Raw genomic sequence first — 115,343 nt, 5'->3', positions numbered from 1 at the left:
GGAAATTTAAAAGAAACTGACCTGATCACCACCACCGGCGGCATGAACTCACTGGCCCTGTGTTTAATGGCGCTGACCAAACCCGGTGATACCATCTCCCTGGAAAGCCCCTGTTATCCCGGTATTTTACAGTTGGCCGTCAGCATGGGACTTAAGGTGTTAGAAGTAGCCACACACCCCGATACCGGAATTGACATTGAAGCATTGAAAAAAGTGCTCCCGCGGATCAATGTCTGCCTCCTGGTTCCCAACTTCAATACACCATTGGGTAGCTGTATGCCCGATGAACATAAGCGGGAAATTGTAACCCTGCTTGATAAACACAGCATACCACTGATAGAAGATGATGTATATGGCGATCTTTATTTTGGTAACAAACGTCCCGTTTGTTGTAAAACTTTTGATAAAACGGGCAATGTTTTATGGTGCAGCTCCGTATCAAAAACGTTAGCCCCGGGCTATCGCGTGGGCTGGATAGCACCGGGCAGGTATAAAGAACAAATATTAAAACTCAAGTTAGTTCACTCCATCGCCTCCATTTCCATCGTAAATGAAGTGGTGGGCAATTTTTTAAGATCGGGGAAGTATGATAATCATTTACGCCAATTACGTCGTACCCTGCAGGAAAATGCCCGGCATTATACCCTTGCTATTGCCGAATATTTTCCTGAAGGCACTAAAATAAGCCGCCCGCATGGAGGACTGGCTTTATGGGTGGAGTTCAGTAAAAAAATAGACGTGGCAGAATTATACGACCTGGCTTTGAAAAAAAATATCAGCATCTCTCCCGGGCGTATGTTTACCCTGCAAAACAGGTTCCATAACTGTATGCGGCTCTGCATTGGCTTACCCTGGTCGGATGAGCTCAGGCAAAAGTTGAAACAGGTGGGTACCCTGGCAAAAATGCTCAGTAAACAATGACCTTTTCCAAACAACAATTTTTACGGCCAACCCGTTGACAGGAATAATAGTAAATTGTGCATTACATAATCATGCACCAAAAAAGGAACATGCTTGTAGCCTAAAATATACATTGATGAGAAATACAATTTGTCTTGCCCTTATTAAGAACATCTCTTTTGCGGTTATCTTTTTATTTACGGTCAATACACTTATGGCGCAACCCATACAGAAACGTTCTTCCAAATCGCCTAATATTATTTTTATTTATACGGATGACCTCGGCTATGGCGATCTGAGTTGTTACGGCGCCACCAAAATCAGCACCCCCCATATAGATGAACTGGCAGCAAAAGGTATACGCTTTACCAATGCGCATACTACTTCTGCAACCTGTACTCCCTCAAGATATGCTTTAATGACCGGTCAATACCCATGGCGTAAAAACGGTACGGGTGTTTTACCGGGCGATGCAGCATTGATCATCCCAACAGATAAAATATCCCTGCCCAAAATTTTCAAGACTGCAGGTTATCGCACTGCTATCGTAGGCAAATGGCACCTGGGTTTAGGTAACGAGGTAAATAAAGACTGGAATAGCGCCATTAAACCGGGACCGAATGAAGTAGGTTTTGATTACTCTTTTATTTTCCCGGCCACGGCAGACAGGGTGCCCACTGTTTTCCTGGAGAATCATCATGTAGTTGCAGCCGATACAACAGACCCGATCAGGGTTGATTATAAAAATCCTGTTGGCAATGATCCTACCGGTAAAGAACATCCAGAATTATTAAAGATGGCATCTTCCCCGGGGCAGGGACATAACCAGACCATTGTGAATGGTATCGGGCGCATCGGGTATATGCAGGGTGGTCACCAGGCCAGGTGGACAGACGAGGAAATGCCGCTTACTTTTCTTTCCAAAGCAAAAGGATTTATTGAAGATAATCAGCAACAGCCCTTCTTTTTATATTATGCTTTAACTGAACCTCATGTACCGCGCATGCCATCTACCATGTTTAAAGGCAAGAGCGGGTTAGGCTACCGGGGCGATGCGATATTACAGCTGGACTGGACAGTCGGCGAGATCATTAAACAACTGAAATACCTGGACCTCTATAACAATACCATCATCATTTTCAGCAGTGATAATGGTCCGGTACTCGACGACGGTTATGTAGACGGTGCGGTAACCCAATTAAACGGGCATACACCTGCCGGTAGGTTACGCGGCGGTAAATACAGTATTTTAGAAGCAGGAACCCGGGTACCTTTTATTATCAGCTGGCCACAAACTATTAAACCGGCCATTTCACCGGCCCTGGTTAGTCAAATAGACTTTATAGCTTCCTTTGCCAGGTTAACAGGACAAAAGATCCCGGCCGGGCAAGCGACAGATAGTGAAGATCATTTGAATGCATTTCTGGGAAAAACACAACAGGGCCGGTCAGTACTTGTTGAACATGCAGGTACACTAGCTATTGTTTCCGGCGACTGGAAATATATTCACCCGTCAAACGGCATAGCTTATTATAAACTTACCGATACAGAAACGGGCAATTCTCCTGAACCGCAATTATATAACCTGAAACAGGACATTCGTGAAAGAGAGAACCTGGCCACGAAATACCCGGAAAAAGTAAAGGAGTTACAGCAATTACTGGAGGCGATCAGGAATAAACCCTGATATTAATTTATGTATATTACCAACTGCAGGAACACAGATGAAGCTGTTGTTGCGACGCTCCGTTCAACGGCAGTAATGCTGTTCAGCTTTTACTGTTTGCAAAAATTACAAATAAATATTCCAGGTTGAAAGGTATCAGGAAAAATCTGTACACTCATCCACCAGGAACAGGATAGATTCGTAATTTTTATTCACCGCATCAGAGAGCGCCATTTCGCAGGTCTTGCCGCTCGAATAATAGCCATCGTACGTAGTTCTTTCTACCTCCGCTATTTCATCAGCAACAGCTGAACGGGTAAGTTCCGGGAACAGAAAGCCCCTGTCACCCGCCATACCGCAGCATCCGGCATGCAGGGGTACTTTTACTTCGTTGGCAAATGCATTTGCAATACGTACAAACACATCAGAAAGACCCATTTTTTGCAGGGAACAGACAGGATGTAATACAATGGAATCTTTTTTTGCTTTTACCCGGATGGCCGGTACAATAAAAGAATAGATATAGTCCACACTATCCAATATCCTTAACCGGTCAAACTTATCTTTATTATCAGGCGTCAATACCGGGTAGGACTGTTGTAAAGTATGCGTGCAGGAGGTCACATCTAATACCACAGGTAACTCACCCTGGTTCGTCCATTTCCAGAGTTTTTCAATGGTTTCATTTGCTGTAATACTATATGCCTTGCTAAACCCTTTGGAAGAGAATATCTGCCCGCAGCAACTACCTTTAATATCATCCGGCACCATCACTTCAACACCTGCTTTAGCTGATACACTGAAGAAAGTATCAATGATCGATTTTGATTTACCGGTGGTATCACCCATCACCCGGTTAATACAGGTAGGAAAATATACTACAGCAGCCTCCTTGTCTTGAGAAGGTTTATATTTTTTCAATGCAGGTGCGGCCTTCAATTGGTTAGACCATAACGGGAAGGCAGGCACCAGCTTCTTAACGGCTCCCGTAACATTATACATGGCGTTTTTGCCAAACACTTTGTTTACCAGTCCACCGGCCTGTAACCCTATTTTCACACCAACGGTTACCCCTTTAAAGTTATTCGCCACCATCACCGCTATGTTGTTTGCCAGGGCACTGTGGTTTTCTTTACGTAATCTTTTTACCAGCGAACCGGTATTAATATCAACCGGGCAGGCTGTTGCACATAACCCATCTACCGCACAAGTATCAAGACCATCGTATTGATATTGTTTCAGCAGTTCAGTATGTTCTTTCCGGCTCCCCCTCTCTTTCAGTTTGGCCAATTCTCTTCTCACCACAATCCTGCGCCTGGGTGTAAGTGTAATATTCCTGCTGGGGCATTTATGTTCGCAAAATCCGCACTCAATACATTTATCCACCTCCTCTTCTACGGTTGGCAGGTCCTTGAGGTTTTGAATATGAGCTGTTGCATCTTCATTAATAATTACACCGGGATTTAATAAGTTACGCGGATCTATAACCTGTTTCAGCTCTTTCATGATCCCGTACACCACCGGCCCCCATTCGGTTTCCACAAATGGCGCCATATTTCTTCCCGTACCATGTTCGGCCTTTAAAGCACCCTGGTATTGATGTACCACCAGGTCAACTACTTCCCGTAAAAACTGATCGTAGCGTTCTATTTCCAGTTGCGTATCAAAAGCCTGGGTTACTACAAAATGTATATTCCCGTCTTTGGCATGACCAAATATGATCGCATTATCGTAAGCATATTTTTGAAATAATGCCTGCAAGTCTAAAATGGCATTACCGAGGTGTGCCACCGGAACAGCAATATCTTCCAGTATCACTGTAGTGCCACTTTTCCTCACTGCTCCTACAGCCGGGAACATGCCTTTCCTTATCTTCCAGAGAAATGCCTGCTGTACAGGATCTGTGGTGAAGACCGGCTCATTAATAAGGGCAAGATCAGCGCTTATTTTTTGATAGGCCAAAATTTTCTGCTCTACCTCTTCTTTGCTATTACCCTGGAACTCGACCAGTAATGCCGCGGCCGTGTCAGGAAGTGTCTGGATGATCTCCGGGATACCCGGCATATGCTCCACCGATCGCAAAGCATGCCGGTCCATTAACTCCACGGCTTCTGCACCTGCAATGGATAAGGGAACGATTGCCGCACAGGCATAAAAGATATTCGTAAAATAAAATAATGCTGTAGACTTTACAGGATAATCCGGCACTGTTTCCATTACCGCTTCGGCAATAAAACCCAGGGTACCTTCAGCGCCAATTAGCAAATGCGCCAGTATATCCATCGGTTCCCCGTAATCAATAAAAGCATTGACCGAATAACCGACTGTATTCTTTGTTTTGTATTTATTCCGTATTAATTCAAAAGCAACAGGGTCTTTATGGATACGCTCTTTTAATTCCCTGATCTTAGCATAAATGGCCGGGCATTCTGCAGCAAAACGTGTATAATCTTCTGCCGATTCAGTTGAATACCGTTTACCATCGGGTAATATAAAACGTATATGTTTTACAGTATGGTAGGAGTTTTTAGTAACCCCGCAACACATGCCGCTGGCATTGTTCGATAGTATACCACCGATCATGGCCGAGTTGATACTGGCAGGATCAGGGCCTATTTTTTTGTGATACTTTTTAAGATGCGCATTTACGATTGCCCCTATCACACCGGGCTGAACCCGCACATTATCACCGGCCGCTTCTACTTTTATCGCATTCCAGTACTGGCTGATATCCACCAGTATACCATCTGTAATAGCCTGGCCGGAAAGACTGGTGCCGGCTGCACGAAAAGTAAGGGGGATATTATACTGGTGCGAAAAACGGAATAAGGCAACGATCTCGGCTTCCGAATTGGGCAACACAACTGCTTTGGGTAACAGGTAATAAAATCCCGCATCGGAGGCATAAGATACTATATCTATTAACCTTGATCTTATTCTTTCTTTTGGTAAAACCGATTCAAGCATTTTACCGGCTTCCGTGTGAGACAAGTTTTTTTCTGTGATCATTGCGTTTTATACTTCAACAAGTTCCGTTTTAAATCCGTATTGCTGCACTAAGTGCAGGCATTCTTCCCGTGGAAGAATACTGTCGGATGAAGTAGCGCCAAATAAACTGGAGCCTGCCGCACATACGCCCAGTTCCAGTGATCGTTTCATACTCCATCCATCATGAATACCTGTTAATACGCCTGCCGCAAATGCATCACCGGCGCCAACGGCACCAACAATTTTTTGAGATGCGAGGTTAAGACTCGGTTGAAAAAGTGTTTCCCCTGTTTTGCTTACAGCTATTACTCCTTTGGGAAAATGTAAGACCACCCAATGGTTTACTCCCATTTCCAGGATTTGTGCTGCTGCTGCAGAACACCCTTCCATTGATACTTCGCCTGTTTGCTTACAGGTTTCTACCCCGGTCAGCATTTTTGCTTCAAATTCGTTAATAAACAGGTAATCGACGAAAGGTAAGGAAAAAGGTATAATTTCTTTAAATCTCGCTGTATTTTCACTTACAATATCTGCCGAAGTAATAAACCCGGCTGCTTTTGCTTTTTTAAATACATGAGCTGCGCCGGTAAGGCCATCATTCCCGATGGTATCCAATTTATCCAGTAACAGGAGGTATCCCAGGTGAAAAATCTTTGCCTGCGAAATGGAGAAGTCAAAACAGGTTTCGTCCAATAACGCATTAGCGCCGCGGTTATGAAAGAAAGTACGCCTGCCTGTACTTTGTACGGACATGACATCGGTATACGAAGTATCCGCAGCAGCCGTTCTTTTAAGCTGGCGGATATCCACTCCCATTTGTTTACACTCTTTTAATATAGTATCCCCTCTTTCATCTTCTCCTACCAGGCCAATGCCTTCCAATGGAAAATCAACCTGCATTTTGCAGAGATCTTTCAGGATATTATAGGCGGAGCCGCCATTGCTGCTGAATTCAGCCAATATATTCACCAGCTTTTCTTCCTGCGGGTAAGTATCAATTAATTTCACCTGGTCGATGATCCAGTTTCCTCCTACAAGTATCCCGTTTCGCATGGAATTAGTTTTTATCACTCAATAGTTTTACAATAGCAGGCTCATCTTCCACAATTGCTGCGTAACGGCCTATTTTGGGATTGTCGAAAAAATTATCATTCAGGTCGTCATTGGCAGTGGATACTTCTCCTATTATACACTCCTCCGATTCAGGATAAAATTTATGCCATATACCGGGCGGAATGGTAACTCTTTCGCCCGCCTGCAGTATAATTTTTTCACTGGGTTGCACTTCCTCATAACGGCCATTCTTTTTAAGCATAAAAGCATGTTCCGTATTCATTTTACCATCCACGATATTCCAGAAATGCAAAGCCAGTATACCTTGCCTGCAAATAATATCTTCCTTCTTCTTTTTATGATAATGCAGCGGCGTTTCCTGGTTTTTAAGGGCAAACATCAGTTTTTCGCAATACTCTTCCTCCTCGCAAAGGTTGATGAGCAACAACCCTGAGCTCGTAAAATCGCCCAGGCCGAAATCCGTTACATCCCACTTTGGCTGAGGAGGCAGCACCCAGCCGTTTTTTTCAAAACACAGGGAAGCCACCTGTACAGCATTATTTATTTCAGATCTTTTCATATTACTTCTTCAGCATATTCTTTAATATCAACAATGGAACGTGTAGCATGTGATTCCAGCGCTGCGGCAAACACTTCATGACTTTGTACCGCTTCTTCTGGTGTTACACAACCAAAACGTCCATTCAGGAAGCCTTCCCGTTCCGCCACATAAGCGGCAAACATCTGCATAAAACAGTCCGGGAAACCTGCTTCAAAAATACCACCGGTAATTGTCGGGAACGGCACACCAAAACCAAGGTCCGTTCTTTGCCATACCTGCTCTTTACCTGGAATATAGGTCCACAGCGCTTTGGTATCTTTGGTGCTGTATTTAACCCCGCCCGTTGTTCCCAGCACTTCAATAAACCAGGTATTGGTTTCACCGGGTGCAAGGCGTTTCATATCCAGCGTCATGGGTATTGCTTCATCGTCCAGGGTAAGCGTGGTATTTAACCTGGCATTGTTCCAGGTATCACATACCGCAAAGCCACCTTTACCATCCGGCCTTTCCGTTACAATTTTCTGCAACTGTGCATACACACGTTCAGGTTTCCAGCCAAGCCTTAAAGGTACATGCATTACATGCATACCCAGGTCGCCCATCACCCCTATTTCACCACAGAATTTCGATTGCCGTTTCCAGTTAATCGGTTTCTGAAAATCCATATCACTTGAATGCAGGAAACCCGCATTTATTTCAATGATCTTTCCGAGTTTGCCGGAGTTGATCTCCGTAATTACCCGTTGCGGGCCGGGCAGGAAAGGCATTTCCGAACTGCACCGCACAAACCTGCCCAGTCTTTCACCCTCCTGCTGGATGGCAATGGCCGATTCAAGATCAATACCAAAAGGCTTTTCACCCAAAAGGTCTTTACCGGCCCTTAATATTTCGAGGTAATACTCCTTATGTAGATTATGCGGCACTGCAATATAAACTACATCAATGTCTTTATTAGCCAGCAACTCTTTGTAATTGGTAGTAAGCATATCCACACCCGGGATCTGCCGGTACCAGTCAAGCGCCGGTTCATGCAGGTCACAAACCGCTTTCAATACTACTTTCACGGGAAAGTCGTTTAACACAAACCATCTCCCGAAAGCACTGGCGGCTTCTTTACCCATTAATCCACCGCCGATGATGCCGATATTAATTGTCTTCATGATACTGTAGCTTTTTCGCTTAATAATGCTATTACTTCTTCAGGCCTTGCATCTTCATGCACAATTGCCATCAATGCCCTGGTCATACCCGCCGGGTTTGCATGCTGGATCACATTACGCCCGTACACAATTCCTTTAGCGCCCTGCTCCATCAAACCATAGGTACGGTTGAGTATTTCTTCATCCGTAGCACGTCCGCCACCACGCACCAATACGGGTATATTACCAGCCGTTTCTATTACCTGGTGATACTCATTGATATCATCAGTAGGATCGGCTTTGATAATATCGGCGCCCAGTTCAACCGCCTGTCTTACCAGGGGAACAATCTTGGTTACATCGCCATCCACATTATAGCCACCGGCTTCGTTATTGGGACGAAACACCAGGGGCTCGATCATCAATGGCATTGCATACCTTTCACAAACGGGTTTTATCTTCAATATATTCTGTATACACTGGTCCCATACTTCCGGCTCACCGGGAATACGGAAAAGGTTTACCACTACACAGGCAGCATCCACACGTATAGCCTGCTCCACAGGATCTTCTATCATCCGGCTGAATAGAGTACGTGGTAATTGTGTGCCATATACATTGGCCACATCCGTACGCAGTACCAGGGATGGTTTCTGACGTCCTAATATCGATTGCAGGTAATGTGCCTGTCCTACTGTTAACTGAATAGCATCAGGAGCCGCTTCCACCAATACTTTCACCGCTTTTTCAACATTCTCAATTCCTTTAAGGAAACCAAACTCATTGAAAAAACCATGATCAATGGCCACATCAAAACACTTACCTGATTGCTGATTAAATAGTCTGTTTAGTTTGTATGTTTTCATAACTCAAATATATACATTTTAATCAACTTGTATATACAAGTTGAAAATTATTTTATTTATTTTTAATGACCGCCTGTTACAATAGTTACTTCACCTGTTGTCTTTACCTTACGCATACAGTATAAACCAAAGAAGGCCACATAACCATAACACAGCACCGGCAAAACAAATGAATACTGGATACCAATGATATCGGCTAAACCGCCCTGTAATAAAGGAATAAGTGCCCCGCCTAAAATGGCCATGATCAGCAGTGAAGAACCCTGGTTGGTATGTTTACCCAAGCCGGTAATAGCCAAGGTGAAGATATTGGACCACATAATGGAATTGAAAAGACCCACACTCAGTATCACCCACATCGCCACCGGCCCGCTGCTGAATATTCCCGTGATGACGAGTAAAATATTCATGCAGGCAAACAGCAATAAGGTCCGTGCAGGATTTGATCTGCCGGTTAAAAAGCCTGCCAGGTTAAGCAGTATAAACAACAGGAAATATTTTACCTGGTCGAAGGAAAGATTAACGATACTTAATATCAGCAGGAATACAGCTGCAGCAGTAAACACCATCCAGGCCATCTTTTTTGTACCGGATAATTTATGGTTGAGTGAAATAGCTCCCAGGAACCTTCCTATCATAGCGCCACCCCAGTAAATAGCGAGGTAGTTTTTACTCACTGCTTCCGTTAAACCCATAATATGTTCCTGCTCCAGGAAATTGATGATAAAACTGCCAATAGCTACTTCGGCTCCCACATAACAGAATATACCCAGTATACCCAGTTTCAGGTGCGGAAAAGCCAGAGCGCCCAATCCCTTCCGCTCTATGGCTTCGGCTCTAAATACCGGCAGTTTCACTTTGTAGATCAATATGCCGACCAGCAGGAAAATAACTGCAAAAATGATATAAGGTATACGGCTGGCCTGGGCAGACAGGTGTTCTTCGGTTGCAAATTTTTCAAAGATGAGGAAGCCTCCTACGATCGGCGCAATGGTCGTACCAAATGAATTGAATGCCTGCGCCAGGTTTAACCGGCTGGAAGCACCTTCAGCAGGGCCCAATAACGACACGTATACATTAGCCGTGATCTGCAACAGGGTAAAACCTAAACCCAGGATAAATAAAGCTGCCAGGAAGATCCAGTACTGCGATAAAGTAGCCGCAGGATAAAAAAGACAACAGCCAAGGGATGAAATAACCAGCCCGATAATAATACCATTCTTATACCCGATTTTATTAACCGGGTCACCTTTGTAATAAGATATTAAAAAGTAAATAAGCGAGCCGGTAAAATAAGCACCAAAGAAACAGAACTGGACCAGCATGGATTCCAGGTAACTCAATTGAAATAACCCTTTCAAATGTGGTATCAGTATATCATTCATGCAGGTAATAAAACCCCACATAAAAAACAGGGAGATCAATGTATACAAAGGCACTATAAAGCCGCTGTTATTGGGTTTGTTAACGGTACCGGGCAATGCGCTCATGCTGTTTAAATTTATTCGTGATGGTTCTTTTATTATGGCCTGTAATCCAATGCCGATGGCGGAGCATCATCGGGGCCTGCACCCCATAGCCTGTTAGGCGTAGGGCCCATTGTCAGTTTTAATTCACCGCCGTTCATCAATTCCTTATGCGTAAACCATGTTTTGGTTAAGGGCTTACCGTTTAGTACAGCAGATTGAATGTATTTATGCGTTGGGGAATTATTAATGGCCGTTATTTTAAATTGTTTACCGTTCGGTAAAGCCATGGAAATATGATTGAATACCGGGCTGCCGATCGTATATAGCGGTATACCGGGTGTTACGGGGAAGAAACCCATCATAGAGAATACCACAAAGGCGCTCATTCCGCCGCCATCTTCATCACCGGGCATACCAAAAAGATTATCCGTAAACCAGGTGTCCAGTAACATACGTATGCGCTTCTGTGTTTTCCAGGGCGCACCCACATAGTTATACAAATATGGTATATGCAGGCTGGGCTCATTGCCCATTACAAACTGTCCTACCAGGCCGGTAGCATCGGGCTGTATGCGCCAGAATTTATAACGCGGCAGCCCCAGGTCCTCACGATACAACTGGTCCAGTTTCGCTTCTGTAGCCTGCTTACCACCCATTAAATCAAACAATCCTTTAAAATCATGCTTGGCAGACCAGTTAAAATTATACGCATTGATCTCTGTGAAATATTCACGACCTGACAAACTGGGATCATAGGGTTCTATCCAATTGCCCTCTTTATCTTTTGGCCATACTATACCCTTCTCTTTACGGAATACGTTTTCATAATATTTTGCTCTTTTCAGGAACAGGTCACGGTCTTCGGGCCTTCCCGCTGCGGCGGCCAGTATGGCAATACACCAGTCGCTGTAACTGTTATCAATGGTCACTGAAACAGCCTGGCGTTTTTCCCAGCCGGTATCCACTCTTGGCTCTGTTTCTTTTTCACCCGGCCTTAACCCCGGCATATAACCATGTTTGTTGTAAAACGAATCAAGTGAAGTAGCAGGGCCATTGTTCCAGGGCAGCAGTGTTGATTCAAGTGATCCCTTTCTCATGCCGGCGTAGGCTTTCTTTATATCAAAATCACGGATGCCTTTATACCAGGCATCAGCCATCCAGATAGCGGCATTATTACCGGTCATCGCCGGCCAGTCACCAAATACCGTAGAGAAAGAAGGCATCCAGCCGGTTTGCTCATACATCGTAATATATGACCTGATCTTTTCTGCTTCCTTCGCAGGGTCAAGGATCATATGCAATGGTTCCAGTGCGATATAGGTATCCCATAACCAGTTGTCCACGTAAAAAGGTGCATCCGATGTATGTACAGCATGATCATAGGCACTGTAATACTTTCCGTATTCATTGATATTGACCATCCGTTCGTAACTACGGTAAAGCGATGTGTAGAACACACGCTGCTGTGCAGGGCTGCCACCCTTCACCTGTATCTTCGACAAGGCTTTTTCCCATACTTTAACAGCAGCATTTTTTAAAACCGCAAAATCCCAGTTTTTAATTTCCTGCTGCAGGTTATGTTTTGCCTGTTCAATGCTTATATAGGACACACCATAACGCATGCCTACTTTCTTTGTTCCTGTTCCTATTTTTGCGAGTATCAATTTATTATTCCCTTGCTCACCTTTCTCCACCGATAGTATGTCAACATCAGTTTCCGCATAGAAATAGGCTTTCATGCCAAAGAAATTTTCGGTGCCGGTAATCATTCTTTTGCCGGTGACTTCTATTGACCCGTTTCCATTCAAAGTGCCAAAACGCAGGTATTGATCTTCTTTATTTTTAAAGTTGATGCGGAAATAACCGCTTCTTTCGGCTACTGTAAATTCAACATCATGCGCTGCATCTTCCGAGGAAACTTTGTAATAGTAAGGTGTTGTCTGTTCATTTTCTATGGTCAGCTTCTGTTTCCAGCTACCCGCCGTTACGGGACCACTCACCGGCAGGAAACCAAATACCCAGTTAAGCCGGTGTGAAGGCACATTTAATGGGAAATAAGCGATCTGGTCGTCAATCTGGTCACGCTTCATGGGGTACATACGCAGCATAGCGTTTGGTAAATGCACCGTAGGCCTGATCGGCTCCAGCAATACACCTACGCCACCAATGGTAGGGTCTACCAGCGATAACGGGGAAGACTGCTGGGCTATTATTTGCGAAGAGACCAATAAGAGTGCAAACAACATTTTTTTCATGCTCATCATTTTAGTATAGATCTGTTATTACCAATTATCAAAACACCTGATCATTTTTTATTTACCGGCCTCTTTAAACAGGAAGGTATATACTGAAGTGTATTCAGGCTTTCCTTTCACCGTCACTTTTATTTTAAAAAACTGGTCCTTTATTGCCGGCAGTATGATTCTTGCTGTGGGGCCCTCTATATTTTCAAATGCCTTTGTTGCGGCAAATGCCCAGTTCAGCAAGGTTTGTTCTTTACCATCAAACAGGATAGTTACGGTTGCCTCACCGGCTTCCAATGATTGATGCGTATCATTCAGCATAAATACCTCACCCGTAAAAGCTTCCCCTTTTGTCCATGAAAATTTGGGAGCACGTACACTTGCCAGTATGGGACGGCAAGCTTTCGCTACCGCATAATAAGCGGGTTTTATTACATTGGGCCAGTTTAATAAACTGTTATTGGCGGCACTGGGCCAGGGTTCCTGGAAACACCAGTTAAGGGCCATGCTGCAATAAGGCTTTTGCCGGCGGGCTTCTTCATAAATAAATTGTAACCCTTCTGATTGCGTGAGCTGGCTGTATTTCACCAGATCTTCCAGCGATTCAATTTTTCCAAAATAATGTTCGAGTACCGGCATATCCAGCCAGCGTTTATCACCCCAGGCGCCAAGCCCGTGATGTGATTCCCAGGTCGTATTCAATGCCGGAGGAAACAACTCTGCTGCAGGAATAAAGGATTTCAGCACTTCCACATTTGCCGCACCGGGTACACCGAATTCCGTATAAGCTGTTTTATTGGCCCTGGCCATCCATTGGTACAACTCTTCCTTTTTTTCAAGATCAGCAAATACATAATATCCATGCCCCATGCCAAACTGTGGTGACGTATAAATAAAGGGTGTTTTAGGATCTAACTGGTAACAGATACTGTTCAGCATACGCAGGGCCAGTGACTGGTCCGTCATACGGCTCCAGCTATTGAACAACTCATTACCTCCGCTCCATAATACAAGAGAAGCATGTTGTTTTATACGGCTGACAATAGAGCGGGCCTCCTGTTCCAGCACCCTGAGATAAGCTGCATCATCAGTATAATTATTACAGGCCAGCGGGAACTCCTGCCATACCAGCATACCATACTGATCACAATAATCATAAAAAGATTCTTTATTGGTAATACCACCACCCCATACACGTAATATATTCATGTTGGCTTCCTTCGCCAGCTTAACCTGCGTTTCGTACAGGGACGGAGTAATAGTGCCCACAAATATTTCAGGATGCACCCAGTTGGTTCCTTTGGCAAAAATGCGTTTGCCATTAATTTCAAAACTGGATGGGGATACATTCCTGGTTACCGGGAAAATATTAGGCTCATCCCAGGCGCCTTCATTCATCAACAGTTTCACCTTGCGGAAACCGATCCTGCTCACCTTGCGATCAAGTAATTTTTTACCGGCATCATATAATTCCAGTTCGCTGGTGTATAATACCGGCTCACCATATCCGTTAGGCCACCAAAGTTTTATATTGTCCAGCTTCCCTATAATTACCTCTTTCCCGCTTTGCAGCTGGCCCGTTTGTGCTGATACGGTTTTACCGGTATTATCTTTCAGCAGCCACTTAAAATTTTTTCCGGCTAACGATGTTCCTTCCACATTCAGCCTAACCTGTGCCGCAGTAAGCGCTTCATTTAATTCATAAGTAATATCGGTAGTGGTTATATGGGCTTCATTACGAATGGACAGGTAGGTTTCATCCCAGATACCCCTGGTTACCAAACGCGGATGCCAGTCCCAGCCATAACTTACGGCAGGCTTGGCACTCTCCCTTGCATTTTGCCGGTATGTTTCGGTTCCCTTTACAAAAGTGGCAGCTTCTTTAATTTTAGGTACAGGCCGTATCACAATTTTAAGTTCATTTGTTTCCTTTAAGGCACTGGTCAAATCAATATCAACGTACGTAAACATGCCTTCCTGTTCCAGTAATTCAACACCATTCAGGAGTACTTTAAAGTGATAGTCAATTCCTTTGGAATGGAAATACAATTTTTGCCCGGCACCCAGTACAGGTTTTTTAAATTTTGTCCTGTAAGTAAAATACCAGTCTTCCATCCAGTCAAACTGTTCTACATTATTACCATACCAGTAGGGTTGTTTATAATTTTCACCCTTCATCACGTCCAGTTGCACGGCTCCCGGTACTGTGGATGGCAACCATTTAGCCGGCGTTTCCCCGGCATTTTTATGATAACCGATCTCCCATGTAAGTGTTTCTTTTTTTTCCTGTGCAACTATGTACATAAAACTGAAGTAGGATAATATGAAAAACAGTAATCTTTTTTTCTGCATGATGTGAGTTGTTAACGGGTTTCTTTGTTCCAGATATCTTTAATCGTCTCTTCCAGGTTAAGTCCATCCGGAACGGCTGCACTGGCTGTATTGGCACGGGTTTTAACAATAGGATACCCCTTACCCCTGTCCATGAGTCTTGAAACCGGCATGGCCAAAAAACCGTTTTTATCTGTTTCCTTAATAAAATTATATGCGTAACGCAACCAATCATTCCTGTAAGCCTCTGTTTGTAAACAGAACCAGGTGATCTCATCATAACCCCATACAAAATGTGCTGTTGTATCGGCCACGCCGGGTTTAGCACTGCAACCAAAGTTATCTACTTCCAGCAGGTAAGGTAAGGCATCGTTCTTCCACCCCGATGGTGTAATACCACCCAGGCTCCGGCCATAAAATGCATCCAGATAACCTTTTTCCAAAATCCCTTCCATTGGTTTATCCACCACTTCTTTTATCCGCAAAGGGTAAGCATTAAAATCCAGCAGGCTTTTACCATCAACCACCATACCACCCGAAGGTGTATGTGCATCCAGCAGCACCCATTGCCGGCGTGCGTGTTTGGCAGCATAACGGCGCACCTGTTCCATGTATGATCTCCAGTGTTTAAACCCTTCATCTTCCATACCTACTAATGCAATCTGTCCATAATGCAATGCTTCACAACCAATATTGATATAAGAGCCGGCGAGGAACATCATCCATAGTTTTGTTTCTACCCGCGTTATATCCGGTACACTGGAACCAGGACCCCAATGATCCACATACGTTTTTTTTAGATTCAGCATGGAATCATACCTGAAATGACGCTGTTCCGGCTGCAGGCCCAATGCTTCAAATGTCCATGCCGGTATGGCCACAAGATTTACCTCCGGGGTAACGGCCTCAAAGATCCCACCCTGGAAAATGATATCCTTATCCTCGCCGTGTACCCGCTCCGCCAACTTTTTTGCACTTTCCAAATACGCCGGATCATTCAGGGCTTTTTCTTTTCCCCAGCGATAGATGGCACGACCTACAAATTTTACACCCAGGTTTTTTATCAGCCTGATATCATCCTCTTTCCCTGGATAGGTTGCATCTATAACATAGGGATCAACTGTGAGGAATTCTGCCATGGTAGCTGCACGGTCAAGGTAATTTTCCAGCGCTTCCCTGGTAATGCCTTTGCCATCCATATGATAGGATAATTGCTTTTTGCTTTGACCGCAGGCAAATAACTGTACCAACAGCAAGGGCAGCAGGTATAGTTTAATTATTTTGTTCATTGCTCCACAGTTTTTTAATGGTCTCTTCCTGGTTCTGTCCCTGGGTACTGGTAGCACTTTGGGTATTGGCCCTGTAACGGGTAATCTGTCCGCCGCCCAGGCTCACCACACGGCTACCGGGCATGGAGAGATAACCTATATTATCAATATGCCGGATCCAGTTATGCGCATAAGAAAGAAATTCATTCTTTTCCGTTTCGGGTTGAAGATAGAACCAGGTAATTTCATCATAACCCCATACCCAATGATCGGCAATGCTGGATACGTTGGGATGATCGCTGATACCATAATTATCAAACTCCACTAAATAAGGAACCTGTTCGCAAGTCCACCCACTTGGTGTTATTCCGCCATTGGTTATGCCGTAAATAGCATCGAGGAAGAATTTTTTCAGTTCGCCTTTCTGCGGTTCGCCGCCAATTTCTTTTATACGCATAGGAAAGCTTACAAAATCAAATACCAGTTTACCATCTGCAACAATGCCGCCACCGGCCATATGCCCGTCACAGATCACCGTACCACGCCGTGCAACGGTCTTGGCCGCATTACGGATCCTGGTCAGCAGGTTGTTCCACCCGGCATAATTATTATTCCTGTCTTCCATGGCCATTAACTCTACCTGCCCGAAGTGAAGCGCCTCAATACCCGCCTGCATAAACTGCCTGGCCAGGAAAAAGAAGAACATCTGTGTTTCTGTTCTGGATATATCAGGCACACTGCCCGTACCCCACTGGCCAACGCCGTTACCCTGTAAGTTGATCATGTTGTTGTACACAAAATTCCTGGTAACAACCGGCAGGCCATATTCCTGAAACACCCAGGCCGGCACCGGTATATTATTGACACTGGGAGTTACTATTTCAAAAATGCCGCCCTGGAAAATAATATCATTATCAAACTGGTGCATCTCCTCTATGAGGGCTTTCGCATTGTTCAGGAATGCGGGGTTATTGAAACGGTCTTCAACACCCCAGGAATACAGGGCCCGGCTGATAAATTTTGCACCGATATTTTTCAGCATCCGTTTATCATCTTCCTTATCCAGGTAAGGGCCATCACTGTAAAACCCATCCGAGTTAACAAATTCAGTTAAGGAGATGGCCCGGGAGAGATAACTCTCCAGCACGTTACGCGGCATTACCCCGTTTGAAAAAGTATAATTTCTTTCAAGCGGTTGTCTTTTAACACCTGCCGGCGTATCGTCTTTTTTACAGGCTGTCATCCCGGCTAATAAAGTGATCAATATGAATAGTCCTTTTTTCATGGCAATTTTTTGAGATTAATTACAAACAGGTAAGGTGGCAATGTCCAGTAATGCATCACCTTGTTTAACACGCAGCTGAATAACCGGGTCGGTCTTTTTCAATACCCCGTTATTGATCCATTTTTTTACAATACAAAAACCGATCTGGCTGGCACCTACACTCAGTATTGGAACAAAACCATCCGGCCCTCCGTTATCAAGGATATATACATCGCCTCCGATGTACTCCACGTTTTCAAATCCACCCAGGCCATTTACCTTGTAATGATTTTTATAAATAAGGTCACCGCCAATATGCCTGATACCGCCACCGGTTTGGTACCATGTATCCATATTCCACATTTCACCTGCGGTTTTACTACCGGTAATTTCAAAGTTGCCACCCACATAGGTCAGGGAAGCAAAGGCGGCACCGCCTTCACCAAGCGAAGAAGCGGGGTTGATTTTAAAGTTGCCTTCAATACGGGTAATGCCGGAGAAGCTCGCACCTCCGCGGGGAAAACCCCAGAATGCCAGTTTGGGACAGTTCTCTATCACCAGGTCACCGCCTATTTCGGTATAGGCCATAAACCCTTGCGGGTTATATAACTCCGGGTTGTTTTTAAGCACAATACTACCCAGGCATTTCACCCCGTTAAAGAAACTTTCCGTAGTGGTAACAGCCGTACCTTCCAGCGTCAACGTACCTTTTACACCTTTCAGTTTATTCTTCAGGGTGGCGATCACCGCATCCGTAATGTCCATGCCTGTAATGCGCAGGTCCTGTGCCGTATCGGATAAAGGCGTAAAATTGTCAACATCGGTTTTAGAGCCCAGCACATAACTGATGATATTCCCGCTACCCGTCTCGCCGATCAGTAAAGGATCGGAAACGGCCCCCGGATGATTATTGGATAAGGTGATCAAACCGTTGATAATACTGTTATTCATCAGGCTCTTGATAACACAAAAACCTGTTTTATCACTTACACAGGGAACATTTTCGCCTAAAGAGATATTACCCGTAATAGTAAGATCGCCCTTGAATATTTTAAGATTCAACAGTCCTTCCAGGCTTGTGAGCAAGGGGTTATTCTGTATGAGCATGCTGCCATTCACAAATTTCAAATTATCCAGTCCTTTGATGGCTGTCAGCAGGGCGTTATCCTGGATAATAAAAGACACGGTCACCGAACTTAACCGGTGCATATTGATATCCGTTAAACCGGTTTTCTCAATAACAATATTTTTCGCTGATTTGAATTGCAGCGGCGACAGGTCGGTAATGTCCTCACCACTGATGGTCAGCGTACGGATATCTCTCGTTACTTTAAAGGCATTTACTTCCGCCTGTGAGGTCAGGGTATAATCTTTCCCGGTTGTCAGTTCGTTCTCCGTTTTCTGACAGGAAACAAAGAGTACAGCAATGGCTGCAATAAGACTAAAAAAAGCCCTGTAGTTGATTAAAAATTTCATATCAGTAGATTAATACTTTAATTATTTAGGGTTTAAATCAGTTTCACGTTGAGGAACAGGAAAGAAGTTTGCATACTCCTGTTTTACTGTTTTATTGGTAATGCCCTGTATCACGCGGTTGGTCCTGCGCAGCTCAAAAATACCATGCCCTTCAAATGCCAGTTCCCATGTACGCTCCTGCCAGATCCGTTCCCTGAACACCTGCGGACTAAGCCCTGCCGGTAAGGGATCCAAACCCGCACGTGCCCTTACCTTGTTCACCCAGGCATACCCCTCGGTAGTTGGTCCTGCAGCTTCAGCATATATCAGCGCAGCTTCAGCAAAACGCATCAGGTAAAGATTGGCGCTGGTACGTGTACCCAGTGAATACGGATCGGTATACTTACGGCAAAAAGGATAGAAAAAAGCATTCAGTGTAGGATTACCGCTGCTTATATTAGAGGGTGAGTAAGTAGCCAGTACTGTTCCGTTCTCATTGTAAATGGTCGTCACCATTAATCGTTTACGCAGGTCATTGTCCGCATAGGTATTATAAAAATCATTGTCCACCCTGTAATAACTCCAGGATGAAGTAGCTTCAATGGTTTTTTGCACGCCTGCCCCGCCGGTAATAGAACTGGAGATATAAATGACCGGCAGCCCGATACCATACATCTGGGGTAATTGTGAAAAGTTACCTTCGTATGCTTTTCCGTCCCGGTACATAGAAGTAATAAAGATATGCTCTACCCCATCTGCCTGGTGATTGACGTCATATACATTTAATAAATTAGGATCAAGATTATACGTTGTTTGATTATTAACAACCGCTCCTGCGTATTCCGCCGCTTTGGCATACATCTGCTCCGCATCAGTTACCCACTCATATCCCTCAGCGCCTGTCATTTTGGAGGAAGCCAGCGTCAGGTAAACTTTAGACAACAGGAACTGCGCCGCCACTTTATCTGCCCGGCCCTGCATTTTAGCAATACCCATAGCCGGTATCGCCGCCTCCAGATCCTTGATAATAAAAGCATATAACTGTTCAATAGAAGCATAGGATGCTTTTGCCTGGCTGATACTCTCTACCACTTTTTCATGCAGGGGTACTTCGCCGTAGGTACGTACCAGCATGAAGTAATGAAAGGCACGCAGAAAATGAGCTTCGGCAATAAATTGTTTTTTGCTGGTAGTGGAGATATTTTTCATACCCGGCACATTTTCCAATACTGAATTGGCCCGGCTTACCCCCAGGTAAGCGTACTTAAAAAAGTAAAGGAACTCATCTGTATTCGGGTTCACATCCCAGTTATACAAAGGTGTGGCCAGTCCCCGGTTGTATGATTTATACTGGTTTGTTGTTACATCGGCCAGGTTAAAAAGAAACCTTGCCGCATACTCAATATTATTAATGGGATCGTACGCATATAATAACGCGTTTAATGCATCCTGCTCTGTGTTGTAATAATTACTATTAGAAAATACACCATAAGGTTTTTCCTCCAGCATACGCTTACACGAGCTCAGTGAAACAAAAGCGACAGCAATAATCGTTATGAATAGTTTCATAAATATTTTTTTTAACCTTAATTAAAATTTGATTTCAATACCTGCGGTGATAGCAGTAATCCGGGGATAAGCAGCACTGCCCCTGCCATTTTCTCCTACTTCAGGATCAAACTCACTGGTTTTGGACCAGGTTACAGGATTACTGACATTCAAATAGATCCTGCCATGATCAAGGAATTTTAGTGTACCCGGGCGAAGACGGTAACCCAATGTAACGTGTTGAACGCGCAAGAAAGATCCGTCTTCAATAAACCAGGAAGAAGCGAGGTATTGCCTGTCGGCCCGCAGGCTTGGGCGATCATTGGTAGGATTTTCGCCGGTCCACCTGTCTATCTGCAGGGAAGCCCTGTCCAGTTTACGGGTAGCAAAAATATCATTACCATACATGCCATATAAAAGTACGGCGAGATCAAAACCGGAAGCATGTGTGAGTTGCAGGTTAAGACTGGCGGTAAAATCAGGATTCGGATCGCCAATAATAGTACGGGCCGCCGGATCTACGCCACCATCATCTTTTAATCCTACATAATTAAATTCACCGGGTTGATTATTTTTCGCGGTGCTGCCGGTCCTGTTCTGTATAATGCCATTTACCCTGTACCCGTAAAACGAATTGATAGGATGGCCGATAGCCAGCACGTTCAGGTAAGCATCATTCAGTATGCCTTCTCCATAAGGTTCAAACCGCAGGCCATTGGCATCAATAATATAACCGGAGCTTTCCTGCGAGCCAATGTCAACTACTTTATTCCGGTTCATATTAAATATCAGGCCGGCGTTAAACTGCAATTTACCCTTGTTGATAATGCGTCCGTCCAGCGACAGTTCAAAACCTTTATTCTCTACTTTACCATCATTGGTCCATACCCTGTCAAAGCCGGTACTGGGATTCAGGAACTGGCGTCTTAACAGGTCAGAAGTTTTTTTATGATAGAAATCTGCCGTAATAGCCAGTCTACGGTCAAGTATTTCCATATCAATACCGATATTGAACTGTGCTGTTTTTTCCCAGCGAAGATTTTTATTGGCCATACCACCGAACTGCACATATTCACGCTGTGCACCTTCCCGGCCTATTTCCTTGCCCACGCCATAAATAATATACTCTTTGCCATTCATATAGTAAAAATCCTGGCCAAACTGTGAGATGGATTGATAGGGAGAAATGCCCTGGTTACCGGAGATACCATAAGTGGCGCGGACCTTAAGCTGGTCAAACACATCCAGGTTCTTAATAAAATCTTCTTCCGACATTTTCCAGCTGGCCGCACCCGATGGAAAGAATCCCCATTTATTATCATCACCGAATTTAGAGCTGCCATCAGCCCTGGCTGTAAAAGTGAATAAGTAACGGTCGTTAAAAGCATAGTTTAACCTTGTATATCCTGAAGCCAGAGTGGTTTCTGATCTTGAATTAAACACCAGTTGCTTTTCGGCACCGGAAAGATTTTCTTCTCTTAATATCACGTTGGCAAATCCCTGTCCAACCGCATGCAGGCCGGTTCCTACATTATTTTCATAGGTAATACCAGCCATCACGCTGAGGTTATGCAATTGTATCTTTTTGGTATAGGTGAGATAAGCGTCCGAAGTAATGTTTAAATAGTTAGAAGAGCCCATTCCTCCTTCCCCGTTGTACAGATCACCGGCAAAAGTATAAACAGGCGGGTTGAATGTAAAGTTATTACTGCTGCCTGCTCTTGCACTGCCTCTTAAAACCAGTTGTAATCCTTTTAATACATCCCAGTTCATCTCGAGGGTTGCATAGCCATCCATATTAGAGGCTTTACTCACCCGCTCGTTTGTCATGGCCACCACATTGCCATAATCCTGCTGGTTCATTTTATAATAACTGCCATCGCCGTTGTATACCGGGAACAAGGGGTTACGGCTATAGTTCATGCCGTAGTTAAAATTCCGGTTGGCCTTCCACAAACCGGCCATTGTTTTAATACCCAATTTTTCCGATACCCGGTGATCATACGTAAGATCAAGTGATATTTTATCATAGTCATCGCCCACCTGCATGCCCTGTGCGTCCAGGTAACCCAGGCTGATATAATAACGCCCGTTTTTATTTCCGCCTTCCACACCCACATTGTAATCCTGTGTTACGGAAGGCTGGCGGAATACATATTTCGTCCAGTCTGTCCTGTAAGGCCAGTCACCGTTTTTAATTTCAGCCCTGGAAGGATAGTATGTACCAGAAGGGTCTCTCTTTCCCACATAACGGGGTTCAACACCGGCATTTTCCAGCGACTCATCTTCCAATATTGACATGGTCAGCGCATCTTTCCAGTAATCAAGCGGTTTACTGAAAACACCGAGACTTGTTTTTTGATTCAGCCATACATTGGCCCTGTTGTTAGCGCCACGTTTGGTAGTAACCATAATTACGCCATTAGCACCACGTGAACCGTAGATAGCGGTAGCAGAAGCATCTTTCAATACTTCTACCGAGGCGATGATATTGGGGTTAATGGCATTCAGGTTACCCGCTTCACCCAGGGGTATACCATCTATTACCACAAGCGGTGAATTAGAGCCGTTAATGGAACTTACACCCCTTACCCTTACCGTGGTACCTCCCTGCGGATTATCATTGCCGCTGTTAATTACCTGTAAGCCGGAAACACGTCCCTGTAATAAAGACTCAAAGCTTCCTGCGGAGGATTGTGTGATCTTCTCACCTTTTACAGAGGCCACACTGCCTGTCAGGTCACTCTTTTTAACAGCGCCGTAACCTACCACCACCACTTCATCCATGCCTTTACTATCGGGTTCCAGTGTTACCTGGAAACTGTTTTGTTTGCCCACCTTAATTTCCTGGGTTTTCATACCCGAAAAGCTGAGGACCAGTACCTGTTCATCTGAATTGACAGTAATAGTAAACTTACCGTCGGCATCGGTAGCCGTTACGGTATTAGTACCTTTAATGGTAACAGAAACCCCTTGCAGGGGCTGCCCGGCATTATCCAGCACCGTTCCCCGGATCTCGCGGTCAGCAATAAGAAAATGATTATTCCCTGTACTGTTTGTATATTCACCAACCTTGTTCATAGCGAAAGCAGTCAGGCAGGAGAGGACTAAAGCGGAAAAAGACAGTAGCAACTTTTTCCGGCAAATTAACCCATAGGGCAAAGCGCCCAGGTTACATTTTTTCATTATAGATTTCTTTATGGTGAGCAATCAGGAGATACCAGGTATCCTTGAAATATGGAACCAAATATAGGATAAAATAAACAACATGTATACACAAGTTGAAATATTTTTCAAACATTTTACTTAATACACTGTGTAAAACTTGTAAATACAAGTGTATCAATGTTTAAAATCTACTTGTAAAGGAGAAATAATCCCTACTTTTACACCATTGATATGCATATGAAAAAGAATTCAACCGCGCCATTATACAAAAAACTATTGGAAGACCTGAAATCCCAGTTAGACGCAGGCATGTATAAAGTAGGCGACCTGCTACCCTCTGAGAACGATCTCTGCAAATCATACAACACTACACGTCCTACAGTAAGGCAGGCCCTTTCCGAGTTAAGCGCCATGGGCTATATTGTAAGGCACCATGGCAAAGGCAGTATGGTATCCGAACCCAAACAAGGTCTCGGCATCCTGTCCATCAAAGGTTTCACGGCCGGTATAGGAGAAAAAACACTCCGTACCGAGATACTCCAAAAACCCATCAAAATGGCATGGCCTTCTGCTTTTTATGATGAACTATCAGCGGTGGAGAAAGAAGCCGGCTGTATATTTTTTTCCCGTATACGCGTGGTAAACAACCTGCCCATTTTGTTTGAAGAAACCTATATCACCGATTATCACCTGCCGCGTTTTATCAGCAGGAATTTAGAGAACAAATCGCTTTTTAAAATGCTGAGCGACCATTATAAAGTGGAAGTAAAAGAAGGTAAACAAAAAATATGGGCGGTGAGTTCCAATAAAAATGTAAGCGACCTGCTGAAGATCAACCTCAACAGCCCCGTATTACATATGAAACGCCGGTTAAAGACCAATATCAAGGACCTGGTTATTTATTCGCATATATATTGTAATACGGAGAATTATTTCCTGGAAGATGGCTTTTAAAGCCCTGTAAACTGTTCCGGTATATCATCTGATCCTACAAGCCGTAACAATTTTATTCCCCTTGTAAATTTGTATTAACAACAATCGTATTGTTAAGCAGCCTGTTAACAGGACAGGATTCCGCAATAGCTTTTAGCTTGACCAGTTCGTTTTCGCTCAAACCCTTATTTTCAAATGAGATGGTTTTGGTAAAACTGGCTACCTTATCTATTACATTGTTTGATAAATGCACACTGACATTGATCTCGCCCAGGTCCATTGCTTTTCTTTGTGCATACATCCGCAGGGTGACAGCTGTGCACATAGAGAGTGCCGAAGCCAGGAATTCGTAAGGATTAAAGCCACCATCTTTACCGCCGAAGGAAACGGGTTCATCACCTGTCACTTCCTTTATTCCGGAATTGATACGGGTTAAAAAATCAGTTGCACCCAGTTTAGCATTTACCGTTACATCGTTTTTTGTTTCCTTTACTGTTATTGCCATTACCAATTATTTATATCCGGTTTACAGATCGGTTTTATTTTGCCGGAGGCGCCGGAAACGGCACAAAGGCTTTATCATCCTGTGGTATTAACGGAAAGGATTCATGGTTTTGTGCAATCCAGTCCAGCTTGGCCTTTTCCAGTCTTTCCCTTTCCGACGAAACAAAATTCCACATAATGAAACGTTCTTCCGGGAAAGGTTCGCCACCAAAAATATACACCGTAGTATGCGCGGCCATATCAAAATTGCAGAGTTTGCTGTTGGCCGCAATCAGTATATTGCGCGGTTCATACCTGTTGCCCTCAGCTTCGATACTCCCTTCTAAAATATACAAGCCGCTTTCACCAAAAAGATCATTGCCAATATTTACATTTCTTTTTTCGTCGCTCTCATTTTTGATCTCCAGGAAATAAAGCGGACTGTACACCGGAACGGCCGACTTTTTACCAAACGCTTCCCCCGCTATAAGTTTAATCTTTACGCCATTTTGCTCCCATTCAGGAATATCTTCACGGGAGATATGCGTAAAACTGGGGTCCATCTCCTGCAGCTCTTTCGGCAATGCTACCCATATCTGCAGTCCATGCATCACCATATCCGGGTTGGTCTCGCGAATATGTTCGGGCATTCTTTCCGAGTGCAACACCCCTTTACCGGCCGTCATCCAGTTTACGGCTCCCGGTGTAATCTCTGCCAGGGACCCGATACTATCCCTGTGCATAATAGCTCCTTCAAAAAGATAAGTGAGTGTAGAAAGCCCGATATGAGGATGCGGCTCTATATCCAGTTTCTCATGTTCTTTAACAGCAATAGGTCCCATATGATCGATAAAAACAAAGGGTCCAACGGCTCTTTTTTGCCTGAAGGGTAATAAACGTCCTACCAGGAAAGGACCGATGCTGGTGGCACGTTCTTCTATTACCATATTAATATTAGACATGTTATTAAACTTTTTGAATTAATAAAATGAAAAGCTTATTCAAATCCTTTGAAATCCGGGCTCACAATGCGTTTCCAATCCGGGTGTCTTTTGATATAGGCGAACACCAACGGACATAGCGGCGTAAGTACATACTTATTTTCTTCTATGTACGCTAAGGCTTTTTCAATTAAAGCGGTGGCCACCCCACGTCCGGCAAGTTCATCGGGACTTTCGGTATGTATAAGTGTTATATTACTGCCTTTCTCGCGGTAATCGATAAATGCGGTATATCCTTCTACGGTTAATTCAAACCTGTGGTTAGCTTCATTCTTTATCACCGGTATATGTACAAACTCTTCTTTCATAATTGCTGACTAAATGTTTTATAAATATCCTAAATAAAAACGCAGGTATGGCATAATAGTTCATTAAACTATTGTAAGTACCGGGCACGCAGAGATTATATCAAACGGAACAACTTTGCTCCACCCAAAATAAAAAAAATCCTGCAAATCAACGATCTGCAGGATTTAATAAAAGATGTGCCCGAGACTGGATTCGAACCAGCACGCCGCGTTAGCAGCGCTACCACCTCAAGGTAGTGCGTCTACCAATTTCGCCACCCGGGCAACGGTTTGCAAATATAATGGGGAAGATGTTATAATTGTTAAAAACTTATGACCGCTTAGTTTAAAGGCAATACGATCCGGAAAGTGGTACCCCTGCCCGGCTCCGATGCCAGTACAAAGAGTTCTCCTTTGTGGTATTGTTTAATGATCCGTTTGCATAAACTTAAACCCAGTCCCCAGCCTCTTTTTTTAGTGGTAAAGCCCGGGTTAAAGATCTTATCCAGGTGCTGTTTGCTGATGCCTTTCCCACTATCCTTTACGTCGATCACTATTTTATCCTTCTGTTCCTGCATATTAACGCTGATCTGTCCCCTGCCCTCCATGGCATCCAGGGCATTTTTCAACAGGTTCTCTATTACCCAGTCAAATAAGGGTCCTGATATTTTGGCTATCATACTGGATTTATCATGGGTCAGTACTTCAAACTGTACTTTATCCGGCGAACGTCGTTTAATATAGTCCACCATATTATTTACCTGCGCTACCAGGTCTTTCTCTTCCAACTGGGGCGTGCTGCCAATTTTACCAAACCTGTCCGACACCAACCGTAAACGGCTTACATCTTTTTCCAGTTCTTTCACAATCTGTTCGTTGGCGGGCATCTCCTTCATCATTTCTACCCAGCCTTCCAGCGATGACACAGGAGTACCTAACTGGTGGGCCGTTTCCTTGGCCATGCCGGCCCATACCTGGTTTTGTACCGAGATATAACTGCTGCGTAGGGTAAGCACCACAACAATGATAAACAGTCCCACGATCAATAACTGCACCAGCGGGTAATACCTTACTTCGTTCAGCAGGCTGGTATGCCCGTAATAATACCGGTTTACCAGGGTGGAGTCCTGCGGGTTAACATACACGATGGGCTCGTTTATGGCCTTGAGGGATTTTAATTTTTGCGGGAGATAGTTTTTATCATCGATGGCTTTTGCCGAATCAAGGTTTACATAACCAATGATACTATCCTTTTCATTGGTTTCGATAATGGGTATATCCGTATTCTGCGATACAATTTTAAAGGGCAGGCTTACGGCTGTTTCATTGGGGTCGAGTAATGATTTACTGGCTTCCACCCACAACTCAACTTTTAACCTTTCTTCCTGTGCAATTTTTTCGGACAGGTAACGCGAATAAAAAACAGTGCCGGTAACAATAGCAATGGCTATTACCGCCAGTAAGGTGCGCCAGTTAAGAAGTTGCTGAAACATATTCCGAAGATAATAAAAGCCTGTTAGTGCAAACCGTATAAGTTTTTGCACTTAGTAAGACAGATGCATAAAAAAAGCGGCTAAGTACTTAGCCGCTTCTCTGTGATTCCGCTGGGACTCGAACCCAGGGCCCCATCATTAAAAGTGATGTGCTCTACCAACTGAGCTACGAAATCAACCTTGTTTCCCGTTTTGGGAGTGCAAAAATAAGGGGGGTATATTTCTTAACCAAATACTTTTTACTTTTTTTTGAAAAAAATTAAAAGTTTTTTCATCCCACAACTATTTAAGCATCATCACGGTAAGTAAAGTTAAATAATAAACCAATAAAACAATACCAATAAACCCGCTTTAATAACTGGTCTTGAAAAAATGGCGTAGCGGCTATATTGTTTATCTATTGTTTTAGTAATAAAAACAGCCCCTCACACTACTACCCTGTTTTGTATAGCCCGATTATTTTCTTTGTTTTACTTTCGCAGTAATTGAAAAATATGAGTCAACCTAAAGTTGCTGTTATTATTTTAAACTGGAATGGTATAAAATTCCTGGAGCAGTTTCTGCCGTCTGTAATGGCATCCACTTATACCAACCTGGATATCATTGTTGCCGACAATGCTTCTACCGACAACTCCTTATCATTTTTAGCAACTCATTACCCGCAGATCAGGACCATTATACTTGAACAGAATTTTGGTTTTGCCCGCGGATATAATGAAGCACTGCAACAAGTGATCGCTGATTATTATGTATTACTAAACTCCGATGTGGAAGTAGTGCCCGGCTGGATAGAGCCGATGGTACAACTTTGTGAAGGCAATAAAACCATTGCAGCCTGCCAGCCTAAAATTTTAGCTTATCATCATAAGGATACATTTGAATATGCCGGGGCAGCCGGTGGGTGGATAGACCGGTATGGTTATCCTTTTTCCAGAGGCCGTGTATTTGATCATTGTGAAAAAGACCTGGGCCAATATAATGATGCCGTTCCGGTATTCTGGGCAACCGGCGCTGCCTTGTTTATCCGTGCAGCTGATTATCATGCCATGCAGGGGTTTGACAATTTCTTTTTTGCCCATATGGAGGAAATAGATTTGTGCTGGCGCTTACAGCAGGCCGGTAAGCTGGTATATGTATGTCCGCAGTCGGTGGTATACCATGTAGGCGGAGGCACTTTACCCCAGGGTAATAGTTTAAAGACCTTTTTAAACTTCAGGAACAACCTGGTGATGTTGTATAAAAATCTTTCCTGGCCACAACGTTTATATATATTCCCTCTCCGTTACGCATTAGATACCGTAACTGCTTTAAAAGGACTGTTTGCGGGGCAGACCGGGTACTTTTGGGCCATCTGCCGTTCGCACTGGGCATTTACCGCATGGGTTTTTGCCAGGCAGAAACAAAGTGTTTTCCCCAAACAAAAAACAAAAAAATTGCGTGGAATGTACGCCGGCAGTGTAGTTTGGGCTTTCTTTATCAAAAAGAAAAAACTATTTACAGAAATTGTTAAAAAAGACTGAGGTTTTTTGGATTGAATCCTTATTTTTGCGCAACAATTTATAACGATGTCACATACAGAAGATTATAAAAAGGAACTGCAAAAAATCCAGGATAAAGATTTTACTCATAGCTGGGTATCTTCTTCCGGTTTTATTTTCTATTTGAGCATTGCCTGTCTGGTAGCTTTTGCTTTTGGTGGTTGCTATAAACTTTATACTAAGAAGTTTGAGAAGCCTCAGGTGACTATCCAGGAGAGCACCTTATACACTCCAAAATATAAATAATTTTTTTTCGAAAAAATTTGTTTTATAAGGTCGCAAATCCTTAATTTTGCACTCCCAAAGTTCTTTGATGCTGAACAAATTAAAACAGCAAATGCGGAAGTAGCTCATTTGGTAGAGCACGACCTTGCCAAGGTCGGGGTGGCCGGTTCGAGCCCGGTCTTCCGCTCAACGATCCCGCACCTGCGGGATTTTTTTTCCAACATCATTGCCCTGGTGGTGGAATTGGTAGACACGCAGGACTTAAAATCCTGTGGCCAGCAATGGCCGTAACGGTTCAAGTCCGTTCCGGGGCACTCAAAAGGTAATCAAGCAATTGGTTACCTTTTTTGTTTTGGTAGATTTACCTCTTGAGATTAAATATCACCTATAATCTAATTTTGAAGAATTAAACTGGATAACATTATTGACATTTACTATTACAACAAATTACCAATATTATAAAAGTGGCCCGCATCTTTGTCAGAACATAAACAGGAAATCGCGATACTAATTCAATGAATCAAACACTGTTCAAGGGAGTTGCCTTTTCGGTTCTTGACGAAGGGACAAAATAAGCGGTAATTCAGTTATGATTTCTTAATTCTACCAGCAGGTGATTCAAATATTTTACCTCCGAAGAGGCCTTCTTTATAAAGCTCACACAGCACGTTAATGATATTTTTAGCATCATCATCATTTGCGACCAATATTTTACCATCAGCACCAAAATTGAATTTGATATTTAATCTTTTTCCAACTCGGTTAAATTCCTTTTTTACCTCTTTCGCTTCCTTCCCACTTAAAAATTCTATATTACCGATTACTTGCGCTTTAATCAATTTGTTTCGAAAAGAAGGTTTATCAGCCACAACACTGGCAATAAAAGTAGCACCCTCTACTATTTCCAGGTTTTCTAATTCTTGTACAACATCCTTCGCTAGTTCTTCAAATTCTTCGGTAAGACTCGCTAATTCTTCAAAGGCTTTTTTCTGAAATATGTATATAGTCTCGTCATGGTAAACCATATCAATGCTTGGATCAAGATTAATAGAGAAGCCATTTAATGGTTTCAGCATTTGAGTCTTAATATCAAAAAACGACTGTATACCATACTTTATAGCTTCTTTAACTGTAGTATTAACATTAACCTCGACTGCAATTTTCTTTGGCGATAACTTTTTTATGCAATAGAGCCACTTTTTTTTGTTAGCATCATAATAGCCATAACATAACGCCCAGGCTTTCTCCAAATCTTCTAATTCTTTAAAAGAGGTAAGTGTTTTCATCTCGTTGCCGAGGTTGGCTAAAAACTCTTTAAATCCGGTAATTTTCCCTAGATCAGAGTAAGTATATACTTTTTCTAAAGTATCATCAATAGGTTCATAATCTAATATCTGAATATCTTCAGTTACTTTTTGTTCAATCGCCTTTTTTAACATGCCTGACACCAGAGGAACAAGCTCTGGGCTGAGATTGATTTGAACGGGTATGTATTGAAACTTTTCTGATGGCCTAGACGAAGACTTTACATTTGACTTTAACTTGCGCTCGATAATATACATGTGAACAGCATCAGCATTGGTAAATTCATGTAGCTCTTTAAGCAACTTTTTTGGCGTCATATACTTGTTTTGTTAGTAAGCGAAATAAAGACGATGACTCAGTTTGACTATTTGCAGATCATCTTCTTCGTTAATCCATTTGTTTTCGGAAATAATCATAGCACTTTTGGGAATAGTTGTATCACCTTTTAAATATTCTACTTCGTAAAGACCATATTTTAGGTTAAGAATAGGATTTATTAAAATCAGACTGGACGTAGCATAGAGTTTATAATAAATACCAAACAATACTACAAAGGCGATGTATTCGAAGTACCCTATCTGGCCTTGGGCTAATAAAGGCAATACATAAGTGGCCAAATAAGATAATGCTTCTTCATTTTTAGGCTTTATTGAACTAATGGTAACTGGAAAAGCATTACTTTCAATACGTTTGATATTTGCAAGAGTAAGCTTGGTACCAATTATGGCGTATAAGGAAAGCAATACTAAAATTATTACAAAGCCAAACTTTTCTGTAAACGTTATTATACTTTCTTTATTAAAACCTGCGTAATACAAAAATGACCTGTTTGCCATCATCACCTTCACAATCAATAAAAAAAGCAAAGGCAAGTAAGAAAGGCAGAACATCGCAAAAAGAGATGGCCGTTTGAGAAGATGAGGATTTCCACTTGGCATAATTAATTATATTATCTATCATTTATTCTGCACGCAGTGAGGACTTGCCGCATAACCGAGCAAGAAGGAACAACGAGCTTTCTTCGTTCAAGGCATCTAATAAAGCTGTTTACCCTGCGAAGGGAAATACTTAAGCACACTTTTACTAACAGTACCGGCCAAATATCGGCCTGGTAATTTTAGTATCCATACGGTTTTCCGTAAAACGCTTTAAAAGGAAAAATTCTTCATCTTTGACTCTTTGATAGGTGGTATAAAGTTTCATCGACAGCAACAGATAACACGGTATTAATCTACAAAATGAATAAGATTCAGGGGATGATTTTATAATCCAAAAAAACCAACGGAATACCATATACTAAGTGCATAGAAGATTTTTTTTTAGAAATAGAACTTTATCCAGATTTCAAAATTAAAGCCTCTAACACATCAGCTGCTATTTACCAGCATGACTAAATATGAACAATCAATATCTTCTTTTGAACAATTTAAAGAGTACAATACACACAGACCATAATTTTTTATTCACTGTAACCGATTGAAATTAATAAATGTGTTTTTGACATTTATTTTTACTGTAAGTTTACTCCTGCCATACTTATCTACACGCCCCAATAAAAACAGGCGCAACTGAAAATTCTACAGGAATGATGATTATCCAAGATTGCTTACAGTAAAACAAAACACGCTATACATGCTTCAACAGAAAACACCTGCTGCTTTTATCCTTATTGCTTTTTTATTTTTGGCCGTTGCTAACACCACTGCCCAGGCTCCTTTACTGCAAGGCTTTGAATACGGTACTACGATTGCTCCTTCAGGGGAGGAATGGCAGTCACCCCAGCGCTTATCCTTAAACAAGGAACAACCCAGGGCTTATTTTTTTTCATTCCAGGATATAACCAGCGCCCGTAAGGTACTTCCCGAAAATTCCAGATACTGGAAGTCATTAAACGGTAGCTGGAAGTTTCACTTCGCCAAAAACCCGGAAGAACGTCCTAAGGATTTTTATCAGGCAGGTTATAATGTATCCGGCTGGGATAATGTGGCCGTGCCGCTTTCCTGGAATATTACCGGCATACAAAAAGACGGAAGCCTTAAATATGGCGTGCCCATTTATGTAAACCAGCCCGTGATCTTTTACCATAAAATAGAAGTGAACGACTGGAAAAAAGGCGTTATGCGTGAACCGCCAAAAGACTGGACAACCTACCAGTACCGGAACGAAGTAGGCTCTTTCCGCCGTGATTTTGACATACCCGCTGACTGGGACGGACGCGAAGTATTTTTGAATTTCGACGGTGTGGATTGTTTTTTTTACCTGTGGATCAATGGGAAATATGTCGGGTTTTCTAAAAACTCGAGGAACCTGGCCAGCTTTAATATTTCCACCTTTTTACAGAAAGGAAAGAATACAGTGGCGGTGGAAGTGTACCGCCTCTCCGATGGCTCTTTCCTGGAATCACAGGATATATTCCGGCTGCCCGGCATTTTCCGCACCGTGGCATTAACCGCTGTTCCCAAAGTACATATACGGGATATAAGAGTGCTTCCCGACCTCGATGCCCATTATAAAGACGGCTCTTTAACCATTAATGCCGATATAAGAAACCTTCATACAACTGTTGCCAAAGGTTATACCGTAACATACGCTCTTTATGCAAACAATTTGTATGGGGATGATAATGTGAAGATGGCGAACGCGGTAGCAAAAACAACGGTGGATGCCGTATCACCGCAGTCAGTCACCAAAGCTGCTGCAACAGTAATGAAAGTGCAGAACCCTTATCAATGGTCGGCAGAAAAACCATACCGCTACACACTGATCGCGGAGCTGAAAAATGCCGCGGGTAAAATCGTGGAGACCGTATCGGTTCATGTGGGCTTCCGTAAAGTAGAAATAAAAGACACCCCGGCCGAAAAAGATGAATTCGGACTGGCCGGAAGGTATTATTATATCAATGGTAAAACTGTAAAACTAAGAGGCGTTAACCGCCACGAAAGCCACCCGGCAACAGGTCATGCCATTACACATGCCATGATGGAAGAGGAGATCATCCTGATGAAGCGGGCTAATATTAACCATGTGAGAAATTCACATTACCCGGATGATCCTTACTGGTACTATCTCTGCGACAAGTACGGCATTTATGTAGAAGATGAGGCTAATATAGAATCACATGAATATTATTATGGAGCAGAATCTCTCTCGCATCCGCCCGAATGGAAAACGGCCCATATCGCCCGGGTAATGGAAATGGCCCATGCTACCTATAACCGTCCTTCCGTAGTACTCTGGTCATTAGGCAATGAAGGCGGGCCCGGTAAAAATTTTACAGCAGCTTATGAAGCTTTAAAAGCATTTGATACTTCCAGGCCGGTGCAGTACGAGCGCAATAATGACATTGTCGATATCGGCTCTAACCAATACCCTTCCATAGCATGGGTACAGGGGGCCGTAAAAGGCGATTATAAAATAAAATACCCCTTCCATATATCAGAATATGCCTACTCCCAGGGCAATGCCTGTGGCAACCTTGTTGACTATTGGGAAGCCATGGAATCAACCAATCATTTTATGGGCGGGGCCATCTGGAGCTGGCTGGATCTTTCGCTCTACCATTACGATAAAAAAACAGGTACAAAATATCTTGCCTATGGCGGCGATTTTGGCGATACACCCAACGACGGACATTTTTCCATGTGCGGCCTCCTTTTCGGTGACAGGAAACCTAAACCCCAATATTACGAGGTGAAAAAAGTTTACCAGGAAGTAGTGGTTAAAGAAACAGATGTGCAGAAAGGCCTGTTCCGCATTTTTAATAAATTCTATTTTAAAGACCTGAACGAATTCGACATTTCCTGGACTTTAACGGAAGATGGTAAACCGGCTGCGAGTGGGTTGATACCTACCGGAACGATAAATCCCCGATCGGAAAAAGAAATTACCATCCCATACAGGTACGATTTACTCAAACCGGGTTCAGCATATTTTGTCACTATCCGGTTTTTACAAAAAAACAAACAACCCTGGGCTGAGAAAGGTTATGTGCAGGCGGAAGAACAGTTCCTGGTGAAAGCCATTAGCCAAAAACCGTCCATTGCTACAGTGTCTAAAAATGGGAATTCCGGTAAAGCCCTTTATAGCCCTTCCGCCGGTAATATTCAAACGGTGAGCGGCGATCATTTTGTCGCACAATTTGACAAGACAACAGGAAGCCTCTACAGTCTTCAATATAGCGGTAATAAAATTATTACAAAAGGGAAAGGTCCCCGGCTGAATGCCTTCAGGGCTTATCTTGATAATGACAATTGGGCATATCCGTCCTGGTTTTCCAACGGCTTACACAACCTGCAGCACCGGGCTGTAAGCAGTCATTTCACACAAAATAATGACGGCACCGTTACGGCTGCTTTTACCGTGGTATCGCAGGCGCCCAATGGCGCAAAAATCCTGGGCAAACCCAACTCTGGCAGAAATAAAATAGAAGAGCTGACCAGCCAGCCATTCGGTCCTGCAGATTTTAAATTCATCACTCACCAGTTCTATACGATCTATCCCGATGGTTCTGTTGAACTGCAATCGAGTATCAGCTCCAATAAACCGGGCCTTACTTTGGCGAAGCTGGGTTATATTATGAACGTACCGAAGCAATTGGCGAATTACACCTATTATGGCCGCGGCCCTTATGATAATTATGCCGATCGTAAAGCAGGTTCACTGATCGGACAGTATAAGAGCACGGTAGCGGACCAGTTTGTTGATTTTATCAAACCGCAGGATATGGGCAACCGTGAAGACCTGCGCTGGGTAGCCCTAACCAATGCTGCCGGCGAAGGGGCCGTATTCCTGTCCACACAGGACCATATGACGGCATCGGCCTCGCAGTATTCAGCCATTGACATGATCCAGGCACCACACCCCTACCAGTTACCCAAAGCCAATGACACCTACCTGGAGCTGAATGAAGCGGTAACCGGCCTGGGTGGTAACAGCTGCGGCCAGGGAGGCCCGCTGGAGCCGGACCGGGTAAAAGCCCTGCAGACCAATTTCGGCTTTATCATCCGCCCGGCTAACAAAGACCTTAGTGCAGTTGCCAATGTAAGCCCCGCCGGTAAAGTGCCTTTGGCCATTACACGGGGAACCGATGGAAGAATGGAAATAAGGTCAGTTAAAAATGAGGCCATCCGTTTTAGCATCAACAACGGCCCGGTACAGGACTATAAAACCTCCGTGTATTTACGCGAGGGTGGTGAAGTAACGGCCTGGTTTATCCATGACCCCGTTAATAAAGTGAGCAATACCTTTGAAAAAATAGCTTTGGTACCCATAAGAGTTATTAATGCCAGCAGCCAGGAAGCGGGTGAAGGCAATGCCGAATACCTGGTAGATGGCGACCCTGCCACGAACTGGCATACCATGTATTCGGTTACTGTAGCCAAATACCCGCATTGGGTAGATTTTGACATGGGCAATACCCAAACCATTAAAGGGTTTACCTACCTGCCCCGTCAAAACAGTACAAATGGCGCTATAAAAGATTACAGCATACAGGTAAGTGATGATAATATTAGCTGGAAGACGATCATAGAAAAAGCAAGCTTTGATAAAGGGCCTGCACTGAAAAAAGTAATCTTTGATAAACCTGTTAAAGCCAGGTATATCCGCTTTACAGGTTTAAGTGAACAAGGCGGACAGGATTATGCTGCCGGCGCAGAGTTTACTGTTCTCGAATAATGAAGAATGCTTACCCTTATAAAAGCCTGCACTTACCATGCGGGCTTTTATTTTATATACCAGGCAAAAACAGGAGCCTACACTACAGGTTAGTCAGCCTGTTTTAAATCATTAACTTGAACCCCTTATACACTATTTGTTTTGCATTGTTTTAAGATTTTAAACTGTAGTTTACAGCAGTATGCATACAACAGTGATAACATAAAAGAGCGTTAACTAACAATTGCCATGTATATGAAGTTTACAAGCCTGCTGGTAACCTTATTTTTTTGCACCGCTATTGCTGTTGTAGCACAGTCAAGTGCAGCCGATCGTTTCCCTGACGGAAGCATTATCCCGGCCTGGTTTAAAGACACGACAAAAGTTAATTATAAAAAACTGGGTAAGCAGTTTATTATTACAAAGCATGGCGCCGTAAAGGACAGTAGTAAATTACAAACCGCCATTTTACAACGCATTATTGATAAAGCATCCAAACAGGGAGGTGGTGTTATCATTATACCCAAAGGAACTTTTTTAACCGGCGCTTTATTCTTTAAACCCAAAACCCATTTATACGTATCAGAAGGAGCCGTTTTAAAAGGCTCGGATGATATTGCCCACTACCCCATCATACCTTCAAGGATGGAGGGGCAAAACCTGGATTATTTCCCCGCAGTGGTGAACGCCTATGGAGTGGATGGCTTTACCATCTCAGGTAAAGGCATCATCGATGGTAACGGTAAAAAATACTGGGAAGCCTTCTGGCAAAGACGGAAAGAGAACCCGCAATGTACCAATCTGGAAGTATCCCGTCCACGCCTTGTATTTATCTGGAACAGTAACAATGTACAATTACAGGATATAACCTTGCAGAATGCAGGCTTCTGGTCCAGCCATTATTACCAGTGCAATAATATTAAAATACTGAACGTACGCATTACTTCACCCTATGAGCCCATTAAAGCACCCAGTACCGATGCCATTGACCTGGATGTATGTAATAATGTGTTGATCAAAGGTTGTTATTTATCTGTAAACGACGATGCCATTGCCTTAAAAGGCGGCAAAGGCCCGTGGGCTGATACCACAGCCGGTAACGGCGCCAATACCAATATCATTATTGAAGATACCGAGTTCGGCTTTTGTCACTCTGCACTCACCTGTGGCAGCGAAGCCATACACAATAAAAACATCATCATGCGTAACTGCAAAATTGATGAAGCCAAAAGAGTATTATGGTTAAAAATGCGTCCCGACACACCACAGCAATACGAATACATCAGTGTGGAGAATATCACCGGTAATGCCTACAGCTTGATTTTTGTAAAGCCCTGGAAACAATTCTTTGACCTGAAGGGACGAAAAGACCCGCCCCCGTCTGTCTCCGATCATATCAGTCTGAAAAATATTAAGCTGACATGTACCGTATTTTTTGATGTAGCACCGGGTGAACATGATAAGCTCAGCAATTTTACTTTTGAGAACCTGGATATCAGGGCAGAGAAATCGAACCTGAATAAAGATCATGTACGGAATTTTACCCTGAAGAACGTACAGGTAAACGGGCAAGCGGTTCATTAACAAACACATAAAGACACTACAAGCTCATATTTAAAGGTTGTTGTACCTTTGCAGTATGGCAGCAACATTTAATACACTGATCAATGGTGATAAGCCGGTGCTGGTGGATTTTTTTGCCACCTGGTGCGGCCCCTGTAAAACCATGGCTCCTATACTTTCCGGCTTAAAAGAGCAGGTGGGCGATAAAGCCACGATCATTAAAGTAGATATTGATCAAAGTCCTGCAGCAGCCCAGGCCTACCAGGTACAGGCCGTTCCCACCCTTATTTTATTTAAACAGGGAAAAATTGTCTGGCGCAAATCAGGTGTGGTACCCGCCGCCGAATTAGAACAGCTCATTCAAACACATGCCGGTTCATGAAAATACTTTTTCGTCTTTTTCCCGTCCTTATCTTCTTACTGGTACACCAGTTTGTTGCTGCACAGCAAAACAAAACTGTACAGTTAACTGCTGCCGATTTTAAGCAACATGTTGACACAGCTGTAAAGAAAACCATTCTGGATGTTCGTACTCCTGAAGAGTTTGCCACCGGTTATATCAGTGGCGCCAGCAATATAAATGTGAACGATAAAAGCTTTAAAGACCGTGTAGCCGGGCTGGATAAAACAGCCCCGGTATATGTATACTGCAAAGGCGGCTTAAGAAGTGCGGCCGCAGCTGCTACCCTGGAGGAACTGGGTTTTACACAGGTATATGATCTCAAAGGAGGCATTATGGCCTGGACCAACCAGGAATTACCGCTAACGGCTACCACGGTAACCGTAGCAGACGCCTACTCCATTCAGCAATTTGATTCGCTGCTGGCCGCTAATACCAAAGTACTGGTTGATTTTTATGCAGACTGGTGCCTGCCCTGTAAAAAAATGGAACCGGGCCTGCGCAAACTGCAGCAGGCATACGAAGGTAAAGTGACTGTGATCCGCATTAATGTAGACGAAGCAAAGACCCTGGCTAAAAAACTGAACCTGGAGGAATTACCCGTACTGATCACTTATGCATCTGGTAAGGAAGTAAAAAGACTGACCGGCTACCAGACAGATGCCACCATGAAAAAAATGATCAAAGCTTTATAAACCCTGACGGGATTAATTTTCGCTTACATACCCTTCATCAATCAGGTGTGGCCCTTTATCGGCTGCTGTTGTTGCCAGTACATCACAACGGTTGTTCAATGGGTTATCGGCATGGCCCTTCACCCATTGAAATTGTATTCGGTATCTTTTAGATAATTCATAATAACGCAGCCACAGGTCTTTATTCTTCTTCCCGCCTTTGAAATTAGTACGTACCCAGTTATTCAGCCATCCTTTTTCAACAGCATCCACTACATACTTACTGTCAGAAAAAATTTTAACGGGAATATCATCGCGTTTTAAAGTTTCCAGGGCAGCGATCACCGCCAGTAACTCCATACGGTTATTGGTTGTGAGTTTATAGCCCTGCGAGAGTTCTTTCCGGAAACTGCCAAACATAAGAATGGCGCCATACCCCCCCGGCCCGGGATTACCCCTGGCCGCGCCATCGGTGTAAATTGTAATGATAGAATTCGTCATGAAATAGATTATACCTGGAATACACCGGTCTTTAAATCCGGGATCTCCGGGTTATGATTGGCTGCAGCAATACCCTGCGAAATCACATTCCTTGTTTCCATGGGATCAATGATCGCATCTACCCATAAACGGGCTGCCGCATAGTAAGGTGTGGTTTGTTTATCGTATTTGCTTTTTATTTCGTTGAATAGTTTTTGTTCCTCCGCCTCACTCACTACAGTACCTTTTGCTTTCTGCGACGCTACTTCTATCTGCAATAAAGTTTTGGCCGCCGACTCCCCGCTCATCACCGCTATTTTAGCAGTAGGCCAGGCATAAATAAAACGTGGATCATAAGCCTTGCCGCACATAGCATAATTACCGGCCCCATAAGAGTTACCGATCACGATGGTTATTTTAGGTACTACCGAGTTGGCTACGGCATTAACCAGTTTAGCACCGTCTTTAATAATGCCGGCATGTTCACTCCTGCTCCCTACCATAAAGCCGGTAACATCCTGTAAAAACACCAGCGGTATTTTCTTTTGGTTACAGTTTAATATAAAACGGGCAGCTTTATCGGCACTGTCATTATAAATAACACCGCCCATCTGCATCTCTCCTTTTTTTGTTTTGATCATCTTACGCTGGTTGGCCACTATACCTACCGCCCAGCCGTCAATACGGGCATAACCGCATACAATGGTTTTGCCATAGTCTTCTTTAAACTGTTCAAACTTCGATCCGTCCACCATACGTTCAATAAGCTCCACTATATCATAGGGTTTACCATCACTGGGGAACAAGCCATATAACTCACCGGCATCTTTTGCCGGTAGTTCAGGTGTGGCCCGGTTAAAGCCGGCTTTGGGCCTGTCGCCCAGCAGGGACATCATATGTTTTACATGGTCCAGGCATTCCTGTTCGGTCTTAAATTTATAATCGGCTATGCCGGAAATGGAAGTATGCGTATCGGCCCCTCCCAGGGTTTCCGCATCCACATCTTCCCCCACAGCTGCTTTTACTAAATATGGGCCTGCCAAAAAGATAGAGCCATTGCCTTCCACCATCAGGGTTTCATCACTCATAATAGGCAAATAAGCACCACCCGCCACACAAGCGCCCATGACTGCCGCAATCTGGGTAATCCCCATCGCACTCATCTTGGCATTGTTCCTGAATATCCGGCCAAAATGTTCTTTATCCGGGAATATCTCATCCTGCATGGGCAGGAAAACGCCTGCGCTATCCACCAGGTAAATAATGGGTAAATGATTTTCCATGGCCATCTCCTGCAAACGCAGGTTTTTCTTACCGGTTATAGGGAACCAGGCCCCTGCTTTTACGGTTTGATCATTGGCTACAATGATACATTGTTTACCACTCACATACCCTATGCCCGCTACCGTACCTCCTGCAGGACAGCCACCGTATTCTTCATACATTTCCCAGCCGGCAAAAGCGCCTATTTCTATAAAGGAACTATTTTTATCCACCAGGTAACTGATGCGTTCCCGGGGTGTTAATTTATTTTTCTCGGCCTGTTTGGCCATTGCTTTCTTTCCCCCACCTTCCTGCACTTTTGCCAGACGTTCCCGCATCTGCGACAGTAAGGTTTTCATCCTGTCTTCGTATAGGTTAAACTCAATATTCATAGTCAATATCGTTATGTAACAAAGATAGGAGAATGGGATTAAGTATTATTTAAACAACAGTCTATAAAAAGCAAAAGGCTGTTTCAAAATTGAAACAGCCTTTTAAGTATTTATCTATATTCTGCTATTAGAAAATATAACGAATACCGATCTGCATTGACCAGGTAGTTGCAGTTGATACGTTATCAACAAACGACTTGGTTACAGGAGCATTGTTAAACGGAGAGATAGAGAAAGATGGAACACCACCTGTGATACTTTCAACACGTAAAGGGTTGTTTACAGTGAAAAGTTTACGGATACCCCAATCTTTATTGATCAGGTTGGCCAGGTTGTACACGTCAGCAGTAAGCTGTAAAGTGTGCCTGTTTTTACCAATATTGGTAAAGATATCCTGGATCAGTTTCGCATCAACCCTGTTGAACCAAGGTGTTTTAGCACCAAACCTTTCCACTACCTGACCCCTGTTCTTTTTCAGGTAAGGATCCTGCTCGATATAGGCTTCAAAGATCTGAGCTTGCTGAGCAGCAGTGTAAGTTACACCGTTAGCATATGCTTTATCAACAAACCTGATCTCGTTAACGTCAGTTGCATTTTTAGGAACATACATTAAGTCTTGAGAAAAACCGTCCCAGTTAATATCACCATTGTAGATATAACTGTAGCGACCCTGGTGGCTACCTTCATAGAATAATGAAATGGTAGTACCTAAGTGCTTCAGGTATTCTTTTCTGTAAGAAACATTCGCAATTACCCTGTGAGGAACAGCAAAGTTTGAGAAAGATAATTCCCTGTCATTTAAAGTACCGCTGGTAGGGTTAGCATTCCAAACAGAGCTGGCCTGGCTACCCGGGTTAGCAGTAACGTCCTGGGCAAAAGTATAAGTATAAGCTACTGAACCATAGAAACCATTGCTGAACGCTTTAGACACCTGAGAGGTCAATACAAAAGATTGTCCTTTTTTGGTATTATCCAATACAATTGCATTGGTAATAGAGCTGTTCACCCTTCTTGCAGCATTGTTATTAGCTGAGTAAGCAGGACGGGTAAAACCACCAGTTCTTACTGTACCGGTTGGGGTACTTTGGTTGGCGTTATACATAGCCGTTGCATTGATGTCTTTTGTATACATCGCTTCTAAAGTCAGTTTCCAACCCGCTCCAAAGCTTTGGTCAATCGCTAAGTTAGTTCTCCATATCTGAGGGAACTTGAATTTCCTGGCAGTAACGGCAAAGTCAGCTGATGCAACAGAACCTGCAGTTGTAGGGAAATAGTTAGCCGGTAAGTTGTTATTGTAGAAAGGATTGTAAGCCTGGGGGCTAGGATTGAACAGGTAATTGTTCATATTTACACCAGACAAAGTATTATTAACATTGGAAGAGTACTGGTACATACCACTGTTGGTAGGAATATTTGTTAAGTAAACAAATGGTATTCTACCGGTAAATAAGCCTGTACCACCACGTAAGATCTTGCTTTTATCACCGTGGATATCCCAACGGAAACCAGCTCTTGGTGAGAATAAAGGAGCTGCTTTAGGGAACGAACCAGTAGTTAATTTCTCCGGAGAGCCATCCAGTCCCTGGAAGGTCAATGCAGAGTTAGCAGGATTTTCTAAAGGCTGCTCAGGATAAATTGGTTTATCTACACGAACACCTACAGTTACTCTGAATTGAGGAGTGATATTAATTTCGTCCTGAACATAAGCAGACAACTGTCCGATCTTTAATTCCGCAGAAGTAACATCGTCTTTACCGGGGATTAAAGAATAGGTTTGAGCAAATTTAATGGGAGCCCTGTTATTAACAAAGTCATCAACACTTGCAAAAGCGTAATAACCAGAAGCACCTCTCATGAACATATTACCCACTTTCTGATACTCATAACTTACACCGGCAGTTAAAGTATGTTTACCGGCATAATAAGTAAGGTTATTGGTAATAGTATAAATATCATTTAATACTTTATTGTTTTTGCCATTAAATGGTTCAGTACCTAAGCTGATATAGTTCTGACCTGCTTTAAAAATGTCTACAAAAGGAAATACATCGCCTTGTCCTTCTTTATCACTTTTAATTTGGGTTACAGTTGCCAGAAACTGGTTTGACAATCTCGAGCTGAAATTACTGTTTAACTCCAAAGCACCTGAACGAACTACGTCAATCTGCTGGTAGTTAATATTAGAGAAACCCATGGCAGTTTTAGAAAACTTAGGACCATATGTTAAACCAGCCTGTGTACCGGATATATTACCACTCTGAGATGGCTGGAAATCCTGTGTACCTTTAAAGTCACTATATTTTAAAGTAAGCTTATGTTTATTGCTGATATTCCAGTCAATTTTACCTAAAATTTTATAGTTATCGTTTTTAAAGCTAGGGAAGTTATCATACACACCCGGGTCATAACCCATACCTTTTACATAATTGGCAACCAGGTCCAAATCAGTTTTGGTAACATCAGAAATATTACCTTGTCCGGAACCGCCTGTTGGTGTCCAGGTAATACCTGCTGCAGGTGGTTTGGTTTCTTTTTCTGCGTTAACGAAGAAGAATAATTTGTTTTTAATGATCGGACCGCCTAAGCTACCACCAAAAATGGTTGTTTTACCTGCTGGTTTTAATGCTTTCTGGTCTTTTACTTTATCACCTATAAGGTCTTCATTTCTGAAATAGTAATAAGCTGTACCTCTGAAAGTATTGGTACCGCTTTTAGTAATAGCAGCAATATTACCACCGGTGAAATTACCTTGTTTTACATCAAAAGGAGAGATACTTACACTGATCTCATCAAAAGCATCCAAAGACACAGGGCTGTTGCCGGCACCTGGTAAAGGATCGGTATTCAAACCAAAGTTATTATTTAAGTTAGCACCGTCTACAGTAATATTGTTTAAACGGGCATCTCTGCCACCAAAACTATTACCGTTAGCCTGGGGAGTTAACCTGGTAAAGTCAGTAATGCTCCTGCTGATAGTAGGCATGGTATTTAAGATCCTGTTATTTAAAACAGTACTCATACCACCTTTATCAGAAGCTGTTTTTTTACTTTTACCGGTTACCACTACGGCTTCCAGTTCTTTAGAATCTTCACCTAAAACCGCCTGGATATTGTAAGGCTCACCTAATTGCAGGGTTATACCTTCAAATACTTTTGATTCCTGGCCAACAAAGTCAATTTTAACAGTGTAGGGGCCACCAATCCTTAAACCGGGAAGGGTAAAAAAACCATCCTTTTTGGCGATGGTGTTGTAAACCGTACCAGAGGGAGTGTGGGTAGCAGTAATAGTTGCACCTACTAAAGACTCACCTCCTGCCGTTTTTACGTTACCTGTTATTGTACTTGTTGTTACCTGGGCATGTAAAAAGCCGCCCAGCAGCATTAGCATGGAAAGAAAAACCGAGATTCTCTTAAGCATAAATAATTTTTATTTTCGAATAATGCTGCAAAGAAAGGAAATATTCAAACACAACTGTAGCACAAATATTAACAAATTAATAAGCATTTGCTTAATCATTCCAAAGGCGTAGAGGGGTGAAACTCAACAATATTTATATCATCTTCATAATTAATGGATTAGCTAACTACCGTTAGTAACAGGCAAGCAAAAAACGGGGTCTTCCCGCCCCGGTCTGTCCTGCCCGCCCGGTAATTTAAATATACCCCAAAAACCTCACTAGGTGTTAAAAAGAGCGGAAAACTGTCCGGCAATAATTTGGTTTATCAGCCCGTCTTTCGCCCCTTAAGGCCCGAAAGACCTGCTAAACAGATGGTAAATAAGATATTTGGCATGCTTCCGGTAACTGCTTACCGGGGAAATGAAAAGATCCGCAAACTATTGCCACCTGTTTTTTGTTGTTACATTTGCAAAAATTAGTGTCCCATGTTCAGTACTATAGAAAGTGCGATTGAAGATATAAAAAACGGTAAGTTGATCATTGTGGTAGATGATGAGGACCGTGAGAATGAAGGTGATTTTATCTGTGCCGCTGCCACCATTACCCCTGAAGTAGTGAATTTTATGAGTAAACACGGCCGCGGACTGATCTGCACCCCCCTGCCGGAAGAAAGATGTGATGAACTGGGCCTCGACCTGATGGTGAGCAATAATACGGCACTGCATGAAACGGCTTTTACCGTTTCCGTTGACCTGCTGGGCCACGGTTGTACCACCGGTATTTCTGCCCAGGACCGTTCCAAAACAATCCAGGCACTGAACGACCCCTTTGTAAACCCTGCCGACCTGGGCCGCCCGGGGCATATTTTCCCCCTGCGCGCCAAAAAAGGTGGTGTATTGCGTCGTGCAGGCCATACCGAAGCGGCAGTGGACCTGGCCCGTTTAGCCGGCTTCCCCCCACCCTATGGCGGTGTACTGGTTGAAATTATGAACGATGACGGCACCATGGCCCGCCTGCCTGAATTAATTGAGGTAGCCAGGAAGTTCGATTTTAAATTAATATCTATTAAAGACCTGATAGAATACCGCCTGAAACGCGATTCATTAATTGAAGAGATCGTGCGGGTGGATATGCCCACACAATACGGTCATTTCCAGTTAGTGGCTTTTAAAGAAAAAAGTTCTTTAAACGAACACCTGGCACTTATCAAAGGGGAATGGCAGGCCGGTGAGCCCGTACTTACCCGTGTGCACAGCTCCTGTTTTACCGGCGATATTTTAGGCTCCCTGCGTTGTGATTGCGGCGACCAGTTACACGCTGCCATGGAAATGGTACAAAAAGAAGGCAAGGGTATTATATTATATATGAACCAGGAAGGTCGCGGCATCGGACTGCTGAATAAATTAAAGGCTTATAAACTACAGGAAGAAGGAATGGACACCGTAGAAGCCAACCTGCACCTGGGTTTCCAGGCCGATCAGCGTGATTACGGCGTAGGCGCCCAGATATTACGTCACCTGAACGTAACCCACCTGCGCCTGATGAGCAATAACCCTAAAAAACGGGTGGGCTTGATTGGCTATGGCTTACAGATTGTAGAAAACGTGCCCATTGCTATTTGCCCCAACGAACACAACGAAAAATACCTGAGCACTAAAAAAGCCAAACTGGGACACGAGCTGTAATAAAATGTTTGGGTTTTGTAAAGCATAACAAATGTTGTAAACTTTGTAGCCTTAAGTACGGCTATGAAGACTACAACATTTTTTTTTATCCTGTTATCAGGCATTACTTTCTGTAATACTTCTTTTGCACAAGACGGTAAACAGCGAAATTATTTCCCGGCCTGGACCTATCACCAGAAAAATATTCATATCCACGGTATATCCGTTGGTATCGGTACCGTTAGCAACGCAGTGCGTAATACCAATACCAATGGTATTAAAATTGAACTGATCGGGGCCGGCATTGTGATACCCCTTGTTCCCCGCAGCCCTGTAGTTGAATCGGATAGTGCATTTGAAAAAATAGCCGGTCAGCCCGTATCTGAAAAAATAAATGGCCTTTCCCTCTCCGCTACCGGCACCGTTTGTGATTGTATCACCAACGGTATTAATACAGGCCTCATAGGCAATATCAATTTCCAGGTAAATGGTATTACCGCATCGGTATTCATGAACTTTGCACAAAAACATAACGGCCTTCAACTGGCTATGTTCAATGAAGCCTACTACCTGAACGGCTTACAGGCAGGTGTATCCAACTATGGCGCCCATACCCAAGGCATACAAATAGGCATTGGCAATTTTGGCCGTACTACAAAAGGGCTGCAGCTGGGCATTTTTAATAAAACAAAAAGCCTGAGAGGTTTACAGTTCGGACTGTGGAATGTGAACGAAAAAAGAAAACTGCCAATTATTAACTGGCAGTTTAAAAGTAAAAACACACGAGAAATAAGCAGTTAGTAAAAAGGTTGCTGCGGTATAAAACCAGCTATTGTTATTTGCCTGTATATCGCCGTTCTTTTGTGGATCAAAATCCGTGGGATTACTCTTATTGCTATTCCACAACAAAAGTAATAGGTTGTTTTCTATAGGCCGCTACTGCTTTCCCATCCACATAAGCAGGATTCCATTTACCGGTTAACTTTAAAACCCTGAGTACTTCTTTTTCCATACCAAATCCATGTCGGGTAAGTTGTTTAAAATCACTTGTATTTCCATCTTTATCTACCAAAAACTGGACAAAGATGGTATAACGTCCCGCTGGTGCACCCTGATCCACCGGTATATTGGCATTCAGATTTTTTCTCAAAAAGTCTTCCCATCCTTTTACACCGCCTGGAAAACTGGCCTCTACGTCCACCTTACTATATACTTGTGAAGGATCGGCTTCCTCATCCTTCACCACTTTGGGCGGTATAAACTTTGGCAGTTCTGCTTTTGACGGGGCTTCACCATCCTTCACTACTTTAGGAGGAATAAATTTCCGTACCTCAATTTTCGGTGGCGGCGGAGGTGGAGGGATCTGTTTTTCCTCAACAATGGTGAGCTCTTCAACCGTACCACTGTCTTTACCGGCAGGTGTTTTTTGCTCAATCACTATCTCCTCTACAGAATCCTTATTAACTACAGGCTGTTCTGCTTTGCCCGCATCATCATTGGAGCAATTAATGGCAAACAACGCTACGAGCAGTAATAACATAGGCAGCACCAGCAACTTTCGTACATACAGGAAGCTGGTTTTGTTAACATTTGTAATCATGGCTATACGTCTTTTTATCTGGTTATTAAAAAAAGGTTGTGTCAATCGTTTTTTATGCGTCAGCGCCTGTACCAATAACAGTTCAGCATAATCCCACTTATCCTGGTGTTGCATGGCATAACGGTCGGCCAGGAACTCGTGAATAGTAGCCTGTTCCCTCCTGATGAGGTGAAAAAAAGGATTCACCCAGCCCACTACGCAAACCAGTTCCATGGCAATAATATCCCAGCTGTGTTTTTGTTGTATATGATATAGTTCGTGCTTAAAGATCTGCCGGCCTTTATCCGACTCCATACCAATCGTATTATCCCAGAAAAGCCAGTTAAAAAAAGAGAACGGCGTCCCCGGTTCGTTGGTACGGAATAACTGTATCTTCTGTAATTTTTCCGCCTTATACCTTTGACGGATCAGCAATAAATGCCCCACACTTTTTACCAGTCTGAACAGGAAGAAAACCGCTATAACGATATATACAATAGAAATAGCGTTGTTCAATAACCAGTTGCCGATCTGCTGCAGGTTATTTGTATCCGCAGGTTTATACGATTTAATAAAAATATTCTGCAACACCTGGCTGTCCACCACCTCTAAGTCACCGGGCCTGATATTAAATTCCAGTAAAGGGATAATAAAACTCAGTACCACCACCGATAACAGGTAAAACCGGTTATACTGGTGAAATTTTTTATTCCTTAACACCAGCAGGTAATAACTGTATAATATGCCCGAGCATAATACTACCTGCAATACATAAAACAGTAAGGCTTTCATGTAAGTGATTTAAAATCGTTGATCAAAAAGTTTATTTCCCTTTCTTGTCCTTTATCTTTTTCAGCAGATTTTCCAGTTCGGCCACTGATATATCTTTTTCCTCCACCAGAAAAGACACTACATTACTGAAGGAGCCCTCGAAATAGCCCTTTACCAGCTGGCGCATTGTTTTTTTGGAATACTCCTCCTTACTTACCAGCGCATAATACTCATGCTGCCGGCCAATAACATTTACCGCTACAAACTCTTTTTCCATTAAGATCTTTAATAAGGTGGCCACGGTATTCTGGTGAGGTTTTGGCACCGGCATATTATCTACTATATCCCGTAAAAAAGATTTACCCAATTGCCATAACACCTGCATTACCTGCTCTTCCGCTTTTGTTAAGGTTTTCATGTCCGTAAAATTTACAAACCAAACTTATAACTAATTTTTTAGTTTACAAACTATTTTTTTAGTTATATTTTTTGATAAGATGGCAGACCCGAAATATTCCATACATTTTTTGAAAAAAATTTCACATACGATACACTGCGCCCCTTGTTCACTAGCCCGGATTATTACAACAGGAAACCGCTATTTTATCTTATTAAAGCATTTATAAGTTTAGGGTTTGGCCATAATCCGTTAAACTTGCAGGATGAATCCCAGGTTTAAAAAAGCTGTCCCTTTACTGGTTGTTGTATTATTGGCCATACTCCTCTTTGTGGTACGCCAATGCCAGGCCCCAACAGAGAAAAAGACAACACCTGATACTAAAAAAACAACCACTACTGCAACCGACCCGGCCAGCACCGTTAACCGGAACCGGGGCTTTGACAGAAGGACTTCATTTATTGAATACACCGCCCATGCCAAATGCAGGATGCAATGCCGCCATATTACCCAGGCCGAAGTAGAACAGATCATGCGGGAAGGAAAGGTCAACTATACTAAAAGCAATGTGAATGCACGCCCCTGCCCCGAATATGCCCTGGAAGGAACAACGGCGGATGACCAGCGGGTAAGAATTGTATTTGCCCAGTGTGATTATAAAACAAAAGTGGTGACCACCATTGACCTCGGCACCAACTGGCAATGCGAATGCCCGGGTGATGATAAAAAACACCAAAATAAGTAAAGGGATGAAGGCACTGCTGAAACCATTACAGGTAGTTTACTGTATTTACGCCATCAGTCTATTTTTGGCCATCATGTTACTTATTTTCCCCTTTGTAATGCTGGCAGCTTTGCTGGGCCGTATACAGGGAGGTAACCTCATCCTCCGGCTCTGTACTTTATGGGCTGATATCTGGTTCCCCCTGATATTCATTTTTCACAAACGCATCTTTGAACAACCGCATGATAAACAAAAACAGTACGTATTTGTTACCAATCATATATCTTATCTGGATTCGGCCGTACTGGTAAAAGTGATCCGCCAGCCGATAAGGCCCCTGGGCAAAGTGGAAATGGCCAAAATCCCCTTGTTCGGGTATATTTATAAAAATGCCATTGTAACGGTGGACAGGAGCAATGCCGCCAACAGGGCCAAAAGTATCCGGGTACTGACATCCATTATAAAAAAAGGTATCTCGGTATTCTTTTTCCCCGAAGGCACTTTTAATACCACCCACCGGCCCTTAAAAGATTTTTATGATGGGGCTTTCCGCCTGGCCATTGAAACCCAGACCCCGGTTAAGCCCGTTTTATTTTTAGATACTTATAGCCGTATGCATTATGACAGTGTATGGAGTATGACACCGGGAAAATGCAGGGTGGTGTTTTTAGAAGAAATACCTGTTGCCGGCCTTACAGTAACAGATGCAGCCGATTTAAAACTAAAGACACATAAAATAATGTCCGCAAAACTGGAAGCCTACAAGGCGGCCTGGATCAAAAAAGAGCAACAAACAGAAAACTAAGCGACCTTTATCAAATATTTATCCCATAATGCCGGTAACCGAGAATACTTTATTTACTTCCACATCAGCTAGCAGTTCGGTTTATGCCGAAGTAATTATTCCGTTGGCATTACCCCAAAACTATACCTGGCGTATACCCGAACACCTGCAATCACTTACCTCCCCCGGCTGCCGGGTAGAAGTAAATTTAGGTAAGCAGAAAAAATATGCGGGTATCGTTAAACGCATTCATTCCGATAAACCCGAGTTTTTTGAACCCAAGGATATTCTGAATGTACTGGATGCAGAACCCGTAGTATATGCCGAACAGTTAAAGCTATGGGAGTGGATGGCCACTTACTATATGTGCAGCGAAGGGGAAGTAATGGCCGCCGGTTTACCGGCCCATTTTAAATTATCCAGTGAAACCATCGTGGTGTATAACGAGGAATTTGGCGATGATTTTACCAACCTGGATGCAGAAGAGTATGTAGTGGCAGAAGCCCTGTTACTGAAGAAAGAATTAAAACTGACCGAAATACAACTGATACTTGACTCTCCCCATGTATACCCGGTGGTTAACCGCCTTATCCATAAAAGGGTTTGTTATGTATGGGAGGCGTTGAAAAACACTTATGCACCTAAAAAAGAAACCTATATCCTGCTGCAGAAAGCATACGAGCAGGAAGCCACTTTAGCTAAGTTGTTAAATGAAGACCCGAAACTACAACGTGCCGAAAAACAAATGGAACTGCTGCTGGCCTACCTGCATTTAAGCAAAACCACCGGCAGCGTAACCCGCCAGGCTTTGCTAAAAAAATCAGGTGCTTCCGATGCCCAGTTAAAAGGATTGATTGCCAAGAACATTTTACGCAGCGAGAAACGGGAAGTGGACAGGATACAATACCTGCCCAAAGATATTACCATCGATTTTGAGCTCTCCCCTGCCCAGCAGACAGCCTATCAGCAGGTGAAAGAAAGTTTTACCGATAAGACCGTGAGTTTATTGCACGGGGTTACTTCCAGTGGCAAAACGCAATTATATATACGCCTGATAGAAGAGCATATTAAACAGGGTAAACAGGTATTATATATGTTACCCGAAATTGCACTTACCTCGCAGATCATCCGGCGTTTGCAAAAACATTTTGGTGGTTATATCGGTGTATACCATTCCAAATTTTCGCAGAACGAAAGAGTGGAAATATGGAACAAGGTAAAAAGCGGTGAACTAAAAATTATATTAGGCGCCCGTTCCACTTTGTTTTTACCTTTCCGGGACCTGTCATTGATCATTTGTGATGAAGAACACGATACTTCCTACAAACAACAGGAACCTGCGCCAAGATACCATGGCCGTGATACGGCTATCTATTTTGCCTCTTTATACCAGGCCAAAGTTCTACTGGGCAGCGCTACCCCATCGCTGGAATCCTATTATAATGCCCAAACAGGTAAATATGCTTTAATTGAACTGAACGAACGTTTTGGGGATGTACAGATGCCGCAGATACAGATGATTGATATCCGCAAAATAGAACGCAAACCAAACGACAAGGAGAAAGCCATTATTACACCCGACCTCGCGAAAGCCATTGAGGAAAGCATAGCCAGGCAAAAACAGGTCATCCTTTTTCAAAACCGCCGTGGTTACTCGCCCTACCAGGTATGCAGTGTATGTAACTGGGTACCCAAGTGTAAACATTGTAATGTATCGCTTACTTTTCATAAACATACCAACCAACTGGCCTGTCATTATTGTGGTTCAACATACCCGCCGTTACAAACCTGCCTGGCCTGCGGCAGTCATGCATTTGTGCAACGCAATTTTGGTACGGAAAAAATTGAAGAGCTGTTGCAGGAAAAATTCCCCAAAGCCAAAGTAGCCCGTATGGATATTGATACCGTAAGGGGTAAACATGCGCATGATACCCTGTTGCAGCAGTTTGAACAACAACGTATCGATATACTGGTGGGTACACAAATGGTCGTAAAAGGTCTCGACTTTGACACCGTGGCCCTGGTGGGCATTTTAGATGCAGACGGCATTTTGAACTTTGCCGATTTCAGGGTAAACGAACGGGCCTACCAGTTAATGGAACAGGTAAGCGGGCGTGCCGGCCGCCGCAGCGAAACCGGCCAGGTACTGATACAGACCGGTCAGCCGCAGCACCCGGTTTTACAATATGTACAGCAGCATGCCTACAAAAAAATGTATGCCGACGAGATAGATAAACGTAAACAATTTGCCTACCCGCCTTTCGCCCGCATCATTCATCTCAACTTCAAACATAAAATAAAGGAAGTGGTACAACAGGCCGCACAACAATTTACCGTTAGCCTGCAACCTAAATATGGTAATTACCTCACCGGCCCGGCAGAACCTATCATTAACCGTATACGCAACCAGTATATCATGGAACTGCTCATCAAACTTCCCCGGCAGCAACAGTTAATACAGGAATGTAAACAGGATATTAAAATACAGATCATCAACCTGCAGCAACAACAGCGTTTCAGAAGCGTGGTGGTGATACCGGATGTGGATGGGGTGTAGAGAGGGATAAAGAATGATGAATTATGAATGATGAATAATGAATTAGGACTTGAAGATTAAGCGATCCTGGTTCCCTCAATATAAAATCACAAATCTTAAATATTAATTCTTAAATCCCCTTCTCTGCCAGCGCTTTTATCGCATCAAAAGTATACCGGTGTACACCGGGCTTTGCTTCTTTAGCGGCCTGTAACATGGCTTTGGCCACCGTAGCACCCTCTATAGCACGGTACTGCCGCCAGCTGCCCACAAAAAGTTTTGAAGTAAAACGCATGGTAGCCTGTAAAAAACCTTCCAGCGGTCTTTTTTCTTCTCTTAAACCCAATAACATCGATGGCTGCATAATATGCAGGGAAGGTACCTGTGTAGCAATCAGTGCTTCCTCCACTTCGCCCTTTAACTGTAAATAAAAATTTTTATTGTTGGCAGCAGCTCCAATAGATGATACAATCACAAATTGTGTAAAGCCTACTTCCTGCCATAATTTTGCAGCCAGAACGGGTATATCAAAATCAATTTTGCGGTATAGCTCATTATTTCCCTTCACATTTTTCTGTGTTGTGCCAATGGCGCAAAACACCACTTCGCTTTCTTCCAATGCCAGTTGTACCGATTCCCTGTCGGTAAAATCCACCAGTTTCACTTCCACTTTAGCATGTGGTTTTTCCATGGGCCGCCTTACCAGTAACTTAATGGTCTCCACCTCCGGGTCAGCAATTAAAAATTGCACCAGGCTTTTACCTATCATTCCTGTACCCCCGATAACCGCAACTGTTTTTACCGCCATAAAAATTTAAGTTTATATTGCAGTATGCAATTTCAGGAAAATATTTCTTTGAAGGCATATAATACTTTTGGGATCGATGTAATTGCCAAAAAGTTTTGCGCCTTTAACAACACCACCGAGTTACAGGAAGCTATCAGCACCGGTAACAGCCAACCATTGATCATTGGGGGAGGCAGTAATATTTTATTTACTAAAAACTATGATGGTACGGTTTTGCAAAACCGGGTCAAAGGCATCCAGGTAATAGCACAGGACGATGATACCGTAACCATCAAAGCCGGTGGTGGTGAGAACTGGCACCGCTTTGTATTACATTGTATTGATAATGGCTGGGGCGGCCTGGAAAACCTGTCACTCATACCCGGCTGTGTTGGCGCTTCACCCATGCAGAATATCGGCGCTTACGGTGTGGAGATCAAAGATGTATTCCATTCCCTCACCGCGTTTCATATACAGGAACAAACCAACTATACTTTTAATGCGGCTGACTGCCGGTTCGGTTACCGCGAAAGCATATTTAAAAGAAAATACAAGGACCAGTTTGTTATCACCTCCGTATGTTACAAACTACAAAAAAAACCGGTGGTACATATTGAATATGGCGCTATAAGGCAGGAGCTGGAGAAAATGGGGGTAACAACACCTGGTATACGGGATGTATCCAATGCCGTTATCCATATCCGCCAATCCAAACTCCCCGATCCCGCTGTTATAGGTAATGCGGGCAGCTTCTTTAAAAACCCCAGTATACCAGCTGAACAATACCAGCAATTATTACTACAACATGAAAATATGGTAGGCTATGCCAATGCCGACGGAACAGTAAAAATTGCTGCCGGCTGGTTAATAGAAGCCTGCGGCTGGAAAGGCTTTAAACGCGGCGATGCCGGCGTGCACGATAAACAGGCATTGGTGCTTGTGAACCATGGCCAGGCCACCGGTGAGGAAATATACCGTTTAAGCGGGGAGATCATTGCTTCCGTACAGCAAAAATTCGGTATTACCCTCGAAAGAGAGGTCAATATCCTCTAGGCTCTTTATCTTTGCGGAAACTCACAAATAGTAATCTATGAAGCATGTTTTGTATTTGGTATGCGCTATCGCACTATCCGCACCCATTTTTGGCCAGACAGAGATCGGCAACCGTAAAGTAAGACTGGGCTTTAAACTGGATCCCGTGTTCCTGAATAATTTAAAGCCGGCTGATGATGGCATTAAAAAAGACGGGGCTAAATTTGGTGTATCCTACGGTGTAATGGCCGACTTCTTATTTAACGATGAAAAAGGCGCTTTTGCTACCGGACTGGAAATTGTACACGCAGGTGGCAATTTAAAATATGAGGCCGGCTCCAACAAAGGCCTGCGCCGTAATGAAGCTACAGCGGCCAATGCTGCACAGTACTATGATATTAAACTGCAGTATATACAAATACCGCTTTCCTTAAAATTAAAGACAGAAGAAAAAAATAAATTTACCTGGTGGGGACAATTTGGTACTTACACCGGCTTTTTAATCGGCTCCAGGACCGATATCCGTTATGGCAATGTATCGGAAGACAAAGTAAAAGCCAACAAATACATGGTGCCCTTAAACATGGGACTGTTGTTAGGCGCTGGCGGTGAATACAGTATTGCCGAAAAAACCGATCTATATTTCGGTTTAGGTTTTGAAAGCGGCTTTACCGATGTTACCCGTAATAAAAGGTGGGACGATGATAAAGTAACCCTGAAACGCTGGGCCTTACGTATCGGCATCTTCCTGTAAAACAACATATTTTATTATACAGCCGGGCTTTATGGTCCGGCTTTTTTATGCAGGTATTATTTTATTGGGGCTGTCAGCTGCAGTACATCACCCGGCCCATATGCGGCTGTACGCTTGTAGTGGCCCCATCTCACTGCCCTACCCTGCCGGCCAGCTACCGCTTCCATCCGCCAGCCCCTCAACTGTAATAACACTATTCAACAAAATACAGGAAACAAAGCAACCTTCAGTCTTACACCTCATGCCTCATTGCTCCCACCTCCCACCTTACCCCTTACACCTTCTACCTTATACCTTCCACCCTACACCCTACACCCTATACCTTCCACCTTATATCTTATACCTCACCCACCCTCCATATAACGACAAAAGCCCCTTTACAGGAGCTTTTACCAAAAAACTTATAATAAGCTGTTAAGCCCTGCTCACAACAGGACGAACCACCAGTTGTGTAGCGATATAATAAGTACCAAACAATAAGCCGGCAAAAAACAGGTCACCAATCAATACATTACCCGCAAAACCATTGATCACACCGTAATCACGGTAAAAAGCAATGGCATCGCCATAACAAAGCATTAAGCCGTCAAATGTTTTTGGACGGCCCAGGCCACCACCGCCTATCCAAACCGCGAAGTTGGATAACAGGAAATAAATAACTGAACCGCTAACTGAAAAGCCCAGCACATTTAAAAAAGTAATACGACGCATCAGCATACCAAAAACTGTGATGCCGGCTATTAACAGGTAATTCACCCATTGGCCATCATAAAAGCCTTGTATAGGCGTCATGCCATTAATGTATAATACCTGGTACAATACATCCGAAAGCAGCATGGATAATAAAGGCAGAATAATAGCCCACTTTTTATCCTTAATAACAGCACCTGCAAACAAGGCAATGGCCATTTGCGGTGCAAAACCAAAAGGACGGCCCTCCCACACACGATACAGGGATGCTACCAGTAATATTAAGACAAAAGCAATAAGTGTTTGTTTACTAAACTTCATTGTTACACCGTTTATAAATACAAAGGTAAATATTTTATGCCAATCTCTTATACGGGTACAGTTGCCCTGAATAACTCCGTTTGTTCCGTTGCCTGTATGGTTACTGTTGTATTGGCAAAAACAACGGCCGCCAGTTGCCCCGTATGCAGGTTAACGGTATCCGTACCATCGGTAATGGTCACATTACCCGATGTCAGCAGTAATATATCCGTGGTTTGTGATGTATACCCGGTTTCCTGTCCGGCCTGCAGGCTAAAACGCCCCAATTCAAAATCAGCTGCCGGTGTTTTAAATACCGTTTCTCCGGCTACCGGCTCGCCTTTTAAAATATTAGGATGGGTAGCCTGGCATAAGGTATGTTTCAGCAATTCCGGTACATCAATATGTTTGGTGGTCAGTCCGCCACGGAGTACATTATCCGAGCTGGCCATTATTTCCACGTTCTGGCCTTCGAGGTATGCATGTGACACACCTGCATCCTGGAAAATAGCTTCGCCTCTTTTCATCTGTACCACGTTAAACAGGTAAACAGAGAAAATACCGCGGTCAATTCCCGTATCACTTTTAAAAGTATTCATGGCCCGGGCTGCCCAAAAATCTTCCTCGTTCTTTTGTAGTTTATTTTGTTCATATAAAGGCAGTATCCTGTCGGCCAGGGGTGTTAATGTCTTATTCACTTCGGCCTGGGGCAGACTCATTACATATTGGTAAAGGCCGGCGTAGCTGCCTGATTCAAAGTACGGCAGTAAAAAAGCCAGTTCTGCCGTTTTTGTTAAAACCGCTTTTAATTCATTTTCCGGTTTAAAGCCATGCAGCAGCCAAAAATCACTCATGGCCACCATTAACTCCGGTTTATGATTTTTATCCTTATAATTCCGGTGAGGCGCCGTTAAAGCAATTCCATCTTCGTTTTCTTTATCAAAAGCCGCTGCCGCCGCTGCTTTCGATGGGTGCACCTGTATGGACAACATATCCTTTACATCCAGCAGCTTGAGTAAAAAGGGAACCGTACCAAAATTTTTATTCACCGTATCGCCGATAGTCGCTTCAGGATTATCGTTAATGACCTGTGATAACAATACCGGCTCTCCTTTGGGCGGTATCACCTGTGTATTAGCCTGCGGATGTACCCCCAGCCAGTATTCGGCAAAGGGTTTTAACTCCGGGTTATTTAACTGTAATAAAGCGGGAATGAAATGAAAGCCACCCCAATCGTAATGTTTAACCGAGCCTTGTAATGCTGCAATTTTATTCATAATAAAAGCTTATCTTAAATCAAAGATAATGCATGGCTATACATAACGAACTGGGAAAAACCGGTGAAGCCCATGCAGCCGGCTGGCTAACCACGAAAGGCTACACCATACTGCATCGTAACTGGCGCTACTCCCATTACGAAATAGATATTATTGCACAAAAAGGAAAGAAAACACATTTTATTGAAGTAAAATGCCGCAGCACCGAAGCCTATGGCTACCCCGAAGAAGCGGTTACCAAAAAGAAATTCAAACACCTGCAACGTGCGGCAGATGAGTACCTGCACCAGCACCCGGGAATTAAATGGATACAGTATGATGTACTGTCCATTATTATAAATAAAAAAGAAACAACTTATTTTTTACTGGAAGATGTATTTCTATAAAGTATTATTCCCTTTTACACTGGCTGCCTTCATTTTTTCAATCAGCACATAGGTGGCCGGACAATACTCAATGTTTTGTTTATGCACATGCATATAATCCACCATCTTTTTCTTGGTAAGATGCGGGAAGCCTGCACAATCAGCCGGACGTACTTCGTAAATGCTGCATTTATTATCCTGTAAATTTAAGAACTGGCAGGGCTGTGTTTTATTGATCCAGTCCTTTGCCCCTCTTTTTTCTTTCAGCAACCATTTATCGGTAAACTGTTCAGGAGTCATTTTCAGGTGGGCGGCAATACGTTTAATATCTGCCGGTGTAAAAGTGGGTGTCATGGTCTTGCAACAGTTTGCACAGGACAAACATTCCACCTCCTGCCATACAGCGGGGGCCAGCGCAGCAGCCATTTTATCCAGTCCGGGTGGGGTATTATTTTCCAGTCCCGTCATAAAACGGCGCATTTTACTGCGGTTTTCCTTTACTTTTTTCTTAAACTGTTTGAAAGTGGTATCCATAATAAATATTGTAACCGAAGATAAAAGAATTTTCCTTTACAATTTTGAATAGCTATTTTTGTCCATCACCTTAAAAATGTTATTATGAGATTAGTAATCGCATCATTTATTTTATTAAGTACCGCAGCCCTCGTAACCTCTTGCGGTGAAAAAGCGGCCGAAGCGCCAAAAGCCTTCTGCGACACGGTTTGCTTTTCTGATTCTATTAAGATCGAAGGTCAGCACAAACTGAAACCTTATGTATATATCAGTGGTAAAGATTGTAAAGCCGATACCATTACCTGGAGCTATAATGGCGCAAAATCAAACAAAAAATATGAACTGGCAAGTATGCTGGCCAACAATAATTTAAAGATCAATAAAGATTATTTTAAAGCCTATATCAGGGATACTTCTTTAGCATATATTATGTTTAACGATTGCCTTACCGGTCAGAACTACCAGATACGCGTAAATTTTGCGGAGAAGACCAGCATTCAGCCCAGCAAAAAAGGTATCAACGATTTTGATCCCAAGTTTGATATTGCCGAGAACTTATTTGTATATACCGATGGCGGCAACCTGTATATTGAGGATATGACCACCGGTAAAAAAACAATGATGACTTTTGGTAAGGATGCCGGTGTTGATTTTGATTATATCCATGACAAAATTGACTCGGTAAATGTAACGCCTACCAAAGCATGGGCTAAAGTTAAGTTTGGTAAGGACTGGGAAGTTATTGAGAAAGCTATTGAGTTAAAGTAATAGCAGCGTTAATAGTTCATTGTTAATAGTCTTTTGCTAAGGCCATATTGTAACAGGCAACCAAACAATATTGGCAATAAACGAGGGTTCGCATTCATGTGGGAAGTATATAAAAAAGGATTTAAGAGTTATTGTCAACTGGAAAAATCTTTATCGGATAATTCCACCGAAGCTTATATACATGATATTGAAAAGCTGACCGATTACCTGTTGGCACACCAACTGCAAAAGCCTGTTGCGGACATTACCTTACAGGATTTACAACAATTTTTACAATGGATAGCGGGCCTGGGAATGACAGCAAGTTCCCAGGCCCGTATTATTTCCGGTATCCGGGCTTTTTTTAAATACTGTATTACCGAGGATATTGTTCAAACTGATCCCACCGTTTTATTAGCCACTCCCAAGCTAAAAAGGGCTTTACCCGATGTATTAAGTTACGAAGAGATTGAAAAGATACTGGCACAGATAGACCTGAGCAAGCCGGACGGCGAACGTAATAAAGCCATATTGGAGATCATGTACAGCTGCGGGCTGCGGGTAAGTGAAGTAATTAACCTGAAACTATCGCAGCTATACCTGGATGTTGATTTTATAAGAGTGACCGGTAAAGGCAACAAAGAACGGCTGATACCCATTGGCAGCAGCGCCAAAAAACAGGTAAGCACCTATATTAAGCTGGTAAGGCCGCATACACCTAATAAACCGGGTTACGATGATATTGTTTTTTTAAACAAACGTGGTACCGGCCTGTCACGGGTAATGGTTTTTATGATCATTAAACAACTGGTGGCGATGGCAGGTATAAAGAAAAAAGTTTCCCCCCATACTCTTCGTCATTCCTTTGCCACCCACCTGGTAGAAGGCGGCGCCAACCTGCGTGCCGTACAGGAGATGTTAGGCCACGAAAGCATTACCACTACCGAAATATATACCCACCTTGACAGGGATTTTTTAAAGAAGACCCTGGAGCAGTTTCACCCGGCGTTTGGGAAATAGAATTGAGATGTAAGATTTCAGATATAAGATTTTAGATTACAGATACTTTCCCCTCCCGTTTACCTTTTCTCCTCCCGGCATCCTATCTATATACTAAACTCTATTCTCTTAATACTAAATACTATTATCTTAATACTATATACTATTCTCTCAATACTATAAAAAAAAGAACCCCCGATGAGAATCGGGGGGCCCTAATCAAAAACCATTAACCATTAAACCTTATCCTATGAAAATTCATGACAAATATCGCTAATAATTATTTAATACAAAAACTTTTGAGGTACTTTTATGTCTTTATTTGTGTATATATAACATTTATTGATTCATCTCAATACCGGTACTTGATGTACGGTTTAAGCAAACGTTTGCAAAGCGTATTTCTTAACAAAAACTTGTAAAATTTTTATCGTGTTATGCGTAAAATAGTGATAGCAATAACAGGGGCAAGTGGTTCTGTTTATGCACAAAGCCTGTTGAAAAAATTAACAACCATACCTGAACAATGGGACGATATTGCTATTGTTATTACCGATAATGCCAAACAGGTCTGGCAAACGGAGTTAAAAAATGACTCTTATAAAAATTTCCCCTTTAGTTTCTACCATAAAAATGATTTTAATGCCCCTTTCGCATCAGGTTCAGGCAAATACGATAGCATGATCGTACTTCCCTGCTCTATGGGCACGTTGGGCCGTATTGCAACAGGCATATCCAATGACCTGATCACAAGGGCAGCTGATGTAATATTGAAGGAACGCCGTAAATTAATATGTGTAGTACGGGATACGCCTTATAACCTGGTTCATATACGGAATATGGAGACGGTAACATTAGCAGGCGGTATTATTTGCCCCGCTTCCCCATCCTTTTACAGCTTACCCGCCAGCCTGGATGAACTGGCCGCTACAGTTACCGACCGGGTGCTGGACCTGGCAGGCTTTGATATCAGCACTTTCCGCTGGGGAAATAATAAATAATAAAAGTATACAGCATAAAGAAAGCGCTTCATAAAAAGGAAGCGCTTTTACCTAAAACAAACAACACGAAAGGTGTTTAAGCAGGGTTAGCCGAAATTTTATTGGCCGCCTCATACTGCCTGGCCCTTTGCCTGGCTATTCTGCGTCCCCTGAAGAACAGGTAGAGATTGAAGAATAACATTACTCCCAGGTAAATACTGAAACCTCCCAGTTTATAGCTTAGTCTTTCCAGCAATACCTGGCCGTTATAAACATTACCGGCTATTTCCATGATCAGTAAGGCAAATCCCACATTCAGCAGGTAAAAGCCGGTTTCAAATAAACGGTTGGTTGAAAAAGCGATATCGGCTTTACCCCCAAAAATTTCCAGCATAAAGGTTTTACTGTTTTTAAATAATACATGGGCCACATACCAGGTAAGCATAATAGCAATAGGCAAATAAATAAGGTAGGCAGTGAAATTTAATGATTTGTCCATGACGGGTTTATTTATGATGAGTAATTGATTGCTGATGATGCCGGCCAATAAAATATATCGCAGTCATATTGCCGAAGTGTATAATGCCGAGTATCAATAATATTTTACCGGTCATGGTTGCCATGCAGCTCCATAAACTACCCCAGTTATGAATTGGAGGCCAGGTACTGATGGTCAGCGCTACATAGCCCAGGTTTAACAGGTAATACCCTACCAGCAGCAGCCGGTTGATAAACAATGTAAGTTTTTCATCGCCATGTAACAGGTTTAAAATGTAATGCCGGCCGTTTTTGTAAAAAACCAGACCTACATGAACAGTAATAATGTAGGTAATAGAAAGGTAGATGATGTAGGCCAGGATGTTCATGGAAGCGGTTTTAAAGTTGCCCCATACCACGCTGCATTTTCACAAGGCAAACCTACGACATCTTTTTGAATTTTCAATATTTTCTGAAAATATATTTTCAAAATATCAGCGCTCCCTAAATAGTTTTATACAAAGCAGCTTTTTCTTATTTTTAAACCATGGACCCACAAGAACCGGTGATACCCGTACAGGCGAATGATGAAAACGACAGGCAGGCGGCATCAGATTACCCTCCCAAATACATACCCCTGCAACAGAAAGGCAACAGCGCCTTACGTTCCATTCAAAGCCTGGCGCTGTATTTAATGATCGGCTATCTTATTTTTCCCAGTTTCACCATTCTGCTGATGGTCACCTTTATCGTACTGATACATGAACTGGGGCATTTCCTGGCCATGAAGTATTTTAAGTACAGCGACCTGGGCATGTTTTTTATCCCGCTGCTGGGAGCTTATGTATCGGGTACAAAACGAGAAGTGTCGCAAACGCAATCCGCCATTATTTTACTGGCCGGCCCTATACCCGGGGTCATTATTGGTGCTGTTCTGTATTTTATTGATGCGGCTTACGGTGGCTTAGTATGGTGGGGCGTTTCGGTTTATACCATCAGCCTGTTATTTATTTTTTTAAACCTGTTTAACCTGTTGCCTATTTATCCTTTAGATGGTGGTCAGTTGTTAAACCGCGTTTTTTTAGATGAGGAAGGTTATATCAGCCGTATATTTATTTTGCTGTCCATTGCCGCAATGACCTGGTTCAGCATCAGCCTGTGGCAAAAGACCGGCAGCTGGTTTTATTTTATCCTGCTACTATTCCCGGTTTATTTATTGCTGCGCATGCGTTCGGATTCACAGCTGACCAATCTTGAAAAAAAACTGGAAGCTGATGGCTACGACCTGAATAAATTATATGAAGATCTTACCGATGAAGAATACTGGGAATTAAGAAAAAAAGTAATTGCCCATCACACGGCATTTGCGGGCATAACACCTGGCCCGCCGTATGAATATGATCTTAAGGAAGATAAGGTAATGAACGCTATTCAGAGCCTGTTACACCGTACTTTCTGGGAGGACATGAGCATTCCGGGTAAAATATTGTTGTTGCTTATCTGGATAGCGGCATTGGCTTCGCCCTGGTTATTACAGCTCGATCTTTCTTTTTTCCGCCGTTTCGGGTAATGCCTCTACAGCCTGCTATAATCGGAACGCCAGTTTTTAATGGCGGCTTTTATTTGCTGTTTACTCAGTTTTTCTTCGCTGGCACGTAAAGCCAGTGCCGGAAATTCCTCATCAGATGCAAAGCGTAAGGCAATGATCTGTCTTAACCGGAGGTTAGGGTACAGTGGCTTCCCGGTCAATACATAATGCCGGAAGTTTTCTTCGGCCCTTATCACCCTGTCCTGTGCCTTCAGGGGCATTATACGGGAATTAAGGTGCACCAGTGCAAGTGCAATAACGATCAGCAGCAATATTACGGCCTGTAATATATTCCCCTTTTCTGCCTGTACCAGGTTAATAATAGTAAGAACCAGTAAGGTCACTATAAGCGGAGTGGCTACAAAATGAAAAGGAGGAAAAAACTTACGGTGATTTTTAAAACTTTGCATGGTATTATTTTAATTCGTTTAATACTTTATACATTTTTTGTACCAGGCCTGATGCGGAACCCTGGTAGTTGTTTACCAAAAAAGAATAAATATACTCTTTACCATCTTTTGCTTTGTGATAACCACAAAAACCTTTTACACCGCTGATGGTACCGCTTTTCATTTTCATACCATTGTATTCGGGTAAAGCATCGTAAAAAGCAGGAAACCAGCTTTTACCCCTGGCATATTTTAATATTTCCACCTGCGCATGGGTGGTTACCCTGTTTAAGGGCGAAAGGCCCGAACCGTCTTTCATGTTCAACTCCCCGGAGCCTATACCCTGCTGTTTCCAGAAATCCCTCACCAGCTTCACGCCTTCATCGGTGGCTGCGGGTTTGTTGTTTTGCAGGGCAATGGCCTTTATCAATGCTTCACCATACAGGTTAATACTTTTTTTATTGAACCAATAAATGATAGAGTCCATAACAGGTGAAACCTGTTGTACAACGGGTTTTATGATCACTCCTGCCGCATTGGCGCCGTGTGATTTGCTACGATCATGACCATCGGTCAGCTCCGTTTTATTTACCATACCCGAGGCCTTTAAACGCAGGTCAAGATCAGTTAACAGGGTTGCCGCGGGGTTTGTATCGGCAGCCGAGATGGTAAAATTCTTTTCACCGGCAGGTATGGTACCTGATATTGATCCGTCAAAATATAAATAAGCATTATCTCCTGTTCCTTTGGCAGCAGCCCTTAATTCGTTATGATAATCCACGGGCGCCCCGTCTTTTTTTACCAGCACGGCATCTCCCACGGCGTTACCCGAAGTAAGCTGGAGATCGAACTGGTTCTCCTTCCAGTTAAGTGCATAGGCCCCGGTACCATAGTAATTACCTATGTCCTGCCATATCCACCCATCCGGTATAGCCTGGTAAACAAAAGAACCGGTATTGACTTGTAACCGGCCATCAATTTTTTGTATGCCGGTGGCTTTTAGCTTTTTAATCCATTCGTCCAGTACATTATCAGGCTTTGTACTTTCCCAGCGCCAGCTGCCCAATGTAGGATCACCGGAACCGCTCACAATAAGATCGCCCTTTAATACGCCATTGGCAATAGCGCCTGTATAACCGATATTGGTAATAAATTTATAATCCTGGCCCAATAATTCATAGGCACTCACACTGGTAATGATTTTTTGGGTAGATGCAGGCGCCAGGCCCATGCGGGAGTTTTTGTCAAATACCAGTTTGCCGGTAGCCGCTTCAATTACATATAAGGAAACAGATGCGTTTTGATATAATGTATCTTTTTCAAAATTATTAAAGGCAGCCGCAATTTTAGCCCCGACCGTTTGTGCTGGCACCCCGACAGTTTGTATAATCAAAAATAATAATAACAAAAATCTATGCATAAAGCTGATTTAGCGGTGAAACTAAAAAGAATTAAATTTACTGTATGGAAAATGAAGTTAATGAACCTGTACCAAAGTTCAATTATGTTTCTGCCGAGGATTACCTGAAGATGGAAAGAACATCGCAGCAGAAACATGAATATTACCAGGGTGAAGTGTTTGCCATGTCGGGAGCTTCTCTTAATCACAACGATATCTTTACTAATCTTTTTGGACATCTTTCTTTAAAACTAAAAGGCAAAGGTTGTAAACCTTATGGTAGTGATTTACGTGTTCATATTCCAATGAATACGCTTTATACTTATCCTGATATCAGTATTGTGTGTGGTAAGCCGGAAACCACTGATAATGCTTTCGATACTATTACTAATCCCTGTATAATTATTGAAATATTATCTTCCTCCACAAAATCATACGACCGGGGCGATAAGTTTAATTTATATCGCCAGATACCCACCTTACAGGAATACATATTGATTGACTCCGAAACCGTTTCGGTGGAACATTTTGTAAGAACCGATGTACATGAATGGAGGCTGACAGAATTAAAAGATATAACAGATGCCTTTATGATTAAAACGGTTGCTATTCGCATTACACTGGAATCTTTATACCTTGATATAAATTTTTGATGGCTACATCCGTTCTTCCTGTTACGTCCTATTTTTCCTGACGGGAAATGCGGTACTGCTGAACGGAGCGTCGCAAGTAAAGCCCCATCAGGGTACTGTTGCCGGCACCATCCATCATTAACTTTCCCGGCATTTCATCCAACCTATTTTACTAAGAGTTATCTTGCAGTATAATTAATAAGTAATATGGTAAATGCATCTATCATTACCATTGGTGATGAGTTGTTAATTGGCCAGACCATTGACACCAACAGTGCTTTTATTGCCCAGGAACTGAATAAAACAGGCGTTTGGGTAAAACGCCGGGTAGCTGTAGGTGATGTATACGATGATATATGGCAGGCATTGGACGAAGAGAAGAAACGATCTGATATCATTATTATCACAGGCGGCCTGGGCCCTACTGCCGATGATATTACCAAACCGCTGCTGTGTAAATATTTTGGAGGTAAACTGGTGGTGAACGAGGAAGTGCTGGCCCATGTAAAGTATTTATTTGAGAAAATATACAATCGTCCCGGCCCTATACTGGAACGGAATATGAAACAGGCCGAAGTGCCTGATAACTGTACCGTATTACCCAATGCTTTGGGTACAGCGCCGGGCATGTGGTTTAATGCGGACGGAAAGATTTTTATTTCCTTACCCGGTGTGCCGCACGAGATGAAAGGCCTGATCACCAACGAAGTGTTACACAGGCTGCAGGAAACCTTTACCATGCCTGCCATTGTACATGAAACCATTTTTACGGCAGGCCAGGGCGAATCGGCCATTGCCGAACTATTACTGGATTTTGAAGCCGGTTTACCGGCCGATATTAAGCTGGCCTATTTACCCAGCTACGGCATGGTAAAACTGCGTTTAACCATTACAGGCGTTAATAAAATGGCCTTACAGGAAAAACTGCAGCCCTATTATTTACGGTTACAGGAACTGGTAGCCCCGTTTTTGGTATCGGCAAAAGATGAAGGCCTTGAAGAGGTGATCGGTAACCTGTTAAAAGCATCGGGCAAAACAATGGGCACAGCGGAAAGCTGTACCGGCGGGTACATAGCTCACCTGATAACCAGTATTGCCGGCTCTTCGGCTTATTATAAAGGCAGTATAGTGAGTTATGCCAACGAAGTAAAACAAAACCTGTTGGGTGTACAGGCACAAACCTTACAATCGGTAGGTGCAGTAAGCGAAGAAACGGTAAAACAGATGGTAGCAGGTACGTTGGAGCGCTTGCAGGTAGATTATGCGGTGGCCACATCCGGCATTATGGGACCCGATGGCGGCACACCGGAAAAACCGGTAGGAACGGTGTGGATAGCCGTGGGGAATAAGGATAAAACTGCGACCATCAAACTAAGTTTACGTTTTGGCAGGGAGAGAAATATACACCTGGCAGCCATGAATGCCCTGAATTTTTTACGAAAGTTTATTTTAACTAACAGTTGATAGTATGAATTAAGGCCAAATCGTTACCTTTGGCCGGTTAAAAATTGCTTGTTATTCCGGTTACCTGTTTCAGGTGCTGCCGGTTGGGTGAAATAGTACAGGTAAAACGCTTGTTTACCGGGAATGATGAGCTGCATTATACAGACAAGACTAATAAAAATATTATGGCGATAGTAGAACTGATCATGCCTAAGCTGGGCGAAAGTATTATGGAAGCTACCATTTTAAGATGGCACAAACAACCCGGTGATACCGTACAGATGGACGAAACCGTGCTGGAAATTGCTACTGATAAAGTGGATAGTGAAGTACCCAGTACCGCAGCCGGCGTAATTGAAGAGTTATTGTATAAAGTAGATGATGTAGTACCCATTGGCGCTGCTATTGCTAAAATAAGGACCGAAGGTGGAGCGTCTGTTACTGCAACAACCGCTGCCCCTGTTAAGGAAGCCCCGGCTGCTGTTGCTCCTACTCCTGTACAAGCTGCACCCGCAGCCAATACCGGCGGCAGTGTTAACCCTAACCGCTTTTATTCTCCCCTGGTATTGAATATTGCCACCAGCGAAGGAGTTAGCATGAGCGAACTGGAAAAAATTCCCGGTACCGGCAGCGAAGGAAGGGTGACCAAAAAAGATATTTTACAATACGTAAGTGATAAAAAATCGGGTAAAGTAAGCGCTCCTGCAGCACATCCCCTGGCGGATAATACAGATACCATTGTTGTGGAGAATACCCCTGCACCGACAGTTAAGAAAACAGAAAATGCACCGGTGGTATACCAGGGTAATGTAGAAATTATTGAAATGGACCGTATGCGTAAGCTGATTGCTGAACATATGGTGCGTAGCAAACATACCAGCCCGCACGTTACCAGCTTTACCGAAGCCGATGTTACCAACCTGGTACACTGGCGCGATAAAGTGAAAAAGGAGTTTGAAAAACGTGAGAACAGCAAAATCACCTTTACGCCCTTGTTTGTAGAAGCGGTGGTGAAGTGCATTAAAAAATTCCCTTTGATCAACTCTTCACTGGACGGCGATAAGATCATTGTAAAAAAAGACATTAATATAGGTATGGCTACGGCGCTGCCCAGCGGCAATTTGATTGTACCGGTTATTAAAAATGCCGACCAGTTGAATTTAGTAGGCCTTAGCAAACAGGTGAACCAGTTAGCCGACAGCGCCCGTAATGGTAAACTGAAAGCTGACGATACCCAGGGCGGAACCTTTACCCTGACCAATGTAGGCACTTTTGGCAGCCTGATGGGTACCCCCATTATTAACCAGCCACAGGTAGCAATTTTAGCCGTGGGCGCCATTAAAAAACGCCCGATGGTGATTGAAACGCCACAAGGCGACAGCATAGCCATACGCCACATGATGTACCTGAGCATGAGCTACGACCACCGTATTGTGGACGGCAGCCTGGGCGCTACATTCTTAACAGCGGTAGCCAAGGAGCTGGAGAACTTTAATCCTGACAGGGAGATCTGATAGTCCCTGTTTTTTAATAAAACATTACCCCCGTTCAGATCGGCAGTGCCGGTTTAAACGGGGGTAAAATTTATAGGGCCGATATATATTGGTATCAACAGTATATATAACTTTGCACCCTCAAGAAACGACTATGTTACCAGGAGCAGGCCTGTTAAGGCATTTAAAACACCCAACGACTTTCCGTTCAGCAGTTACTATTGCATTAATAATGACCATAACAGGAAAACCGGCCCAGGCCCAAAAAAAAGACTTCGGCTCTTGGAATGTGATCAATACCCGTTTAACACTGGCCCCCAAGTTTGAAATTTTCAATGAACTACAGCTACGCTCGCAATCATTTTACAATAACCATTTTTATTATGAAGTAAAAGGAGGTATTTCCTACTTTATTAATAAGAATTTTTCGTTTTTAGCAGGTATTGGTAAGTATGTAACCTATAGCGACCCCGGCAGTTTTACCAAACCGGTATCGGCCAACGAGTTCAGGTTCTGGCAACAGCTGACCATGAATAATTATTTAGAACGCATAAAGTTTGAACACCGTTACCGTGTGGAACAAAGATGGTTTGATACCGGTTACCGCAACCGTTTCCGCTATCGTTTAAATGCGGCCATTCCGTTAAACGGCACCAAGATTGAGCCCAAAACATTTTACGTGGCCGCTTTTGAAGAGTTGTTCCTGACCAATAAAGCGCCCTATTTTGAACGTAATCGTGTGTTTGCAGGCATTGGTTACCAGATATCGCCCTATTTCAGCGTACAGCCCGGTTATGTATACCAGTATGATTACCGTAACAATGTTGGCGCAGGTAAGCATTTTTTCCAGCTGACTTTAATGATAGATATTGACGGTAACAAAAACCCGAATGAACGGATACCGGGTAACCTGGATTAATTGTTTGAGCAGGTGTTGCATAAGGGTTATTTTGCCCGCAGATTTTTACAGATAGAATACAACGCAGATTTTCGCTGAGTTGATTTTAGTTGGTGTTTGAGCAGGGAGTGTATGAAAGTTGTTTCACCCGCAGATTTTCACAGATACAATGCACCGCAGATGACCGCTGAGTTGGTTTTAGTTTGTGAAAGCTTTTATTCTTAAAAGGCTGTATTGCTACCATCACTACCTGTTGTATTCCTCACTTCATCATTCACTAATACGCAACTTTGGTTCGTTAGACACTAACTAAGGTTAAGATTTTTTCACCCGCAGATTTTCACAGATAAAATGCACCGCAGATACCCGCTGAGTTGATTTTAGTTTGTTAAAGGTTTTATTTTTAAAAGGCTGTATTACTCACTTCATCATTCACTAATTCGCAACTTTGGTTCGATAGATATTAACTGAGGTTAAGATTGCTTCACCCGCAGATTTTCACAGATAAAATGCACCGCAGATGACCGCTGATTTGGTTTTAAATTTGCGAAAATCTGCGTATACCATCAGCGTTATCTGCGGGTATTTTCTACATGGGAATTAACATTTTAAACCCAAAAATCTACTCCCCGTATTTCTCCGGCTTAAAATGATATTTTTTGCCTTTCCGGGTAATAATAAACAGGTTATTATAATCCGTTTCAGGAATATCCGCCGGTACCACCTGTGAGCCTACTAAAGCGTTGGCTATATTATCGATGGTATTAGAGTGCCCGACAATAAGCACATTTCCTTTACGTTTACTTTTGATCCGTTCAACGAAGGCCGGTAAAGAGTCAGAGGAAGGGTGATAAGTAACAATAGAAAGATCATTTGTTTTGGCCAATGGCATCACCGTTTGCAGGGTGCGTTTGTAATTGGTACTGTAAATGCTTTTAATACCGGCATGGGCAAGGCGTTGTTGTAAAGCAACAGCACGGGCATGGCCAGCTTCGGACAGGTCGGGATTATTCTTGTCCGACTGCATGGTAGCGGTAGCAGGTGTGGCTTTTTCAGCATGGCGTACAACATAAATGGTCTGACTACAGGAGGCAAGACATACAACAAGCAATAACAATATAATTCTCATATACAGTAAAGTTTAATTAAACGGATTCTAAATTAGGATAAAAAAGGATGACAAGTTTACCACTTATACATTTATAGGATTATACAACAAAGCCGCATACCATATAGGATGCGGCTTTGTATAATTATATTCAGGATCATTAATCAACCAGTTCCAATCCCCAGCTTTTACCTTTCTCCACTGCCGGCACTCCTTCTGTGATCCAGCGTGCAGGTTTGGCGCCTTTTAATAACCAGTCAAAGAATTGTTGCTCGCGGATCTGGATGTCCTTACGGTTCTTTCTTTCCACCAGGTTATGTGCCTCACCGTTGTAGTTTAACATCCAGGCCTGTTTACCTAAACGACGAAGGCCGGTAAACAGTTCAATACCCTGGTACCAGGGAACGGCGCCGTCTGCGTCGTTAGCCATAATAACTATCGGTGTTTTTACTTTGGGTAAATGGAATAAAGGAGAGTTCTCAATATATAATTGTGGCTTTTCCCACAATGTAGCGCCAATACGGCTTTGTGTTTTTTCGTACTGGAACTGCCTGTTCATACCGCTCTCCCAGCGTATGCCACCATAGGCACTGGTCATATTGGCAACAGGTGCACCGGACCAGGCCGCTTTAAAGATATCGGTCATGGTAACCAGTTGTGCTACCTGTATACCGCCCCAGCTCTGGCCCTGTATACCCAGGTTCTTGCCATCTACCCATTTATGTTTTGACAGGTCTTTGGCAGCACTCACAATATAATCGTAAGCACTTTTTGCCGGGTAACCTTTGGTATAATAAATATCAGGTGCAAAAACCAGGTAACCCCTGCTTACAAAGAAGGATATATTTAAACGGCTGGGCGTTGGTGCCGGTGGTATATAACTGTTTAAACCATTACTTAAGGTTTCATAGAAATAAAGGATCAAAGGATATTTTTTGGTGCTGTCAAAATCCTCCGGTTTATATAAAATGCCGGTTGATGTTTTGCCGCTGAATGTTTTCCATTTATACAACTCAGCCGTACCCCAGTTGTAACCGCTTTGCTGCGGGTTGGTATTACTTAGTTGTTTGGCTGTATAATTGTTACCGCCTGCCTGAGCTACAGCAAATACATTGGGCGATTGCTGGTAGGTTTCCTCTGTAACGGCATACACCGCATTGTTTTTTGCTTTATAAGGCATACCCAGGCTGATGGCTGCCGGAGCAATTACGGGTGATAAGCTGTACTTGTCATTAACCGCTTTATAAATAAATAAACCGGCATCTTTATTTACATCGTTAAAATAACGCACCAGCAGTTCCTGCGTTGGCTGGATAAACCGCTCTTCCCTGTCGGTACGGATATAACGGTACACCACTTTTTGCGGGCGGCCGGTTAAGAATACCTCCGGCTTTTTACCGGCGGCTATGAACAGTTTTACAATACCATATTTATCGTACACATACACAAAAGCTTCTTTTTCATCCCAACCCATAAAACCATAAGCAGGCGGATCGGATGGCGTATCATTTTCTTCGTCCCATAAAGGATAAGTATAACCCTGGCTTATATTACGGGTAGCCTTACCATCGCTTACATGATAACTTTTTGTATCGTAGTTATACCAGATAAAGTATTTGCCGGAAGGAGAAATATAAGCCGGTGATAACTGGCCGTTCATATTTTTCAGTACCAGTGTTTTTGCACCGGTTTGTACATTTACCCAATACACATCTTTTTTGGTATTACCTGTCCACTGGCTTTCTACACGCCTGCCAAAATCGGTAACTGCCAATACATTTTCACCGTCACCTTCGTTGGTAAGGTATGCATTAGGTATTTCCTTAGAGGTTAACTGGATAAAGCTATTGGTGGCCAGGTCGTAAACCGCCTGAAAGTCTTCTTCACGGGTACGGTTCACACGGCTTAACTGCGTGGTTTGCAGGTAATCTTCATTGTAGTGCCAAACATCCAGTTTTACCAGGTCAATATCTACCAGGGTAGTGTCTTTAGGTGTTGGTATAGGCGCCGTATCGAAGTATAGTTTTTTACCGGATTTGCTGAAACTGATATTGGCAAACGGACTTACCGTGAATTTTGCGGGCAGGCCGGCAGTAGTATTGTCAACCAGCACGCGGGCACTATCCTGGCCGGCAGTATAATACCAAAGCTTGTACGTTTTGGTTAAAGCCTTGGGGGCGGCATCGCGTTCGGCAATAAAGGCCAGTTGAGTACCATCTTCGGAGAACTCAAAATTTTTAAACTCGTTACCACCCAGTAAGATGGTATCGGCTTTTGCCTGCTGCAGGCTCACCAGCACAACAGCCGCTTTGCTTAATGAATCGCCGGGGGCTTTGGATTGCTCCAGTAAAAGGCGGGTGCCGTTTTTATCGAAATAGTATTTTACTACATTTTTAAACTCCTGTTGTTTACCCGTAGCTAAGTTTCTTAATACAAGTGTAGATCCGGTTTCTGCATTACTGCCACCGGGCTCATCGCCTTCGGCATCTATTAAAGCATATAGTTCTTCTATTGTCTCATCATCTTTTTTTGATTTCTTTTTTCCTTTAGCAGCTGTTTGTGCTGCAATTACCTGTTGCAGGGAGTCTATCACATGCATCAGGCTATCGGCAGTTTTATTCACCGGCTTGCCTTTGGGCGCTGCTGCTTTGGTATCTTTTTCCAGGTGATAAGCCAGCCAGTTGGCTGATTTTTCAGGGATCTTAAAGCCCTTTGTTTTTTCTTTTTTCCAGATACTGTCCTTGCCCAGTTCAATAATAGCCAGGGTATCTTTGGGCGTATCTTCCGGTTTTTTCTTTTTGATCCTGGCCTCCCTTAACTGGGCATACAAGGGTTTGATACGGAAGACAAGAAATTTATTATCCTCGGTGATAGTGGCATTATAACCACGGGCAATTGTTTTTTTGTAAGTACCATCGGCCGATCGGATAACCAGTTCGTTATCGCCTTCCTGGACATTTACCGCATACACGATCCACGCACCGTTATTGCTGATACTGGTTTCACCAATGGATTGCCAGCTATCATACACGGTATGATCCAATACTTTTTTCTGGGCGCTGATTTGCGTATGACACAATAAGGCCGCTGATACCAAACAGGCAAAGAATAAACCCTTCATAAATGCAGTTACATTTTAAAATTGAGCACTATTATTACTTTATAACTAATACAAGCAAGAAAACGGTGCGGGTGAGGGATAGCAGCGGAAAGCCCGCAGTACCGCTTTAACAAACCCGGCGACGCAGGAGCCGTAGTTTGTGTTACACGGAACGAGGACTTGCAGCGTATAGCCCGACCCTGTATAAGAATAAGCCGGCTGAGACCCGAAGCCGCAACACTGTTACACAGGGGCACCCCAAAACTGGTTATGGATAATTGCAGTTACTGTTTCATTAACCGGTTACCGGTAGCTTCAAATATACTAAGGTTTTTTATAAATCGTCAGCTTGTAATATCAGCGGCCACCTGTTTGTTTTTAACTGTTTGCCGGCGTAACAGTAAGGTATGAATGACCAGTGAGGACATGATGATGGCAAAGCCAACAAAAAATGAAGGGCCAAGGTCTTCCATTTCATTGAACATAAAGAAGGCCAGCAGTACCCCGTACACCGGCTCGAGGTTATAACTTAAGGTGACCGTAAAAGCCGAAAATCTTTTTAAAGCCACCATGGAGAATTGCATGGCCACTACCGTACACAATATAGCCAGTACCAATAACCAGAACCAGTCAGCCGTTGAAGGAACAAACTGTGTAGTGGGGGCTATTTGTAAGAAGAGGGGTAATAATAAGGTAGTGCCCAGTATACAGCCTGTCATTTGCCAGGTAAGGCCGGTTTCAATATTGATACGCTGGATGGTCTGGCGCATAAAAATGGGGAACAGTGCCGCCAGAAAGGCCGATATTAATCCGAAAGTGATGCCCAACCGGAAACTACTGTCGAAATGAAAGATGATATAAATGCCAATGATTGACAAAACACCCAATAAAACTTCGGTAAGCCGGTGTTTTTTACGGGTAATAAGCGGCTCCAGCAAAGCAGTAAAGAACCCCGTGCAGGATAAACAGACCAGGCCTACCGATACATTGGCAAATTTTATACTGGCATAAAAACTGATCCAGTGTAAGGCAGTAACTGTTCCTATACCCAATAGTTTAACAATATCGGCATTACTGATCTTTTGTAATTTACGCCGCCAGGCAAATAAGACCCAGAAACAGGCGCTTGCAATTAATACCCGGTACCATACCAGGGCAACTGCCTCCAGGCTGATTAAACGTCCTAAAATGCCCGTAAAGCCGGCCAGCAGCACCGCAATATGTAGTTTTATAAAAGCCTGTTTCATGGGCTGCAATTTAGGCGATTTTTATATGCCGCTACTTACGGTTAATGACCGCATTTAACCGTTTTACCACCTTTTTGTGAGCATTTCGTTAAGGAATGGGAGGCGATTGTTTACCAGCAGCCAAACCCTTAACTTTGTAGTAATTGTATTTATGCAGGTTTTCTCTTTTGCCATATTATCAGATATCTACGCCGCGCTGCTACCGGCCAATTTTTACATACCTGACTGATTGCACCTATACAGAACCTGCGTGCCCGTAATGGGTTTTCTTTTCACTAAACAGCCAGTAACATGGAACAGAAACAGACAAACATTTTTGTTAGTTCAGAAACAGGAACATTAAGAAGGTTATTAGTACATAGTCCCGACAGCGGTATTGGTAAAGTAGTACCATCCAAAGCACAGGACTGGTTATTTGAAGATATTGTGCACCTGGATACCATCAGGAGGAAAGAGTATGATTATTACACTAAATTATTATTGTATTTTTTAGACCCCGGCAAGGTAAAGGGGAAAATAAAGGATATTGATAACCCGGACAATAAATATAACTTTTACAAACCGGGACATGCCGATTTTTATAAATCGGATAAAGTAGTGGAGCTGGAATGGTTACTGGCCGAGATACTGGAAGTGCACGAGATAAAGATAAAACTGATCGCATCGGTATGCGCCATTGAAAATTGTTCTTATGAAATACAGGAGAGCCTTACGGCCCTGCCCGCAGCCAGCCTGGCCAAGCTGTTCATCAGCGGTACGGATAATGATAAACGCATGATCTTTCCGCCGGTACCCAATTTTATTTTTACCCGCGATATTGGGATTGTTATTAACGATCATATATTGTTAAACAAGCCCGCCAAGAAGGCCCGCACCCGTGAGGCCTTACTGATCAAGTATATTTTCTTTAACCACCCGATGTTTAAAGATTTTAGCAAGAACATTATTGAATTACCCGATGCCTCGCACCATTTTTTACTGCCCAAGGATGGCGATGATAAAAAAGTAACCCTGGAAGGCGGAGATATTATGGTGGTAAGCAAGGACCATATATTGGTTGGCGTTAGCGAAAGAACTACGATGGAAGCCGCCCACCAGGCCATTAATGTGTTGTTTGAAAAAGGCATTGTGAAGAAGATAACGGTGGTAAAAATTCCGAAGAAAAGGGACTATATGCATATTGATACTGTATTTACCCAGGTGAAGAAGAATGTATGGGTAATGCTGGGCGCTTTTTCACGCAAGACCATTAAGATGGAAGACGCCGACCCGGTGGAGAAATTACTGGATGTAAAGAAAAAGGATGATAAGATCAGGATCATACAGTTTAAAAAGAAAGACCCATCCTCCCCTGTTTATTTTGACAGCCTGGAAGACCTGCTGATCGATATCAGTAAACATGACCTGAAATGCGAAGAGAAGGTGAAGTTTATTTACTCGGGCAATAACGAGTTTCCCTATGACGCCCGTGAACAATGGACCGACTCCTGTAATTTACTGGCTTTACGCGAGGGCATTGTATTGGGCTATGACCGTAACGATAAAACCCTGGACGCTTTTAAGAAAGCAGGTTTTGCCACCATTCATGTACAGGAATTGTTAGACCAGTTTGAGGCAGGCAAATTAACACCCGACGACCTGAAAGATACGCTGATCACCATGCCATCGGCCGAGTTATCGCGTGCCCGTGGTGGTTTTCATTGTATGAGCATGCCTTTATTACGCGACGCCGATTAAATTTACGCCCATGCAAAACACAGCATATTTATTAATGATAAAACCGGTGAACTTTAGCTTTAACGCTGAAACGGCCGTGAACAATGCTTTTCAGCAGGCGAATACAGATGCTGATACACAGGAAAGATCATTGAAGGAGTTCAATGATTTTGTTGCCTTGTTAAGGGAAAACAGTATTGATGTTACGGTAGTGGATGACACCCCGGAACCTTATACACCGGATTCTATTTTCCCCAATAACTGGATATCCTTTCATGCAGATGGCAGTATTGTTTTATACCCCATGTTTGCCGCCAACCGCAGGCAGGAAAGAAAACAACATGTGCTGGACCATATTGCCAATAAGTTTACCGTAAAAACAAAAACCGACCTCAGCCCTTATGAAAAGAAAGGATTGTTTTTGGAAGGTACGGGCAGTATGGTATTGGACAGGGATAAAAAGATAGCTTATGCCTGCCTGTCGCCGCGTACCGATAAAACCGTACTGGAAAGTTTTTGCCAGGCAAAAGGTTATACGCCTGTCAGTTTTACTGCTACCGATGGTAAGGGCCGGGCTATTTACCATACCAATGTGTTAATGTGCGTGGCCGATAAATACGTGGTGATTTGCCTGGACGCCATACCGGATGCAGGAGAAAGAGCAGCAGTAGAAAAAACCATTACAGAAACCGGCAAGACCATCATTCCTATTACCTTAGACCAGATGAATCATTTTGCCGGCAATATGTTACAGGTTAAAAACGAAGCGGGCAAACAATTCCTGGTTATGTCATCACAGGCGTATGAGTCCTTAACGCCTAACCAGGTTAATTCCTTACATTCGTTTAACGCCATTTTGCACTCGCCCTTATATACCATAGAAAAAAACGGGGGCGGCAGTGCCCGTTGTATGATGGCCGAAATATTTTTACCAACGCTTTAGTTATAACATGAAGAAAACATTTTTTCTTTTATCATTTATCGTATGCTCCTGTGTATTGTTTGCACAGGATAGTTATTTAGTGCTCACCGACTCATTCCGCAATCATTATATTGCCACCCATGGTGTACTGAAGAAGGAGGAAGAGAAAAAACAATTACGTTTTTACCCCATACAGGAAAAATATAAGGTAACAGCCAGTTTTAAACCTGCCGAAAATATGGAGTGGTTTACCATGGAAACATCGGGTACCATGAAAAAAGTATATCGTGTGTACGGAACGGTAACTTTTACCATTAACGACACTGTTAACACCCTGCAGGTATTACAGGCACAACAGTTATTAACCAATAACGAATACAAGGATTATTTGTTTTTGCCTTTTACGGATAAAACTACCGGGCAGGACACTTATGAAGTAGGCCGTTATATAGACCTGAAAACAACCGATATAAAAAACGATAAGGTAGTTATTGATTTTAATAAAAACTACAACCCTTATTGCGCTTATGTAAGCGGCAAATACAACTGCCCTATTCCGCCAAAAGCCAATGCTTTAGCGGTGGCCATTACGGCCGGGGAAAAGAAATATCATGTTAATTAGCCGGTGAGTTAATTAGCTAATTTGATAATGTGCTGATTTGCTGATTAACAGTAATAATATAAAAAGCCGCTTCTTGTTACAGAAGCGGCTTTTTAGTATATAGTTGATGCCGTAAAAGATGTAAGCTTATAACTTAAACCTTATTACTTACAACCTTCTTAGTATCCCATTCCACCCATATCAGGTGCACCATGAGCATGAGGCGCATCTTCTTTCTTAGGTTTGTCGGCAATTACACACTCGGTAGTTAACAACATACCTGCAATTGAAGCAGCGTTCTCTAAAGCCACACGGCTTACTTTAGTAGGGTCAATTACACCGGCTTTGAACAGGTTTTCGTAAGTTTCTGTGCGGGCATTGAAACCAAAGTCAGCTTTACCGTCTTTAATTTTCTGTACCACGATAGAACCATCGATACCTGCGTTAGAAGTTAAAGTGCGGATAGGCGCTTCCAAAGCACGGCGTACGATAGCAACACCGGTTTGTTCATCGGCGATCTGGCCTTTAATTTTAGCTTCTAAACTTTCAATAGAGCGGATATAAGCTACACCACCACCAGGTACAATACCTTCTTCAACGGCAGCGCGGGTTGCATGTAAAGCGTCGTCAACACGGTCTTTCTTCTCTTTCATTTCTACCTCAGTAGCAGCACCAACATATAATACCGCTACACCACCGGCTAACTTAGCTAAACGCTCCTGTAATTTTTCTTTATCATAGTCAGATGTAGTATTCTCGATCTGCGCTTTGATCTGGTTTACACGGGCAGTAATATCAGCTTTTTTACCTTTACCACCTACGATGGTTGTGTTGTCTTTGTCAATAGTAACAGATGAGGCCTGGCCTAAATAAGTCAGATCAGCTGCTTCTAATTTATGACCTAATTCTTCGCTGATAACAGTACCGGCAGTTAAAGTAGCAATATCAGTTAACATTTCTTTTCTTCTGTCGCCAAAGCCGGGAGCTTTAACAGCAGCCACTTTAATAGTACCGCGGATTTTGTTTACTACCAATGTAGCTAAAGCTTCTCCTTCTAAATCTTCAGATATAATTAATAAAGGACGACCGCTTTGTGCTACTTTCTCCAGGATCTGGAGAATATCTTTCATGGTAGATATCTTCTTGTCGTAAATTAAAATGTAAGGGTTTTGTAACTCAGCTTCCATTTTCTCGCTGTTGGTTACAAAATAAGGAGAGATATAACCACGGTCAAACTGCATACCTTCTACTACATCAACAGTAGTATCGGTACCTTTTGCTTCTTCTACAGTGATCACACCTTCTTTACCAACTTTTGCAAAAGCCTCGGCAATTAATTTACCAATGGTCTCATCGTTGTTGGCAGAAATAGTAGCCACCTGCTGAATTTTTTTGCTGTCGCTTCCTACGGTCTGGCTCTGGCCTTTTAAGTTTTCAACCACCAGGGCTACCGCTTTATCAATACCGCGTTTCAGGTCCATTGGGTTGGCACCTGCAGCTACCATTTTCAAACCTTCGCTAATGATGGCTTGTGCTAAAACAGTGGCAGTGGTAGTACCATCACCGGCAATATCAGCCGTTTTGCTGGCTACTTCTTTCACCATTTGGGCACCCATATTTTCAATAGGGTCTTCCAGTTCAATTTCTTTGGCTACGGTAACACCATCTTTGGTTACGGCAGGAGCGCCAAATTTTTTCTCAATAACTACATTACGACCTTTAGGGCCTAATGTTACTTTTACAGCGTTTGCTAAAGCATCAACGCCTTTTTTCATTTTATTTCTAGCTTCAATATCAAAGAAAAGTTGCTTTGCCATGATCTTTTAAATTAATAATTAATAGGTAGTAATTAATAATGATTACTATTTTTTTGTTACCGGCGTCACAGCCCTGATCAGGCTTTTGTTGCGACGCTCCGTTCATCGTTCAGTACGCTGTTCAACTTAACATTGAACTTTTGAACTACCGGAACTTTTGAACTTTTATTTTATACAATTGCCAGGATATCCGACTCTCTCATGATCAGGTAATCCAGCCCTTCTATCTGGATCTCAGTACCGGCATATTTACCATATAACACTGTGTCACCTGCTTTTACAGTTACAGGCTCGTCTTTTTTACCAGGGCCCGCAGCGATAACAACACCACGTTGTGGTTTCTCTTTTGCTGTATCAGGGATAATAATTCCACCTGCAGATTTTTCTTCAGCAGCAGCCGCTTTAACAATTACCCTGTCGTGTAAAGGAGTAATGTTGACTTTCTTAGCCATAATTGTATTGATTTTTATTTTTTTAGTTAGAAGCCCCCTTTTTAGAGGGATGGCAAAAGTACAGTAAATAATATGCCAGTTGCAGTTTAAAGCCTTTTTTTCACCATTTTGGCAGAAATGACTGACAACAGGACATTTTTATGTAATAAGAGGCAGTTAATCACCAATTGACAATTGATAATGGACAATTGACAATGAGCAATTTGTGATTGCATGAAACCCGTTTATGATGATTGCATATGGTCAATTACTTATTTTCTGTATAGTCATTGATCTATTGCCTCTTGCTAATTGCTTATCGCCAATTGCTTATTGCACGCCCCTCTATTAACCTTTCCGGCTCCAAACTTCCTGTCTCCCTGACTTTCAGACTTTCCAACTTTTAAACTTCCCTAAAAGCATTAACTTTATAATTTATCCCATTCCACATGCCCAAAACCTTTATCTTCGCACCCTCAAAAGCTCTTTTGAATGATTAGCAGAAGAAATATCAGGGTAAAAGTGATGCAAACATTATATACCGTTGCATCTTTGGAAACCGAAGCCAAACCGGGTGAACCCCAAAAAATCTTACAACAACATTTTGACCGTACACAGGAATTACTGACCTACTTTACCTGGTTTTTAACCGAAGTAGCCAGGTACCCTGAAAAAGATGCGCACCAGCGTGCCAATAAACATTTACCCAGTAAGGAAGACCTGAACGTAAATATTAAACTGGCGGGCAATGAATTGTTGTGGACCATTTTGGACGAGCCCAGTTTCCAGGCCCAGGTAGGCGCCACCAAACCACAGGCCCGTACCAACGAAGAGCTGATCCGCAAAATATACCAGCGTTTAAAAGATACCCCGGAATACCTGGCCTATATCAGTACACCGGAGAGAAATAAAAATGACGAAAGAGCTATTCTCGAGTTTATTTTAAACAATATGCTGCTGGAATATGAGCCCTTTACCGCACATATTGAAGAAATGTTTGCCAACTGGGATGATGATGGAGAGATGGTGATACAACTGATCGCCGGCGGTTTACAAAAACCTCATTCACTCAAATTCTCCAACCTGTTAAATGACGATAAAAAGCAGTTTGCCTTTAACCTTACCAGGACGGTTCTGGAGAAAAAAGAATACCTGCAGGAACTGATCGTTCCCAAACTTAAAAACTGGGATGCGGAGCGTATTGCTTTACTGGATATGATCCTGATGCAGATGGGTGTGAGTGAGTTTTTATATTTTGATACCATTCCGCCCAAGGTGACCATTAACGAATATATTGACCTGGCCAAAGAGTACAGCACACAGCAAAGCGGCCAGTTTGTAAATGGTATCCTGGATAATATTAACAAGGACCTGACCACGCAGGGAAAAATGCAGAAACGCGACCACAGAAAGCCCTAGTTTTAACGAAAGAAGTTTATGATATAAGCTTACCTTTGCCCCTTTATAAATATTATATAGTTTATGAAACGTATATTTTTCCCTTTACTGATGGTTGCCGCCCTGGCAGCCTGTAACTCGGCAGATAAACCAGCAGAAGATCATACCGGCCACAACCATGGCCAGGAAACGGATAAAGCTGCAGAAATAGCAAAAACCTTACAGGACTCGGCCAACTATACTTCCATCGAGTGGTTAGACTCTACCTTTAAGGATATGGGTAAAATTAAAAAAGGCCAGAAAATTGAAGTTAGTTTTCCCCTGAAAAACATAGGCAACAAAAACCTGGTTATCAGCCAGGTAGATGCAGGTTGCGGTTGTACGGTGCCCGAAAAGCCTGAAAAGCCCATTGCCCCCGGCGGACAGGAAGTGATCAAAGCGGTATTTGACAGCCAGAACCAGTCTGTGGGAACACCATTAAGAAAAACAGTTTCCGTGGTAGCCAATACCATGCCTTCCACTACTCACCTGCTTACCTTTAGCGTAACAGTGGTTGAATAATTTATTTAATTTCTAAACAAGTATATAATGAGTATTTTCTTTTTGCAAGCCAAGCCTTCCGGACCTTTAGGTGGTTATGAAACCATTGTTTTCATGTTAATGATGGTGGTGGTATTCTGGTTATTCTTCATCCGCCCCCAATCTAAAAGGGCAAAAAACCAGAAAAAATTTATTGAAGACCTACAGAAAGGTGATAAAATTGTAACGATTGCCGGTATACACGGTGTAATAAATAAAATTAACGAGGATGGTACTTTAAGTATTGAAGTAAGCCCCGGTAGTTACCTCAAAATTGAAAAATCGGCTTTAAGTCTTGACTGGACAGCCCAGGTGAACAAACCTGCCGCTGATGCCGCAAAAAAATAATAAAAATCAGTTCTTAAAAGCCACAGCTAACCGCTGTGGCTTTTATTTTTTCCGATAGCCCTCTCCGTCTGGAAAGATATTTGTACTTTTCAGGCTTAACCATTCCTCGAAAATTAATTCATAAGCCCTCCCTACTAATATAGTCCGCATAGCAGCACTGCTATGCGGAAAACCAATTTTTATTTTTGTAAATTGTGTATGCATAGTTGTGACCATTTTATATGTTATAATTTTGTATCATTTAAAATAGTTACGTACGGGTATACTGCTAAACCTAAACAGGTGTAACATGTTAAAAGTGGGCATTACCGGAGGTATAGGGACCGGAAAAACAGTAGTAGCAAGAATTTTTGAAACATTAGGTGTGCCGGTGTATTATGCCGATACAGCAGCCAAAACCATTATCAATACCAACCCCGAAGTTAAACAACATATTATTGCACAATTTGGCCCCGAAAGTTATATCCAGGGCAAATTAAACACTCCATATATTTCCGGTATTGTATTTAAGGACAGCGACAAACTCCAGGCATTGAACAGCATTACCCACCCTGTAGTAATACAACATGCCAGGGATTGGTTGTTAAGGCAAGAAAGCAGCTATGCGCTGAAGGAGGCCGCATTGTTATTTGAAAGTGGTTCGTATAAGGAACTGGATATTATCATTGGGGTAGCATCCCCTTTTGAAACCCGTGTAGAAAGGGTAATGGAAAGGGATAATATATCCCGTGAAGCCGTGTTACAGAAGATGGGGAAACAAATGGATGAGGAGGAAAAAATAGCGAAATGCGATTACGTTATTTACAATGATGAAAAGCAGATGGTGATACCACAGGTACTGGCCTTGAATAAAATACTGCAGCAAAAAGCAGCTAACCCACCAACATAGCCTACTGTATATTTACGTACCACTAACTGGTAATTTTATTCACGGAATAACATATAGATTTATTTCATTCTATATTGTGCTTAATTAAACTTTATGTACAATATGAAAAAAATCTTCAGCGTGGCCATTGCTCTATGTGCCATCAGTTCCTTATCTGCACAAAAATTTACTTATGGTATTAAAGGAGGTGTAAATACCAACCAGTTGTATTTAAGCGGCAAAAATGACGGTGAAAAAGTAAATTATTCGTCCAGTAAAGTGGGCTTCCAGGTAGGTGGAGTAGCCGAACTCTCCCTCACCAATAATTTTGCGATACAGCCTAATGTGCTTTTTACACTAAAGGGTGGCAAATACCCCGGCTCTCCTTATGCTGTAAATATCTACAGTATTGAGCTCCCCCTTAATCTTTTGTATAAAACCAATGGCTTCTTTGCAGGTGCTGGCCCTAACTTTGGTTATGGCGTAAGTGGTAAAATTAAGGCCGAAGACGAAACGATAGATGTATATGAAGAAAATGCAGAAGTACCCTTAAAACGTTTTGAAATAGGTGCCAATATTATTATGGGCTATCAATTCCCATCAGGCTTTAATATCAGCGGACATTACACATTAGGTTTGAACAATACACTTGACAGGGATAACGATCCTAATGATACTAAAATAAATAACAGGATCCTGGGCTTTTCTGTAGGTTATACTTTCGGCAAAAAATAATCACCGGTTTTGTATGAATAAAAAAGGTTGTTCTGTTATAACAAAACAACCTTTTTTTATTTAACTGCTTTCCTTATTATTTCAATTTGCTCAACGCCTCTTTAATACGTTTCCAAGCTTCTTCTATTTTAGGCAAACTATTCGCAAAAGAAAAACGTACGCAGGCCGGCTCACCAAATGCCTCACCCATTACCGATGATACGTGGGCGGTGTTCAGCAGGTACATACAAAAATCTGCAGAATTGGTAATGGTAGTGGTACCGTCGCTTTTACCGTAATAGGAACTTACATCAGGGAAGATATAAAAAGCACCATCCGGCTCAGGACACTCAATACCCGGAATTTCGGCTACCAGTTCCAGTACTCTTTTTTTACGGCGGGTAAACTCTTCTGTCATTTCAACAGTTGGCTTTAAATCGCCGGTAAGCGCCGTTACCGCAGCTTTCTGGGTAATGGCACAGGTACCGCTGGTAAATTGTCCTTGTATCTTTTCAGTAGCTTTTGCCACTTCTGCACTGGCAGCAATATAACCCAGGCGCCAGCCGGTCATGGCAAATCCTTTACTTAAACCGTTAATGATAATAACGCGGTCTTTAATATCGTCAAACTGTGCAATACTTTCATGTGCGCCGATAAAGTTGATGTACTCATAAATTTCATCGGAGATAATATAAATGTCCGGGTATTTACGGAACACATTGGCCAGGCCTTCCAGTTCATCTTTGGTATACACTGTACCGCTGGGGTTACAGGGTGAGGAGAACAGGAATACCTTGGTTTTAGGCGTTATCGCAGCTTCCAGTTGTGCAGGTGTAATTTTGAACTTTGCTTTTGCTTCCGATTTGATCTCTACAACCTTACCCCGGGCAATTTTTACCAGTTCACTATAAGTTACCCAATATGGTGTGGGAATGATCACCTCATCATTATCATCTACCAAAGCCAGTATGGTATTGGCCAGGCTTTGTTTTGCACCTGTGGAAGCAACAATATTTTCAGGTTTGTAATCTAAATTATTATCGCGTTTTAATTTTTCACAAATGGCTTCACGCAGGTCTAAAAAACCCGGTACAGGTGTATAATGGCTCCAGTTATCATTAATGGCCTTTATTGCCGCGTCCTTAATATGCTGTGGCGTATCAAAATCCGGTTCACCCAAACTAAGGTCGATCACATCGATACCCTGTGCCCGTAATTCACGGCCCAGTTTGGCCATTTTTAAAGTCTCAGGTTCGTTAAAGCGCTGCAAAAAAGAGGAGAGCTGCATGATAATTAATATAAATTGTTTAAACGTTAATTAAATGCCTGTATAAAGGCTCGCAAATTTAATGAAAGAAGGCAAGCATTCTGCCAGAATGTTTACACAAATATTTACGTTTTCCGGTATTTTATTGATTGTTCTAAAACGAACATTTGTTATGGTAACATGCAGTTATTTGCAGGCTAAAACATGTCCTTCCTCCATCAGGCATTCATGCAGACCGTTTATACAATTCATTCTAAATTAAAGAGTAAAACTGTAGCGATTTTAACTAATTAAGTATTTTTATCATTTTTTTTATTTTTTATACCAACTAATCAGAATGAGAATCGCAACACTCGTCCGCATTGCCTGGATTTTATTTTTGGGGCTTAGTACTGTTACACTTAACAAGTTGCAGGCCCAGCAGCATGTTACTATTACAGGAACTATTGTAAATGCCTCACAGGAGCCGGTAGAAGCGGCAACTATTACGGTAAAATCCACTAATGCCGTTACTCTCTCCCAAAAAAACGGCAGCTTCCGGATCACCACACCTGCCGCTCAAAAAATTGTACTTATTATTTCAAACGTAGGCTATATCACACAGGAAGTAGATGTTACCGCCTCTAAAGGTCCGGTAACCGTTACCCTGCAGACCAGTGAAAATGTGAATGATGAAGTAGTGGTAATGGCTTATGGTCAAAAGAAAAAAAAGACGGAGATGGTCGGCTCTGCCTTCCAGATCAACGCTGACCGGATAGCACAAATGCCCGCAGGCCGTATTGATGCTCTTTTGGAGGGACAGATGCCGGGCGTAAGGGTAACATTTAATACCGACGATGCCAGCAGTACCAAACAAAGAATTAATATCCGGGTAAGAGGCCAGGGTACCTTTTACGCTTCTGCCGAACCTTTATACGTTGTTGATGGCACTCCTATCTTTACCGGTGACAGGACCAATTTAGTGCCGGGCATACAGACGGCCGTATCCCCTTTATCTTATATTAATACAGAGGATATAGAATCCATCACCGTTTTAAAAGATGCCGCTGCCGCTGCCATTTACGGCGCCAATGCCTCTAATGGTGTGATACTGGTGACTACCAAATCCGGCAAGATCAGTAAACCCAAACTCAGTCTTTCGTTACAGAGCGGTTTTTCAAGCATCAGCAAAAGCACCAAGTTTAAAACACTCAATGGCAGTGAGTACCTGGAGCTGGCAAAAGAATCATTTGTCAATGCCGGCAGGGACCTGGTGGAGTTTCCCTATACTGATAATGATATGAATACTTACAGCGGTACCAATACCGACTGGGTAAATGAATTTTATGGTAACGGGGTGGTGAACAATGCTACATTAGCTTACACAGGTGGTACTGCGAAATTTAAATATGCGGTATCTGCCGGGTATTTTAACGATAAATCGACCATTATCGGTAACACACAAAGCAGGGCCTCCCTCAGGGCCAACTTAACTTACCAGGTAACCAGTAAATTAGCCGTAACCTTAATTTCACGGGGCTCTTACAATAAAAACAACACTTTTAACCCCGGCCAGGATTACCTGGATTTTTTACCGGTTTATTCGCCTTATAATAATGACGGATCATACAGGCTGTACAATAAAAAAATCACCGGCCTGACGCCCTCCGGCGAGCCGGTATTTACTACTGTACGTTTCCTGAACTCCGTAGCAGAACGGGAACAGAATGACGATATCCAGAAAACCAACCTGCTGAACAATAACATTTCAGTGAATTATAAACTGTTCCCTGGCTTAACCTCTACTACGCAATATGGAATTGACGATCAAAGAGTGAAACAAAATATTTACAAGGCAAGAACGAACTGGTCGGGCATGGATCTGCAGGGCAACCCTGTTGGTTATGCGGCCAGGGCCTATAACAAAACAATTACCACAACTTTTATTGAACGTCTTAATTATTCAAAAACCATCGGGGTACATGCTTTTGATGTAGTAGCCGGCCTGGAACTGTATAAAAACAGGTACAGAACCCAATATATTACGGCTTCAGGATTTGCAGACGACAACCACAGGAATATTGATCATGCCGCAGTGATCAATACCAGGGACAGCAGCAAAAGAGAAACTAAAAATGCTTCCTATTTCGGGCAGTTGAATTATAACTATGACCAGTTGTATTATTTCCAGTTAACCGGTCGTCGCGATGGCAGCTCTACTTTTGGAACCGATGCCCGCTGGGGTAATTTCTATGCAGCAGGCATAGGCTGGAATATCAAAAAAGAATTGTTTAACAATAATACTGCTATTAATGTTCTTAAACTGGATGCTACTTATGGTAATACGGGTAACGCCAGGATCAGCCTGCAGGAGGCTTTTGGTATATACACGTTTAACTCAGGCAGCATGTACAATGGCGTGCCGGGAGCATCCTTATCCAATATTCCCAACGCCAAACTACGCTGGGAAGAAGCCAGGCAAATTAACCTGAAACTGAATGTGGCCCTGTTTGATCGTTTAACCATTTTATTAGAAGGTTACCGGAAGAAAACGGTACAGGCGATCGTGAGCAATACCGTATCCCGCACCACCGGTGAAACCTCTGCACAAAGCAATACCGGAGAATTATCCAATACAGGTATTGAGGCCACCATTAACGTAGACATTATTAAAAACAAGAAAGGATTTAGCTGGTGGGTGGAATTGAATGGAGCCCATAACAAAAACAAAGCCCTCGCACTATACAATGATAATGATAAAGCCCAGGGTAATTTCCTATGGCGTGTTGGTTACGATTTAAATACCTTATACCTGATCCGCTGGGCCGGCGTAGATCCCAGGGATGGTGCGCCTTTATGGTATGACTATAATGGCAATGTTACAAGGGTATACAGTATAGACAACAGGGTACCGGGCAAATCAGCCAACCCTGATGTGTTCGGTGGTTTCAGAACCGGGTTTGAATACAAAAACTTTACCGTGAGCGCCTTATTCACCTATGTTATCGGGGGACACCAGTTCAGTACTTTCAGCCGCAGTATGAATTCTGACGGTCTCAACATCGAAGCCGATAACCAGTCTGTTAATCAACTGGACAGGTGGCAGCAGCCGGGCGATGTAACCCTCAATCCCAAGCCGATATGGGGCGTATCTACCCGGTCTACAATGAACTCTACCCGGTATGTTTTCAACACCACCAATATCCGGTTAGGGAATGTTGCCTTATCGTATAACCTGCCGGCCCTGGCCCTGAAAAGACTGGGAGTAGAGAACTGTTCCTTAAGCCTGATAGGCAACGAACTTTTTTTCTGGACGCCTTACGACAAAACCAACAGGAACTCTTTTAAACAGTCGCGTAGCGGTTACCCAACCCAGTCAAGTATTCTTGCGGCATTAAATATCACTTTCTAAGCAGTATATCATGAAACTTAAACTATATATTTTTTTACTTCTTGCGCTTCCAGCACTTATCTCCTGCAAAAAGTATTTTGAAGTAGATAACTCGGACAGGCAAACCATCCCCAACACCTTTTCAACGATCGAGGGATTCAGGGCCAGCATTAACGGTACTTATGCTAAAATGTATAACTACTATTTGAACTCCTTTTACCTGTACCCGGAGGTAGCGGGTAATATGGTAGACCTTGTTAAAACAGGTAATGGAACAATGAAACCCCAGCACGATTTCCTGTCAGATCCTGAAGAAGAAGTAGGTGCTGTGGGGTATATATGGCGGTATGCATTTGAGACCATTGCAAATGCCAATAATATCCTGGAATATGCGCCTGCCTTTATTGAAAAAAATCCTGCCTCCAAAGCTGAGACAGAGCTGATACAGGCACAGGCATTATTTGTGAGGGCATTATCACATTTCGATCTGTGCCGTGTATATGCACAACCTTATAACTATACCGCCGACGCCAGTCACCTGGGTGTACCGGTTGTACTGATCAATCCAGCACCCGAGGACCCTGTTGCAAGACAAACGGTGAAAGTTGTGTATGCACAAATCATCAAAGACCTGAAGGATGCCGAAACCCTTTTCGGGAACAGCGCTGCAGCCAACCCATATGTAGCATCGAAAAAGGCGGTACAGGCTTTATTGGCAAGAGTATATTTATATGCCGAAGACTGGGATAATGCGATCACTTATTCGACCGAGGTAATTAATAACAGCGTGCTGGCTTATAAGGAACAATACAGTGCTATGTTTAACAACCTGATACCAGGTGTCGAAGCTATTTTCCGGTTAAGCGGCCAGGATAAAACGGATAAAAGACTGGGGCGTGTGTACGCCGTAAACGACCCAACTTATGTACCTGCTGATACCTTAATGAAGTTGTTTAACGACCCCTCGGATATACGTTTAGGCCTGTTTCAGGCAAACCCTGCTAACCCTGCCAGGTATTTAACCAGGAAGTGGACCATCGGAGTAACTTATACCCCTAATAATGAACGTTACGATCCCATGGTATTACGTGCCTCTGAAATGTACCTGATACGGGCCGAGGCCTATGCCGGTAAGAACAGGTTAACGGATTGTGCAGCCGACCTGAAAATAATCATTGCCAGGGCGCTGGATAAACAACCGGCCGATATTATCCTGGAGTCTGATAACAAAGAGTTATTGTTAAAAAGGATCGCCACAGAACGGGCCAAGGAGTTTTGTTTTGAAGGCCATAATCTTTTCGATATTGTTAGAACTAAAAAAAGCCTGGTAAGGGGTGTTACCACTACTTCCGCTACTAAAACGGTGAACTATCCAAGCGATTATTTTGTACTGCCCATCCCCCAGTCTGAAATGGATGCAAATGCCGCTATGGTAGGTAACCCAACTGTAAACAATTAATTTATGAAACTAAGAAATATAACACTCTTATTATTATTGGCAGGTTTAGTTATCACATCCTGTAATAAAGACGAGACGGAACCCTATACCCTGAAGTTTATTCATATCATGGACAATGAATCGTCCGAGGTAACCGTAAATCAAAATGCCAATGCCATCGGAACTTACAATATTTATTTAAGTTCAGTGCAGTTTTTTGAGCCGATCAAAGTAGCTTATACGATTACCGCCGGTAATGGCCTGACAGAAGGGGTAGATTATGAGGTCATCAGCAGTGCCCGCGAAATCACTTTTTTACCGGGTATTTACGATATGCCGGTTCGTATAAGATGGCTGGCGCATACCATAGACGAAACCAAAAACAATACTATTACGATCAACCTGGTAAGTGCCGATAACCCTTCCTATACAATAGGTTTACCCGGACCGGGCCAGAAACAAAGATCACTCACCATTACTAAGGTTAAATAAAGAACAGGTACACATTTACTATTAACGGAAAATTGTTCCGCTACAATAAATTTTTTGTATGAAACTGATAAAGAAATACCCTGCCTTCCTTGCACTGTTGTTTTTCTTCTCCTGTGCAAAAGAAGCCACCACCTGGGAAAGAGTAGACATGGATGAAGCAAAGATGTTTTCCATAGGTTTTTACGAAGCCGACAACCCGGACGCACTGGTAAAGGATTATGTATTGGATAATATCAAAACCAATAACCTGGTCATCCTGCTACCGGAAAATATTGACCGGAAAAAACTGGTGGCAAGGTTTACCGTAAGCGCCAACACTACTGTAAAAATTGACGGGGTGGAGCAGAAAAGCCGGGAAACGATCAATGATTTTTCTGTGCCTAAAGATTATATTCTCTCGCATGGCAATAACAATGCAAAGTATACGGTAAGCATTGGCAAAGGCGCGGATTATGTATGGAAGCCGCTTGCGTTCACCTATAATGATTCGGCCACTACCTTTATCCTGAAAGTAAATCCTGAAACAGGTGATCCCTTTATCATGTTTAACCAGTCAAGAACACCTACGGATAATCAAAAGGCTGCCATGCTGGCCTACGAGGATAATAACTGGATCAATAAGGGCGAAATTTCTGACGGAAGGATTGGCAACTTTGACTTTACATTTAACAGCCAGGGTACAGCCTATGCATCTTATGCCGATTACACAGCTTCCATATCACAACTTAACACGGTAAAAAAATACACATCAGGTACTTCCTGGTCACTTGTAGGGAATAAGGGAATTACCACCAGCAGGGTAACCTACAATGCGCTGGCCTTCCCGAATGACAATAAATTATTCTTATTCAGTACCATGGATGCCGCCGGGGTATTAGCCAGGAGGGAGCTGGGTATTTCCATCTATGAAAACAATACCTGGACCACCAATGCTACTATACCGGGAAGGGCTTCTTCCATATTTGGCTATTTACAGGTAGCCAGGGTTAAAAATGGGGTGATTTACCTGGGTGTATTCAATGCCAGCTCGCCCAATTCCGTTTCTTTATACAAGTATGAAAATAATACATGGGAAACCCTTGCCGATCAGTGGCGGGATACCAGGGCTACAGCGCTCAATGTAAGAGACTTTGATATGGATGTGGATGATGAAGGCAATGTATATGCGGCCTTTGCTGATAATAGTGATAACGCTACTTATAAATACAGGGTTATCAAATACAATGCGGCCACAAAAACCACTACTCCTTTAGCCAGTTATATTAACGGTGCATCAGGTAATTTATTCAGTTTTGACCTGGCACTGTCTCCTTTGGGCGTTCCTTACTTATTTTACCGCAACAGCAGCAACTACCCCACCATCGTTTCTTTTGACCGGGAAAGCCAGGACTGGACCCTGCCTTATATTTTTGAAGCCCAGGTGGCGGATGAACTTAACCTGGACTTTGCGCCCAACGGTGAAGCCTATGTGGCCTATTTAAAAAACAGGAAGTTCTTTGTTCATAAATATTCTGCCCCTTAATATAAAATGACTGATAACAGTAGTAGGATGAAAAAAATAGTAGCGTTAGTATCAGCTGTATTCACATTTGCGATTTCTGGTTTTTCGCAGGAGAAGTTCAGCTTTGTATTCATGTCGGATATACATTATACCACCAAATTTGATGCCCCCAGGGGGTTTCGGATGCTGGTGGACACGTTAAACGATATCAACCCGGATTTTGTAATGGTAGGAGGCGATATCATATACGATGCCTTAAGGGTTACCGAAAAGGAAGTAGTGGGCAATACAACCGCTTATTTAAAAGCCGCCTCAGATATTAAGGCCCCGCTTCATTATGCCATGGGGAACCATGAAGTATTCCAGCTATATAATAAATCTGCCGATACAAATAATACCATCTTTGGTAAACGTTTTTATGAAAAGTATTTTGGCAAACGTTATTATTCTTTTAACCATAAAGGCTGGCACTTTATGGTGTTGGATAATATTTTCATTACCCCGGACAGGAAGTATATAGGCAAGATTGACAGCACTCAGATAGCCTGGATAAAGGAGGACCTTAAAACGGTGGACAGCCTCACTCCTATTGCTATTATGGCACATGTTCCTTTTATCACTACCTTATCGCAATGGTACGGAGGCGGCACCAATGCCAATGACGATAAAGTGGCTTCAGTGGACAGTCACAGGATCATCAAACTGTTTGAAAGAAATAATTTACGGCTGATACTACAGGGGCATCTGCATTATTTTGAAGCATTAAACATAATGAATAAAACCACGGTTATTACGGCCCCTTCCGTTTCAGGCAAATGGTGGCAGGGCAAACAACACGATATTGAAGAAGGTTTTATTAAGCTGGATATTGACGGCGACAATATCAGCTATCAGTATATCGATTATAAGTGGGACGCTAAAAAATAAACGGCGGACAGGCACACTGGCTTTTACCGGTACCCGTCATGGAATTTATTGGTTATATTTGGCAGATGAAGCAACTATCTATTTTCCCTTTTTTATTAGCCGCCGTGCTCCTGCTGGGCGCCTGTAATAATAATGATAAGTCCGGAACAGATACTACCCTGCCATCCCAGCCAGTGAATGCGGATGCCGTAAATACTCCCGTTAAAACCGACACGCCAAATAACAATATGCCTGTGGCTCCGGCTGCCATGCAGCAACAACCGGCTAACAGTGGTATTGTTTTAAACCCGCCGCATGGACAACCCGGGCATAGCTGCGATATTGAAGTAGGACAACCATTGAACAGTGCACCTACCAATAAGCCTGCAGGCCAGCCGGTAATGACCACCCCTTCCCAGGCACCGGTTGCTAATCCGGCATTACCCAACGCTATTACACCGAACAGCGGCCAGGTACGTATTAACCCGGCCCATGGACAACCGGGCCACAGGTGTGATGTGGCAGTAGGTGCAGCGCTTTAAAGCGGTTATATACATTTTAAGATAACTGAAGAGTGATATTATGTCACTCTTTTTTTTGCCCTTCCCTGTCATGGACTACTTAAAACAACGGTATTCCAGTGGGCATCAGGCGCTGATGCAAGAATGTGGTTTTGACAAACCTACTATACCATATAATAGCCATCAAACCGTAAAATCTGTAATTATCATTATAATATATTGAAAAACAATATATTATAACAAAATCAAGGGTGATTAAAAGTTCTGCTATATATACCTGAAAACATTATCTTTGCAGCCTTTAAAATTACCAAAAGTCTTTCTAACGCTGACTATGGCGTTAAAAAGATAAAAAAACGTAAACTACCATAACGTATGCAACTGAAAGGTTTGGTTCGATTTTTTACGATCCTGCTTATTATTTATTCTCTGTATCAGCTATCGTTTACACTATTTGTTCGTAATCACGAAAGTAAACTGGAGAAAAGAGCAAAGGCTGATATTGCCCGTAACTACCCTAGTGCTTCAGAGAAGTATCCTGACAACAAAGATTCGCAAGCCGTTTACCAGGAACAACTGGACAAATTGTTCAACGAACGTTTTACCAGGCTGAAAGACAGTACAAAAAATGAAACGCTTACTTATGGCATTACCGGTGCTATCAGCTACCAGAAAGCCAAAGCGGAAGAGTTGAACCTGGGTCTTGACCTGCAAGGTGGTATGAACATTACCATGGAAGTAGAGATGACCGGTTTACTGAAAGGACTGGCCAACAACCCAAAAGATCCTGAGTTTTTACAGGCATTGGAAAATGCGAACAAACGCAGGGGTAACAGCGATGCCAACTTTGTAAAGTTGTTTGCGGAAGAATTCAAGAAAATTGCTCCCAATAAAAACCTTGCTTCTCTTTTTGCATCAGCAACAACCGGCCTGGTTGGTGTTAATGACAGCGATGGTACAGTAATCTCTAAATTAGAGGGACAGGCCCGTGAAGCATTTGCCAGCAGCTTAAACATCTTAACTACGCGTATTGACCAGTTTGGTGTTGCACAGCCTAATATCAGCCCCGATCCTAACAAAGGTATCATTACGGTTGAGTTACCTGGTATCCAGGATAAAGATCGTGTACGTAAGCTGTTACAATCATCCGCTAACTTACAGTTCTGGGAAACCTATAAAATTGAAGAGTTAGTAAGCTCTTTACAACAGGCTGATGCTGTATTTGATGGCATACTGAAAGGTACCAGCAAAGCTGATACCACTACCAAAACCATTGATACTATTGCCCCGGTTGTAGCAAAAGTTGATAGCACTAAAAAAGATACTACCAATAAAGGCATCACACTGGGTGATTTGGATGGTAAAGATACTGCCGGCAAAGGCCCCAATGCTACCGCTGAGAACGGTAAACGTTCTTTATTCGAGTTCCTGGTACCCATGCAGCAGCCAGGTATGGCTATCATTGGTTTTACCAAAGATACTGCCCAGTTAAGAAGCTACCTGGAAAATCCTGCTATCAGGAAGTTCTTCCCGCGTGACCTGCGTTTTGCATTTGGTTTGGCAGAAGGAAAAACCAAGAGCGATTTCCCGCTGTACGGTTTAAAAACCTATGGCAGTGAAAAAGCCCCTGTAGAAGGAAACGTGATCAGGAAAGCGGAACAAACTTATGACCAGACAGGAGGCAGCAAACCAATCGTTTCTATTGAAATGACCGACCAGGGTGCTAAAGACTGGGGAAGACTGACTGCAAAAACTTCCCGTAAATCAGGCAACCCTACTCCAATTGCAATTGTAATTGATAATATCGTTTACTCTGCTCCTACTGCAGAAGCAGAATTAGGCGCCAACTCACAGATATCCGGAAGCTTTACTGTAGAAGAGGCTAAAGACTTAGCAAACATTTTAGCTTTGGGTAAAGTAAATGCGCCTGCTAAAATTGTGTCTGAGCAAACAGTAGGACCAACTTTAGGTAAAGAAGCTATCAAAGGTGGTTTAATGTCATTTGGCATTTCCTTCCTGGTGATCTTTATCTTAATGCTGGTGTATTACAACACCAGCGGCTGGATCGCTAACATCGCCCTGGTACTGAACTTATTATTCACCATTGGTGTACTGGCTGGTTTAGGTGCTACCTTAACAGCTGCCGGTATTGCCGGTTTAGTACTGACCATTGGTATGGCGGTGGATACCAACGTAATTATCTACGAACGTATTAAGGAGGAATTGAACAGGGGTAAATCCTATGCCCAGGCAGTGAAAGACGGTTACCACCGTTCACTGGCACCGGTACTGGACGGTCACATTACTTCGTTAATGACCGCCGTTATCCTGTTCTACTTCGGTTTAGGCCCTGTTAAAGGTTTTGCTACCACGCAGATCCTGGGTCTTTTACTGTCATTATTCTGCGGTATCTTAGTTAGCCGCTGGATCACAGAGATCTTTGCCAAACGCAAAGTAAACGTGAAGTATTTCACCGGTATCAGCAGCAGGATCTTCAAACATGCCAGCTATAAATTTATCGAGTTCAGGAAAGTAGCATATGTTATCTCTTTTGTGATCCTGGCTCTGGGTATCGCTTCTTTCTTCAACGGTTTCCATTATGGTGTTGAGTTTGACGGTGGCCGTAGCTATAAAGTAGACTTTGATAAAAAAGTTCCGGTTGAGCAGGTAAGAGAAGACTTACGTGCAACATTTGAGAACGAGAACCCGTTAATTAAAACCATTGGTGACGAAAGTACTTTAGAGATCACTACTTCTTATTTAATTAATGAAACCCGTAACGAATATGCCGACTCAGTGGTAGTACATAAATTACACGAAGGTTTGGCTAAATACTTACCGGCAAATACCAGTTTTGAGAAGTTTGAGAACACTAACCTGTTAGGTTCTAAAAAAGTATTACCAACCATATCTGATGATTTAAAAAGAGGTGCGGTACAGGCGACTATTTTCGCTATCATCCTGATCTTCTTATACATCTTCATCCGTTTCCGTGACTGGAAATTCTCACTGGGAACCATTGTATCGTTGGTACACGACGTATTAGTAACCCTGATCGTATTCTCCTTTGCCAAGAACATTGTACCGTTCCCGTTAGAGATTGACCAGCACTTTATTGCGGCCATCCTGACCGTAATTGGTTTCTCTATGAACGATACGGTAATTGTATTTGACCGTATACGTGAGGATACTAAATTATACCCTAACCTGGGCCAGAAAGAACTGATCAACAAAGCCATCAATGATACCTTAAGCCGTACCATTATGACCTCGTTAACGGTATTCCTGACCGTATTGATCCTGTTCATCTTTGGTGGTGAGGTTACAAGAGGATTTGCCTTTGCCATGCTGATCGGTGTGGTAACCGGTATTTACTCTTCTATTTTCGTAGCAGCTCCGATACTGGTTGACTTAGGTCGCGGTAAGGTTGCTGGACGAAAAGAAACTCCAAAAAGTTAATACTTAACTATTTAGTTATACTAAAGCCGGTCAGTAACTGACCGGCTTTATTTTTTTAGATAAGCCGGGGGCCTGTCTGTTTTAGCCTATTTTTTAGCTATCTTTGAAACAATCGCATACCGTTATTTGTTACATAACGTGCTACCTGTGGTTAAACACACCATTGCATAAAGCCGGCCAATCAATCGGCATTTTCATAAACGACAGACAGGATTTATCAACTTATTTTGACAATAACCAAAATAAAAAAATTGATTGGATGCATCATCTACCGCAACTGATAACAGATCTTACGCTCATATTAGCCGTGGCAGCTATTATGACCCTTATTTTCAAAGCTTTAAAACAACCCCTTGTACTGGGTTATATTATTGCCGGTGTTATTGTAAGTGCTAACTTTTCATGGTTCCCTTCCATTTCTGATGCGCAAACAGAGAACATAAAAGTTCTTTCTGAAATAGGCATTATCTTTTTATTATTCAGCCTGGGGCTTGAGTTCAGTTTTAAAAAGCTGGCCCAGGTGGGCGGTTCTTCCTCGGTATCAGCCTTTGTAGAGGCCATTGGTATGTCAGCCCTGGGTTATGGAGCAGGCCAGTTGCTGGGATGGTCCACCATGGACAGTATCTACCTCGGTGCGGCACTGGCCGTTTCCTCTACTACCATTATTTTAAAAGCGGTAGAAGAACTAGGCCTTAAGAAAAAGAAATTTGCCGGGCTGGTATTTGGTATCCTTATCGTAGAAGACCTTATTACCATCGCTATATTAGTGTTACTGACCACCCTATCAGTTAGCCAGCAGGTAAATGGTATCGAGCTTTTACTGTCCGTAGGTAAACTAATATTCTTCCTTATTCTATGGTTTGTGGCTGGTATATTCTTTATTCCTACCATTCTTAAAAAGACCAGGAATTTAATGAACGATGAAACCCTGCTGGTGGTTTCCATTGCCATGTGCCTGGTAATGGTATACCTGGCTGCAGGTGCAGGCTTTTCCTATGCCCTGGGAGCTTTTGTCATGGGTTCATTACTCGCCGAAACAACCAAGGCCGAAAGAATTGAACACCTGGTAAAACCGGTGAAGGACCTTTTCGGCGCTATCTTCTTTGTATCGGTGGGTATGATGATCGACCTGAAGATGATCGGTGAATATGCTATTCCTATTTTATTAATTACCGTGGTTTGTATAGTGGGTAAAGTGATCACCACCGGTATTGGTGCTTTTATTTCAGGTAACTCTTTAAAAGTATCCTTACAAACCGGCATGAGCCTGGCACAGATCGGTGAATTCTCTTTTATTATCGCTATGCTGGGTACTACTTTAAATGCCACCAGTGCCTTTTTATACCCTATTATTGTAGCCGTTTCGGGGGTTACCACTTTTACCACCCCTTATTTAATAAAAGCCAGCTCGCCGTTTTACGACTGGATAGATAAACGTATGCCGGAAAGATGGCGCAAATCACTCACCCGTTATAGTTCGGAAGCTACTACCATTACAGCTACCAGCGACTTCCACCAGGTGGTTAAATCATTTGTGGTGAATGTGCTCCTGTTCTCGGTTATTATCGGCGCACTTGTATTTTTATCAGCCACTTATATTTTACCCTGGGTAAATGAACATACCAGTTATGCGATCGGCCGGATCACCGTTACACTTTTCACCTTAGCTGCGATGGCACCGTTCTTATGGGGCCTTATTGTCCGTAACGAACGGAATGAATCTTTTGTAAAGATTTACTCCATACAAAAATACCGCAGCCCTATCTGGGTAATGCGTGGTATAAAACTGGGCCTGGCCGTATTCTCCATCGTATTTTTATTTAACCGTTTCTTCTCCATCAGTGTCGCCCTGTCCGCTGCTGTAATCATCTTATTTGTTTTTGTTTTCTTCCGTAAAAAAATACAGGAGCAGTATGATCGTATTGAAAACCGTTTTATCCGCAACCTGAACGACCGTGAGTTACAGGCAGAACTGAAACAGTTGGAAATACAAGCCAGTAAAAGAAATGTAGCCCTGGCCCCCTGGGATGCACATATGACCACCTTTGAGGTTTTGCCCGAAACAAGCATCATTGGTAAAACACTGGAAGAACTAAAATGGCGGGAAGTAGTAGGTGTAAATGTAGCCATGATCAAACGTGGCCAGGTAACCATCACCACCCCTACCCGTTACGATCGTATTTACCCCGGGGATAAATTATATATCATTTGTACAGACGCACAGGAAAAAAAGATGAACGCCATCCTGAGAGCTGATAAGAAGTTACTGGAAAAACAGCATGATGCCGAAGTAGAGCTGGATAAATTCACCGTGGAACACGATTCCCCCTTCATTAATAAATCTATCCGCGACTCGGGCATACGTACCATTACCAATGGCCTGGTAGTAGGTATTGAACGGGATGGGGAACGGATACTCAATCCCGAATCATCCATGATATTTGCCGAAGGCGATGTAGTATGGATCGTGGGTGAGAAGAAACTGATCGACAGCATTAATTGATGTGAGAAGTAAGATCTATTGAAGTAAGATCTGCGATTTAGGATTTTTTGATTTAGGATCGGGGAATGGAGCATTAAAAATTCAGCATTGAGACCCGGAATTCATACTCAATTGTCAATTATCCTTTGTCACTGTCAATGGTTCACTTCCTGTCTTTCGGACTTCCCGACTTTCGGACTTCCCGACTTTCGGACTTACAGGCTATTCTTATGGAAACAATGAAGTCTGGTTACCAATGCCCTGCTGTGTAGCCAGGTACCAGGCAACAAAGGCCAATGATAAACCTAACAGTATATAAGCAACGATCATCCAGGCATCGCGGGTGGCGGTTTGCGGGGCCAGCATTTCAATCATCTCCGCAGAGGTTTTTTCCTGTTCTCCTACCCTGATGGTATGCAGGGCCTGGTCACGTTTTACCTTATGTGCCGTTACCGCATGGCCGGCAGTATATTGTTTTACAGCACTCTCAAACTTAATTTCCCCACCCAGGCCGGCGGTTAATACCCCCACCTGCTGCCAGTTAATAGTAGCACCGTTTTTTAATTGCTGCTGCAGGTCAAATACAAAGTCATTGTACTGAATGATCGCTTCTCTTTCCGTAATACCCGATACGCCTGCAAGCCAGTTGTACAACTTTGCAGGTGCGGTAACCGTATTATCTTTATGAAGATCTAGCTGGTAAGCCCCTGCAGTTACACTATGATCAGCAATATTCATTACCGCATCAGCCTGCTGAATGGCTAATGTACCGATGCCGGGTAACTGTAATTGCTGGTGTTGTACAAGATAACGGTATAACTGCTGGTACATTATTTATTCTTTTTAGCGAACGAATATACGATACCGCCAACAAAGTTAAAGCCATATACCGGATATTGATTCCAGCGCTGGTATTCCTGGTTGGTAATATTGTTAAACTGCGTCCACAGGCTGATATTATTCCATACTTTAAACTCCAGGCCGGCGTTCAGGTCAAAAGCGCCTTTTAACTTGGTAGTACTGCCGTCAGGGCGAATAAAATGAGCACCATCCCAGCCAAACATATCTACTTTCAGCCACAGGTCTTTAATGATCTGGGCACGGATACTGGCATTCATTTCCATCGGCAACATGCCCCAGGCTTTCTGGTTATTACCTTTTAACTTGGTAAACTGGTTAAGGGTAATGCCGGCTGTTGCTGAAAATTTCTCTTCCACCGTGTATCCTAACTCTCCTCCCATAACAATGATATTCATCTTATCCTGGTTCAGTACGGCAAATGATTTGCCATCGGAGAAAATACCGGCACTGGTATCGTTAATGAATAAAGGCTGGTTATTTAACTTATTTACACCCACCCTTGCATTATAGGTAAAATGGTCAACCAATGTACCTTTAATACCGCCAAATACTTCCTCTATCCAGGTATTTTTCAACTCACCGGGAGCCCAAATCCAGGGATTTTGAGAAGCTAAGTACTGGTACGATGTTTTACGCATGTAACCGGTCCAGCCGCCATGTACCACAAATTGTTTATCGGCAATGGCATATTCTGCCAGGATATTGGGGAACATTTTAAACTCGCTGTTATCCCAGCTTGGCCTGATGCCCACCTGCGCTACAAACTTTTCCGATTTATAGGTAATGCCTGGTGCAACATAAAAGATGGTATTATTAATGGCTTTTTGCTTATCGCGGGATAAACGGGTCATATCAAATGCCAGGCCCAGGTTTACCGCAAAGTCGCTGTTAATGTTTTTTTCCAGTGGCAGGGTTAATACAGTATTGCTCTCACTGTTTTTCAGGTGATCGGAGAATACATCAATCTTTAATTCAGGTGCATAACTCAGGGCAAAATTTGTTTCACGCAGGTTGCGTAACATAACACGGCCTGAGAAGGTGCTGAACTGCTGCCTGATAGAGTCCTTGGGAAAAGACAAGGTTTCCGGAACATAACCATACTTATATAACCTGTCCGCTTTAAAACCCAGGCCACCGGACCATTCCAGGCCACCGGCTGTTTTATAAAACGCCGATACGCGTGCCTGCGCATTGGCATTTTCCTGGTATTCCCTCTTTCCTTTTGAGGAAGTATATTTTGCAAATATTTCTGCACCGGCGGTGCTGCCGTCACCAAATGACAAACCAGCCTGCAGGTAGGGTGTTTTTAAACTACCAAAACCGGCTTTAATATAATTGCTGTTATCCCAGACACCGGCTGTATCATGTTGTAATGCCAGGGGTGTTAATGCACCGGGCTGGTAGGCAAATAATAAATGCTGGTTAGGTACATTGTATTGCAGTACCGGCTTGCTGGTATCGGGCTGTGGCGGAGTTGCATTAAAATTAATTTTTGCACTCTCCCTTAAAACAGGTTTAAATGCCGAGGTAATTTCAACCGAACGTTTACGGGTGGTGTCCTGTGCCTGTACCATGGCTGTTACACTTAGTAAAGCTAAAGAAAGTACAACCGGTTTATTTATATGTTTCATCTGTAATTATCGCTATTTATGACCGTAACATAATTTGAATTAGTTAAACCTGCTTGCTTTTTGCTCTTCGGCAGTAGCCTGGGCTAATTTGGTTTTAGCTTCAGCCTGCAGATCAGCATCCAGGCTGTTATCTACTACGCTCTGGAAAGTAGCTTTCGCATTAAAATAATCCTTTTGCTTAAAGTATATATCTCCTAACAGGATATACGATTTGGTAACCCAATAACCGTAAGAGCCTGACTTATTAATGGTTTCAAAAGCAGCTTTTTCCGCATCAGTCAGCTTATCAATGGCCAGCCAGCAGTTGGCAATTTCATAACGGGCTTCGGCTGCCAGTGCCGCTTTGTTTTGCGATACTACATTTTTAAAAGTAGCAATGGCCTGGTTATAATTGCCCTCTACCTGGTAGGATTTTGCAATGGCCATATTGGCCAGGGCCTTATCATCAGAACTGCTGCCTTTGGCTGCTGTCAGGTTTTTGGCATTATCAACTGCATCCGTCCATTTTTTCAACTGGTACTGACTGCGTAATAAACCACGCATCGCTTCCAGTTTATTCTCCTGGCTCGATGCCAGTTCATTCAACTGTTTATAATAGGATTCTGCCGTTGCGTAATCCTTTTTCTCAAAAAAGTTCAGGCGGGCGGCTTCCAGTACGGCGGGTTCCGCATATTTATTAGGGGCATTATTGGCTACATAGGTGTAGGCTGCCAAAGCATTATTCCAGTCTTTTTTATCACTGTAAATCTCACCACGGAAATAGTTGGCATCAATAGCATAAGCCCCGTTAGGGAATTTTTGTAAATAGTTATTATACGCGGTTAAAGCAGCATTTACATTGCCGGCCTGGTAATGATTATCACCCACATAGTATGTTAAAGAATCTTCGGTATCCACGCTGATAGGCTTACCTACCTGTTTCATATAGGCCGCATACTCCTCGGGGCGGTTATCGTTTACGTATACCACTTTAATATTTTCAATGGCATCTGCTGCTTCCGGTGAATTAGGGTATTGACCAATTAACGCTTTATAATATTTTACAGCATCGGCACTGTTATTCATATTATAAGCCGCTATACCCATTTTCAACAAGGCTTCAGGTTTTAAGCTGGCATTACCCGATTGACGTACCACTTTATCCAGGAAGGTAATGGCTTCCGCGTATTTCTCATCACTGATCAGCGAGTTGGCAATCTCCATGTTGGCATCTGTTACCAGGGATGATTCAGGGAATTTGCGGGTCATAGTCGTCATTAAACTCCTCTTTTCACTGGTACTTTTAATACCCGCGATCATGGCATTCTGGAAAGTAGCATAATCTTCTGCCGGCCAGGAGAATTTGATCACATTATCATAAATAACCTTGGCCTTGCTGTAGTTCTTCATCATAAAGTAACAGTCACCGGTACGGAGGTAGGCATCCTGTGTCAGCCCATCGGAACGTAAAGAGGCGTTTTTACCAATGGGTTCAAAATGGTCCAGCGCTACAGGGTAGTTCTCTTTCCTTAAATAACAATAACCCAGGTTATAACGGGCTGCTACAGGTGTAGCTTCACCACTGCTGGGCGAACCACCATCCAGGTAAGCATTGTAATATTTAATCGCTTCATCCGTTTTATTGGTACGGTAGGCCAGTTCCGCTTTCCAGAATGATACCAGGGGCAATACACTGCCGTTGTAGGGATCTTTTAATGCTTTATCCAGCAAGGTATTGGCTTCTGCAAAACGGCCATCATTTACCAGCTCGGTAGACCGGCCATATAAAATACGGGGGTATAAACGTTTGGCATTTTCAGTCGGCGTTTTCAGCCCGTCAATCAATACCAGTGCATCCTTGTAATTATTTGTATTGGCCAGTACAGCCACCAGCAATTCCTGGGCCTCGGTATTATAGGTTGATTTAGGATACTCTGCCAGGAACGATTTTAAACTGTTTAACGCTTCATCCTGGTATCCCAGCTCGTACGATAATTTAGCATATTGGAACTTGGCTATCTCTTTCTGTTCGGCATTACTGCTGTTGGCGGTGCAGAACAAAAAGGCATTTCTTGCATTGGCTTTCTGCCCGGTCTTTAAATAGGCATCGCCTAATAAATACATGGCATGCTGGCTCAGCGGGTCTTCCTTACCGCTTAATTGTTTAAAGCCTTCAATGGCCTTGCTTAATTTGCCGGTCTGGTAATAACAGTAAGACAATTCATAAATATCCTCCCTTCTTACCTTCTCCGTTTTAGCTACATAATCTTCCAGGTAAGGCAGGGCTTTGGCATACTCCTTCTGCTCAAAATAAGCATGCCCGATCATCTGTTTCAATTCAAGATCATAAAACTGCGATTCGCCTTTTTTGATCTTTTCTTCAGCATATTTTAAGGCTTCTTCTTTCTTACCCTGGATATAATAAATCTGGGCAATATAATAAGGTACTACCGTACCGTACCCGTCCTCGTTCTCCACTACTTTAAAACTCTGCAAGGCATCGGTATACTTTGCTTCTTTAAATGCCAGTATACCATAATAATAGTTCGCATCCAGGTAATTGGGGTCGTCTTTCAGGTTACGTACCGTGTTAAACAAAGGGCGGGCCCTGTCAAACTGCTGCATGGTAAAATAAGCATAGCCCTGGTGAAACTTCATATTGCTGATATCGCTATTGCTCAGGTTGGCAATATTGGCCTGCTCATAAAAATTAGCGGCTTCCCGGTATTTCTTTTCCCTGAAATAATATTCCCCCAAATGATAGGCCATCATTTGCGAACGGGCACTGTTTTTTTCCAGGTCAATATAATCAATGGCTTTATTAACAGCAGTTTCCTCGTTCTGCTTCAACCCGCAAACCAGGGTATAGTAATTCAACTCCTGCGTGGTTACCGGCTGGTTAACGGTTTGCGTTTCCGCAGTACCGGCTTTTAACTCTTTAAAAATGGGATAAGCAAGGCTGTATTGTTCCTTCTGGAAATACTCTTTTGCCTCTTTAAACCTGTCATTAGGATCTGTGTAAAACCGTGTTTGCTGGCCATGCGCCATATATACAGTAGCAACAGCTCCGACTAATAAGCATATTTTTTTCATTCCTAAGTCCTTTAAACCGTGTGAGGATAACGTTGCAATATTCAAAATATTTCAGCCCTGACCAAAGAACGTTCCAAACAGGTGTGGATAAGTGCCTTTAAAGACAATGTTTAACATTTCTATTACAAAACTGCTTCATTATCAGGGGTATTAATTTTATGTTACCGGCTGCGGTTCCCTGATCAGGCTTTCTTGCGACGCTCCTTTCGGGTTCCGGTTCGCTCATCGGCAGTAAACAATTGGCAACAGGCAATAAACAACCGCTAAACCTTTCATAAAACAATTGCTTATCGCAAAATTGTCCATTGTCAATTGCTAATTGTTACTTGTTCTTTGCTGTGAACAATAATTCATTAATATTGCAGCATAAATTATTTTTTTATTTTATGAAAAAACTTTTCAGTACAAAATACTCTGCTACTTCTTTTGATGTTGCTATGCTCTTATTAAGAGCAGTAGCCGGTTCTACAATGGCCATTTCGCATGGTTTAAAAAAGCTACAAAACTTCAACAGCATTTTAGCCAAAGGTTTTGCCGATCCCTTCGGGTTAGGACAAACAGTTTCTTTATCACTGACCATTTTTGCCGAGTTCTTTTGTGCTATTTTTATTATCCTGGGTATTTTTACCCGCCTGTCCTCTATTCCCCTGATCATTTGTATGTCGGTAGCATTTTTTAGTGCACATGGCGCCAGGTTATATGCAGATGGTGAATCGGCAGGCCTTTTCTTAATGTTATTTTCCGTTATACTATTAGTAGGCCCAGGGCGGTTCAGCGTCGACCGTTTAATTGGAAAATAAAAAATCAGTATATTTATAAAAATTATTACTATGTCGTTACTTAACCAACAAAAAGGAAAAGACAAGAAAAAGGGAGATAAAAAGACCACGGGCCCGAATGCAGCGGCAGGGTCAAAATTTATTCAAAAGCCTAAATCCGGTGGTTTTGTAAACAAACAATCCAATACCGGATCGCAGAGAGGAAGTTAGTTTAAGTAGGTAGTATACAGTATTCAGTATATAGAAAAGGTATTTGATTTTTTCAAATACCTTTTTAATTTATATATAAGTGCAAATCTATTGCGGTATCAAAAAAGACAAGCATTATGATGCAGCGGATTTTTACACCATAAAGCGCCTTTTATGCATTTTCGTATTTTTTATATTTTAACCTCTATAGTTTTAACTAGTTTAGTCTCTTGCTCTAACGAAAAAATAGAAACTGGCTTAACACTAAAAAAGAATACTCAAAATTTAATAAAATCTCTGGGCCTTTTGAGTGAAGATGAGCAAATCATCAAATACTATTCGAACTTTAAAAAGCACAAAGCAGGTAATTTCTTCACAACAAAAAGAATAGCCCACTACTGGATTGATGATTATAACAAAGAAAAAAATGATACTTCTTTTGCTTATTACTATGAAATAGTAAATATAGATACACTTTATAACGTTCCAGACACATTTGCCCCATATATGACAGTTACTAAGAAAGATGGCTCAAAGTTTAACGTCTATATTGATGGTAGCAAGAACGAAATTAAATCTTTTTTTGATGAAGTAATTATGATGTGGGAGGAACGCAAAAATTAAGATTAATATATAATCATTGCGTCCATGGTATCTCTACTCCCAACTTCTCCCCCAATCCCTTTAAATCATCCACAACAGCCGGCAATAACGGAATACCATTTGCGGTACGTTCAGCTTCAAATTCACGCTCCGGGTCTCCGGGTACCAGCACTTTTTCTTCACCGGTAATAGTAGCTGCATTCCTGAACCCTTCTATCCAGTGGTCCATACTTTGTTTAAAATCAGCTGCAGGTCGGAAGGCGTCAATTCGCATAGCGCCTAAAAAGTGACCGATGCCTTTACCCGGTTGCTGTGCCGGCATAGGAACATAGGCGGGGAAAGGCGGTACCCAGGGTGCATAATTAGCACCACTTAACAGGGCCGAAAAAATATCTACAATGGCGCCCAGGGCATACCCTTTATGACTGCCATGCTCCCTGTCGCCACCCAGTGGTAATAAAGCGCCGCCTTTTTTTAATTCATGCGGATCATGCGAAGTATTGCCTTCGGCGTCCTGTATCCAGCCTGCCGGCGCTGCCTGGTTCTTGCGCTGCAGAATTTCCAGCTTACCATTGGCGGCTGTAGTAGTGGCCAGGTCGGCCACAAATGCCGGTTGCTGACCGGCAGGCGCCGCCACACAAATAGGATTGGTGCCCAGCATTTTTGCCGTTGAAAAAGTAGGTGCTACCAGCGGACTGGCATTGGTCATGGCCATGCCGATCATATCATGCTCCAGCGCCATCATAGCATGAGCTGCAGCAATACCAAAATGATTACTGTTCTGTACACTCACCCAGCCTGTGCCCACCGCTTTCGCTTTTTCAATGGCCACCTGCATGGCATAAGGCGCTACAACCAGGCCCAGGCCACTGTCACCATCAATCACAGCAGTAGAAGGGGTTTCATGAATGATCTTTATCTGCGGTTGTGCATTCACCCTTTGTACTTCCCACAAACGTACATAACCGCTTAAGCGGGCAATACCATGAGAGTCTACACCCCTTATATCGGCTGATAATAAAACTTTGGCAGCCGTTACGGCATCCTGTTCGCTACAACCTATTTTATTAAATATTGCTACTACAAAACTGTATAACTGCTGGTAAGAAAAAACTTGTTCGGCCATGCGGCAAAGATAGTGGCTAAAAAAGATAATGTGACGATCAGCAATTGACAGTTGACAATTGACAATAAGCAATTGCAATTTTGAATCGGTCAGCATTGACCTTTGTTTATTGTCTAATGTAATATTATCTATTACAAACTGCAGCGCAGACTTTTGACTGTTGTTCATGGCTTCTTGGCACTCCAGGTTCTCGTCTTTCGGTCTTTCCGTCTTCCCAACTTCTGACTTTCTCCTTCACACGCTGACAGAAATAAAAAACCCCTCAAAACGAGGGGCTAACATTTTAAAACGGCAGATCGTCTGATGCTTCCGTAATATCATCGGCATTGACATAACTGTTACCCGATGAAGAACCTGCACTGCTGTTGCCGGCATTATATGATGGCGTGCTGCCACCGGTTCCCTCACCTTTACTACCCAGCAACTGTACTTCACGTACACGAACCGATAAGGATGCACCGGCGGTACCATCCTGGCGGCTGAATGCACGGGCTTCGGGTGTTCCTTCCACATATACCTGTACACCTTTCACCAGGTAAGGTGCTACGGCTGTACGGTCGGTCCAGTAGGCGCAATCAACCCAGGTGGTTTTTTCCTGTAAATTGCCCTGGCTGTCTTTATAACGTTCAGAATGGGCTACTGAAAAGTTAATTACATTTTTGCCGTTCACTGTATTTACAATACAATCTTTTCCCAAACGGCCAATTACCTGCATTTTAATCATAGTGCTCAGTTTTTAAGTGACGTAATTATTATTTTATGCCGGCAAGTTACATTTATTAAGTATTCAGCACCGACTTGTGCGAAAAATTTCTTCCCGCACTACCAAACAATTGCCGGGAGGTGTTGTTTTAAGTACCAATTTAACAATGTACCTTTGCCGTTGGCGAAAAAAGTAATAAAATGAGCAGAAAAGGGAAAGTATTGGTGGCCATGAGTGGCGGTATTGACAGTACCGTAGTGGCGCTAATGCTTCATAATCAAGGTTATGAGGTAGTGGGGATTACTATGAAAACCTGGGACTACGCGGAAAGCGGCGGCAGCAAAAAAGAGACCGGCTGCTGTAATGTGGACAGTTTTAACGATGCCCGGCAGGCTGCCGTGGAACATGGCTTTCCACATTATATTTTTGATATCCGGGACGAGTTCGGTGGTTTTGTGGTAGAAAATTTTGTAGAGGAATATATCGCCGGCCGTACCCCCAACCCCTGCGTATTGTGTAATACCCATATAAAATGGCGTGCCCTGCTGAAACGGGCCGATGCCCTGGGTTGCGATTATATTGCCACCGGGCACTATGCCAAGATCCGCCAGCACGATAACGGCCGTTTTGTGATCAGCAAGGCCGTGGACGATACCAAAGACCAGAGTTATGTACTCTGGGGCTTACAGCAGGACCTGCTGAGCCGTACCTTATTACCCCTTGGAGGTTACCAGAAATCGGAGATACGCCAGATGGCCGTTGACCTGGGCTACCCCCAGCTGGCTAAAAAAAGCGAGAGCTACGAAATTTGCTTTGTGCCCGATAATGATTACCGCGGCTTTTTAAAAAGACGGGTAGACGGACTGGAAGAGCGTGTAAACGGTGGTAATTTCATTGACAAGAACGGCAACCTGCTGGGTAAACACAAGGGCTACCCTTTTTATACCATCGGCCAGCGTAAGGGCCTGGAAATAGCTTTAGGCCGCCCGGTTTTTGTTACCCATATCGACCCTGAGCATAATACCGTAACCCTGGGTGATGAAGTGGACCTGGAAAAGAATATTATGACCGTGGGTAAATTAAACCTGATAAAATACGACAGCATTACCCCAGGTATGGAAGCGCTGACCAAAATAAGGTATAAAGATAAAGGCGCCCTGTCCAACCTGTACCAGGATGGCAACACCATGAAAGTGGAGTTTTATGAACCCGTTAAAGGTATTGCCCCCGGCCAAAGCGCCGTGTTCTATGAAGGCGATGATGTGATCGGAGGCGGACATATACAAATGGGCTTTAAACAGGATTAAGTGCGTGATGAATTGAAAATCAAACAATATTTTTTTAATAGAATCGTTTATAAACGGGGTGAAGCAATTTTCCCCGTTTATTTTTTAGCTTTGAGCTGACAATATAAATCGTAACCCAGATTAACTGCTTATTTTAAGATTCCAGCTTATGAACCAGGCCTTACCGCTTATGAGATTTTTACGTATTACCTTTTTTTCGCTGGTTATACTTTTCACCATCAGTTCCTGCGGCAGCGAAAAGGAAACATTTGACACCCCGGCCATGAGCGATTACCTGCCGATGCAGGTAGGCAAGTATATTATCTACCGGATGGACTCCACCGTTTTCACCAACCTGAACACTACCATTGAAGTACACAAATACCAGGTAAAACACGAAGTAGCTTCCGTAACCACCGATAATGCGGGCCGTACTACCTATATTGTAAACCGCTCCATCCGCAACGAAGCCGGCACCAGCGGCTGGCAGGCCAATGGTAATTACACTGTTGTTACCGCTGGTGACCAGACCGAAGTAGTTGATGATAATTTAAGGGTGATCAAACTGCATATTCCTTTACGGGAAGGTTTTAGCTGGAAAGGCAACCGCCACCTGCCACTGGAACCCTATAAAAATGTATACACTTTCAGCGTGGATAATGATATGCAGAACTGGGATTTTTATTACGATTCTTTTGACAACTTCAGCCACGAAGGCAATAACTACGAAGATGTATTAACCGTAGAGCAGATAGACGAAAGCGATAATTTACCTATACAAACCAATACTACCATTGCGTCCCGCATCCGTTCGGTTGATCGCTATGCCAAAAACATTGGTCTGGTATACAAGGAATACACTTTGTGGGAGTACCAGAATAACCCTTCAGCCCCCAACCCTACCTATACCGGCTTTGGTGTGGTGATGTGGATGATAGAACATAATTAGATGAAGAATGATGAATTAAGAATTAGGAATTGGTGATTTAGGGTTTAGGTTAGAGATTTCAGACTTCAGATTTCAGAACTGAGAATTCAGACTTAATTATCACTTGTCAATTGTTATTTGTCAATTGTCATTTGTCAATTGTCCATTGCCTGTCTGCATAAACTTCAGCATTTCCCATTCATCATTCATAACCCATAATTCAATAAAAATTTAGTTTTACATTTGGGTACCATGAACTACAAAGCAATCATATTTTTTGTTTGCATTTATTTGCTGCTGCCCGATAATAGTTTTGCCCAAACCGGTTTTACCCGTTATATTATTACACTAAAGCACAAAGGGAACAATCCTTATACCTTGAGTAACCCGGCTGCCTATCTTTCACCCAAAGCCATTGAAAGACGTACCCGTTACCAGATTGCCCTTGACTCTGCCGACCTGCCTGTTACACCGGCTTACCTGCAACAGATCGCGGCTATACCCGGTGTTACCATCCTGAATACATCCCGTTGGTTTAACCAGGTAGCCGTACGCATTAACGATGTAAACGCGATTAATACAATTAATACCCTGCCATTTGTACAGCAAACTCAGCCCATTGCGGCACGAACCGGTGGCGGCAACCGTATTACGCCACCTGCAACCAGTAACGATGCCGCACTCCCACCAGCACAACGTGTACAAAACGGCTTAGCCGATTTTTATGATTATGGCACCGTGCCCCAGGCAGAGATCAACCTGCACAATGGCCAGTTTTTACATAATATAGGCATGCGTGGCCAGCATATGCAAATTGCCATGTTAGATGCAGGTTATTACAATTACAACTCCCTGCCGGCATTTGACAGCATCAATAAAAACAACCAGGTAGCCAGTACCTGGGATTTTGTAGAGGGGAATACAAGTGTTGCGGAAGACCATTCCCATGGCATGCAATGCCTGTCTATTATTGCCGCCAATATACCTGGCTCATTTATCGGCAAAGCACCCGCAGCAATATTTCACTTGTTCCGGACCGAAGATGCGGCCAGCGAATATCCCATTGAAGAGTTTAACTGGTTATGTGCAGCCGAACGGTCAGACAGCGTGGGAGCAGATATTATTTCTTCCTCGCTCGGTTATGCAGATTTTGATTATGCTCCGTACAATTATACTTATGCCCAGCTAAATGGTAAAACCAGTATTGCTGCCAAAGCCGCTACCCTGGCCTCCCGTAAAGGCATGCTGGTAGTAGTGGCCAATGGCAATTCGGGCAGCAGCAGCTGGCGTTACCTGCTTACACCGGCCGATGCGGATAGTGTATTGAGCGTAGGTGCAGTGAACACAGCTTCCGCAGTGTGGCCTAATTCCAGTTACGGACCAGCAGCGGACGGGCGAATAAAACCGGATGTAGCTTCAGTGGGCTGGGGAGCCCGGATACAAAACACCGGTGGTGGCCTCAGTGCCGGTAATGGCACATCCTATGCCTGTCCCAATATGGCCGGACTGGCAACCTGCCTTTGGCAGGCTTTCCCCGAGTTTAAAAATATTAAGATCATTGAAACCTTACGCCTGTCCTCCAGTAAATACAATACCCCTGACGACCGTGTGGGTTATGGCATACCCGATATGAAACAGGCTTTTGGCCGTTTATTGGTGGAATATGCTACGGCCTCACAGCAGGTGGTTAATTGTGTTGCCACCATTACCTGGAACACCAAAGATGTTGGCGCCATGCGTTACGAAATTGAACGCCAGCTTCCCAATACACTCAACTACATAACGGTAGGCAGTATGGCAGCAACAGCCGGCGATTCGCTCAGTAAACGAACCTACCAGTTTACCAACGATATCAGTAACCTGGGCCCCGGCACCATCAACTACCGTATTAAACAAGTAATCGACACTGCCCAGGCCGGTTTAACGGCTGTTTACCTGGATACAGTAACCGTAGCATTGAACAGTATTTGCAGGGTAACCCCGCCTGCAGAGCCGGTACAGGACACCAGCTATGTAAAAACAGTACCTAACCCGGTGTATAATAACCAGGCCAATATACTGGTATATACACCTGCGGCCATTGAACAATTGCAATTCAATATTTACAACAGCAATGCCCAGCTGGTAGCACAAATGATCCAAAATAAGGCGACAGGAGGCCTGGCTACCTACCCCCTGCCGGTGAATAAAATGGGTAAAGGTGAATACTTTATACAGGTTTGGGATAAAAGCCGGCTATTATTTACAACAAAACTGATGCGTTTGTAAAAAACTTTTATGTAATCTGCCGGCTTATTGCATCGTGTTAAGGATAAGGGAATATTATTACGTTAACTTATTCAAAACCAGCAATAATGAAACTTCTTTTAACAGCGGCAGGTATTATTTTATATATTACCGGTACTGCCCAGCTAAGCGGGCAACCTTTCATTCCACGGGAATCTATCGTCACCGTTACTACACCAGGGTCGCAAAAAGACAATAAAACGCCTGTAAACAAAACAGCCGGTAGCTGGCAACTGGCCAATGGTAATACAGTTATATTGTTACCACAGGATAATATGCCCTGCGTGATACCCAGGCAGGAAGGTAGTATACCCAATGCAGGAGCCGGTTTAAAAAACAAAAGCTGGGGAGCTCCCATACCTAACGCCGGTAAAAAAGTAATCAACCCCGTCACTATATTTTTTCCACCAACCCGTACAGACACATTAACTATGTAACAGTAACAAAAAAAGGCTGTCTCTTTCCAGGGACAGCCTTACTTATTTAAGATCGCGTTGCGGTTATTACCATTTATCTACTTCCTCCGTGCTTCCGCCGGCCACAGGGGTCGACTCGGTTTCTTCAGCAGCAGGAGTTGAAACTTCTTCTTCAGTAGCAGTACTTACTGTTTCAACAACAGCAGTTGAAGCTTCTGTTTCATTATTGCCTTCGCCATCATAGTCATCATGATTAAACGCGTCAAAATCAAAATCAGGCATCAGGTCAGTTTTAACGTAGTCAACTGCTTCGTTCAAGGCTTTGATAAATTTATTAAAGTCCTCTTTATACAAGAATACTTTGTGACGGTCATAACCGTTATCATCAAAACGTTTGCGACTTTCGGTAATCGTCAGGTAGTAATCATTACCGCGGGTAGCTCTTACATCAAAAAAGTAGGTTCTTCTTTTTCCTGCACGAATGCGCTTACTGTAGATACTTTCTAATTTCTTGTCGTTATTCTCGTACGCCACGTTGTTAGTTTTATCAGTTAAAGAATGACTTGGCTTAGTCCACAAATATATCGATGTTTTTGAAACAGCCAAATCATAAAGTTATTTTTGAAAAAATTTTACGCTATCTCCGCTTAACTTTAGCAAATATGTTAGAATTAATAGCTGTAAACAAGTCATTTAACGGTACTGCCGTGCTCAATATCCCCCACTGGAGCCTTTCTCACGGCATGTATTGGCTGCAGGGCTCCAATGGCAGCGGCAAATCAACACTATTAAAAATACTGTCGGGTTTATTACCTTTTTCCGGAGATATCCGCATCAACAATGCTATTTCCATACAAAAACAACCTGTTGCATTCCGCAAACAGATCAATTATGCGCCTGCCGAACCACAGTTCCCGCCCTTTATCACCGGGCAGGAACTGGTTAATTTT

The 115,343-nt window shown here is 42.9% G+C and carries 93 protein-coding genes and 4 tRNA genes (2 of these 97 cut by a window edge); 51 read left to right on the top strand and 46 right to left on the bottom strand.

What is annotated here, in order from left to right; translation table 11 throughout:
* Positions 1 to 921 carry the 3' portion of an aminotransferase-like domain-containing protein gene (locus ACFS6H_RS13245; protein WP_386099507.1) on the top strand. Its footprint begins 501 nt before the window's first position, so only the last 921 of its 1,422 coding nucleotides appear in the window; its start codon lies beyond the left edge, outside the window; the stop codon is at positions 919 to 921.
* A 115-nt stretch (positions 922 to 1,036) separates the two neighbouring features.
* Positions 1,037 to 2,587: a sulfatase family protein gene (locus tag ACFS6H_RS13240; RefSeq protein WP_386099504.1), complete on the top strand. Its 1,551-nt coding sequence runs from the start codon at positions 1,037 to 1,039 to the stop codon at positions 2,585 to 2,587.
* Between the two features lie 135 nt (positions 2,588 to 2,722).
* Here the strand turns inward: ACFS6H_RS13240 and ACFS6H_RS13235 are convergent, their stop codons facing one another.
* The 13 genes from ACFS6H_RS13235 to ACFS6H_RS13175 all read right to left on the bottom strand — a co-directional run bounded on the left by ACFS6H_RS13235 (position 2,723) and on the right by ACFS6H_RS13175 (position 23,938).
* Positions 2,723 to 5,575, bottom strand: a complete 2,853-nt coding sequence (locus tag ACFS6H_RS13235; RefSeq protein WP_386099501.1) for an FAD-binding and (Fe-S)-binding domain-containing protein — start codon at positions 5,573 to 5,575, stop codon at positions 2,723 to 2,725.
* Positions 5,576 to 5,581: 6 nt separating this feature from the next.
* A complete protein-coding gene (locus tag ACFS6H_RS13230; RefSeq protein WP_386099498.1) occupies positions 5,582 to 6,607 on the bottom strand; it encodes a carbohydrate kinase family protein in 1,026 nt (341 codons plus the stop codon).
* Between the two features lie 4 nt (positions 6,608 to 6,611).
* Positions 6,612 to 7,187: a D-lyxose/D-mannose family sugar isomerase gene (locus ACFS6H_RS13225; protein ID WP_386099495.1), complete on the bottom strand. Its 576-nt coding sequence runs from the start codon at positions 7,185 to 7,187 to the stop codon at positions 6,612 to 6,614.
* Positions 7,184 to 8,329, bottom strand: a complete 1,146-nt coding sequence (locus tag ACFS6H_RS13220) for a Gfo/Idh/MocA family protein (RefSeq protein WP_386099492.1) — start codon at positions 8,327 to 8,329, stop codon at positions 7,184 to 7,186. Before ACFS6H_RS13220 ends, ACFS6H_RS13225 begins: the two co-directional genes overlap by 4 nt.
* Positions 8,326 to 9,174: a class I fructose-bisphosphate aldolase gene (locus ACFS6H_RS13215; protein WP_386099489.1), complete on the bottom strand. Its 849-nt coding sequence runs from the start codon at positions 9,172 to 9,174 to the stop codon at positions 8,326 to 8,328. The genes ACFS6H_RS13220 and ACFS6H_RS13215 overlap by 4 nt, the downstream gene beginning before the upstream one ends.
* 62 nt (positions 9,175 to 9,236) lie before the next feature.
* A complete protein-coding gene (locus ACFS6H_RS13210) occupies positions 9,237 to 10,664 on the bottom strand; it encodes a sugar MFS transporter (RefSeq protein WP_386099486.1) in 1,428 nt (475 codons plus the stop codon).
* Between the two features lie 32 nt (positions 10,665 to 10,696).
* A complete protein-coding gene (locus tag ACFS6H_RS13205) occupies positions 10,697 to 12,898 on the bottom strand; it encodes a GH92 family glycosyl hydrolase (RefSeq protein WP_386099483.1) in 2,202 nt (733 codons plus the stop codon).
* Between the two features lie 57 nt (positions 12,899 to 12,955).
* On the bottom strand, positions 12,956 to 15,238 hold the full coding sequence (locus tag ACFS6H_RS13200; protein ID WP_386099480.1) for a glycoside hydrolase family 2 protein: 2,283 nt from the start codon (positions 15,236 to 15,238) through the stop codon (positions 12,956 to 12,958).
* 11 nt (positions 15,239 to 15,249) lie between these two features.
* On the bottom strand, positions 15,250 to 16,506 hold the full coding sequence (locus ACFS6H_RS13195; RefSeq protein WP_386099478.1) for a hypothetical protein: 1,257 nt from the start codon (positions 16,504 to 16,506) through the stop codon (positions 15,250 to 15,252).
* Entirely contained in the window at positions 16,490 to 17,770 is a 1,281-nt protein-coding gene (locus ACFS6H_RS13190) for a hypothetical protein (RefSeq protein WP_386099476.1), read from the bottom strand. Before ACFS6H_RS13190 ends, ACFS6H_RS13195 begins: the two co-directional genes overlap by 17 nt.
* A 15-nt stretch (positions 17,771 to 17,785) precedes the next feature.
* Positions 17,786 to 19,225, bottom strand: a complete 1,440-nt coding sequence (locus ACFS6H_RS13185; protein WP_386099473.1) for a hypothetical protein — start codon at positions 19,223 to 19,225, stop codon at positions 17,786 to 17,788.
* Positions 19,226 to 19,246: 21 nt separating this feature from the next.
* Positions 19,247 to 20,773 carry a RagB/SusD family nutrient uptake outer membrane protein gene (locus ACFS6H_RS13180; protein WP_386099470.1) on the bottom strand — a complete coding sequence of 509 codons (1,527 nt, stop codon included), beginning with the start codon at positions 20,771 to 20,773 and terminating at the stop codon, positions 19,247 to 19,249.
* 21 nt (positions 20,774 to 20,794) lie between these two features.
* On the bottom strand, positions 20,795 to 23,938 hold the full coding sequence (locus tag ACFS6H_RS13175; RefSeq protein WP_386099467.1) for a SusC/RagA family TonB-linked outer membrane protein: 3,144 nt from the start codon (positions 23,936 to 23,938) through the stop codon (positions 20,795 to 20,797).
* A gap of 219 nt (positions 23,939 to 24,157) precedes the next feature.
* On the opposite strand from ACFS6H_RS13175, the gene ACFS6H_RS13170 reads away from it, so the two are divergent.
* On the top strand, positions 24,158 to 24,874 hold the full coding sequence (locus tag ACFS6H_RS13170; RefSeq protein WP_386099464.1) for a GntR family transcriptional regulator: 717 nt from the start codon (positions 24,158 to 24,160) through the stop codon (positions 24,872 to 24,874).
* A gap of 52 nt (positions 24,875 to 24,926) precedes the next feature.
* Here ACFS6H_RS13170 and ACFS6H_RS13165 read toward each other — a convergent pair whose 3' ends face one another.
* The 6 genes from ACFS6H_RS13165 to ACFS6H_RS13140 all read right to left on the bottom strand — a co-directional run bounded on the left by ACFS6H_RS13165 (position 24,927) and on the right by ACFS6H_RS13140 (position 28,293).
* Entirely contained in the window at positions 24,927 to 25,358 is a 432-nt protein-coding gene (locus ACFS6H_RS13165; protein WP_386099461.1) for an OsmC family protein, read from the bottom strand.
* Positions 25,359 to 25,392: 34 nt separating this feature from the next.
* On the bottom strand, positions 25,393 to 26,298 hold the full coding sequence (locus tag ACFS6H_RS13160; RefSeq protein WP_386099458.1) for a pirin family protein: 906 nt from the start codon (positions 26,296 to 26,298) through the stop codon (positions 25,393 to 25,395).
* A gap of 35 nt (positions 26,299 to 26,333) precedes the next feature.
* Positions 26,334 to 26,645, bottom strand: a complete 312-nt coding sequence (locus ACFS6H_RS13155; protein WP_386099455.1) for a GNAT family N-acetyltransferase — start codon at positions 26,643 to 26,645, stop codon at positions 26,334 to 26,336.
* A gap of 178 nt (positions 26,646 to 26,823) precedes the next feature.
* Positions 26,824 to 26,909, bottom strand: a tRNA-Leu gene (locus ACFS6H_RS13150).
* Positions 26,910 to 26,965: 56 nt separating this feature from the next.
* Positions 26,966 to 27,304 (bottom strand): sensor histidine kinase, encoded by a 339-nt coding sequence (locus tag ACFS6H_RS13145; protein ID WP_386103577.1) that lies wholly within the window; start codon positions 27,302 to 27,304, stop codon positions 26,966 to 26,968.
* Positions 27,305 to 28,220: 916 nt separating this feature from the next.
* Positions 28,221 to 28,293 (bottom strand) — tRNA-Lys (locus ACFS6H_RS13140).
* Positions 28,294 to 28,611: 318 nt separating this feature from the next.
* Here ACFS6H_RS13140 and ACFS6H_RS13135 point away from each other — a divergent pair.
* The 4 genes from ACFS6H_RS13135 (at position 28,612) to ACFS6H_RS13120 (ending at position 30,194) form a co-directional block, all read left to right on the top strand.
* Complete coding sequence (locus tag ACFS6H_RS13135) at positions 28,612 to 29,637, top strand: glycosyltransferase family 2 protein (protein WP_386099452.1); 1,026 nt, start codon at positions 28,612 to 28,614, stop codon at positions 29,635 to 29,637.
* 45 nt (positions 29,638 to 29,682) lie between these two features.
* Entirely contained in the window at positions 29,683 to 29,901 is a 219-nt protein-coding gene (locus ACFS6H_RS13130; protein WP_386099449.1) for a hypothetical protein, read from the top strand.
* A gap of 93 nt (positions 29,902 to 29,994) precedes the next feature.
* Positions 29,995 to 30,067 (top strand) — tRNA-Gly (locus tag ACFS6H_RS13125).
* A gap of 41 nt (positions 30,068 to 30,108) precedes the next feature.
* A tRNA-Leu gene (locus tag ACFS6H_RS13120) sits at positions 30,109 to 30,194 on the top strand.
* Positions 30,195 to 30,467: 273 nt separating this feature from the next.
* Here the strand turns inward: ACFS6H_RS13120 and ACFS6H_RS13115 are convergent.
* Together ACFS6H_RS13115 and ACFS6H_RS13110 are read right to left on the bottom strand one after the other, a co-directional pair.
* Positions 30,468 to 31,502, bottom strand: coding sequence for a Kiwa anti-phage protein KwaB-like domain-containing protein (locus tag ACFS6H_RS13115; RefSeq protein WP_386099446.1), 1,035 nt, complete (start codon positions 31,500 to 31,502; stop codon positions 30,468 to 30,470).
* Between the two features lie 12 nt (positions 31,503 to 31,514).
* Positions 31,515 to 32,123: a hypothetical protein gene (locus tag ACFS6H_RS13110; RefSeq protein WP_386099443.1), complete on the bottom strand. Its 609-nt coding sequence runs from the start codon at positions 32,121 to 32,123 to the stop codon at positions 31,515 to 31,517.
* Between the two features lie 694 nt (positions 32,124 to 32,817).
* Here ACFS6H_RS13110 and ACFS6H_RS13105 point away from each other — a divergent pair.
* The 4 genes from ACFS6H_RS13105 to ACFS6H_RS13090 all read left to right on the top strand — a co-directional run bounded on the left by ACFS6H_RS13105 (position 32,818) and on the right by ACFS6H_RS13090 (position 39,498).
* Positions 32,818 to 36,861, top strand: coding sequence for a glycoside hydrolase family 2 TIM barrel-domain containing protein (locus tag ACFS6H_RS13105; protein WP_386099440.1), 4,044 nt, complete (start codon positions 32,818 to 32,820; stop codon positions 36,859 to 36,861).
* A gap of 234 nt (positions 36,862 to 37,095) precedes the next feature.
* Positions 37,096 to 38,424: a rhamnogalacturonidase gene (locus ACFS6H_RS13100; protein WP_386099438.1), complete on the top strand. Its 1,329-nt coding sequence runs from the start codon at positions 37,096 to 37,098 to the stop codon at positions 38,422 to 38,424.
* A gap of 55 nt (positions 38,425 to 38,479) precedes the next feature.
* A complete protein-coding gene (gene trxA, locus ACFS6H_RS13095; RefSeq protein WP_386099435.1) occupies positions 38,480 to 38,785 on the top strand; it encodes a thioredoxin in 306 nt (101 codons plus the stop codon).
* Complete coding sequence (locus ACFS6H_RS13090; protein ID WP_386099432.1) at positions 38,782 to 39,498, top strand: thioredoxin domain-containing protein; 717 nt, start codon at positions 38,782 to 38,784, stop codon at positions 39,496 to 39,498. The genes trxA and ACFS6H_RS13090 overlap by 4 nt, the downstream gene beginning before the upstream one ends.
* 12 nt (positions 39,499 to 39,510) lie before the next feature.
* Here ACFS6H_RS13090 and rnhA read toward each other — a convergent pair whose 3' ends face one another.
* The 3 genes from rnhA to ACFS6H_RS13075 all read right to left on the bottom strand — a co-directional run bounded on the left by rnhA (position 39,511) and on the right by ACFS6H_RS13075 (position 45,030).
* On the bottom strand, positions 39,511 to 39,978 hold the full coding sequence (gene rnhA, locus ACFS6H_RS13085; protein WP_386099429.1) for a ribonuclease HI: 468 nt from the start codon (positions 39,976 to 39,978) through the stop codon (positions 39,511 to 39,513).
* An 8-nt stretch (positions 39,979 to 39,986) separates the two neighbouring features.
* A complete protein-coding gene (locus ACFS6H_RS13080; RefSeq protein ID WP_386099426.1) occupies positions 39,987 to 41,612 on the bottom strand; it encodes an acyl-CoA carboxylase subunit beta in 1,626 nt (541 codons plus the stop codon).
* Positions 41,613 to 41,739: 127 nt separating this feature from the next.
* The gene (locus tag ACFS6H_RS13075; RefSeq protein WP_386099423.1) at positions 41,740 to 45,030 is read right to left on the bottom strand and encodes a TonB-dependent receptor; all 3,291 of its coding nucleotides are present in this window, start codon (positions 45,028 to 45,030) and stop codon (positions 41,740 to 41,742) included.
* 465 nt (positions 45,031 to 45,495) lie between these two features.
* On the opposite strand from ACFS6H_RS13075, the gene ACFS6H_RS13070 reads away from it, so the two are divergent.
* Both ACFS6H_RS13070 and ACFS6H_RS13065 read left to right on the top strand, forming a co-directional pair.
* Positions 45,496 to 46,695, top strand: a complete 1,200-nt coding sequence (locus tag ACFS6H_RS13070) for a bifunctional 3,4-dihydroxy-2-butanone-4-phosphate synthase/GTP cyclohydrolase II (protein WP_386099420.1) — start codon at positions 45,496 to 45,498, stop codon at positions 46,693 to 46,695.
* Positions 46,696 to 46,758: 63 nt separating this feature from the next.
* Positions 46,759 to 47,475, top strand: a complete 717-nt coding sequence (locus tag ACFS6H_RS13065) for an LA_2272 family surface repeat-containing protein (protein ID WP_386099417.1) — start codon at positions 46,759 to 46,761, stop codon at positions 47,473 to 47,475.
* A 94-nt stretch (positions 47,476 to 47,569) separates the two neighbouring features.
* On the opposite strand, the gene ACFS6H_RS13060 is transcribed toward ACFS6H_RS13065, so the two are convergent.
* Both ACFS6H_RS13060 and ACFS6H_RS13055 read right to left on the bottom strand, forming a co-directional pair.
* Complete coding sequence (locus ACFS6H_RS13060; protein WP_386099415.1) at positions 47,570 to 49,045, bottom strand: M56 family metallopeptidase; 1,476 nt, start codon at positions 49,043 to 49,045, stop codon at positions 47,570 to 47,572.
* A 31-nt stretch (positions 49,046 to 49,076) separates the two neighbouring features.
* Positions 49,077 to 49,442, bottom strand: a complete 366-nt coding sequence (locus ACFS6H_RS13055; RefSeq protein WP_386099412.1) for a BlaI/MecI/CopY family transcriptional regulator — start codon at positions 49,440 to 49,442, stop codon at positions 49,077 to 49,079.
* 244 nt (positions 49,443 to 49,686) lie between these two features.
* Here ACFS6H_RS13055 and ACFS6H_RS13050 point away from each other — a divergent pair, with 244 nt between their 5' ends.
* The 3 genes from ACFS6H_RS13050 to priA are packed head-to-tail and all read left to right on the top strand — an operon-like array spanning position 49,687 to position 53,486.
* The gene (locus ACFS6H_RS13050; RefSeq protein WP_386099410.1) at positions 49,687 to 50,166 is read left to right on the top strand and encodes a DUF4258 domain-containing protein; all 480 of its coding nucleotides are present in this window, start codon (positions 49,687 to 49,689) and stop codon (positions 50,164 to 50,166) included.
* 4 nt (positions 50,167 to 50,170) lie between these two features.
* The gene (locus tag ACFS6H_RS13045) at positions 50,171 to 50,950 is read left to right on the top strand and encodes a lysophospholipid acyltransferase family protein (protein ID WP_386099407.1); all 780 of its coding nucleotides are present in this window, start codon (positions 50,171 to 50,173) and stop codon (positions 50,948 to 50,950) included.
* A gap of 28 nt (positions 50,951 to 50,978) precedes the next feature.
* Positions 50,979 to 53,486, top strand: a complete 2,508-nt coding sequence (gene priA / locus ACFS6H_RS13040; RefSeq protein WP_386099405.1) for a replication restart helicase PriA — start codon at positions 50,979 to 50,981, stop codon at positions 53,484 to 53,486.
* Positions 53,487 to 53,595: 109 nt separating this feature from the next.
* On the opposite strand, the gene ACFS6H_RS13035 is transcribed toward priA, so the two are convergent.
* Complete coding sequence (locus ACFS6H_RS13035) at positions 53,596 to 54,273, bottom strand: NAD(P)H-binding protein (protein ID WP_386099402.1); 678 nt, start codon at positions 54,271 to 54,273, stop codon at positions 53,596 to 53,598.
* Between the two features lie 24 nt (positions 54,274 to 54,297).
* Between ACFS6H_RS13035 and murB the strand changes: the two genes are divergently transcribed.
* Both murB and ACFS6H_RS13025 read left to right on the top strand, forming a co-directional pair.
* The gene (gene murB, locus ACFS6H_RS13030; RefSeq protein ID WP_386099399.1) at positions 54,298 to 55,305 is read left to right on the top strand and encodes a UDP-N-acetylmuramate dehydrogenase; all 1,008 of its coding nucleotides are present in this window, start codon (positions 54,298 to 54,300) and stop codon (positions 55,303 to 55,305) included.
* 37 nt (positions 55,306 to 55,342) lie between these two features.
* Positions 55,343 to 56,038, top strand: coding sequence for a porin family protein (locus tag ACFS6H_RS13025; protein ID WP_386099396.1), 696 nt, complete (start codon positions 55,343 to 55,345; stop codon positions 56,036 to 56,038).
* 414 nt (positions 56,039 to 56,452) lie between these two features.
* Here ACFS6H_RS13025 and ACFS6H_RS13020 read toward each other — a convergent pair whose 3' ends face one another.
* Complete coding sequence (locus tag ACFS6H_RS13020) at positions 56,453 to 57,049, bottom strand: DUF6580 family putative transport protein (protein WP_386099393.1); 597 nt, start codon at positions 57,047 to 57,049, stop codon at positions 56,453 to 56,455.
* A 47-nt stretch (positions 57,050 to 57,096) separates the two neighbouring features.
* Positions 57,097 to 58,305 carry a mannose-6-phosphate isomerase, class I gene (manA, locus tag ACFS6H_RS13015; protein ID WP_386099390.1) on the bottom strand — a complete coding sequence of 403 codons (1,209 nt, stop codon included), beginning with the start codon at positions 58,303 to 58,305 and terminating at the stop codon, positions 57,097 to 57,099.
* 32 nt (positions 58,306 to 58,337) lie between these two features.
* Here manA and ACFS6H_RS13010 point away from each other — a divergent pair, with 32 nt between their 5' ends.
* Positions 58,338 to 58,691, top strand: coding sequence for a YraN family protein (locus tag ACFS6H_RS13010; RefSeq protein ID WP_386099388.1), 354 nt, complete (start codon positions 58,338 to 58,340; stop codon positions 58,689 to 58,691).
* Here ACFS6H_RS13010 and ACFS6H_RS13005 read toward each other — a convergent pair.
* Entirely contained in the window at positions 58,686 to 59,204 is a 519-nt protein-coding gene (locus tag ACFS6H_RS13005; protein WP_386099385.1) for a YkgJ family cysteine cluster protein, read from the bottom strand. The genes ACFS6H_RS13010 and ACFS6H_RS13005 overlap by 6 nt on opposite strands.
* An 84-nt stretch (positions 59,205 to 59,288) precedes the next feature.
* On the opposite strand from ACFS6H_RS13005, the gene ACFS6H_RS13000 reads away from it, so the two are divergent.
* The 3 genes from ACFS6H_RS13000 to ACFS6H_RS12990 all read left to right on the top strand — a co-directional run bounded on the left by ACFS6H_RS13000 (position 59,289) and on the right by ACFS6H_RS12990 (position 61,930).
* On the top strand, positions 59,289 to 59,951 hold the full coding sequence (locus ACFS6H_RS13000) for a hypothetical protein (RefSeq protein WP_386099382.1): 663 nt from the start codon (positions 59,289 to 59,291) through the stop codon (positions 59,949 to 59,951).
* Between the two features lie 96 nt (positions 59,952 to 60,047).
* Positions 60,048 to 60,950: a site-specific tyrosine recombinase XerD gene (xerD, locus tag ACFS6H_RS12995; RefSeq protein ID WP_386099379.1), complete on the top strand. Its 903-nt coding sequence runs from the start codon at positions 60,048 to 60,050 to the stop codon at positions 60,948 to 60,950.
* Between the two features lie 416 nt (positions 60,951 to 61,366).
* Positions 61,367 to 61,930, top strand: a complete 564-nt coding sequence (locus tag ACFS6H_RS12990; RefSeq protein WP_386099376.1) for a UbiX family flavin prenyltransferase — start codon at positions 61,367 to 61,369, stop codon at positions 61,928 to 61,930.
* Between the two features lie 76 nt (positions 61,931 to 62,006).
* On the opposite strand, the gene ACFS6H_RS12985 is transcribed toward ACFS6H_RS12990, so the two are convergent.
* Positions 62,007 to 62,408: a hypothetical protein gene (locus ACFS6H_RS12985; protein ID WP_386099373.1), complete on the bottom strand. Its 402-nt coding sequence runs from the start codon at positions 62,406 to 62,408 to the stop codon at positions 62,007 to 62,009.
* A 7-nt stretch (positions 62,409 to 62,415) separates the two neighbouring features.
* Positions 62,416 to 62,775, bottom strand: coding sequence for a hypothetical protein (locus ACFS6H_RS12980; protein ID WP_386099370.1), 360 nt, complete (start codon positions 62,773 to 62,775; stop codon positions 62,416 to 62,418).
* Positions 62,776 to 62,933: 158 nt separating this feature from the next.
* Between ACFS6H_RS12980 and ACFS6H_RS12975 the strand changes: the two genes are divergently transcribed.
* A complete protein-coding gene (locus tag ACFS6H_RS12975; RefSeq protein ID WP_386099367.1) occupies positions 62,934 to 63,956 on the top strand; it encodes a site-2 protease family protein in 1,023 nt (340 codons plus the stop codon).
* A gap of 5 nt (positions 63,957 to 63,961) precedes the next feature.
* Here ACFS6H_RS12975 and ACFS6H_RS12970 read toward each other — a convergent pair whose 3' ends face one another.
* Both ACFS6H_RS12970 and dacB read right to left on the bottom strand, forming a co-directional pair.
* Positions 63,962 to 64,384, bottom strand: coding sequence for a DUF6526 family protein (locus tag ACFS6H_RS12970; protein WP_386099364.1), 423 nt, complete (start codon positions 64,382 to 64,384; stop codon positions 63,962 to 63,964).
* A gap of 4 nt (positions 64,385 to 64,388) precedes the next feature.
* Entirely contained in the window at positions 64,389 to 65,783 is a 1,395-nt protein-coding gene (gene dacB / locus ACFS6H_RS12965; RefSeq protein WP_386099361.1) for a D-alanyl-D-alanine carboxypeptidase/D-alanyl-D-alanine endopeptidase, read from the bottom strand.
* A 44-nt stretch (positions 65,784 to 65,827) separates the two neighbouring features.
* Here dacB and ACFS6H_RS12960 point away from each other — a divergent pair, with 44 nt between their 5' ends.
* The 4 genes from ACFS6H_RS12960 (at position 65,828) to ACFS6H_RS12945 (ending at position 70,249) form a co-directional block, all read left to right on the top strand.
* Positions 65,828 to 66,415 carry a Uma2 family endonuclease gene (locus ACFS6H_RS12960; RefSeq protein WP_386099358.1) on the top strand — a complete coding sequence of 196 codons (588 nt, stop codon included), beginning with the start codon at positions 65,828 to 65,830 and terminating at the stop codon, positions 66,413 to 66,415.
* A gap of 186 nt (positions 66,416 to 66,601) precedes the next feature.
* A complete protein-coding gene (locus tag ACFS6H_RS12955) occupies positions 66,602 to 67,858 on the top strand; it encodes a CinA family nicotinamide mononucleotide deamidase-related protein (protein WP_386099355.1) in 1,257 nt (418 codons plus the stop codon).
* Between the two features lie 164 nt (positions 67,859 to 68,022).
* Positions 68,023 to 69,351, top strand: a complete 1,329-nt coding sequence (locus ACFS6H_RS12950) for a dihydrolipoamide acetyltransferase family protein (RefSeq protein WP_386099352.1) — start codon at positions 68,023 to 68,025, stop codon at positions 69,349 to 69,351.
* Between the two features lie 211 nt (positions 69,352 to 69,562).
* Positions 69,563 to 70,249, top strand: a complete 687-nt coding sequence (locus ACFS6H_RS12945) for a DUF2490 domain-containing protein (RefSeq protein WP_386099349.1) — start codon at positions 69,563 to 69,565, stop codon at positions 70,247 to 70,249.
* Between the two features lie 601 nt (positions 70,250 to 70,850).
* Here ACFS6H_RS12945 and ACFS6H_RS12940 read toward each other — a convergent pair.
* The 3 genes from ACFS6H_RS12940 to ACFS6H_RS12930 form a co-directional block, all read right to left on the bottom strand.
* Positions 70,851 to 71,357, bottom strand: a complete 507-nt coding sequence (locus tag ACFS6H_RS12940; RefSeq protein ID WP_386099346.1) for a histidine phosphatase family protein — start codon at positions 71,355 to 71,357, stop codon at positions 70,851 to 70,853.
* Positions 71,358 to 71,496: 139 nt separating this feature from the next.
* Positions 71,497 to 74,457, bottom strand: coding sequence for a S9 family peptidase (locus ACFS6H_RS12935; RefSeq protein ID WP_386099343.1), 2,961 nt, complete (start codon positions 74,455 to 74,457; stop codon positions 71,497 to 71,499).
* A 323-nt stretch (positions 74,458 to 74,780) separates the two neighbouring features.
* Complete coding sequence (locus ACFS6H_RS12930; protein WP_386099340.1) at positions 74,781 to 75,683, bottom strand: DMT family transporter; 903 nt, start codon at positions 75,681 to 75,683, stop codon at positions 74,781 to 74,783.
* A 291-nt stretch (positions 75,684 to 75,974) separates the two neighbouring features.
* On the opposite strand from ACFS6H_RS12930, the gene ACFS6H_RS12925 reads away from it, so the two are divergent.
* Genes ACFS6H_RS12925 through ACFS6H_RS12915 form a run of 3 tightly spaced genes read left to right on the top strand, consistent with a single transcriptional unit; the run spans position 75,975 to position 78,943 of the window.
* A complete protein-coding gene (locus ACFS6H_RS12925; protein ID WP_386099337.1) occupies positions 75,975 to 77,420 on the top strand; it encodes an arginine deiminase family protein in 1,446 nt (481 codons plus the stop codon).
* Positions 77,421 to 77,430: 10 nt separating this feature from the next.
* Positions 77,431 to 78,342, top strand: coding sequence for a citrulline utilization hydrolase CtlX (gene ctlX / locus ACFS6H_RS12920; RefSeq protein WP_386099334.1), 912 nt, complete (start codon positions 77,431 to 77,433; stop codon positions 78,340 to 78,342).
* 7 nt (positions 78,343 to 78,349) lie between these two features.
* Positions 78,350 to 78,943, top strand: a complete 594-nt coding sequence (locus ACFS6H_RS12915) for a DUF1684 domain-containing protein (protein ID WP_386099331.1) — start codon at positions 78,350 to 78,352, stop codon at positions 78,941 to 78,943.
* Between the two features lie 158 nt (positions 78,944 to 79,101).
* Here ACFS6H_RS12915 and groL read toward each other — a convergent pair whose 3' ends face one another.
* Together groL and ACFS6H_RS12905 are read right to left on the bottom strand one after the other, a co-directional pair.
* Positions 79,102 to 80,739: a chaperonin GroEL gene (gene groL / locus ACFS6H_RS12910; RefSeq protein ID WP_386099328.1), complete on the bottom strand. Its 1,638-nt coding sequence runs from the start codon at positions 80,737 to 80,739 to the stop codon at positions 79,102 to 79,104.
* 170 nt (positions 80,740 to 80,909) lie between these two features.
* Positions 80,910 to 81,191 (bottom strand): co-chaperone GroES, encoded by a 282-nt coding sequence (locus ACFS6H_RS12905; RefSeq protein WP_386099325.1) that lies wholly within the window; start codon positions 81,189 to 81,191, stop codon positions 80,910 to 80,912.
* Positions 81,192 to 81,662: 471 nt separating this feature from the next.
* Here ACFS6H_RS12905 and nusB point away from each other — a divergent pair, with 471 nt between their 5' ends.
* From nusB to ACFS6H_RS12880, 5 genes are all read left to right on the top strand, one after another.
* Complete coding sequence (nusB, locus tag ACFS6H_RS12900) at positions 81,663 to 82,589, top strand: transcription antitermination factor NusB (RefSeq protein WP_386099322.1); 927 nt, start codon at positions 81,663 to 81,665, stop codon at positions 82,587 to 82,589.
* Between the two features lie 63 nt (positions 82,590 to 82,652).
* On the top strand, positions 82,653 to 83,129 hold the full coding sequence (locus tag ACFS6H_RS12895) for a DUF1573 domain-containing protein (RefSeq protein ID WP_386099319.1): 477 nt from the start codon (positions 82,653 to 82,655) through the stop codon (positions 83,127 to 83,129).
* Between the two features lie 27 nt (positions 83,130 to 83,156).
* Entirely contained in the window at positions 83,157 to 83,495 is a 339-nt protein-coding gene (yajC, locus tag ACFS6H_RS12890; RefSeq protein ID WP_386099316.1) for a preprotein translocase subunit YajC, read from the top strand.
* 289 nt (positions 83,496 to 83,784) lie between these two features.
* Positions 83,785 to 84,384 carry a dephospho-CoA kinase gene (gene coaE, locus ACFS6H_RS12885; RefSeq protein WP_386099313.1) on the top strand — a complete coding sequence of 200 codons (600 nt, stop codon included), beginning with the start codon at positions 83,785 to 83,787 and terminating at the stop codon, positions 84,382 to 84,384.
* 102 nt (positions 84,385 to 84,486) lie between these two features.
* A complete protein-coding gene (locus ACFS6H_RS12880) occupies positions 84,487 to 85,098 on the top strand; it encodes a porin family protein (RefSeq protein ID WP_386099310.1) in 612 nt (203 codons plus the stop codon).
* A gap of 76 nt (positions 85,099 to 85,174) precedes the next feature.
* Here ACFS6H_RS12880 and ACFS6H_RS12875 read toward each other — a convergent pair whose 3' ends face one another.
* Positions 85,175 to 86,365, bottom strand: coding sequence for a pyridoxal phosphate-dependent aminotransferase (locus tag ACFS6H_RS12875; protein ID WP_386099307.1), 1,191 nt, complete (start codon positions 86,363 to 86,365; stop codon positions 85,175 to 85,177).
* Between the two features lie 316 nt (positions 86,366 to 86,681).
* On the opposite strand from ACFS6H_RS12875, the gene ACFS6H_RS12870 reads away from it, so the two are divergent.
* From ACFS6H_RS12870 to ACFS6H_RS12835, 8 genes are all read left to right on the top strand, one after another.
* A complete protein-coding gene (locus ACFS6H_RS12870) occupies positions 86,682 to 89,735 on the top strand; it encodes a SusC/RagA family TonB-linked outer membrane protein (protein ID WP_386099304.1) in 3,054 nt (1,017 codons plus the stop codon).
* A gap of 10 nt (positions 89,736 to 89,745) precedes the next feature.
* Positions 89,746 to 91,173: a RagB/SusD family nutrient uptake outer membrane protein gene (locus tag ACFS6H_RS12865; protein WP_386099301.1), complete on the top strand. Its 1,428-nt coding sequence runs from the start codon at positions 89,746 to 89,748 to the stop codon at positions 91,171 to 91,173.
* Between the two features lie 3 nt (positions 91,174 to 91,176).
* Positions 91,177 to 91,644, top strand: a complete 468-nt coding sequence (locus tag ACFS6H_RS12860; protein WP_386099298.1) for a hypothetical protein — start codon at positions 91,177 to 91,179, stop codon at positions 91,642 to 91,644.
* Positions 91,645 to 91,702: 58 nt separating this feature from the next.
* The gene (locus tag ACFS6H_RS12855; protein ID WP_386099295.1) at positions 91,703 to 93,166 is read left to right on the top strand and encodes a hypothetical protein; all 1,464 of its coding nucleotides are present in this window, start codon (positions 91,703 to 91,705) and stop codon (positions 93,164 to 93,166) included.
* Positions 93,167 to 93,193: 27 nt separating this feature from the next.
* Entirely contained in the window at positions 93,194 to 94,072 is an 879-nt protein-coding gene (locus tag ACFS6H_RS12850; RefSeq protein ID WP_386099292.1) for a metallophosphoesterase family protein, read from the top strand.
* Positions 94,073 to 94,137: 65 nt separating this feature from the next.
* Positions 94,138 to 94,593 (top strand): hypothetical protein, encoded by a 456-nt coding sequence (locus ACFS6H_RS12845; protein WP_386099289.1) that lies wholly within the window; start codon positions 94,138 to 94,140, stop codon positions 94,591 to 94,593.
* Between the two features lie 354 nt (positions 94,594 to 94,947).
* Positions 94,948 to 98,031, top strand: a complete 3,084-nt coding sequence (gene secDF, locus ACFS6H_RS12840) for a protein translocase subunit SecDF (protein WP_386099286.1) — start codon at positions 94,948 to 94,950, stop codon at positions 98,029 to 98,031.
* Between the two features lie 259 nt (positions 98,032 to 98,290).
* A complete protein-coding gene (locus ACFS6H_RS12835; RefSeq protein WP_386099283.1) occupies positions 98,291 to 100,534 on the top strand; it encodes a cation:proton antiporter domain-containing protein in 2,244 nt (747 codons plus the stop codon).
* Between the two features lie 207 nt (positions 100,535 to 100,741).
* Here ACFS6H_RS12835 and ACFS6H_RS12830 read toward each other — a convergent pair whose 3' ends face one another.
* From ACFS6H_RS12830 to ACFS6H_RS12820, 3 genes are read right to left on the bottom strand one after another with little or no spacing between them, the layout of a single operon-like run.
* Positions 100,742 to 101,344, bottom strand: a complete 603-nt coding sequence (locus ACFS6H_RS12830; RefSeq protein WP_386099280.1) for a hypothetical protein — start codon at positions 101,342 to 101,344, stop codon at positions 100,742 to 100,744.
* Positions 101,344 to 103,005: a hypothetical protein gene (locus ACFS6H_RS12825; RefSeq protein ID WP_386099277.1), complete on the bottom strand. Its 1,662-nt coding sequence runs from the start codon at positions 103,003 to 103,005 to the stop codon at positions 101,344 to 101,346. Before ACFS6H_RS12825 ends, ACFS6H_RS12830 begins: the two co-directional genes overlap by 1 nt.
* A gap of 39 nt (positions 103,006 to 103,044) precedes the next feature.
* Entirely contained in the window at positions 103,045 to 106,077 is a 3,033-nt protein-coding gene (locus ACFS6H_RS12820) for a tetratricopeptide repeat protein (protein WP_386099274.1), read from the bottom strand.
* Positions 106,078 to 106,463: 386 nt separating this feature from the next.
* Here ACFS6H_RS12820 and ACFS6H_RS12815 point away from each other — a divergent pair, with 386 nt between their 5' ends.
* The 3 genes from ACFS6H_RS12815 to ACFS6H_RS12805 all read left to right on the top strand — a co-directional run bounded on the left by ACFS6H_RS12815 (position 106,464) and on the right by ACFS6H_RS12805 (position 107,669).
* The gene (locus ACFS6H_RS12815) at positions 106,464 to 106,877 is read left to right on the top strand and encodes a DoxX family protein (protein WP_386099271.1); all 414 of its coding nucleotides are present in this window, start codon (positions 106,464 to 106,466) and stop codon (positions 106,875 to 106,877) included.
* Between the two features lie 30 nt (positions 106,878 to 106,907).
* Positions 106,908 to 107,066 (top strand): hypothetical protein, encoded by a 159-nt coding sequence (locus ACFS6H_RS12810; protein WP_386099268.1) that lies wholly within the window; start codon positions 106,908 to 106,910, stop codon positions 107,064 to 107,066.
* A gap of 153 nt (positions 107,067 to 107,219) precedes the next feature.
* Positions 107,220 to 107,669, top strand: a complete 450-nt coding sequence (locus ACFS6H_RS12805) for a hypothetical protein (protein WP_386099265.1) — start codon at positions 107,220 to 107,222, stop codon at positions 107,667 to 107,669.
* A gap of 13 nt (positions 107,670 to 107,682) precedes the next feature.
* On the opposite strand, the gene ACFS6H_RS12800 is transcribed toward ACFS6H_RS12805, so the two are convergent.
* Positions 107,683 to 108,774: an Ldh family oxidoreductase gene (locus ACFS6H_RS12800; protein ID WP_386099262.1), complete on the bottom strand. Its 1,092-nt coding sequence runs from the start codon at positions 108,772 to 108,774 to the stop codon at positions 107,683 to 107,685.
* A 283-nt stretch (positions 108,775 to 109,057) separates the two neighbouring features.
* Positions 109,058 to 109,498 carry a single-stranded DNA-binding protein gene (locus tag ACFS6H_RS12795; RefSeq protein WP_386099259.1) on the bottom strand — a complete coding sequence of 147 codons (441 nt, stop codon included), beginning with the start codon at positions 109,496 to 109,498 and terminating at the stop codon, positions 109,058 to 109,060.
* Positions 109,499 to 109,677: 179 nt separating this feature from the next.
* On the opposite strand from ACFS6H_RS12795, the gene mnmA reads away from it, so the two are divergent.
* The 4 genes from mnmA to ACFS6H_RS12775 all read left to right on the top strand — a co-directional run bounded on the left by mnmA (position 109,678) and on the right by ACFS6H_RS12775 (position 114,414).
* Positions 109,678 to 110,784: a tRNA 2-thiouridine(34) synthase MnmA gene (mnmA, locus tag ACFS6H_RS12790; protein WP_386099256.1), complete on the top strand. Its 1,107-nt coding sequence runs from the start codon at positions 109,678 to 109,680 to the stop codon at positions 110,782 to 110,784.
* A 169-nt stretch (positions 110,785 to 110,953) separates the two neighbouring features.
* Complete coding sequence (locus ACFS6H_RS12785) at positions 110,954 to 111,712, top strand: hypothetical protein (protein ID WP_386099253.1); 759 nt, start codon at positions 110,954 to 110,956, stop codon at positions 111,710 to 111,712.
* 231 nt (positions 111,713 to 111,943) lie between these two features.
* Positions 111,944 to 113,959 carry a S8 family serine peptidase gene (locus ACFS6H_RS12780; RefSeq protein WP_386099250.1) on the top strand — a complete coding sequence of 672 codons (2,016 nt, stop codon included), beginning with the start codon at positions 111,944 to 111,946 and terminating at the stop codon, positions 113,957 to 113,959.
* Between the two features lie 86 nt (positions 113,960 to 114,045).
* Complete coding sequence (locus ACFS6H_RS12775) at positions 114,046 to 114,414, top strand: hypothetical protein (protein WP_386099247.1); 369 nt, start codon at positions 114,046 to 114,048, stop codon at positions 114,412 to 114,414.
* Between the two features lie 66 nt (positions 114,415 to 114,480).
* Here the strand turns inward: ACFS6H_RS12775 and ACFS6H_RS12770 are convergent, their stop codons facing one another.
* Positions 114,481 to 114,927 (bottom strand): DUF3276 family protein, encoded by a 447-nt coding sequence (locus tag ACFS6H_RS12770; protein ID WP_386099244.1) that lies wholly within the window; start codon positions 114,925 to 114,927, stop codon positions 114,481 to 114,483.
* A 128-nt stretch (positions 114,928 to 115,055) separates the two neighbouring features.
* On the opposite strand from ACFS6H_RS12770, the gene ACFS6H_RS12765 reads away from it, so the two are divergent.
* Positions 115,056 to 115,343 carry the 5' end (the start) of an ABC transporter ATP-binding protein gene (locus ACFS6H_RS12765; protein WP_386099241.1) on the top strand. Its footprint extends 363 nt past the window's final position, so the window shows 288 of its 651 coding nt (coding positions 1–288); its start codon is at positions 115,056 to 115,058; its stop codon lies beyond the right edge, outside the window.

Origin of the sequence: Terrimonas rubra (assembly GCF_042686025.1) — a bacterium.
GTDB lineage: Bacteria > Bacteroidota > Bacteroidia > Chitinophagales > Chitinophagaceae > Terrimonas > Terrimonas rubra.
This window is presented reverse-complemented; position numbering and strand designations above follow the sequence as displayed.

Coding starts and splice junctions, on each gene's coding strand:
- ACFS6H_RS13240 (WP_386099504.1), top strand. CDS start 1,037: ATGAGAAATACAATTTGTCTTGCCCTTATTAAGAACATCTCTTTTGCG.
- ACFS6H_RS13235 (WP_386099501.1), bottom strand. CDS start 5,575: ATGATCACAGAAAAAAACTTGTCTCACACGGAAGCCGGTAAAATGCTT.
- ACFS6H_RS13230 (WP_386099498.1), bottom strand. CDS start 6,607: ATGCGAAACGGGATACTTGTAGGAGGAAACTGGATCATCGACCAGGTG.
- ACFS6H_RS13225 (WP_386099495.1), bottom strand. CDS start 7,187: ATGAAAAGATCTGAAATAAATAATGCTGTACAGGTGGCTTCCCTGTGT.
- ACFS6H_RS13220 (WP_386099492.1), bottom strand. CDS start 8,329: ATGAAGACAATTAATATCGGCATCATCGGCGGTGGATTAATGGGTAAA.
- ACFS6H_RS13215 (WP_386099489.1), bottom strand. CDS start 9,174: ATGAAAACATACAAACTAAACAGACTATTTAATCAGCAATCAGGTAAG.
- ACFS6H_RS13210 (WP_386099486.1), bottom strand. CDS start 10,664: ATGAGCGCATTGCCCGGTACCGTTAACAAACCCAATAACAGCGGCTTT.
- ACFS6H_RS13205 (WP_386099483.1), bottom strand. CDS start 12,898: ATGAAAAAAATGTTGTTTGCACTCTTATTGGTCTCTTCGCAAATAATA.
- ACFS6H_RS13200 (WP_386099480.1), bottom strand. CDS start 15,238: ATGCAGAAAAAAAGATTACTGTTTTTCATATTATCCTACTTCAGTTTT.
- ACFS6H_RS13195 (WP_386099478.1), bottom strand. CDS start 16,506: ATGAACAAAATAATTAAACTATACCTGCTGCCCTTGCTGTTGGTACAG.
- ACFS6H_RS13190 (WP_386099476.1), bottom strand. CDS start 17,770: ATGAAAAAAGGACTATTCATATTGATCACTTTATTAGCCGGGATGACA.
- ACFS6H_RS13185 (WP_386099473.1), bottom strand. CDS start 19,225: ATGAAATTTTTAATCAACTACAGGGCTTTTTTTAGTCTTATTGCAGCC.
- ACFS6H_RS13180 (WP_386099470.1), bottom strand. CDS start 20,773: ATGAAACTATTCATAACGATTATTGCTGTCGCTTTTGTTTCACTGAGC.
- ACFS6H_RS13175 (WP_386099467.1), bottom strand. CDS start 23,938: ATGAAAAAATGTAACCTGGGCGCTTTGCCCTATGGGTTAATTTGCCGG.
- ACFS6H_RS13170 (WP_386099464.1), top strand. CDS start 24,158: ATGAAAAAGAATTCAACCGCGCCATTATACAAAAAACTATTGGAAGAC.
- ACFS6H_RS13165 (WP_386099461.1), bottom strand. CDS start 25,358: ATGGCAATAACAGTAAAGGAAACAAAAAACGATGTAACGGTAAATGCT.
- ACFS6H_RS13160 (WP_386099458.1), bottom strand. CDS start 26,298: ATGTCTAATATTAATATGGTAATAGAAGAACGTGCCACCAGCATCGGT.
- ACFS6H_RS13155 (WP_386099455.1), bottom strand. CDS start 26,645: ATGAAAGAAGAGTTTGTACATATACCGGTGATAAAGAATGAAGCTAAC.
- ACFS6H_RS13145 (WP_386103577.1), bottom strand. CDS start 27,304: ATGATAGCCAAAATATCAGGACCCTTATTTGACTGGGTAATAGAGAAC.
- ACFS6H_RS13135 (WP_386099452.1), top strand. CDS start 28,612: ATGAGTCAACCTAAAGTTGCTGTTATTATTTTAAACTGGAATGGTATA.
- ACFS6H_RS13130 (WP_386099449.1), top strand. CDS start 29,683: ATGTCACATACAGAAGATTATAAAAAGGAACTGCAAAAAATCCAGGAT.
- ACFS6H_RS13115 (WP_386099446.1), bottom strand. CDS start 31,502: ATGACGCCAAAAAAGTTGCTTAAAGAGCTACATGAATTTACCAATGCT.
- ACFS6H_RS13110 (WP_386099443.1), bottom strand. CDS start 32,123: ATGCCAAGTGGAAATCCTCATCTTCTCAAACGGCCATCTCTTTTTGCG.
- ACFS6H_RS13105 (WP_386099440.1), top strand. CDS start 32,818: ATGCTTCAACAGAAAACACCTGCTGCTTTTATCCTTATTGCTTTTTTA.
- ACFS6H_RS13100 (WP_386099438.1), top strand. CDS start 37,096: ATGAAGTTTACAAGCCTGCTGGTAACCTTATTTTTTTGCACCGCTATT.
- trxA (WP_386099435.1), top strand. CDS start 38,480: ATGGCAGCAACATTTAATACACTGATCAATGGTGATAAGCCGGTGCTG.
- ACFS6H_RS13090 (WP_386099432.1), top strand. CDS start 38,782: ATGAAAATACTTTTTCGTCTTTTTCCCGTCCTTATCTTCTTACTGGTA.
- rnhA (WP_386099429.1), bottom strand. CDS start 39,978: ATGACGAATTCTATCATTACAATTTACACCGATGGCGCGGCCAGGGGT.
- ACFS6H_RS13080 (WP_386099426.1), bottom strand. CDS start 41,612: ATGAATATTGAGTTTAACCTATACGAAGACAGGATGAAAACCTTACTG.
- ACFS6H_RS13075 (WP_386099423.1), bottom strand. CDS start 45,030: ATGCTTAAGAGAATCTCGGTTTTTCTTTCCATGCTAATGCTGCTGGGC.
- ACFS6H_RS13070 (WP_386099420.1), top strand. CDS start 45,496: ATGTTCAGTACTATAGAAAGTGCGATTGAAGATATAAAAAACGGTAAG.
- ACFS6H_RS13065 (WP_386099417.1), top strand. CDS start 46,759: ATGAAGACTACAACATTTTTTTTTATCCTGTTATCAGGCATTACTTTC.
- ACFS6H_RS13060 (WP_386099415.1), bottom strand. CDS start 49,045: ATGAAAGCCTTACTGTTTTATGTATTGCAGGTAGTATTATGCTCGGGC.
- ACFS6H_RS13055 (WP_386099412.1), bottom strand. CDS start 49,442: ATGAAAACCTTAACAAAAGCGGAAGAGCAGGTAATGCAGGTGTTATGG.
- ACFS6H_RS13050 (WP_386099410.1), top strand. CDS start 49,687: ATGAATCCCAGGTTTAAAAAAGCTGTCCCTTTACTGGTTGTTGTATTA.
- ACFS6H_RS13045 (WP_386099407.1), top strand. CDS start 50,171: ATGAAGGCACTGCTGAAACCATTACAGGTAGTTTACTGTATTTACGCC.
- priA (WP_386099405.1), top strand. CDS start 50,979: ATGCCGGTAACCGAGAATACTTTATTTACTTCCACATCAGCTAGCAGT.
- ACFS6H_RS13035 (WP_386099402.1), bottom strand. CDS start 54,273: ATGGCGGTAAAAACAGTTGCGGTTATCGGGGGTACAGGAATGATAGGT.
- murB (WP_386099399.1), top strand. CDS start 54,298: ATGCAATTTCAGGAAAATATTTCTTTGAAGGCATATAATACTTTTGGG.
- ACFS6H_RS13025 (WP_386099396.1), top strand. CDS start 55,343: ATGAAGCATGTTTTGTATTTGGTATGCGCTATCGCACTATCCGCACCC.
- ACFS6H_RS13020 (WP_386099393.1), bottom strand. CDS start 57,049: ATGAAGTTTAGTAAACAAACACTTATTGCTTTTGTCTTAATATTACTG.
- manA (WP_386099390.1), bottom strand. CDS start 58,305: ATGAATAAAATTGCAGCATTACAAGGCTCGGTTAAACATTACGATTGG.
- ACFS6H_RS13010 (WP_386099388.1), top strand. CDS start 58,338: ATGGCTATACATAACGAACTGGGAAAAACCGGTGAAGCCCATGCAGCC.
- ACFS6H_RS13005 (WP_386099385.1), bottom strand. CDS start 59,204: ATGGATACCACTTTCAAACAGTTTAAGAAAAAAGTAAAGGAAAACCGC.
- ACFS6H_RS13000 (WP_386099382.1), top strand. CDS start 59,289: ATGAGATTAGTAATCGCATCATTTATTTTATTAAGTACCGCAGCCCTC.
- xerD (WP_386099379.1), top strand. CDS start 60,048: ATGTGGGAAGTATATAAAAAAGGATTTAAGAGTTATTGTCAACTGGAA.
- ACFS6H_RS12990 (WP_386099376.1), top strand. CDS start 61,367: ATGCGTAAAATAGTGATAGCAATAACAGGGGCAAGTGGTTCTGTTTAT.
- ACFS6H_RS12985 (WP_386099373.1), bottom strand. CDS start 62,408: ATGGACAAATCATTAAATTTCACTGCCTACCTTATTTATTTGCCTATT.
- ACFS6H_RS12980 (WP_386099370.1), bottom strand. CDS start 62,775: ATGAACATCCTGGCCTACATCATCTACCTTTCTATTACCTACATTATT.
- ACFS6H_RS12975 (WP_386099367.1), top strand. CDS start 62,934: ATGGACCCACAAGAACCGGTGATACCCGTACAGGCGAATGATGAAAAC.
- ACFS6H_RS12970 (WP_386099364.1), bottom strand. CDS start 64,384: ATGCAAAGTTTTAAAAATCACCGTAAGTTTTTTCCTCCTTTTCATTTT.
- dacB (WP_386099361.1), bottom strand. CDS start 65,783: ATGCATAGATTTTTGTTATTATTATTTTTGATTATACAAACTGTCGGG.
- ACFS6H_RS12960 (WP_386099358.1), top strand. CDS start 65,828: ATGGAAAATGAAGTTAATGAACCTGTACCAAAGTTCAATTATGTTTCT.
- ACFS6H_RS12955 (WP_386099355.1), top strand. CDS start 66,602: ATGGTAAATGCATCTATCATTACCATTGGTGATGAGTTGTTAATTGGC.
- ACFS6H_RS12950 (WP_386099352.1), top strand. CDS start 68,023: ATGGCGATAGTAGAACTGATCATGCCTAAGCTGGGCGAAAGTATTATG.
- ACFS6H_RS12945 (WP_386099349.1), top strand. CDS start 69,563: ATGACCATAACAGGAAAACCGGCCCAGGCCCAAAAAAAAGACTTCGGC.
- ACFS6H_RS12940 (WP_386099346.1), bottom strand. CDS start 71,357: ATGAGAATTATATTGTTATTGCTTGTTGTATGTCTTGCCTCCTGTAGT.
- ACFS6H_RS12935 (WP_386099343.1), bottom strand. CDS start 74,457: ATGAAGGGTTTATTCTTTGCCTGTTTGGTATCAGCGGCCTTATTGTGT.
- ACFS6H_RS12930 (WP_386099340.1), bottom strand. CDS start 75,683: ATGAAACAGGCTTTTATAAAACTACATATTGCGGTGCTGCTGGCCGGC.
- ACFS6H_RS12925 (WP_386099337.1), top strand. CDS start 75,975: ATGGAACAGAAACAGACAAACATTTTTGTTAGTTCAGAAACAGGAACA.
- ctlX (WP_386099334.1), top strand. CDS start 77,431: ATGCAAAACACAGCATATTTATTAATGATAAAACCGGTGAACTTTAGC.
- ACFS6H_RS12915 (WP_386099331.1), top strand. CDS start 78,350: ATGAAGAAAACATTTTTTCTTTTATCATTTATCGTATGCTCCTGTGTA.
- groL (WP_386099328.1), bottom strand. CDS start 80,739: ATGGCAAAGCAACTTTTCTTTGATATTGAAGCTAGAAATAAAATGAAA.
- ACFS6H_RS12905 (WP_386099325.1), bottom strand. CDS start 81,191: ATGGCTAAGAAAGTCAACATTACTCCTTTACACGACAGGGTAATTGTT.
- nusB (WP_386099322.1), top strand. CDS start 81,663: ATGATTAGCAGAAGAAATATCAGGGTAAAAGTGATGCAAACATTATAT.
- ACFS6H_RS12895 (WP_386099319.1), top strand. CDS start 82,653: ATGAAACGTATATTTTTCCCTTTACTGATGGTTGCCGCCCTGGCAGCC.
- yajC (WP_386099316.1), top strand. CDS start 83,157: ATGAGTATTTTCTTTTTGCAAGCCAAGCCTTCCGGACCTTTAGGTGGT.
- coaE (WP_386099313.1), top strand. CDS start 83,785: ATGTTAAAAGTGGGCATTACCGGAGGTATAGGGACCGGAAAAACAGTA.
- ACFS6H_RS12880 (WP_386099310.1), top strand. CDS start 84,487: ATGAAAAAAATCTTCAGCGTGGCCATTGCTCTATGTGCCATCAGTTCC.
- ACFS6H_RS12875 (WP_386099307.1), bottom strand. CDS start 86,365: ATGCAGCTCTCCTCTTTTTTGCAGCGCTTTAACGAACCTGAGACTTTA.
- ACFS6H_RS12870 (WP_386099304.1), top strand. CDS start 86,682: ATGAGAATCGCAACACTCGTCCGCATTGCCTGGATTTTATTTTTGGGG.
- ACFS6H_RS12865 (WP_386099301.1), top strand. CDS start 89,746: ATGAAACTTAAACTATATATTTTTTTACTTCTTGCGCTTCCAGCACTT.
- ACFS6H_RS12860 (WP_386099298.1), top strand. CDS start 91,177: ATGAAACTAAGAAATATAACACTCTTATTATTATTGGCAGGTTTAGTT.
- ACFS6H_RS12855 (WP_386099295.1), top strand. CDS start 91,703: ATGAAACTGATAAAGAAATACCCTGCCTTCCTTGCACTGTTGTTTTTC.
- ACFS6H_RS12850 (WP_386099292.1), top strand. CDS start 93,194: ATGAAAAAAATAGTAGCGTTAGTATCAGCTGTATTCACATTTGCGATT.
- ACFS6H_RS12845 (WP_386099289.1), top strand. CDS start 94,138: ATGAAGCAACTATCTATTTTCCCTTTTTTATTAGCCGCCGTGCTCCTG.
- secDF (WP_386099286.1), top strand. CDS start 94,948: ATGCAACTGAAAGGTTTGGTTCGATTTTTTACGATCCTGCTTATTATT.
- ACFS6H_RS12835 (WP_386099283.1), top strand. CDS start 98,291: ATGCATCATCTACCGCAACTGATAACAGATCTTACGCTCATATTAGCC.
- ACFS6H_RS12830 (WP_386099280.1), bottom strand. CDS start 101,344: ATGTACCAGCAGTTATACCGTTATCTTGTACAACACCAGCAATTACAG.
- ACFS6H_RS12825 (WP_386099277.1), bottom strand. CDS start 103,005: ATGAAACATATAAATAAACCGGTTGTACTTTCTTTAGCTTTACTAAGT.
- ACFS6H_RS12820 (WP_386099274.1), bottom strand. CDS start 106,077: ATGAAAAAAATATGCTTATTAGTCGGAGCTGTTGCTACTGTATATATG.
- ACFS6H_RS12815 (WP_386099271.1), top strand. CDS start 106,464: ATGAAAAAACTTTTCAGTACAAAATACTCTGCTACTTCTTTTGATGTT.
- ACFS6H_RS12810 (WP_386099268.1), top strand. CDS start 106,908: ATGTCGTTACTTAACCAACAAAAAGGAAAAGACAAGAAAAAGGGAGAT.
- ACFS6H_RS12805 (WP_386099265.1), top strand. CDS start 107,220: ATGCATTTTCGTATTTTTTATATTTTAACCTCTATAGTTTTAACTAGT.
- ACFS6H_RS12800 (WP_386099262.1), bottom strand. CDS start 108,774: ATGGCCGAACAAGTTTTTTCTTACCAGCAGTTATACAGTTTTGTAGTA.
- ACFS6H_RS12795 (WP_386099259.1), bottom strand. CDS start 109,498: ATGATTAAAATGCAGGTAATTGGCCGTTTGGGAAAAGATTGTATTGTA.
- mnmA (WP_386099256.1), top strand. CDS start 109,678: ATGAGCAGAAAAGGGAAAGTATTGGTGGCCATGAGTGGCGGTATTGAC.
- ACFS6H_RS12785 (WP_386099253.1), top strand. CDS start 110,954: ATGAGATTTTTACGTATTACCTTTTTTTCGCTGGTTATACTTTTCACC.
- ACFS6H_RS12780 (WP_386099250.1), top strand. CDS start 111,944: ATGAACTACAAAGCAATCATATTTTTTGTTTGCATTTATTTGCTGCTG.
- ACFS6H_RS12775 (WP_386099247.1), top strand. CDS start 114,046: ATGAAACTTCTTTTAACAGCGGCAGGTATTATTTTATATATTACCGGT.